Source organism: Amycolatopsis ponsaeliensis, from assembly GCF_030182635.1.
GTDB classification, from domain to species: domain Bacteria; phylum Actinomycetota; class Actinomycetes; order Mycobacteriales; family Pseudonocardiaceae; genus Amycolatopsis; species Amycolatopsis ponsaeliensis.
Map to the genome: position 1 here is coordinate 1 of NZ_JAPZLD010000040.1, position 110,228 is coordinate 110,228.

105 protein-coding genes and 2 pseudogenes are annotated in these 110,228 nt (G+C 69.9%); 55 read left to right on the top strand and 52 right to left on the bottom strand.

Going from position 1 to position 110,228, the window contains the following annotated elements; genetic code table 11:
• The first annotated feature begins 178 nt into the window (after positions 1–178).
• Together QQ657_RS41560 and QQ657_RS41565 are read left to right on the top strand one after the other, a co-directional pair.
• Positions 179–583 (top strand): SHOCT domain-containing protein, encoded by a 405-nt coding sequence (locus tag QQ657_RS41560; protein WP_284747855.1) that lies wholly within the window; start codon positions 179–181, stop codon positions 581–583.
• 179 nt (positions 584–762) lie between these two features.
• A pseudogene (locus QQ657_RS41565) lies at positions 763–1,002 on the top strand (potassium channel family protein); the annotation flags it as partial.
• Between the two features lie 90 nt (positions 1,003–1,092).
• Here QQ657_RS41565 and QQ657_RS41570 read toward each other — a convergent pair.
• A complete protein-coding gene (locus QQ657_RS41570) occupies positions 1,093–2,493 on the bottom strand; it encodes an MFS transporter (RefSeq protein ID WP_284747856.1) in 1,401 nt (466 codons plus the stop codon).
• A 139-nt stretch (positions 2,494–2,632) separates the two neighbouring features.
• On the opposite strand from QQ657_RS41570, the gene QQ657_RS41575 reads away from it, so the two are divergent.
• From QQ657_RS41575 to QQ657_RS41590, 4 genes are all read left to right on the top strand, one after another.
• A complete protein-coding gene (locus tag QQ657_RS41575) occupies positions 2,633–4,447 on the top strand; it encodes a glycoside hydrolase family 15 protein (RefSeq protein WP_284747857.1) in 1,815 nt (604 codons plus the stop codon).
• A gap of 90 nt (positions 4,448–4,537) precedes the next feature.
• The gene (gene gadC / locus QQ657_RS41580; RefSeq protein ID WP_284747858.1) at positions 4,538–6,016 is read left to right on the top strand and encodes a glutamate/gamma-aminobutyrate antiporter GadC; all 1,479 of its coding nucleotides are present in this window, start codon (positions 4,538–4,540) and stop codon (positions 6,014–6,016) included.
• Positions 6,013–6,459 (top strand): hypothetical protein, encoded by a 447-nt coding sequence (locus QQ657_RS41585; RefSeq protein WP_284747859.1) that lies wholly within the window; start codon positions 6,013–6,015, stop codon positions 6,457–6,459. Before gadC ends, QQ657_RS41585 begins: the two co-directional genes overlap by 4 nt.
• Before the next feature lie 5 nt (positions 6,460–6,464).
• Positions 6,465–7,829 (top strand): dipeptidase, encoded by a 1,365-nt coding sequence (locus QQ657_RS41590; protein WP_284747860.1) that lies wholly within the window; start codon positions 6,465–6,467, stop codon positions 7,827–7,829.
• Positions 7,830–7,835: 6 nt separating this feature from the next.
• On the opposite strand, the gene QQ657_RS41595 is transcribed toward QQ657_RS41590, so the two are convergent.
• Positions 7,836–8,543: a TetR family transcriptional regulator gene (locus tag QQ657_RS41595; protein WP_284747861.1), complete on the bottom strand. Its 708-nt coding sequence runs from the start codon at positions 8,541–8,543 to the stop codon at positions 7,836–7,838.
• A 109-nt stretch (positions 8,544–8,652) separates the two neighbouring features.
• On the opposite strand from QQ657_RS41595, the gene QQ657_RS41600 reads away from it, so the two are divergent.
• Together QQ657_RS41600 and QQ657_RS41605 are read left to right on the top strand one after the other, a co-directional pair.
• The gene (locus QQ657_RS41600) at positions 8,653–9,066 is read left to right on the top strand and encodes a hypothetical protein (RefSeq protein ID WP_284747862.1); all 414 of its coding nucleotides are present in this window, start codon (positions 8,653–8,655) and stop codon (positions 9,064–9,066) included.
• The gene (locus QQ657_RS41605) at positions 9,063–10,667 is read left to right on the top strand and encodes a multicopper oxidase family protein (protein ID WP_284747863.1); all 1,605 of its coding nucleotides are present in this window, start codon (positions 9,063–9,065) and stop codon (positions 10,665–10,667) included. Before QQ657_RS41600 ends, QQ657_RS41605 begins: the two co-directional genes overlap by 4 nt.
• Positions 10,668–10,778: 111 nt before the next feature.
• Here the strand turns inward: QQ657_RS41605 and QQ657_RS41610 are convergent, their stop codons facing one another.
• A complete protein-coding gene (locus QQ657_RS41610) occupies positions 10,779–11,468 on the bottom strand; it encodes a M15 family metallopeptidase (RefSeq protein WP_284747864.1) in 690 nt (229 codons plus the stop codon).
• Between the two features lie 670 nt (positions 11,469–12,138).
• Between QQ657_RS41610 and QQ657_RS41615 the strand changes: the two genes are divergently transcribed.
• Entirely contained in the window at positions 12,139–15,222 is a 3,084-nt protein-coding gene (locus QQ657_RS41615) for an MGH1-like glycoside hydrolase domain-containing protein (protein ID WP_284747865.1), read from the top strand.
• A 28-nt stretch (positions 15,223–15,250) separates the two neighbouring features.
• Here the strand turns inward: QQ657_RS41615 and QQ657_RS41620 are convergent, their stop codons facing one another.
• Positions 15,251–15,577 (bottom strand): hypothetical protein, encoded by a 327-nt coding sequence (locus tag QQ657_RS41620; RefSeq protein ID WP_284747866.1) that lies wholly within the window; start codon positions 15,575–15,577, stop codon positions 15,251–15,253.
• A 252-nt stretch (positions 15,578–15,829) separates the two neighbouring features.
• Here QQ657_RS41620 and QQ657_RS41625 point away from each other — a divergent pair, with 252 nt between their 5' ends.
• From QQ657_RS41625 to QQ657_RS41645, 5 genes are all read left to right on the top strand, one after another.
• Entirely contained in the window at positions 15,830–16,825 is a 996-nt protein-coding gene (locus tag QQ657_RS41625; protein ID WP_284747867.1) for a PaaX family transcriptional regulator, read from the top strand.
• A 127-nt stretch (positions 16,826–16,952) separates the two neighbouring features.
• On the top strand, positions 16,953–17,747 hold the full coding sequence (locus tag QQ657_RS41630; RefSeq protein WP_284747868.1) for a maleylpyruvate isomerase family mycothiol-dependent enzyme: 795 nt from the start codon (positions 16,953–16,955) through the stop codon (positions 17,745–17,747).
• A gap of 139 nt (positions 17,748–17,886) precedes the next feature.
• Positions 17,887–18,711 (top strand): SCO6745 family protein, encoded by an 825-nt coding sequence (locus QQ657_RS41635; protein ID WP_434056833.1) that lies wholly within the window; start codon positions 17,887–17,889, stop codon positions 18,709–18,711.
• Between the two features lie 56 nt (positions 18,712–18,767).
• A complete protein-coding gene (locus QQ657_RS41640; protein ID WP_284747870.1) occupies positions 18,768–18,929 on the top strand; it encodes a hypothetical protein in 162 nt (53 codons plus the stop codon).
• Between the two features lie 211 nt (positions 18,930–19,140).
• The gene (locus QQ657_RS41645; RefSeq protein WP_284747871.1) at positions 19,141–19,479 is read left to right on the top strand and encodes a hypothetical protein; all 339 of its coding nucleotides are present in this window, start codon (positions 19,141–19,143) and stop codon (positions 19,477–19,479) included.
• A gap of 24 nt (positions 19,480–19,503) precedes the next feature.
• Here QQ657_RS41645 and QQ657_RS41650 read toward each other — a convergent pair whose 3' ends face one another.
• The 5 genes from QQ657_RS41650 to QQ657_RS41670 form a co-directional block, all read right to left on the bottom strand.
• On the bottom strand, positions 19,504–20,106 hold the full coding sequence (locus tag QQ657_RS41650; RefSeq protein WP_284747872.1) for a hypothetical protein: 603 nt from the start codon (positions 20,104–20,106) through the stop codon (positions 19,504–19,506).
• A gap of 173 nt (positions 20,107–20,279) precedes the next feature.
• On the bottom strand, positions 20,280–20,909 hold the full coding sequence (locus QQ657_RS41655; RefSeq protein WP_284747873.1) for a histone deacetylase: 630 nt from the start codon (positions 20,907–20,909) through the stop codon (positions 20,280–20,282).
• A 35-nt stretch (positions 20,910–20,944) separates the two neighbouring features.
• A complete protein-coding gene (locus QQ657_RS41660) occupies positions 20,945–21,949 on the bottom strand; it encodes a BUD32 family EKC/KEOPS complex subunit (RefSeq protein WP_284747874.1) in 1,005 nt (334 codons plus the stop codon).
• Between the two features lie 41 nt (positions 21,950–21,990).
• The gene (locus tag QQ657_RS41665) at positions 21,991–22,296 is read right to left on the bottom strand and encodes a hypothetical protein (protein WP_284747875.1); all 306 of its coding nucleotides are present in this window, start codon (positions 22,294–22,296) and stop codon (positions 21,991–21,993) included.
• The gene (locus QQ657_RS41670; RefSeq protein WP_284747876.1) at positions 22,296–22,664 is read right to left on the bottom strand and encodes a DUF1330 domain-containing protein; all 369 of its coding nucleotides are present in this window, start codon (positions 22,662–22,664) and stop codon (positions 22,296–22,298) included. Before QQ657_RS41670 ends, QQ657_RS41665 begins: the two co-directional genes overlap by 1 nt.
• An 87-nt stretch (positions 22,665–22,751) precedes the next feature.
• On the opposite strand from QQ657_RS41670, the gene QQ657_RS41675 reads away from it, so the two are divergent.
• The 3 genes from QQ657_RS41675 (at position 22,752) to QQ657_RS41685 (ending at position 25,806) form a co-directional block, all read left to right on the top strand.
• Positions 22,752–23,354 (top strand): TetR/AcrR family transcriptional regulator, encoded by a 603-nt coding sequence (locus QQ657_RS41675; protein ID WP_284747877.1) that lies wholly within the window; start codon positions 22,752–22,754, stop codon positions 23,352–23,354.
• A gap of 630 nt (positions 23,355–23,984) precedes the next feature.
• On the top strand, positions 23,985–25,187 hold the full coding sequence (locus QQ657_RS41680) for a cytochrome P450 (protein ID WP_284747878.1): 1,203 nt from the start codon (positions 23,985–23,987) through the stop codon (positions 25,185–25,187).
• 43 nt (positions 25,188–25,230) lie between these two features.
• Complete coding sequence (locus QQ657_RS41685; protein WP_284747879.1) at positions 25,231–25,806, top strand: hypothetical protein; 576 nt, start codon at positions 25,231–25,233, stop codon at positions 25,804–25,806.
• Here the strand turns inward: QQ657_RS41685 and QQ657_RS41690 are convergent.
• The gene (locus QQ657_RS41690) at positions 25,793–26,389 is read right to left on the bottom strand and encodes a TetR/AcrR family transcriptional regulator (RefSeq protein ID WP_284747880.1); all 597 of its coding nucleotides are present in this window, start codon (positions 26,387–26,389) and stop codon (positions 25,793–25,795) included. The genes QQ657_RS41685 and QQ657_RS41690 overlap by 14 nt on opposite strands.
• Positions 26,390–26,483: 94 nt before the next feature.
• On the opposite strand from QQ657_RS41690, the gene QQ657_RS41695 reads away from it, so the two are divergent.
• From QQ657_RS41695 to QQ657_RS41710, 4 genes are all read left to right on the top strand, one after another.
• On the top strand, positions 26,484–28,178 hold the full coding sequence (locus QQ657_RS41695; RefSeq protein WP_284747881.1) for a glycoside hydrolase family 13 protein: 1,695 nt from the start codon (positions 26,484–26,486) through the stop codon (positions 28,176–28,178).
• Positions 28,179–28,283: 105 nt separating this feature from the next.
• Positions 28,284–28,820, top strand: a complete 537-nt coding sequence (locus tag QQ657_RS41700; protein WP_284747882.1) for a TetR/AcrR family transcriptional regulator — start codon at positions 28,284–28,286, stop codon at positions 28,818–28,820.
• Positions 28,821–28,884: 64 nt separating this feature from the next.
• Entirely contained in the window at positions 28,885–29,787 is a 903-nt protein-coding gene (locus QQ657_RS41705; RefSeq protein WP_284747883.1) for an endo-beta-N-acetylglucosaminidase H, read from the top strand.
• A 34-nt stretch (positions 29,788–29,821) separates the two neighbouring features.
• Positions 29,822–30,358: a hypothetical protein gene (locus tag QQ657_RS41710; RefSeq protein ID WP_284747884.1), complete on the top strand. Its 537-nt coding sequence runs from the start codon at positions 29,822–29,824 to the stop codon at positions 30,356–30,358.
• Between the two features lie 14 nt (positions 30,359–30,372).
• On the opposite strand, the gene QQ657_RS41715 is transcribed toward QQ657_RS41710, so the two are convergent.
• Entirely contained in the window at positions 30,373–30,879 is a 507-nt protein-coding gene (locus QQ657_RS41715) for a hypothetical protein (RefSeq protein WP_284747885.1), read from the bottom strand.
• A gap of 85 nt (positions 30,880–30,964) precedes the next feature.
• Positions 30,965–31,447, bottom strand: coding sequence for a hypothetical protein (locus QQ657_RS41720; RefSeq protein ID WP_284747886.1), 483 nt, complete (start codon positions 31,445–31,447; stop codon positions 30,965–30,967).
• Positions 31,448–31,563: 116 nt separating this feature from the next.
• On the opposite strand from QQ657_RS41720, the gene QQ657_RS41725 reads away from it, so the two are divergent.
• Complete coding sequence (locus tag QQ657_RS41725) at positions 31,564–32,439, top strand: fumarylacetoacetate hydrolase family protein (RefSeq protein WP_284747887.1); 876 nt, start codon at positions 31,564–31,566, stop codon at positions 32,437–32,439.
• 51 nt (positions 32,440–32,490) lie between these two features.
• Here the strand turns inward: QQ657_RS41725 and QQ657_RS41730 are convergent, their stop codons facing one another.
• Complete coding sequence (locus tag QQ657_RS41730; RefSeq protein WP_284747888.1) at positions 32,491–35,475, bottom strand: 3-keto-alpha-glucoside-1,2-lyase-like domain-containing protein; 2,985 nt, start codon at positions 35,473–35,475, stop codon at positions 32,491–32,493.
• Between the two features lie 165 nt (positions 35,476–35,640).
• On the opposite strand from QQ657_RS41730, the gene QQ657_RS41735 reads away from it, so the two are divergent.
• The 6 genes from QQ657_RS41735 to QQ657_RS41760 all read left to right on the top strand — a co-directional run bounded on the left by QQ657_RS41735 (position 35,641) and on the right by QQ657_RS41760 (position 42,721).
• Positions 35,641–36,582: a LysR substrate-binding domain-containing protein gene (locus QQ657_RS41735; protein ID WP_284747889.1), complete on the top strand. Its 942-nt coding sequence runs from the start codon at positions 35,641–35,643 to the stop codon at positions 36,580–36,582.
• A gap of 84 nt (positions 36,583–36,666) precedes the next feature.
• Positions 36,667–37,956: an FAD-dependent oxidoreductase gene (locus tag QQ657_RS41740; RefSeq protein WP_284747890.1), complete on the top strand. Its 1,290-nt coding sequence runs from the start codon at positions 36,667–36,669 to the stop codon at positions 37,954–37,956.
• Positions 37,957–37,968: 12 nt separating this feature from the next.
• Positions 37,969–39,615: a dihydroxy-acid dehydratase gene (gene ilvD / locus QQ657_RS41745; RefSeq protein ID WP_284747891.1), complete on the top strand. Its 1,647-nt coding sequence runs from the start codon at positions 37,969–37,971 to the stop codon at positions 39,613–39,615.
• 24 nt (positions 39,616–39,639) lie between these two features.
• The gene (locus QQ657_RS41750) at positions 39,640–40,980 is read left to right on the top strand and encodes an MFS transporter (RefSeq protein ID WP_284747892.1); all 1,341 of its coding nucleotides are present in this window, start codon (positions 39,640–39,642) and stop codon (positions 40,978–40,980) included.
• Positions 40,977–42,254 carry an aconitase X gene (locus QQ657_RS41755; RefSeq protein WP_284747893.1) on the top strand — a complete coding sequence of 426 codons (1,278 nt, stop codon included), beginning with the start codon at positions 40,977–40,979 and terminating at the stop codon, positions 42,252–42,254. The genes QQ657_RS41750 and QQ657_RS41755 overlap by 4 nt, the downstream gene beginning before the upstream one ends.
• Complete coding sequence (locus tag QQ657_RS41760; protein WP_284747894.1) at positions 42,251–42,721, top strand: aconitase X swivel domain-containing protein; 471 nt, start codon at positions 42,251–42,253, stop codon at positions 42,719–42,721. The genes QQ657_RS41755 and QQ657_RS41760 overlap by 4 nt, the downstream gene beginning before the upstream one ends.
• Here the strand turns inward: QQ657_RS41760 and QQ657_RS41765 are convergent.
• From QQ657_RS41765 to QQ657_RS41780, 4 genes are all read right to left on the bottom strand, one after another.
• A complete protein-coding gene (locus QQ657_RS41765; protein WP_284747895.1) occupies positions 42,714–43,343 on the bottom strand; it encodes a hypothetical protein in 630 nt (209 codons plus the stop codon). The two genes, QQ657_RS41760 and QQ657_RS41765, sit on opposite strands and share 8 nt — an antisense overlap.
• Positions 43,344–43,457: 114 nt before the next feature.
• Positions 43,458–44,057 carry an ABC transporter permease gene (locus QQ657_RS41770; protein ID WP_284747896.1) on the bottom strand — a complete coding sequence of 200 codons (600 nt, stop codon included), beginning with the start codon at positions 44,055–44,057 and terminating at the stop codon, positions 43,458–43,460.
• 31 nt (positions 44,058–44,088) lie between these two features.
• Positions 44,089–44,670 carry a TetR/AcrR family transcriptional regulator gene (locus tag QQ657_RS41775; protein WP_284747897.1) on the bottom strand — a complete coding sequence of 194 codons (582 nt, stop codon included), beginning with the start codon at positions 44,668–44,670 and terminating at the stop codon, positions 44,089–44,091.
• Between the two features lie 10 nt (positions 44,671–44,680).
• Positions 44,681–45,721, bottom strand: coding sequence for a medium chain dehydrogenase/reductase family protein (locus QQ657_RS41780; protein WP_284747898.1), 1,041 nt, complete (start codon positions 45,719–45,721; stop codon positions 44,681–44,683).
• Between the two features lie 108 nt (positions 45,722–45,829).
• Between QQ657_RS41780 and QQ657_RS41785 the strand changes: the two genes are divergently transcribed.
• Positions 45,830–46,468 carry a TetR/AcrR family transcriptional regulator gene (locus tag QQ657_RS41785; RefSeq protein ID WP_284747899.1) on the top strand — a complete coding sequence of 213 codons (639 nt, stop codon included), beginning with the start codon at positions 45,830–45,832 and terminating at the stop codon, positions 46,466–46,468.
• Between the two features lie 42 nt (positions 46,469–46,510).
• Here QQ657_RS41785 and QQ657_RS41790 read toward each other — a convergent pair whose 3' ends face one another.
• The 5 genes from QQ657_RS41790 to QQ657_RS41810 all read right to left on the bottom strand — a co-directional run bounded on the left by QQ657_RS41790 (position 46,511) and on the right by QQ657_RS41810 (position 49,866).
• Positions 46,511–47,434: an NADP-dependent oxidoreductase gene (locus QQ657_RS41790; protein ID WP_284747900.1), complete on the bottom strand. Its 924-nt coding sequence runs from the start codon at positions 47,432–47,434 to the stop codon at positions 46,511–46,513.
• A gap of 105 nt (positions 47,435–47,539) precedes the next feature.
• On the bottom strand, positions 47,540–47,905 hold the full coding sequence (locus QQ657_RS41795) for a MerR family transcriptional regulator (RefSeq protein WP_284747901.1): 366 nt from the start codon (positions 47,903–47,905) through the stop codon (positions 47,540–47,542).
• A gap of 44 nt (positions 47,906–47,949) precedes the next feature.
• Positions 47,950–48,261 carry an MFS transporter gene (locus QQ657_RS41800; RefSeq protein WP_284747902.1) on the bottom strand — a complete coding sequence of 104 codons (312 nt, stop codon included), beginning with the start codon at positions 48,259–48,261 and terminating at the stop codon, positions 47,950–47,952.
• A gap of 44 nt (positions 48,262–48,305) precedes the next feature.
• Entirely contained in the window at positions 48,306–49,295 is a 990-nt protein-coding gene (locus QQ657_RS41805; RefSeq protein WP_284747903.1) for an amidohydrolase family protein, read from the bottom strand.
• Positions 49,296–49,302: 7 nt separating this feature from the next.
• A complete protein-coding gene (locus tag QQ657_RS41810; RefSeq protein WP_284747904.1) occupies positions 49,303–49,866 on the bottom strand; it encodes an NADPH-dependent FMN reductase in 564 nt (187 codons plus the stop codon).
• 87 nt (positions 49,867–49,953) lie between these two features.
• Here QQ657_RS41810 and QQ657_RS41815 point away from each other — a divergent pair, with 87 nt between their 5' ends.
• Entirely contained in the window at positions 49,954–50,430 is a 477-nt protein-coding gene (locus QQ657_RS41815; RefSeq protein WP_284747905.1) for a MarR family winged helix-turn-helix transcriptional regulator, read from the top strand.
• 24 nt (positions 50,431–50,454) lie between these two features.
• On the opposite strand, the gene QQ657_RS41820 is transcribed toward QQ657_RS41815, so the two are convergent.
• Both QQ657_RS41820 and QQ657_RS56840 read right to left on the bottom strand, forming a co-directional pair.
• Positions 50,455–50,868, bottom strand: coding sequence for a TetR/AcrR family transcriptional regulator (locus tag QQ657_RS41820; protein WP_284747958.1), 414 nt, complete (start codon positions 50,866–50,868; stop codon positions 50,455–50,457).
• Between the two features lie 66 nt (positions 50,869–50,934).
• A pseudogene (locus tag QQ657_RS56840) lies at positions 50,935–51,063 on the bottom strand (hypothetical protein); the annotation flags it as partial.
• A 60-nt stretch (positions 51,064–51,123) separates the two neighbouring features.
• Between QQ657_RS56840 and QQ657_RS41825 the strand changes: the two are divergent.
• A complete protein-coding gene (locus tag QQ657_RS41825) occupies positions 51,124–52,275 on the top strand; it encodes an epoxide hydrolase family protein (protein ID WP_284747955.1) in 1,152 nt (383 codons plus the stop codon).
• A 3-nt stretch (positions 52,276–52,278) separates the two neighbouring features.
• Here the strand turns inward: QQ657_RS41825 and QQ657_RS41830 are convergent, their stop codons facing one another.
• Genes QQ657_RS41830 through QQ657_RS41840 form a run of 3 tightly spaced genes read right to left on the bottom strand, consistent with a single transcriptional unit; the run spans position 52,279 to position 53,772 of the window.
• The gene (locus QQ657_RS41830) at positions 52,279–52,632 is read right to left on the bottom strand and encodes a hypothetical protein (protein ID WP_284747906.1); all 354 of its coding nucleotides are present in this window, start codon (positions 52,630–52,632) and stop codon (positions 52,279–52,281) included.
• Positions 52,629–52,937 carry a hypothetical protein gene (locus QQ657_RS41835; protein WP_284747907.1) on the bottom strand — a complete coding sequence of 103 codons (309 nt, stop codon included), beginning with the start codon at positions 52,935–52,937 and terminating at the stop codon, positions 52,629–52,631. Before QQ657_RS41835 ends, QQ657_RS41830 begins: the two co-directional genes overlap by 4 nt.
• A 40-nt stretch (positions 52,938–52,977) precedes the next feature.
• On the bottom strand, positions 52,978–53,772 hold the full coding sequence (locus QQ657_RS41840; RefSeq protein WP_284747908.1) for a hypothetical protein: 795 nt from the start codon (positions 53,770–53,772) through the stop codon (positions 52,978–52,980).
• A gap of 281 nt (positions 53,773–54,053) precedes the next feature.
• On the opposite strand from QQ657_RS41840, the gene QQ657_RS41845 reads away from it, so the two are divergent.
• Positions 54,054–54,653 (top strand): DinB family protein, encoded by a 600-nt coding sequence (locus tag QQ657_RS41845; RefSeq protein ID WP_284747909.1) that lies wholly within the window; start codon positions 54,054–54,056, stop codon positions 54,651–54,653.
• Positions 54,654–54,674: 21 nt separating this feature from the next.
• Here QQ657_RS41845 and QQ657_RS41850 read toward each other — a convergent pair whose 3' ends face one another.
• Together QQ657_RS41850 and QQ657_RS41855 are read right to left on the bottom strand one after the other, a co-directional pair.
• The gene (locus tag QQ657_RS41850; protein ID WP_284747910.1) at positions 54,675–55,412 is read right to left on the bottom strand and encodes an SDR family NAD(P)-dependent oxidoreductase; all 738 of its coding nucleotides are present in this window, start codon (positions 55,410–55,412) and stop codon (positions 54,675–54,677) included.
• Between the two features lie 11 nt (positions 55,413–55,423).
• Positions 55,424–56,284, bottom strand: a complete 861-nt coding sequence (locus tag QQ657_RS41855) for an SDR family oxidoreductase (protein ID WP_284747911.1) — start codon at positions 56,282–56,284, stop codon at positions 55,424–55,426.
• Positions 56,285–56,374: 90 nt separating this feature from the next.
• Here QQ657_RS41855 and QQ657_RS41860 point away from each other — a divergent pair, with 90 nt between their 5' ends.
• The gene (locus QQ657_RS41860) at positions 56,375–56,956 is read left to right on the top strand and encodes a TetR/AcrR family transcriptional regulator (RefSeq protein ID WP_284747912.1); all 582 of its coding nucleotides are present in this window, start codon (positions 56,375–56,377) and stop codon (positions 56,954–56,956) included.
• Positions 56,957–56,969: 13 nt separating this feature from the next.
• Here QQ657_RS41860 and QQ657_RS41865 read toward each other — a convergent pair whose 3' ends face one another.
• Entirely contained in the window at positions 56,970–58,082 is a 1,113-nt protein-coding gene (locus QQ657_RS41865) for a M20 family metallopeptidase (protein WP_284747913.1), read from the bottom strand.
• A 49-nt stretch (positions 58,083–58,131) separates the two neighbouring features.
• On the opposite strand from QQ657_RS41865, the gene QQ657_RS41870 reads away from it, so the two are divergent.
• The gene (locus tag QQ657_RS41870; RefSeq protein WP_284747914.1) at positions 58,132–59,085 is read left to right on the top strand and encodes a GlxA family transcriptional regulator; all 954 of its coding nucleotides are present in this window, start codon (positions 58,132–58,134) and stop codon (positions 59,083–59,085) included.
• Here the strand turns inward: QQ657_RS41870 and QQ657_RS41875 are convergent.
• The 7 genes from QQ657_RS41875 to QQ657_RS41905 all read right to left on the bottom strand — a co-directional run bounded on the left by QQ657_RS41875 (position 59,078) and on the right by QQ657_RS41905 (position 66,294).
• The gene (locus QQ657_RS41875) at positions 59,078–59,794 is read right to left on the bottom strand and encodes a DJ-1/PfpI family protein (protein ID WP_284747915.1); all 717 of its coding nucleotides are present in this window, start codon (positions 59,792–59,794) and stop codon (positions 59,078–59,080) included. The genes QQ657_RS41870 and QQ657_RS41875 overlap by 8 nt on opposite strands.
• A 27-nt stretch (positions 59,795–59,821) precedes the next feature.
• Positions 59,822–60,349, bottom strand: coding sequence for a YbhB/YbcL family Raf kinase inhibitor-like protein (locus QQ657_RS41880; protein ID WP_284747916.1), 528 nt, complete (start codon positions 60,347–60,349; stop codon positions 59,822–59,824).
• Entirely contained in the window at positions 60,346–62,271 is a 1,926-nt protein-coding gene (locus tag QQ657_RS41885; RefSeq protein ID WP_284747917.1) for a monocarboxylic acid transporter, read from the bottom strand. Before QQ657_RS41885 ends, QQ657_RS41880 begins: the two co-directional genes overlap by 4 nt.
• A gap of 307 nt (positions 62,272–62,578) precedes the next feature.
• A complete protein-coding gene (locus QQ657_RS41890) occupies positions 62,579–63,697 on the bottom strand; it encodes a Gfo/Idh/MocA family protein (RefSeq protein ID WP_284747918.1) in 1,119 nt (372 codons plus the stop codon).
• Between the two features lie 67 nt (positions 63,698–63,764).
• The gene (locus QQ657_RS41895; RefSeq protein ID WP_284747919.1) at positions 63,765–64,370 is read right to left on the bottom strand and encodes a TetR/AcrR family transcriptional regulator; all 606 of its coding nucleotides are present in this window, start codon (positions 64,368–64,370) and stop codon (positions 63,765–63,767) included.
• 155 nt (positions 64,371–64,525) lie between these two features.
• A complete protein-coding gene (locus QQ657_RS41900) occupies positions 64,526–65,215 on the bottom strand; it encodes an ABC transporter ATP-binding protein (protein ID WP_284747920.1) in 690 nt (229 codons plus the stop codon).
• The gene (locus QQ657_RS41905; RefSeq protein WP_284747921.1) at positions 65,212–66,294 is read right to left on the bottom strand and encodes an ABC transporter permease; all 1,083 of its coding nucleotides are present in this window, start codon (positions 66,292–66,294) and stop codon (positions 65,212–65,214) included. The genes QQ657_RS41900 and QQ657_RS41905 overlap by 4 nt, the downstream gene beginning before the upstream one ends.
• Before the next feature lie 166 nt (positions 66,295–66,460).
• Between QQ657_RS41905 and QQ657_RS41910 the strand changes: the two genes are divergently transcribed.
• Together QQ657_RS41910 and QQ657_RS41915 are read left to right on the top strand one after the other, a co-directional pair.
• Complete coding sequence (locus QQ657_RS41910) at positions 66,461–67,669, top strand: sensor histidine kinase (protein WP_284747922.1); 1,209 nt, start codon at positions 66,461–66,463, stop codon at positions 67,667–67,669.
• Complete coding sequence (locus QQ657_RS41915) at positions 67,666–68,301, top strand: response regulator (RefSeq protein WP_284747923.1); 636 nt, start codon at positions 67,666–67,668, stop codon at positions 68,299–68,301. The genes QQ657_RS41910 and QQ657_RS41915 overlap by 4 nt, the downstream gene beginning before the upstream one ends.
• 102 nt (positions 68,302–68,403) lie before the next feature.
• Here the strand turns inward: QQ657_RS41915 and QQ657_RS41920 are convergent, their stop codons facing one another.
• Together QQ657_RS41920 and QQ657_RS41925 are read right to left on the bottom strand one after the other, a co-directional pair.
• Positions 68,404–68,589, bottom strand: a complete 186-nt coding sequence (locus QQ657_RS41920) for a hypothetical protein (RefSeq protein ID WP_284747924.1) — start codon at positions 68,587–68,589, stop codon at positions 68,404–68,406.
• 148 nt (positions 68,590–68,737) lie between these two features.
• Positions 68,738–69,667 carry a DMT family transporter gene (locus QQ657_RS41925; RefSeq protein ID WP_284747925.1) on the bottom strand — a complete coding sequence of 310 codons (930 nt, stop codon included), beginning with the start codon at positions 69,665–69,667 and terminating at the stop codon, positions 68,738–68,740.
• Positions 69,668–70,133: 466 nt separating this feature from the next.
• Between QQ657_RS41925 and QQ657_RS41930 the strand changes: the two genes are divergently transcribed.
• The gene (locus QQ657_RS41930) at positions 70,134–72,332 is read left to right on the top strand and encodes an ATP-binding protein (RefSeq protein ID WP_284747926.1); all 2,199 of its coding nucleotides are present in this window, start codon (positions 70,134–70,136) and stop codon (positions 72,330–72,332) included.
• Between the two features lie 102 nt (positions 72,333–72,434).
• On the top strand, positions 72,435–72,992 hold the full coding sequence (locus QQ657_RS41935; protein ID WP_284747927.1) for an RICIN domain-containing protein: 558 nt from the start codon (positions 72,435–72,437) through the stop codon (positions 72,990–72,992).
• A 71-nt stretch (positions 72,993–73,063) separates the two neighbouring features.
• Here QQ657_RS41935 and QQ657_RS41940 read toward each other — a convergent pair whose 3' ends face one another.
• The gene (locus QQ657_RS41940; protein ID WP_284747928.1) at positions 73,064–74,506 is read right to left on the bottom strand and encodes an AMP-binding protein; all 1,443 of its coding nucleotides are present in this window, start codon (positions 74,504–74,506) and stop codon (positions 73,064–73,066) included.
• A gap of 570 nt (positions 74,507–75,076) precedes the next feature.
• Here QQ657_RS41940 and QQ657_RS41945 point away from each other — a divergent pair.
• From QQ657_RS41945 to QQ657_RS41975, 7 genes are all read left to right on the top strand, one after another.
• A complete protein-coding gene (locus QQ657_RS41945; protein ID WP_284747929.1) occupies positions 75,077–75,325 on the top strand; it encodes an acyl carrier protein in 249 nt (82 codons plus the stop codon).
• 360 nt (positions 75,326–75,685) lie between these two features.
• A complete protein-coding gene (locus QQ657_RS41950) occupies positions 75,686–76,561 on the top strand; it encodes a TauD/TfdA family dioxygenase (protein ID WP_284747930.1) in 876 nt (291 codons plus the stop codon).
• Positions 76,562–76,641: 80 nt separating this feature from the next.
• A complete protein-coding gene (locus QQ657_RS41955) occupies positions 76,642–77,925 on the top strand; it encodes an MFS transporter (RefSeq protein WP_284747931.1) in 1,284 nt (427 codons plus the stop codon).
• Positions 77,926–77,981: 56 nt separating this feature from the next.
• Positions 77,982–79,355, top strand: coding sequence for a condensation domain-containing protein (locus QQ657_RS41960; RefSeq protein ID WP_284747932.1), 1,374 nt, complete (start codon positions 77,982–77,984; stop codon positions 79,353–79,355).
• Between the two features lie 38 nt (positions 79,356–79,393).
• Positions 79,394–80,752, top strand: coding sequence for an extracellular solute-binding protein (locus QQ657_RS41965; RefSeq protein WP_284747933.1), 1,359 nt, complete (start codon positions 79,394–79,396; stop codon positions 80,750–80,752).
• A gap of 186 nt (positions 80,753–80,938) precedes the next feature.
• Positions 80,939–82,195, top strand: a complete 1,257-nt coding sequence (locus QQ657_RS41970) for an ATP-grasp domain-containing protein (RefSeq protein WP_284747934.1) — start codon at positions 80,939–80,941, stop codon at positions 82,193–82,195.
• Positions 82,196–82,309: 114 nt separating this feature from the next.
• Positions 82,310–82,498 (top strand): hypothetical protein, encoded by a 189-nt coding sequence (locus QQ657_RS41975; RefSeq protein WP_284747935.1) that lies wholly within the window; start codon positions 82,310–82,312, stop codon positions 82,496–82,498.
• A 645-nt stretch (positions 82,499–83,143) separates the two neighbouring features.
• Here the strand turns inward: QQ657_RS41975 and QQ657_RS41980 are convergent.
• Entirely contained in the window at positions 83,144–85,282 is a 2,139-nt protein-coding gene (locus QQ657_RS41980) for a hypothetical protein (RefSeq protein ID WP_284747936.1), read from the bottom strand.
• A gap of 419 nt (positions 85,283–85,701) precedes the next feature.
• Between QQ657_RS41980 and QQ657_RS41985 the strand changes: the two genes are divergently transcribed.
• Positions 85,702–86,091, top strand: coding sequence for a PDDEXK family nuclease (locus QQ657_RS41985; RefSeq protein WP_284747956.1), 390 nt, complete (start codon positions 85,702–85,704; stop codon positions 86,089–86,091).
• Positions 86,092–86,331: 240 nt separating this feature from the next.
• On the opposite strand, the gene QQ657_RS41990 is transcribed toward QQ657_RS41985, so the two are convergent.
• Positions 86,332–86,868, bottom strand: a complete 537-nt coding sequence (locus QQ657_RS41990; protein WP_284747937.1) for an Ltp family lipoprotein — start codon at positions 86,866–86,868, stop codon at positions 86,332–86,334.
• 331 nt (positions 86,869–87,199) lie between these two features.
• Here QQ657_RS41990 and QQ657_RS41995 point away from each other — a divergent pair, with 331 nt between their 5' ends.
• Positions 87,200–87,679, top strand: a complete 480-nt coding sequence (locus QQ657_RS41995; protein WP_284747957.1) for a PaeR7I family type II restriction endonuclease — start codon at positions 87,200–87,202, stop codon at positions 87,677–87,679.
• Between the two features lie 67 nt (positions 87,680–87,746).
• Here the strand turns inward: QQ657_RS41995 and QQ657_RS42000 are convergent, their stop codons facing one another.
• Positions 87,747–88,031 carry a hypothetical protein gene (locus tag QQ657_RS42000; RefSeq protein WP_284747938.1) on the bottom strand — a complete coding sequence of 95 codons (285 nt, stop codon included), beginning with the start codon at positions 88,029–88,031 and terminating at the stop codon, positions 87,747–87,749.
• Between QQ657_RS42000 and QQ657_RS42005 the strand changes: the two genes are divergently transcribed.
• Positions 88,030–88,302 carry a hypothetical protein gene (locus QQ657_RS42005; protein ID WP_284747939.1) on the top strand — a complete coding sequence of 91 codons (273 nt, stop codon included), beginning with the start codon at positions 88,030–88,032 and terminating at the stop codon, positions 88,300–88,302. The two genes, QQ657_RS42000 and QQ657_RS42005, sit on opposite strands and share 2 nt — an antisense overlap.
• An 824-nt stretch (positions 88,303–89,126) precedes the next feature.
• A complete protein-coding gene (locus QQ657_RS42010) occupies positions 89,127–89,684 on the top strand; it encodes a hypothetical protein (RefSeq protein ID WP_284747940.1) in 558 nt (185 codons plus the stop codon).
• A gap of 259 nt (positions 89,685–89,943) precedes the next feature.
• On the opposite strand, the gene QQ657_RS42015 is transcribed toward QQ657_RS42010, so the two are convergent.
• On the bottom strand, positions 89,944–90,516 hold the full coding sequence (locus QQ657_RS42015) for a hypothetical protein (RefSeq protein WP_284747941.1): 573 nt from the start codon (positions 90,514–90,516) through the stop codon (positions 89,944–89,946).
• A 373-nt stretch (positions 90,517–90,889) separates the two neighbouring features.
• Between QQ657_RS42015 and QQ657_RS42020 the strand changes: the two genes are divergently transcribed.
• The gene (locus QQ657_RS42020) at positions 90,890–92,563 is read left to right on the top strand and encodes a hypothetical protein (protein WP_284747942.1); all 1,674 of its coding nucleotides are present in this window, start codon (positions 90,890–90,892) and stop codon (positions 92,561–92,563) included.
• A 52-nt stretch (positions 92,564–92,615) separates the two neighbouring features.
• On the opposite strand, the gene QQ657_RS42025 is transcribed toward QQ657_RS42020, so the two are convergent.
• Complete coding sequence (locus QQ657_RS42025; protein WP_284747943.1) at positions 92,616–93,053, bottom strand: hypothetical protein; 438 nt, start codon at positions 93,051–93,053, stop codon at positions 92,616–92,618.
• A complete protein-coding gene (locus QQ657_RS42030) occupies positions 93,050–93,643 on the bottom strand; it encodes an RNA polymerase sigma factor (RefSeq protein ID WP_284747944.1) in 594 nt (197 codons plus the stop codon). Before QQ657_RS42030 ends, QQ657_RS42025 begins: the two co-directional genes overlap by 4 nt.
• A gap of 431 nt (positions 93,644–94,074) precedes the next feature.
• On the opposite strand from QQ657_RS42030, the gene QQ657_RS42035 reads away from it, so the two are divergent.
• From QQ657_RS42035 to QQ657_RS42045, 3 genes are all read left to right on the top strand, one after another.
• Positions 94,075–94,932, top strand: coding sequence for a hypothetical protein (locus QQ657_RS42035; protein ID WP_284747945.1), 858 nt, complete (start codon positions 94,075–94,077; stop codon positions 94,930–94,932).
• A gap of 57 nt (positions 94,933–94,989) precedes the next feature.
• A complete protein-coding gene (locus tag QQ657_RS42040; protein WP_284747946.1) occupies positions 94,990–96,603 on the top strand; it encodes a S8 family peptidase in 1,614 nt (537 codons plus the stop codon).
• 174 nt (positions 96,604–96,777) lie between these two features.
• Complete coding sequence (locus QQ657_RS42045; protein WP_284747947.1) at positions 96,778–99,294, top strand: CHAT domain-containing protein; 2,517 nt, start codon at positions 96,778–96,780, stop codon at positions 99,292–99,294.
• A gap of 554 nt (positions 99,295–99,848) precedes the next feature.
• On the opposite strand, the gene QQ657_RS42050 is transcribed toward QQ657_RS42045, so the two are convergent.
• Complete coding sequence (locus QQ657_RS42050) at positions 99,849–102,926, bottom strand: patatin-like protein (protein WP_284747948.1); 3,078 nt, start codon at positions 102,924–102,926, stop codon at positions 99,849–99,851.
• 221 nt (positions 102,927–103,147) lie between these two features.
• Between QQ657_RS42050 and QQ657_RS42055 the strand changes: the two genes are divergently transcribed.
• Together QQ657_RS42055 and QQ657_RS42060 are read left to right on the top strand one after the other, a co-directional pair.
• The gene (locus QQ657_RS42055) at positions 103,148–103,489 is read left to right on the top strand and encodes a trypco2 family protein (protein WP_284747949.1); all 342 of its coding nucleotides are present in this window, start codon (positions 103,148–103,150) and stop codon (positions 103,487–103,489) included.
• Entirely contained in the window at positions 103,392–106,379 is a 2,988-nt protein-coding gene (locus tag QQ657_RS42060) for a tetratricopeptide repeat-containing protein (RefSeq protein WP_284747950.1), read from the top strand. Before QQ657_RS42055 ends, QQ657_RS42060 begins: the two co-directional genes overlap by 98 nt.
• A 5-nt stretch (positions 106,380–106,384) precedes the next feature.
• Here the strand turns inward: QQ657_RS42060 and QQ657_RS42065 are convergent, their stop codons facing one another.
• The 5 genes from QQ657_RS42065 to QQ657_RS42085 all read right to left on the bottom strand — a co-directional run bounded on the left by QQ657_RS42065 (position 106,385) and on the right by QQ657_RS42085 (position 109,871).
• Positions 106,385–106,672 (bottom strand): hypothetical protein, encoded by a 288-nt coding sequence (locus tag QQ657_RS42065; RefSeq protein WP_284747951.1) that lies wholly within the window; start codon positions 106,670–106,672, stop codon positions 106,385–106,387.
• 149 nt (positions 106,673–106,821) lie between these two features.
• Positions 106,822–107,589, bottom strand: coding sequence for a DUF2637 domain-containing protein (locus tag QQ657_RS42070; RefSeq protein ID WP_284747952.1), 768 nt, complete (start codon positions 107,587–107,589; stop codon positions 106,822–106,824).
• A 113-nt stretch (positions 107,590–107,702) separates the two neighbouring features.
• Positions 107,703–108,404 carry a DUF2637 domain-containing protein gene (locus QQ657_RS42075; protein ID WP_284747953.1) on the bottom strand — a complete coding sequence of 234 codons (702 nt, stop codon included), beginning with the start codon at positions 108,402–108,404 and terminating at the stop codon, positions 107,703–107,705.
• Positions 108,401–108,973 (bottom strand): tyrosine-type recombinase/integrase, encoded by a 573-nt coding sequence (locus QQ657_RS56845; protein ID WP_350310749.1) that lies wholly within the window; start codon positions 108,971–108,973, stop codon positions 108,401–108,403. The genes QQ657_RS42075 and QQ657_RS56845 overlap by 4 nt, the downstream gene beginning before the upstream one ends.
• A gap of 430 nt (positions 108,974–109,403) precedes the next feature.
• Positions 109,404–109,871, bottom strand: a complete 468-nt coding sequence (locus QQ657_RS42085; protein ID WP_284747954.1) for an AbrB/MazE/SpoVT family DNA-binding domain-containing protein — start codon at positions 109,869–109,871, stop codon at positions 109,404–109,406.
• Between the last annotated feature and the right edge of the window lie 357 nt (positions 109,872–110,228).

The following is a 110,228-nucleotide window of genomic DNA, read 5'->3' on the forward strand; positions in this document are numbered from 1 at the left end:
CCGTCCTCTCCAGCCTCAGCCACCTCGACGAAGCACTCGTCTCCCTCGGCCGCGTCTTCGACGTCCAGGCCACCGATCCCCGCGCCCCCGCGAAGAAGTGACCCGCCGGGGGGGGGGGGGGGGGGGGGCCCGCCCCGCCGGGGGGGCCCCCGGCCCCGATCCCCTGTGAGGAGATGTCATGGTCCTGGCGAGCGCGGACTACCCGTTCCTCGATCTCATGGCGACGATGCTCGTGTTCTTCTGCTGGATCGCCTGGTTCAGCCTGCTGTTCGTGGCCTTGGGCGATCTTTACCGCCGCACCGACACCTCCGGCTGGGCCAAGGCCGGCTGGACTGTGCTGGTGCTCGTGCTGCCGATCCTCGGAGTCCTGCTCTACCTGGGTGTCCAGGGCAGGCACCTCTCGGAGCGGCGGCGGGCCCGCGATGCGGCGATGCAGTACCAGTTCGACAGCTACGTGCGCTCGGTGTCCACTTCGGACACCACGAGCGCGGCGCAGATCGCCGAAGCCCGGCGGCTGCTGGAGGAGGGCGTCATCAACGACGCCGAGTTCCACTCGCTCAAGCAGAAGGCCCTCGCGCGTTGACCGCGGTGCGGCGGTGGCGGTTCGCCCACCTCGCGGTGCTGCGGCCGTTGTGCACGGCCACCGCGCTGGTCTGCCTCTACTACCTGCTCCCGGTCGACCAGGCCCTGCGGCCGTGGACGGCGGCCGTCTTCGCCGCCGGTCTCGCCGTCGTGGTCCTGCTGGTCGTCGGCGAGGTGCGGATGATCCTCCGCTCGCCGTTCCCCGCGTGGCAGGGGGTGCAGGCCCTCGCTCTCGTCATCCCCTTGTTCCTGCTGCTGTTCGCCGACGGCTACTACGTGCTCGCCCACGGCCGCCCGGGCTCCTTCGGCTCCGGCCTGACCCGCACCGACGCGCTGTACTTCACCGTCACGGTGTTCACGACCGTGGGCTTCGGTGACATCACCCCGGTTTCCGCCGCCGCCCGGGTGCTGGTGACGATCCAGATGGTCGCGGACCTGGTCGTGCTGGGCGTGCTGCTGCGCGTGATCCTGACCGCGGTGCGGCACCGGCGTTCCGCCACGACCGGCGGTTCAGTCCGACGAGGGCAGCAGCAGGGCCGCGACGAGCCCGGCCACCGCCACGACGCCCAGGGTCGTGAGGGCCAGCGCGAAGGACCGGCCGCCGAGGTGCGGCGTCCCGGCCAGGACGGAACCGGCCAGCGCCGTGCCCACCGACGAGCCGAGGTTGGACGCGCTGCGCGACACCCCGGAAATGTCGCCCTGCGCGGCGTCCGGGAAGCGGGACTGCACCAGGTTCACCGACGCCGTCAGCATGATCCCGACGCCCCCGCCGAGCAGGAACAGCCCGGGAACCGCACTCGCCACGCCGGAGCCGGCCCGGACCAGGAGGAGCACGAGGACCAGGCCCGCGACGGTGAGGACGAAGCCGGCTCGGACGAGGCGGCGCTGGGAGTGCCGCCGCGCCAGCCGTCCCGCGGCCGCCGAGGCACCCAGGATGCCGATCGTCGCGGGGGTGAGCATCAGCCCGGTCTCGATCGCGTCGTAACCGCGCACCTGCTGCAGGAAGACCGCCACCACGAAGAACGAGCCCTGCAGGACGAGCCACTGGACGTGCTGGGTCAGCAGCCCGAGCCCGGTGACGCGGTCGCGGAAGAGACCGGCCGGCACCAGCGGCTCCCGGCCCGCCCGCTCACGGGCGCGGACGTGGGCGAAGAAGACGGCGAGGAGTCCCGCGCCGGCACCGGCGAACAGCCACACCGGCGAGATCCCGCCGGCCCGCAGCAGAACCACCCCGCCGACGGCGAAGTCCGCCCGTGAGACGAGCCAGCCGTACGTGCCCGCCTGCAGCACGCCGAAGACGACGAAGAACAGGCCCGCCGCCGAAAGGACCGCGCCGGCGACGTCGAAGTGCTTGACGCGGGGCGGTGCGGGCGGCTCGGTGATCCGCACCGCCAGCACGACGATCAGGCCGACCAGCAGCACCTGCAGGAGGAAGGACGCGCGCCACCCGAGCCACGTCGTGACCAGGCCGCCGAGGAGCGGCCCGGCCGCGGCACCGAGCGCGCCCGCTCCGCTGACCACGCCGAAAGCACGGGCCCGGCTCGCGAGGTCCCGGCTGGTCACGGTGACCAGGATGTAGATCGGCGGGATCATCAGCGCCGACCCGATGCCCTCCAGCAGCGAGTAGCCGAAGATCAGCAGCCCCGGCCCGTGCGCGGCCGAGGCCAGCAGCGCGCCGGCGCCGTAAACGGCCAGCCCGGCCAGAAAACAGCGCTTGCGGCCCAGCAGGTCGCTCAGCTTGCTGCCCGGCACCATGAGCGACGCCATGGTGAGGGTGAACACCGTGATCGCCGTCTGCACGCCGATCACCGTGGTGCCGAGATCCGCGGCGATGTCGCTGACGGCCACGGTCATGGTGGTGGCTGCGTAGCTCGCGACGAACTGGGCCAGGGCCAGGGGAAGCACGATCATCGGCGGGCCTTCCTCATCGGGTGCCGCACACGGTGGCGTGACCGGGGCCGGGCCACCTCACCCCTCGTGGATGAGGCAGCTCAGGCCCGCTCCGGCGACGGTTCACTCGACCGGACCCGCGCGCCCTGATGGAGGAGCCATGACCGAGACGACGATCGCCGAGCACGCGCTGATCGGCGACCTGCAGACCGCCGCGCTGGTGACGACCGACGGGTCGATCGACTGGTTCTGCAGCCCGCGGTTCGATTCGCCGTCGGTCTTCGGCGCCCTGCTCGACGACGAGCGAGGCGGCCGGTTCCGCATCCGCCCGGCCGGCGCCTGCGCGAGCTCGCAGATGTACCACCCCGACACCGCGGTGCTGATCACCCGGTTCTCCGGGCCGGACGGCATCGGCGAGGTGGTCGACTTCATGCCGCCCTGCGACACGACCGCCACCACCGAGCACCGGATCGCCCGGCTCGTGCGCTGCGTCCGCGGCCGGATGACGTTCGACGTGGTGGTCGCGCCCCGGTTCGACTACGGCCGCCGTCCGCACCAGGCGATGCTCGTCGCGAACGGGGCCGTGTTCATCGCGCGCGACACGTCTTTGGTGCTGCACGTGGTTCGCGAGCCCGGCGACGAGCACCTCGCCGACGCGCGCGTCGAAGGCGGTGACGTGCACCTGCGGCTCACCCTCACCGCGGGCCAGGTCCGCGGGGTCGTGCTCGAGACCGATGCGGCCGAGCCGCCGCGGGAGATCCGCGTCGCCGCGTTCACGGAGCTCTTCGACAGCACCGTGGCCTGGTGGCGCACGTGGCTGGCCCGCTCGACCTACCGCGGGCGCTGGCGGGAGATCGTCACCCGCTCGGCGATCACCCTCAAGCTGCTCACCTACGCGCCGACCGGCGGGCTGGTCGCCGCGCCCACCCTCGGACTGCCCGAGCAGCTCGGCGGCGAGCGCAACTGGGACTACCGCTACACCTGGGTCCGGGACGCCTCGTTCTCGGTTTCGGCGTTGCTGGCGCTCGGGTTCACCGAGGAAGCCGGCCGGTTCGGGAGCTGGCTCGGCGACCGCATCCGGGAAGGCGGGGGCGGGCCCGGCGGGCCGCTCGCCGTGCTGTACCGCGTGGACGGCACGTCGGACCTGCAGGAGGAAAGCCTCGCGCACTGGTCCGGGCACCGCGGGGCCAGTCCCGTCCGGATCGGCAACGACGCGGCCGGGCAGCTGCAGCTCGACATCTACGGCGAAGCCCTCGACAGCGTCTTCGCCGCCGACCGCGCGGGGTTCGAGCTCCCCCACCAGGGCTGGACCGCCCTCCGCGCGGCCCTCGACTGGCTCGGGGAGCACTGGGACCAGGCCGAAGAAGGCATCTGGGAGACCCGGGGCGGGCGCAAGTCGTTCACCTACGGCCGCTTGATGAGCTGGGTCGCGTTCGACCGCGGCATCCGGCTGGCGGCCGAGCACGGGCGGCCCGCTCCGGTTGAGGACTGGGCCTGGCAGCGCGACAGCATCCACGGCCAGATCATCAGCCGCGGCTGGCATCGGACGCGCAACGCCTTCGTCCAGCACTACAGCGGCGAAGAGCTCGACGCGTCCCTGCTTCGCATGCCCCGCACCGGTTTCCTCCCGGCCGACGATCCGCTGTGGCTTTCGACGCTCGACGCGATCCGGACCGACCTGGTGACCGACAGCCTGGTCTACCGCTACGACACGGACGCGTCGCAGGACGGCCTCGCCGGCGACGAAGGCACCTTTTCCTTGTGCAGCTTCACCTACGTCGACGCACTGGCCCGCGCCGGGCGGCTCGACGAAGCCCGCACGGCGTTCGAGAAGATGCTGACCTACGCCAACCACGTCGGCCTGTACGCCGAAGAAATCTCGCCGACCGGCGAGCAGCTCGGCAACTTCCCGCAGGCCTTCACCCATCTCGCCCTCATCGACGCCGCGGTCACGCTCGACGCCGCGCTCGGCTGACGAGCCGGTCTCGCCCGCCACGGGTGACCCGGGCGGGCCCGGCACGAAACACGATGAACCACCGTCCAGGCGAGCCCAGGAGGCCGACCCATGACCACGACCGACCGACCGAACCGGACCCCGGAGCCGGCGGGAACCTCGCCGCCGCCCGCCGGAGGGGCAGGGCGCACGAGACCGCCCGCGGCGGCGTGGATCTCCTGGATCGCGCTCGCGCTCATGACGACCAGTTCCGTCGCGAGCCTGCGCCCGTCGCCGACGATGGCCGTGTACGGCCTCGCGGCCGTCTTCCTCTACGTCGTCCCGGCGATCGTGTTCCTGCTGCCGACGTCGCTGGTCTCGGCCGAGCTGGCTTCGGGCTGGCCCGGCGGGGTCTACAACTGGGTGGCGCTCGGGATCTCCAAGCCGATGGGGTTCCTGGCGGTCTGGTGCCAGTTCGCGATGACGATCTTCTACTACCCCAGCCTGCTCGGGTACGTCGCGAGCACGCTCGCCTACGTCTTCGACCCCACCCTGGCGAACAACGGGTGGTGGACGGCCGCCGTCATCGTCGTCGCGTACTGGTCGGGGGTCTGGATCTCCTCCCGCGGCACGAAGGGCGTGGCCGGGCTCGCCGGTGGCGGGCTCATCCTCGGGACGCTGATCCCCGGCGCGCTGCTGGTGATCCTCGGCATCGTGTTCCTGGCCCAGGGGCACTCCTCCGCGGCACCGATGTCGGCCGGCCACCTGCTCCCCGCGTGGGCGGGGCTCGCGAGCCTCGTCCTGATCGTCAACAACTTCCTGTCCTACTCGGGCATGGAGATGAACGCGGTGCACGTGTCCTCGCTCCGCAAGCCGGGCAAGGAGTTCCCGCGCGCCATGTTCGTGTCGATGGGGCTCGTACTGCTCATCTTCATCCTGCCCGCCCTCGCGATCAGCTGGATCATTCCGGCCGACCAGCTCTCGCTCACGGCGGGGGTGATGCAGGCCTTCGACGCGGTCCTCGGCACCTTCGGCATCCAGTGGCTGACGCCGCTGATCGGCGTCATGCTCGTGCTGGCCTCGCTCGGCGGGATGCTGACCTGGCTGGCCGGGCCGTCGAAGGGCCTGCTGCTGATCTCCCGGCAGGAGGGTTACCTGCCGCCGTTCCTGCAGCGGCTCAACAAGCAGGGCGTGCAGCGGAACATCCTCGTCACCCAGGGTGCGGTCACCACGCTGATCGCCCTGTGCTACGCGTTCATCCCGGACGTCTCGAGCGCGTACTGGATCTTCTCGGTGATCACCACCCAGGTGTACCTGATCATGTACCTGCTGATGTTCGTCGCGGCGGTGCGGTTGCGGCGCAAGCACCCCGAGCACCCGCGCGGCTACCGCGCGCCGATGCTGCTCGGCCTGTGCGGGGTGGGGTTCTGCGCGTCGCTGGCCGCTCTGCTCGTGGGGTTCGTCCCGCCGTCGCAGTTCGGTTCGGGCAACCCGTGGGTGTACCTCGGGATCGTCGCGGGCGGCGCGCTCGGCCTCGGCCTGGTGGTGCCGTTCCTGTTCTACCGCCTGCGCAAACCGTCGTGGCGGCAGCCGGAGGTGAGTGCGTCGTGACCACTGTGGACGAACGATCGACCCGGCCGCAGCGGATGCTCGTCTACCTCGCCGTGGGCGTCGTCCTCGGCGGGTTGCTCGTGGCCGGCTACCTGCTCTTCCACTCCGCGCGGGCGACCGCCGAAGCCGAGGCGAAGGCCGACCGGCTCGTCACCCGGCTCACCCAGGAGGGCGCGCGGGCGCCGTCACGGGACCAGCTCGTCCGGCTGCTCGGCGCGGACGGCGGCTCGATCTGCGTCGATCCCGCCGCCGCGCTCGCCCGCGCGACGAGCGACACCGGGATCGCCAACGGCGCCGGCGGCCCCGGGACCCGCCCGGTTCTCGCGCCGGACACGGTGGTGCACGCGCAGCTGCTCGTCATCGAGGTCTACTGCCCCGGGAAGCTCGCCGGCTTCCAGGAGTACGTCGGCGGGCTGGGCTTCGCCGGCGCGGCGGGCGGGTGAGCGCGATGGACCTCCGACAGCGGGTGGCCGAGCTCATGCCCCGTGCGCGCGAAGAACTCGCGGACCTGGTCGCGATGCGGTCCGTCGCGGACCCGCGGCAGTTCCCCCCTTCGGAATGCCAGCGCGCCGCCGGCTGGGTCGCCGACGCGTTCGCCGGAGCCGGGTTCTCCACCCGCCTCGCCGACACCCCGGACGGCAGCCAGGCCGTGGTCGGTTCCCGGTCGTGCGGCCGTGCCGAGGCGCCCACCGTGCTGCTCTACGCCCACTACGACGTCCAGCCACCGCTCGCGGAAGCCGAGTGGCGGACACCGCCGTTCCGGCTGACCGAAGTGGACGGACGCTGGTACGGGCGTGGCGCGGCCGACTGCAAGGGCAACATCCTCATGCACCTCACCGCGCTGCGCGCACTCGGCGACGACCTGCCCGTCCACCTCAAGCTGGTCGTCGAAGGCTCCGAGGAGCAGGGAACCGGAGGCCTGGAAGCGTTCGTCCCCGAGCACGCCGACCTCCTGCGCGCCGACACGATCCTGGTGGCCGACACCGGGAACATCGCGGTCGGGCGGCCCGCGGTCACGGTCAGCCTGCGCGGCATGGTCACCGTGGTCGTCGCGGTCGAAGCGCTGCCGTCCGAGCTGCACTCCGGCATGTTCGGCGGCCCCGCACCGGACGCCCTGGCCGCGTTGGTGTCGATGCTCGCCACCCTGCGCGACGACGCGGGCGACACCACCGTCCCCGGCCTGCCCGGCGACGGCCGCTGGCCCGGAGACCTCTACCCGGCGGCACAGTTCCGCGCGGACGCGGGCCTGTCCCCCGGCGCCGTCCTCCTCGGTGGCGGCGAAGTCGCGGACACGCTGTGGGCGCGCCCGGCGCTGACGGTGCTCGGCATCGACTGCCCACCGGTCATCGGATCCGCGGCGGCCATCACCCCGCGCGCCCGGGCCAGGCTGAACCTCCGGATCCCACCCGGCGTCGAGCCACCCGAAGCGGCACACGCGCTGACGCAACACCTGATCGCGGCGGCGCCGTGGGGCGTGCACGTGTCGGCAGAGGTCGAGGCCACCGGTCACCCGTTCCGCCCGGCCACCGACGGCCCGGCCTACGAAGCGATGGCCGGAGCCATGCAGACCGCGTACGGCCGCCCGATGGGCCGGCTCGGCCAAGGTGGTTCGATCCCGCTGTGCACGGTCCTGGCCGAGACCTACCCCGACGCCGAGATCCTGCTCATCGGCGTCGAGGAACCACAGGCACTCATCCACGCGCCCAACGAAAGCGTCGCACCGCGGGAGATCGCGGCCATGGCCCTGACCGAAGCGCTGTTCCTGCGGGAGTACGGCGCGCTCTCCGACCGGCGGCGCTCGGCAGCCGGGTGAATCGGCTCAAGCCTCGCCCGCGAACCGCGGAAGGGCTTCGATCCCGGCCACGACGAGCCGGGCCGCGCGCCCGACGTCGGCCGCGACCGCCTCCTCGATCGACTCCGGGGTGCGGTTCACGTCCAGGTGCTTGGCCATGGACCGGAACTGGATCTGCCAGAGCGCGACGAGCGCCGTCGCCAGGACCCGTGGCTCCGGGTCCTCCGGGGCGCACCCGGTCCGCTCGGCCAGCGCCTCGGCGGCGACCACGACGAGCTGTTCGGTCATCTCCAGGCGGTGCGCGCGCAGGGCAGGCGTGGTCGCGATCAGCAGGCCGAACCGCCGGGACTTCGTGATCGCCTCACCCGGGTCCTCCTGCTCGGCGAGCCAGGAGAAGACGGCGGCGCGCTCCTGCGCGAGGATCCGCAGCGTCGCTTCGGCCGGGGACACGCCGGGCTCGGCCAGGTCGGCCCGCAGGGCGGCCAGCGCCGTGTCCGGGTGGTCGAGGATCAGCGACTCCTTGCTCGGGAAGTAGTTGAAGACCGTCTTCTCCGACACCCCGCAGGCCTCGGCGATCTCCGCCACCCGCACGGCGTCGAAGCCCCGCTCGAGGAACATCTCCGTCGCCGTGTCCGAGAGCTGCTGGCGCATCAGCCGCTTCTTGCGCTCCCGCAACCCCTCGGCCCCGGGCTCTCCGGTGCGCCGGGATGCCCAGTTGACCGTTCGCGCACTCATGCCCCCAGCGTAGTACACCTCCAGAAATTTTTCTGCTACAGTAATTTTTTAGTGACCGAAGACTGGTTGCTTCCTCCCGCGAAGTCCCCACGGAGAAACGAGTCTTGTGATGGACCCTGTCCGCACCCCGATCAGCCGCGGCGCGCTCGTGCTGCTCAGAGCGGGCGCCGCCGCGTCGGCCGCGCTCGCCTGCCTGCAACCGGTCCTGGCCGGCGCCTTCCTGCAGGGGCACTATTCGATGCTGGCGGCGCACCGCATGTCGGGCATGCTCTTCGCGCTGGCCCTGGTGCCGACGCTCCTGGCGGCCCTGGTCGTGTGGCGCGCAGGACGCGGGCCGAGCCGTCCCGCCCTGTTCGCCGCGCTGGCGCTCGTGCTCTGCGCCGCGCAGATCGTCCTGGGCTTCACCCGGGACTTGGCCGTCCACGTGCCGCTCGGGGCCGTGCTGCTCTACCTCGTCGTCCGGATCCTCATGCTCTCCTGGGCGAAGCAGCCGGTGGCGCGCTACGCCGGGGTGCCCGCGTGAGCCCCGCGATGAGCCGCCGCCGGTTCCTCGGCGTCGGCACCGTCGCCCTGGCCGGAGCCGGCGCGCTCGCCATCGCCGGGACGCCGTTCCTGCGCGGGCTGCTGGCCGACGGCCAGCCCGGGCTGCTGCTCGCCAGCCGGGCACCGGTGCCGGCCGCGTTCCGTGCCGACCTGCCGATCCCGCCGGTGCTCGCGCCGGTCCGATCCGACGCGACGACGGACTTCTACGAGATCGTCCAGCGGCCGGCCGCCCTGGGCATCCTGCCCGGGCTCACCACCGAGGCCTGGACCTACCACGGCAGCTTTCCCGGCCCCACCTTGCGGACTCCCGCCGGGCGCAAGGCCGTGGTGACCCACACCAACCGGCTGCCGCACCCGACCGTGGTGCACCTGCACGGCGGGCACACGCCGGCCGAGAGCGACGGCTACCCCACCGAGCTCGTGCACCCCGTCGGCGGCGAGCAGGCGGCTCCCGCGTCGGGGATGGCCGGCATGGCGGGGATGTCCGGGATGGCGGGCATGGCCAAGCTCGACACCGGCGGCGGGCAGACCAGCCGGTCCCACACGTATCCGCTCGACCAGCGCGCCGCGACGCTCTGGTACCACGACCACCGCATGGGCTTCACCGCCGCGAACGTCTGGCAGGGCCTGGCCGGGTTCCACCTCGTGACGGACGACGAAGAGGCGGCTTTGCCGCTCCCGCGGGGAAACCGGGACATCCCGCTGATGATCTGCGACCGCTCGTTCGGCGCGGACGGCAGCTTCACCTACCCCGCACTCGCCGGCGGCCAGCAGCTGCCGGGCGTCTCACCGGCCTACATGGACGGCGTGCTCGGCGACGTCATCCTCGTCAACGGCGCGCCGTGGCCGGTGCTGCGCGCCGATCGCGCCCGCTACCGCTTCCGGATCCTCAACGGCTCCAACGCCCGCCACTACTCGCTGGCGCTGGACCCACAGCCCCCGGGTGGCGGCGCCCTGGTCCAGATCGGCGGCGACGGCGGCCTGCTGGCGAGCCCGCGGACGCACGACAGCATCGACGTCTCCCCCGCCGAACGCTTCGACGTCGTGATCGACTTCGCCCGCTACGCGCCGGGCACCCGCGTCCGGCTCGTCAACCGGCTCGGCACGGACGCGACGGCGGAGGTGATGCGCTTCGACGTCGGCACCGACGGGCGGGTGACCGACGACAGCCTCGTCCCGGCGAAGCTGTCGGAGATCGCGACCCTGGACCCGTCCCGCGCCACGGCGACGCGGGACTTCCTGTTCCAGAAGTCGTCAGGCGCCTGGACGATCAACGGCGCGCCGTACACCCCGGGCCGCGACCTGGCCCGCGCCCGCCTGGGCACGACGGAGGTCTGGCGCTTCACGAGCGACGTCCACCACCCGGTACACCTGCACCTGAACCACTTCCAGGTGCTGAGCCGCAACGGCCGCCCGCCGGGTCCGTACGACACGGGCTGGAAGGACACCGTCGACGTCCGCCCGTCGGAAGCGGTGGAAGTGGCGGTGAAGTTCACCGACTACGCGGGCCGGTACATGCTGCACTGCCACAACCTCGAACACGAGGACATGGCCATGATGGCCGACTTTTCGACGGAGTAGCGCCCACGCCGGACGGGCCGGCCGGGATGCACCGGCCGGGCCGTCCGAAGCAGGAACGACTCCCCTTCTCACGCTCGCACGGGAAGCCGTGGTCGATTTATCCGGTCGGTGTCAGGGCTTCTCGAAGTGCTGGTAGTCGATCGGGGTGTCCCAGGAGCCGCCCCAGGTCCAGCCGCGAGAGGTGAACGCCTGCTCGGTGAGGTCACCCGCGTGGATCATGCCGGGCGCGGTCAGCGTGCGGTCGGCGTACGGCGCGCCGTTGGGCGGGTAGACGGTGCCACTGCCGGAGATGTAGGGGTTCTGCACGGTGTTGACGTCGATGGCGCGCCCGTAGGAGTGGTTGGACCACGCGGTGCCGCCGGTGATCGCCCGGCAGTTGAACGCCGAGGTGTTGTTCGCCGCCATCGACGCGTCGTCGTCGGAGTTGTACTTCTCCACGGTTTCCATCCGCTCGATGGGGAACCGGCCGCGGTAAAGATCAGCGAAGGTGTAGGCGACTTCGGTGGCGCGATCGGCGTTGACGACCAGTTCGCCCCGGTGCACCGCACCGTCGAAGCCGACGAAGTTCAGGCTCACCAGCCGCAGCTGGTCAGGACCGACCGGGCAGCCCTCGTGCCAGCTGTTTCCGAGCCGTTCCGCGGTGACCGGCTTGATGAAGGCGACGTAGGGCGGAAGGCCACTGCTGGCCGGCGCGGCGACTTCGACGGTCTGGACGGTGGCGGCCGGCGCCGGCGTGACACCGGTGAGGACCACGGACAATGCGAACGTGAGGACGGCGAACGCCCTGGTTCTCAATTTCATGACTGTTGTCTCCGATCCGTTGCGAGAAAAGGGGATTCCTGGAACTGGCGCAGAACATCCACGGCAGCACGACGACGCCGGCCGCGATCGTGCGGCCCGCGATCTCACAGCGAGGTTTTCGAGTGTCGTGTCGCGTGTTTCGACGACATCGCCGTCCGAAGAGGACAGTCAGGCGTCAGCCTGCGGCTCCGCGGGAGAGGTCGTCGACCGTCAACCGAGCCTGTTGGTGTTCACCGTGCCGACGCCTGCCTTCCCCCCAGTAAGCATGTCCCCCGCATCGGGAGTGATCCCCAGCCGGGTGAAAGCACTCTCGATAAAGCGAAATGTGCCAGCGGCGGGAGAACGGCGTCAACCAAGCCGGTAAGTTTCGCGCCGGGCCGAAACGTCGGGTTCACCGCCGGAGCGGGCAACCTCTGTGCCGCAGGGGCCCAGGCCAGCGAATACCGTGCCGAGATCATCGTGTGGCTGGTCGACCCCAGGGACGCCGAACCGAGCAGCGCTCGCGCCGCGGTCGAGAGCCCCGGCATGCCGAGCACGATCACCAAGGACCACCCGGCCGAGCCGTCCGTCCCCGTTCAAGGTGAGCCGGGGGTGTTCCCTTTTGAGCGCTCTTGAGCGATAGTGGTCGAAGCTGTGTTTTACAACGTTGTAAACCGTCATGGGAGGTCCGATGCGCGGGCGGCTGTCCTGGAGACGCAACCGGTCGGCGATCACCTGGGTGGCCACGCTGGCCCTCGCCGCGCAGCTCGCCTTCGCCGGCGTCGCGGATGCGACCGGGGACACCGAAGCACATCCGGCGCCAAGTACGGGGACGCACTTCCTCGACCACGCCGCCGCCCTCGCCGGGTACTCCGACCCCGCCTGGTACGAGGCGAACATCCCGTTCGTGGACCTGCCCGACGCCACCATGCAGAGCGTCTACTACTACCGCTGGCGCGTCTACAAAGAGCACCTGCGCTACACGAACCCCACCGACGGCTGGATCTCGACGGAGTTCCTCGACTGCTGCGGCTACGCGGCGCCCTACCAGGCGATCAACGCCGCCGCCGGGCACCAGCTGACCGAAGGGCGCTGGCTGCGCGATCCGGGCTACGGCCAGGACTACCTCAAGTTCTGGCTCACCGGCCCCGGCGCCGGGGCCAAGCCCGCCACCGAAGACGTCAACCCCGACACCACCGACTGGGCGCACGAGTACAGCGTCTGGCTGGCCACCTCCGCCTACGGCCAGGCCCAGGTGACCGGGGACTTCGCGCCCTTGCGTGAGCTCCTCCCAGCGCTCGTGCGCCAGTACCGCGGCTGGGACAAGCAGTTCAACGCCGACCTCGGCCTCTACTGGTCGGTGCCGGTCTGGGACGCCATGGAGTTCTCCGCCTCGTCCTACGAATCCGCGAACCCGTACCACGGCGGCGCCGGCTACCGCCCGACGCTCAACTCCTACCAGTACGGCGACGCCGTCGCGATCAGCCGCATCGCGGACTCCGTCGGCGACCACCGGCTCGCCGCGGAATACGCCCAGCGCGCCGCCCGGGTGCAGGCCGCGATGCAGAAGTGGCTGTGGGACCCGAAACGCGGCTTCTACTACGCCATGGCCCGCGACGACAACCCGAGCCACCAGCTGTCCGGCAGCCGCGAGCAGATCGGCTACCTCCCGTGGATGTTCGACGCCGCCGGACCGGCGAACACCGCGGCCTGGTCCCAGCTGCTCGACCCCCAGGGGTTCGCGAGCGCCTACGGCCCGACCACCGCGGAGCGCCGCAGCCCGTTCTTCATGAAGGACGCCGGCAGCTGCTGCCGCTGGGACGGACCCAGCTGGCCCTTCGCCACCTCCCAGACCCTCACCGGACTCGCCAACCTGCTCGACGACTACCCGGCCCAACGCTCGGTGTCCAAAGAGGACTACGCCGCCGCGCTGGCGACCTACGCCCGGACCCAGACCAAGAACGGCAAGCCCTACGTCGCCGAGGCGCACGACCCGGACCGGGACGCGTGGATCTACGACGGCCAGAACCACAGCGAGGACTACAACCACTCCACCTACACCGACCTGGTCCTATCCGGCCTGATCGGCCTGCGCCCGCAGACCGGCGACACGCTCGAGGTCAAGCCGCTCACACCGGCCACCTGGGACCACTTCGCCGCCGAAAACGTGCCCTACCACGGGCACGACGTCACCGTGCTGTGGGACCGCGACGGCAAGCACTACGGGCAGGGCGCCGGGATGCGCCTCTACGTCGACGGACGCCTCGTCCAGCGCTCTCCGGTCCTGCGCGCCACCACGATCGACGTCGGCCACACCCTCCTCCCCCGGTCCGACGACCTCGTGAACGACGCCGCCAACCCGTTGCGCACCGGCTACCCCAAGCCGATCACCTCCTACACCTGGCCCAATGACAACCCGTGGAACGCGCTCGACGGCAAGGTCTTCTACAGCGAGGTGCCCGAAAACACGCGGTGGACCAACTACGGCTCACCGAACCCAAGCGACTTCTACGGCGTCGACTTCGGCGCCCCGACCCCGGTCGGTGACATCCGGTGGCACGGTTACGACGACGGCGGCGGGGTCAGACCGGCCGCGGCCTACAGCATGCAGTACTGGACCGGCTCGGCCTGGCAGGAAATCCCCGGCCAGGTCCGGGACCAGGCGAGCCCGGTGGGCAACGGCGTCAACCGCGTCACCTTCCCCACGCTCACCACCAGCAGGATCCGGCTGGTGTTCACCAACCCGCCAGGCGCCTTCGTCGGCGTCACGGAACTGCAGTCCTGGACGCCGTCGAGCCCGGACGCGCGGATCACCGTCGGGCCCGCGAACGCCAACGGCGTCGTCATCGTCGGCCCGAGCACGCCGCTGACCGTCTCGGTGCGCAACACGAGGTCGAGCCCGCTCGTCTCGCCGCGGGTGAGCCTCGCCGTGCCGGACGGCTGGTCGGCCACCCCGGCCGGCCGGCCCCTCGGCGCGATTCCGCCCGGCCAGTCCCGGACTTCGACGTTCACCTTGACGGCACCGCCGGGCGCCGAACCGGGCAGTGCCGCGACGCTGACCGCGACCGCGTCCTACCGCGGCCCCGGCGGCCGAACGGAAACCACGCACCAGCGGCAGAACCTCCAGATCCCCCACCCGGCCGGCCAGCACGACCCGGTCGGCGCCTGGAGCCTCGACGAGGGCAGCGGCACGGTCGCCCACGACAGCGCCGGCGCCCACGACGCCGGGATCACCGGTGCACCCGAGTGGGTCCCCGGCGTGACCGGCACCGCCCTGCAGCTCGACGGCTCGAGCGAGTACGCGCAGACGAGCGGGCCAGTCCTGGACACCACGGGGAACTTCTCGGTCGGCGCGTGGGTCCGGCTGGACCGCACGGGTTCGTGGGCCACCGCGGTCAGCCAGGACGGCAACCCCGGCAGCGGCTTCTACCTCCAGTATTCCGCGGCCGACGACCGCCTGGCGTTCTCGACCAGTGCGGGCCGGGCGCTGTCGGACGTCGCCCCGCAGCCCGGGCGCTGGTACCGGCTGGTCGGCGTGCACGACGCCGACGCCGGCACCTACGTGCTCTACGTCGACGGAGTGGCCCAGGCCAAGACCTGGAGCCAGCCGACGGGAGACGCTTCGCCCGGCCCGCTGGCCATCGGCCGCGCCTTCTCCGGCGGGCAGCGCAGCGACCTGTGGCCGGGCAGCATCGACGACGTCGTGGTGTGGAACCGGGTCCTGACCGCGGCCGACGTCGCCGCCGGGTCCAAGGCGGCCGCGGCGCCCAGGTGAAGCCGGGAACGGGCCCGGCTTCGTCGGGTCAGTGACCGGCGGGGTACTGCCGGTTGAACCGCTCAGGTGTGTAGCTCAGGTAGCGTCCCCGCGTGCCGTCGCCGGCCGCCGCCAGCCGGTTCAGGGTGCCCGGCGAGGTGTCGGGCCAGTGGCCGGTTCGCAGCTTGCCGTCCGGGCCGACGGTGCGGTACGGCGGGTGGGAGTCCCCGGCGAACCGGAGCACGCCGGAGTCCTTGACCGCCTGCGGCAGCTGGTCGTGCAGCGCCTGGTCGGTGGTCAGGGCGGCGGCCGTGGGCGCCGTGGCCGCGCCGTCGTCGACCGTGCACCCGGCCAGGACGAGCCCAGCGGCGGCCACGGCGAGCGAGCTTCGACGCCATTGACGAAGTGAGGAACCCATGTCGTTTTCTTCCTGCGGAAGGCCGTCCGGAGCGGGCGGCGCGGGAACCCGGGAGAGGATTAGTTGCTATCCGGTCGCCGATCGTCGCATGATGTGTCGCGTGATTCAGCCCCTCACTTCGGTCGCGCGGCCGGAGCTGCCACCATGGACACCCGCGGCGGGCGACACCCGCCGGCCGCCGAAACGAACCCCGGAAGAGGCAGGCGAGCGATGGCAGCGACGTCCTCGGGGCCGCTGCCCCGCTCCCAGCAGGGAGCCGAACCGCAGCTCCTCCTGACGTCCCTGCTCGGCGACTTCTGGTACTGGCGCGACGAGCACGTCCCCTCGGCCGCGCTGGTGGAGCTGCTCGGCGAGTTCGACATCAGCCCGGCGAGCGCGCGGGCCGCGATCCGCCGCCTCGCCGCGCGCGGCCTGCTCACGGTGTCGCGCAGCGGGCGGACGACGGCGTACGGCATTCCCGGCCGCACGTCCGAGGTGATCATCGAGCGCACGCACCGGATGCTGACCTTCGGCACGACCGCGCCCGAGTGGGACGGGCAGTGGACGGTCGTCACCTTCTCCGTGCCGGAGCAGGACCGCGGACTGCGCACGGCACTGCGTTCACGGCTGCGGGTCCTGCGGTTCGCCGCTCTCTACGACGGCGTGTGGATCAGCCCGCACGACCTGGCCGGCCCCGCGCTGGCCGCACTGCGCGAACTCGGCCTCCGCAGCGCGACGGTCTTCCGCGCCACCGAGGTCCCCGGCGACGTCGGCAGCCCGGTCGCGGCCTTCGACCTCGGGCCCCTCGCCGCGGAGTACGACCAGTTCGTCGAGCGGTACGAGCGGGTGCTCACCGGCTTGGACGCCGGCCTGGTCAGCCCGGCGCAGGCGTTGCGCACCCGCACGGAGCTGCGCGTGGACTGGCGCCGGTTCCCGGAGACCGACCCCGACCTGCCCGCCGAGCTGCTGCCCGCCGGCTGGGCGCGCGACCGGGCCCAGAAGGTGTTCCTGCAGATCTACGACCGGCTCGGCCCGCTCGCCGAGCTCCGGTTCCGGCAGGTGCTGGCCGCGACGGACCCCGCGCTGGCCGAGCTCGTCACCCACCACGACTCGGTGCAGGTGGCCGAGTTGTTCGCCGGCCTGGGCGAACACCACCCGGTGGGCGACACCCCGTTCGAGAAGGCAGCAGAGGCCCGTCGCCTGGACGACGCGGGACGGCAGTCCTGAGACCTGCGTCCGGCGCGGCCGGATCTCGGCCGGAAGATTTTTCCTTGAGGTCGTCGATCCCGGCTGTCGTCGTTCGACGCGTGGTCGAAGGCGCCCGCAGGGGGGCTCAGACAGCGAGGACACTCCCATGACCGAACTGAACGCGGAAACCACCCGGCGCGCGATCGTCGAGCACACCCGGCGACTGGCGGAAGCGGCCGCCGCGGCCGGACCGGACGCCGCCGTGCCGACCGCCCCGAAGTGGACCGTCACCGACCTGGTCGCGCACCTGGGCCAGACCCAGCACTGGGTCGCGGAGATCATCGAACGGCGCATCACCGACCCCACCCGGCTGCCCACCGAGATGGCCGTGCTCCCCACGGATCCCCGCGAGTGGCAGGCCTGGCTGACGGAGTCCGCCCAGCGGGTCGCGGACGCGTGCTCCGACGACGCGCTCGAGGCACCGGTGTTCAACGCCGCGGGCGACGAGCGGTCCGGGGCGCAGTTCTGGCTGGTCACCATGCTCAACGAGGCGGTCGTCCACGGCTTCGACGCGGCCATCGCGGCGGACCGGCCGGCCGAGGTCGACGCCGACATCGCGGCCGCCCTCATCAGCAACCACCTCAGGATGCTCACCTCACCGACGTGGGAGATGCAGCGGCCCGAGTCCGCCCACGCCATCCGGGGCACCGGGCAGACCCTGCAGTGGCAGGCCACCGACACCACGGACGCTTGGCTCATCGAACGCCACCCGGACGGCGCGACGTGGCAGCCCGGAACCCGGCAGGCCGACGTGACGGTGACGGGCCCGGCAGGATCGCTGTTCCAGGTCTTGATCCGGCGGCTCCCCCTCACCGACCCCGCGACGACCGACATCAGCGTCGACGGCGACCTCGACCTCGCCCGGCACTGGCTCGGCAACACCGCCCACGTCAGCGACTGAGCCGCGCCGGTGCCCCGGGTCAGGGGCGAGCCGCTCCAGGATCCGAGTCGTCCGGAGCTGTCGAATCCGGGCCGCGCCGTTCGTAGCCAGGTTGAGAGGCCACCCACCAGGGGCGCCGCCACGACCACGGGAGATACCGATGCCGCACTCACCGGCCAAAGTCCACCGCATGTTCGAGCTCGTCGAGCCGATCGCCACCATCACCTTCTCCGCGGGGCCGACCGAGGCGTTCCTGGCCCTCGGCATGCGCAACTACTGGGACGGATACTTCGCCGGCCGGGCCGCACCGCTGGGACTGGCACCGGCCGAGGTGGTGCACGGCGTCTTCTACAACTTCGCCGACGGCGAAGTGGCGCGCCACATCCCCTGGGTCTGGGAGAAGACCACCCCCGACGAGGCGATCGCCGTGCGCGAGCGAGCCAGCGCCACCGCACTGCGGCAGATGATCGGAGACCTCGCCGGCTCCCCCGGCCTGGCACAGGTCGCCGACCTCGCCACCCGAGCGGCGGTCAGCGCGCCGACCGAAGGCCGGGCGCTCTACGCCGGGCTCAGGGCGCTCGCGGTGCCCGAGGATCCGGTGGCCAGGCTCTGGCACGCGGCGACGCTGCTGCGCGAGCACCGCGGGGACGGCCACAACGCCGCCCTCGTCGCCCACGGCATCGGCGGCACCGAGGCCCACGTCCTGCTCGCGCTCTCCCTCGGCATGAAAGCGGAGGAGTTCGGCCGGGTCCACCACCTGCCCAAGGCACAGCTGGCCGCGGTAATCGACGGCCTGCGCGACCGCGGCCTCGTGGACGCCGCCGGCGGATTCACCGAAGCCGGCCGGCAGACCAGCGAGCGGATCGAGGCCCTCACCGACGAACTGGCGACGCCGCCGTACGACGTGCTCATCGCGGACGAGCTGGACGAGCTGATCGCAGGGCTCGAGCCGATCGCCGCGGCGGCACAGACCGTCGACGACTGAGCAGGCCGTTCGTATTCGGTTTCGCGAGGATCGCGGTCACTGCGAAGATGTCGGCCATGGGTTCGGACTGGTCATGGACGTTGGCGCTGCCCGGCGGGTCGTTGACCTCGGCCACGATCGACCAGCTGCTGACCCTGGCCGACGCGTGCGGACTGTCGCCACATCGGCCGGGCGGCGGGATCAACGGCTTCGACACCGCCCCCGGGCCACGAGGGTGAGCACCACGTGCTCGACCGGGAACAGCTGGTGCGGAGCCTCGCCACCGGATCACGGAGTACCAACCTGTGGTTCCGGTCCGAGGTGGACATCTTTCTGTCCACCAGGTCCGGCCGCGGAAACGGCTGGGACTCCGTGTCCCTGTCGTTGAACTCGAGCCACCGCCGGCGGGTTCCGGCGCCCGAGGCCGAACCGTTTCGGGAGCTGCACCGGTTGATCACCAGACTGTGGACGTCCGTCGCGGGTGAGATCGGTGCGGTGTTCGGTCGTGTCGAGGACGAGTGGTCGTTGGAGCAGATCTGGTCCGAACTGCCCGATCCACGGTCGGGCGACCGGCCGCCGCCCCCGGGTTCGTGGCCGGACTGGCTGAGCTGGCTGACCTATTTCGATGCCGACCGCTACCGGCTGCTGCCACCCCTGCCCGCGGAGCTGGACGCCTACATTCGGCGGACGCCCGAAGGGGCGGCCGTGATCGCGTTGCCGACCGACCCGGCCGCGGTGGACGAAGCCAGGTTCGCCCGGCTGCACCGGAAGTACCGGCTCTGCCGCTGACCGCGCCGCTTTTTTCGCCCGGGCTCAGAACTTGAGGTCGAAGCCTTGGACGTACCAGGCCCCTTCGTGCTTCAGCATCTTGAAGGTGAGGCTGAACGAGCCCGTGTCCCCGGTCGCGCCGATCAGTTCGAGGCTGCGCAGCGTACGGCCGTCGAGCTTGACGGCCGTGTCCGGCACGGTCACCTCGGTCCCCTTCGCGGTCACCCCGGTCACCTCGACTTCCCCCTGCGGGGGCAGCTTGACGCCCGGCTTCGCCCAGGCCTCATGCAGCGACTTGGCGCTCGAAAGCGCCTCGGGACTCTTGCACAGCGTTTCGGCGTCTCGGCCGGCGGGCAGCACGGGAGCGCCGGAGAGGCATGCCTCCGTGTACTGCTCCTGCAAGATCTGGGTCACCCAGCGCTCGAGAGCGACCTGGAGGGTCTCGGCACCGGATGCGGGCTGCGCCTGGGACGTCTGCGCGGAAGCGCTTGCGGGCGAAGGCGAAGCTGACGAGCTCGCCACCGGCGCCGCCGACCCGTTGACACCGGCCGAGCCACACGCGGTCAAGCCCATGACCACCGCCGGCAGCATCGGGGCAAGCCGTCTCGCCTTGGGTCGCCGGGTGTGCACCGTCGGGGCGATTGTCACAGGGATTCCTCCTGATTCAGCCGGTAAATCCGGCTGCGGGGCATTCGTCGGCCCGGATCATGGTGTGAGGCGACCGAAACGTCAACCGCCACGCGCGAAGCCTGCCCTTTTCACCACCCTCGCCGGTCGAACGTCCGGACACGGCCATGCGCTCCGCGCGGTTCACCAGAGGTTCAGCGCGGTGCGAGGTCGGCGATCTCCGGCGCTGACCAGTGCCCCCGCACCCCGGGCAGCGGCGCCAGGTACCCGGCGATCTCCGGCAAAGACCATCCGTGCGCTTCCCGCAGCCCTCCCACCAGCATGGCCAGATAAGCGGCCGACGGCGGGTTCTTCTCGATGTCCGACGCCGACCAGGGTGCCGTGAACGTCAGGACGGGACAGCCGTCGAGATCACCGAGGTGCAGCAAGGTCTCGTAGCGACCCGGCCCGAGCTGGTCACGGCCGGTCCGCAGCACGGTGCCCAAATCCAGGTCCGGACCTGGCTCGCGGTACATTTCCTGCTCCGCGATGTCGGAGAACTGCCCGGCAGTCACCAGATACGACCGCATCGCCGCCTTCCCCGGCGACGCCGGGTCGAAGAACGCGCGACCACCGTGCCAGACCGGCGACTCCGTCGCGAAGTAGACGCCACCGGAGAACTCGCTCGCCACGACGCGACGCGCCGGACTGCGGTCGCGGCATCCGAGGTAGCTGCGCTGGGCGCCCGGCGGCGTCCCGCCTTCGAGGTAACACCGCAACCGCGCGGCGTACATGTTGGACCCATAGCTCGCATACCAAACCAGCGGCGGCGGTGGCGAACTCACGGCACCACGGTATCGCGGACGAGACCCGTTCTGTCTTATAACCCGGGGTATTCCGCGTGGATCTCGCCGTCGAACAGTCTCCAGTAGAAGGCGTTCATCGTCGCGGCCGCAGGCGCGTGCCGGGCCAGGATCGCGGCCACGTCCGGTGGCACGTCATCCGGGATGTGGCCGGCCGCGCACTGACGTACGTACTCGTTGCGCGCAACCGGTCCGCCACTGCTCGGCACCGGCACTCCGCACACCGCGGTTACCAGCCAGTTCACCAATCGCATGGCGGCGTAGCCTTCGTCGTGCGTCGCGTGGCGTTCGGCAAAACCGCGCTCGGCGGCCGACAGGTCGAACTGCGGCGATGTAGCCAGCCCGAAGTCGGTGAGGTAGATCCGCTCGCCGTCGGTGCGCATGTTGCCGAAGTGCCCGTCCATGTGCAGCAATTGCCGACCGCGCAGGAACTTCACGATCTGCGAAAACTGCCGCTCGACCGCGGCCGCTTTGCCGGCGGGGTTCTCCCCCAGCCACTCCGGCATCGGGCGCGGGATGTATTCGCAGAACAGCACCAGGCTGCACGAGGCCGCGGCCAGCGCTTCGAAACGGGCCCGCACGCTCGAGCAGCCACCCAGCGCGGCGACCACCGCGTCGATGTCGGCGTACTCGGCCGCGACCGGCGAACGGCCGGGCAGCACCCGCCAGTGGTAGAGCACGGGGAACGACTGCGTCTCGCCGGCCAGAACGGCGTCGGTGACGATCACGTTCGCGGCCAGCTCGCGCCACGCGGTGAACCCGGGGCTGACGACGCCGTACTGGCAGTACACCGGCAGATCGAACAAATTCGCGGTGGAGCCCGGGTGCGCGAGCTCGAGGTCGGTCAGCGGGATGCGTTTGACGAACACCGGCACGCCATCGACGTCGAGGACCGCCGAGCCGCCGCCCACCCCCACCCCGGTGGCCTGCCCGGTGCCGACGAGCACGGCAAGTTCGCCATCACTGTGGGATTCCAGGAAAGCCGAGAGTTTCCGGTGGCGAGCCTGCCTGGCGTCGATCACCGCACCAGTGTGCCACGGACCAGGCTGCCGACCGGCCTCCTCTACGAGAGCGTCACCACACACGGGCAAGTACCGGCGACATGGTTGACGCGCACCGGATCGGCCGACGAATACTCCCCGCACCCCTCGTCCCCGAAATCTATGCGGATGATGTCGGGCGAAGACGGCTCGAGCACCGTTCCCCGCTGGACGCGGCGGCTGCCGTTCACCGGGTCGGGCTCGCCGAACACCAGCACCCGGTCGCCCTGGGCGAAGTGGTTCCAGTACCCGCCCTCGACGGTGCTCCGGGCGGCGGCCGTGAACGCCTGCTGGACCACGGTGAAGTCCGCACCCAAGACCGCGGGCATCAGACGGCGAACGGCGTGGTCGGCTGCAGCACGGATTCCACCAGCGCTTCACTACGCAGATGGGCGACCGCCTGGTAATCCGGGTCGCCGATCATGGCCGCGAACGCCTGCCGGTCCGGGTAACGGACCAGCACCACCATGTCCCACGCCTGCCCGTCCTCGGCGACCAGCGCTCGCCCGCCGTCGCCCAGGTACTCCAGGCTCAGGCCGTAGCGGGCGTTGATCGACCGGCCGAGCGCCTCCGCGTAGCGCTGGTAACTCTCGCGGCCGCCGTCCGGACGGAATCGCAGCAGGTTGAGCATCACGACCGGGCCACCCGGGTCGTCGGCGAGCAGGGCGTCGAGTGCGCGGTCGTCGATTTCGATCATCAGAAGCCTCCTGTGTGACGGGGTCTGCCGGCCACCTTACACATACTTGTTGGTCGACACGCAAGTTACTTTGCTAGACTCCGGGACATGACCACCACCCGCCGCACCCAGCAGGAACGCCGAGACCAGGCCGAAGCCGCACTGCTGGCCGCCGCCGCCGAACTGGTCGTCGAGCAGGGAGTCCGCTCGCTGACGCTGGCCCGAGTCGGGCAACGCGCCGGCTACAGCCGTGGCATCGTCACCCACCACTTCGGCGGCAAGCAGGCACTGGTGGAACGGCTCGCCCGGGCAACGCAGGCCGGGTTCGTGCCCGGCCTCGACGATCTGCCGCCCGGACTCGACCGCCTCCTGCGGCTGATCGACGGCTACCTCGGCGAACTCGCCCGCCTCGGCGTGTTCAACCAAGCCTTCCTGCTGCTGTGGGCCGAAGCCGCCACGCAACCCGACTTGGCCCCGATCTTCCGCGAGCGCGACGACGCCTTCCGCGCCGACCTGCGCATCGACATCGAAGCCGGCATCGCCGCCGGTGTCATCGACCCCGGCCTGAGGCCCGACGACGTCGCGATCGCCATCGTCGGGCAGCTACGCGGGATCGCTTTGCAGCGGCTGCTGGACCCGCAGGGTGTCGACGTCGAGCAGGTACGCCGCAGCGTCGCGGGCTACTGGCGCCGGGCACTCGCCCCGGCATAGGGCTACAGGCTTTGAGCGATCGCGCAAAGCTGCTTCGAAGCGGCCTCACACGGCCTGGCACCTCACCGTCGCCTGCCGGCGCGGGCCCGCTCAGGTGCATGGCCGGACGCGCGGCAGCCGACCACCTCAGGACGCCGTACTGAGCCGGGCGTCATTATCGATCACCTACCGCAGATGTGGACATCGTCCGGCCATGGGACATCAACCGGAGACGCCGCCCGCAGCTCACTTCGATCCCGCTCCGCAGACGTGGCCGTGCAGGGTGCGCTGCAAGTACAGCGTGCACGAACCCCCGCCCTGCGGCCGGACACCGCCGATGCTCGAGACACCCAACCGGCATCGGTGACCAAGGACTCTCGCGAGCGCACCCCCTGAGCGGCCAGATCGTGGCCTCGACCGCCGGAGGCGACCCCGACGAGCACGGCCGCGCCCGGGGAAAGGTGAAGACCGGAGAGCGCCTGCACCGGATCGACCGCCGACTCCACCACGGCGGCCGCCCGGGCCAACTCGCCCGATTCCTCGACAGAGGCTGGGTCCAGCAGAGCTCCACCGGCGATCCAGCGAAAACCACCGCTGCGGTGGTTTTCGTGCTAGAGTACGCCTGACCAGGACCCAGGAGGCCGACACCCGATGACCGCGCCACAACTTCCGTTCCCCAGGCCGAATCCCGTCGACCTCGCTCCGCTCTACGCCGCCCTTCGGGAGGAATCGCCGCTTTCGCGGGTCCGCACCCCCGCGGGTGATCTGCTGTGGCTCGCCACCAGGTACGAAGACGCGCGGGCGCTGTTCGGTGATCCTCGGCTGGGCCGGTCCCATCCGGCACCGGAAACCGCCGCCAAGCTGTCCGGTGCAGCCGTCCTGAGCGGACCCACCGGCGACCACGACCAGGAGCAGGAGGACAGCCGGCGACTGCGGAAGCTGCTGGCCCCCGCGTTCTCGGCCAAGCGGATGCGCGCCCTCGGCGACCACGTGCGGGACCTCGTCGAGAGCTGCCTCGATGACATGCAAGCCGCACACGACCGCTCCCCCGGCGAGCCGGTCGACCTGCACGCGCACCTCGCTTTCCCACTGCCCGTGCTCGTGATCTGCGAGCTGCTCGGCGTGCCCTACGCCGACCGGGACCACTTCCGCGCGCTGTCCGACCGCATCGGCCGGCTTGACGACGTCGACGATTCCCGCGCCGCGATGACCGAGTTCACCGCCTACACCAGCAAGCTGGCCGAGGCGAAACGAGCAGAACCCGGCGCCGACGTCATCTCCGACCTCGTCCAAGCCCAGCAGGCGTATCCCGGGTTCACCGACACCGACGTCGCGAACCTCGCCACCGGCCTGTTGTTCGCCGGCCACGAAACCACCGCCGGACGCATCGACCTCGGCGTCCTCATGCTGCTGTCGGACCTCCGCCGGCGCGACGCCTTCGCCGCGGACCCCGACGGCCGGGTGAACGACACCGTCGAGGAAATCCTGCGCCTGGCCTCCCCCGGCGGCCTGGGCGTTCCCCGCTACGCGCGCGAGGACATCGAGATCTCCGGGCAGACGATCGCCCGCGGCGAGGGGGTACTCATCGCCGTCGGCGCGGCGAACCGGGATCCCTCCGTGTTCGCCGAGCCGGACGAGTTCGATCCCGCCCGCGGCCCGAACCAGCACCTCGGGTTCGGCCACGGGGCGCACTTCTGCATCGGCGCGACCCTCGCCTGCACCGAGCTGAGGACCGTCTTCCCGGCCCTGGTCCGCCGCTTCCCCCGCCTGCGGCTCGCCGTCGACCTCCGGGACATTGCGCACCGCCACGACCAGCTGACGGGCGGCGTGCGCTCGGTCCCCGTCACTTGGTGACCACAGAATCGCAGCCGGGCAACGGAAACAGGTGATCGAGCACATGCTGCGCACCGTATTGGGGTACCTTCGACGCGTTCTCCCGTGGATCGCCTTCGGTACGGCGTCCACCGCCGGCTGGCAATGGGGCGCCCTCGCCGGACTCGTCGTCAGTCTTGTCTCCCTGGCCCGTGAACGCCGGCGCGGCGTGCCCGCAGACGCCTTGGTCCTCGACATCGGCACCACGCTCTACTTCACGGCGCTCACCGCCATTTCGTTCTCGGATCCCGCTTCCCCGATCCAGGCCTACATCGGCGCGCTGCCCTTCGTCGTCCTGACGGTGACGGCCTGGGCCGGCATCGCCGTCCGCCACCCGTTCACCCTCGCCATCGCACGGCAGCGCGTCCCGGAGCCGCTCGCCGGCTCGCACCGGTTCGTCCGCTCCAACACGATCATCAGCACTGCGTGGGCCGTGGGCTTCACCGTCGGCGCCGTCGGCGGTGTCCTCAGCGTCGTGACGGGTCCGAGCGTCGCCGTCATGATGACCTGCCAGGCCATCGGTGTCGCCGGGCCGGCACTCTTCACGGTCCGCCACTCCCGGCGCGCACGCCGTCCACAGTGTCCGGTTACGGCAGCATGAGTTTCCGCAGCAGCTGCATGCCTTCGACGATGTCGACCCGCGGGTCGAGCATCCACTGCATGGACAGTCCGTCGGACGCCGCGACGATGAGCGAGGCCACGGCCCGCGCCGGCAGGTCCCGTCGGATCTCCCCGCGGGCCTGGCCCTGCTCGACGGCTCCGGCGATCTCGGTGCGCAGGTCTTCGAAGCGCTCGGTGAAGATGGCGCGTGAGCGCGCGTTTCCCGAGGCGACCGAACCTGCGACCAGTGTGGTGTACAGCGCGATGAGACCGGGAACGTTCGCGTTGTGCTCGGCGCTCGCGATGATGCGCGACAGCACGGTGTCGTCCTCGGACGGGACAGGAAACTCCCGGGCGCGCTCGTCGGCGGCCGCCATGACGGCGAGGAGCAACTCCTCGCGAGACCGGAAGTAGTGCCGCATCCCCTCCCGCGTGACGCCCACCGCCTCACCGATCGCGGTCAGCGACGCGCCTTCGAAACCCCTTTCCGCGAACAGGTTCAGCGCGGCTTCGAGGATCTCCTGCCGCCTGCTGACGCCTTTGGCGTAAGGCCCGCGGGGTTCCCGGCGCGCGTGAGCACTCATGCGCCGGAGTGTAGACAGACACCAAAAACACCGCAACGGCGGTTTTGCCCGTTGCGGTCGAAGCCACACCTGATCCGAAAAGGGAAGGAAGCCGATGGCGAACACCGACGGGGTCGCGATCGAACGCCGCCGCAACGATGCCGGCTGGTGGCGTCAGGCAACGGTGTACCAGATCTACCCCCGCAGTTTCGCCGACGCCAACGGCGACGGCGTCGGTGACCTGGAAGGCGTCCTTTCCCGCATCGACCACCTCGACCAGCTCGGCATCGACGCCGTGTGGCTTAGCCCGTTCTATCCCTCGGCCCTCGCCGACGGCGGTTACGACGTCGACGACTACCGCGACGTGAGCCCCGAGCTCGGCGACCTGGCGACCTTCGACCGCCTGGTCGCGGCTCTCCACGAGCGCGGCATCAAGGTGATCGTCGACATCGTCCCCAACCACAGCTCGGACCGGCATCGGCTCTTCCAGGACGCGCTGGCCGCCGCGCCCGGCTCTCCGGAGCGAGACCGCTACATCTTCCGGGACGGCACCGGCCTCCGCGGGACCGAGCCGCCGTCGGACTGGAACTCGTTCTTCGGCGGTCCGGCGTGGACCCGGGTCCCGGACGGGCAGTGGTACCTGCACCTGTTCGCCGCCGAGCAACCCGACTGGAACTGGCATCATCCCGACGTCCGCGCGGACTTCCTCCGGACCCTGCGGTTCTGGGGCGACCGCGGCGTGGACGGGTTCCGCGTCGACGTCGCCCACCTGCTCGCCAAGGACCTGCCCACCGAACTGCCTTCGTGGGCGGAGCTCACGCGCGGCACGGACCCGGCGGATCCCGCAGCGCCGCTCTACCCGGCCGGTCATCACCCGTTGTGGGATCGCGATGAGCTGGACGAGATCTACGCGCAGTGGCGCGCGGTCTTCGACAGCTATTCGCCGCCGTTGACCGCGGTGGCCGAGGCCTGGGTCCCCGCGGAACGGCGCGTCCGCTACGCGAGCAAACAGAATCTGGGACAGGCTTTCAACTTCGATCTCCTCGAAACATCTTGGGATGCCGGGCGTTTTGGTCAGATCATCCGCGACAACCTCGGCCTGGCCGCGAAAAGCGGGGCGTCCAGCACCTGGGTCTTCTCCAACCACGACGTGGTGCGGCACGCGACCAGGTTCGGGTTGCCGGCGGGGCTGTCCGGACGCCGATGGCTGCTCGACGGCGCCGACCCCGCGCTGGAGGACCGGGTCACGGGCCTGCGACGAGCGCGTGCGGCCACGCTGCTGGCCATGGCGCTCCCGGGGAGCATGTACTTCTACCAGGGCGAAGAACTCGGTCTGCCCGAGGTCGGCGACATTCCCGCCGACCGGCGCCAGGACCCGGCCTTCTTCCGCAGCAAGGGCACCGACCTCGGACGCGACGGCGCGCGGGTGGCGTTGCCGTGGACCTCCACCGGCGTCTCGTTCGGATTCGGCGACTGCGCGCCGCCGTTACCCCAGCCCGCGTGGTTCGCAGACTTCTCGGTGGAGCGGGAACGCGACGATCCGGCGTCGACCCTCTCGTTCTACCGCCGAGCGCTTCGCCTGCGGCGCGAGCTGATCCAGGACGAGACGCTCGAGTGGCTGGAGCTCGGCCCCGACATCGTCGGCTTCCGCAGGGGCGGCGGCTGGATCGCGGTCACCAACTTCGGTCCGCGACCACGGCCACTGCCGGCCGGTGACGTGCTGCTGCTCTCCGGCGAACCGCTCGACACGCCGGGACTGCTGCCGGCCGACACCACGGCCTGGCTCCGGTCCGACGGCCACCGATCATGAGCATCCGGCTCAGACCACCAGCGTACTGCGCCACCGACCGGCCGGTCCCACCGTTGATCGGCGCAGACGAGCACCGAACGCCGCCTGCGACGCGTTCGCCGCCGCATGGCCGAGATCGCCCGGCGCTCCGGGGTCGGCTCGGCGACCCTGTACCGCAACTTCGCGACCCGCCGCGATCTCCTGGAGGCACTGCTCGTCGACGAGGTCGACGAGGTCTGCGCCGCCGCCGCGACCGTCGAGGGTGACAGCCCGGGCGACCGGCTCACGACGTGGCTGCGCCGGTTCTTCCAGTACGTCACCACCAAGCGGCCGGTCGTCATGGGACTGCTCGAGCACACCGACAAGACCGATCCGGTCTTCCAGACCCGGGGCCGGATGCTCGCGGCCGGCCGGCCGCTGCTCTCCGCCGCCCAGGACGCCCACGAGATCGCCGGCGACATCGACCTCGACCAGATCCTCGATCTCGTGATGGCCATCGCGAAGATCCCCGGCAGCCGATCCTCGACGCGGCACTCGCCGGGCTGCGCGAGCGCCGCGCCTGACGTCCACACCGCGCGAAACCCGCCTTGCACGGGTGCCGATCCCGACGAACCGCGTAGGCCGATCGAGGTACCGGGCCCGTTGCGTGATCACCACTCTTGACAAGCGGCCGGAAAAGCACCTACATGGACATTGGTTCAAACCACTCGGCAGGAGTTGAGCTACCGTGGTCAAATTTGGTCGGATCACCGCGTTGCTGGCAGGCGCCGCCCTCCTGGCGGGCATGATGACGGGCACGAGTGCGGCGAGCACGTCCGCCGCGCCGCGCAAGACCGGGCCGATCAGCGTGGCCTACGTCGAGGTGAACAACAACAGCATGCTGAACGTGGGCAAGTACGCGCTGGCCCAGGGCGGCGGCAACGTGTTCGACATCGGCGTCATCTTCGCCGCCAACATCAACTACAACACCACGACGAAATCGGCGTACCTGTACTTCAACCCGAACGTGCAGAACGTGCTGGACAACGTGAGCACCCAGGTCCGCCCGCTGCAGGCCAAGGGCATCAAGGTCATGCTGTCGATCCTGGGCAACCACCAGGGCGCCGGGTTCGCCAACTTCCCGTCCCAGCAGGCGGCCGCGGCCTTCGCCAAGCAGCTGTCCGACGCCGTGACCAAGTACGGGCTCGACGGCATCGACTTCGACGACGAGTACACCGAGTACGGCAACAACGGCACGGGCCAGCCCAACGCCAGCTCCTTCGTCCACCTCGTCACGGCCCTGCGCGCGGCGATGCCCACCAAGCTGATCTCGCTGTACAACATCGGCCCGTCGGCGTCGCGGTTGTCCTACGGCGGGGTCGACATCTCGTCGAAGTTCAACTACGCCTGGAACCCTTACTACGGCACCTGGGGCGTACCGGGCATCGCCCTCCCGAAGTCCGGGCTCTCCCCCGCGGCAGTGCAGATCGCGGCGACGTCCACCAGCACCGCCGCCAGCCTCGCCCAGCGAACCGTGAGCGAAGGCTACGGCGTTTTCCTGACCTACAACCTCGGCGCCGCCGACTCGCACACCTACATCTCCAGCTTCACGAGGCCGTTGTACGGCAAGGACGCCGTGTACACGAACTAAGCCGCTCGACCACTTGGTGGCTAGGGTCGGTGGCATGGCTGACGCTGTCGTGATTCCTGGTGGCGGGTTCGGGCCGGCAGCCGGACTGCTGATGTATGCCGGGGTGGTGGCGGAGCGACGCGGCGTGACTGTGCACCGGCATTGGTGGTCACAGCCGCCGTCGCACCTGTTCGAGCCGCAGATCGAAAGCTGGGTGTGCGACCAGATCAGGCCCCTGCTCGACCGTCTCGGTGGGAGCACCCTGCTGATCGGGAAGTCACTCGGGACGAATGCCGCCGCGCTGGCCGCCGAGCGGAGCCTGCCGGCGGTGTGGCTGACGCCGATTCTCACCGTGCCGTGGGTGGTCGCCGCCTTGGAGCGGGCAACCGCACCATTGCTGCTGGTGGGCGGCACGGGCGATGCGCTGTGGGACGGCGCCGAGGCTCGTCGGCTATCGCCGTACCTGCTCGAGGTCGAGGACGCCGACCACGGCATGCAGGTTCCGGGCCCGATCAGCGAATCGGTGGCCGTGCTCGGCCGCGTGCTCATCGCAATCGACGAGTTCCTCGACGCGATCGCCTGGCCAAGCTGAGCAGGGACTTCGGTTCAGGCGAGCAGGTCGATGCCGGTCAGGGCCGAGGCCGGCCGCCCGGCGTATACGGGTTCGTTCTTCCCGTTGCGTGGGGCGTTCTTGAAGATCTCGTGCTGGACGTCCCCTCGGAGCGGCACTCTTCGGTAGGTGGGGGGAACACGCTCCTCGATCGAGGACACCCAGGAGTTCGTCCCCTCGTCGAACCGCATCCAGTGGTCCCGGGACTTCTTGACGGCTCGGGACCAGCCACCCCGGAAGCTGCCTTCCGCGGGCGTGATGAAGTCCGGAAACGACCCGTGCCGCGGCACCAGCGCCCGCACCACGCCCGCGGACGACCGCCGGCGCTCGGGCGCGCGTCCTTCTCCCACGGTGGCGCGCCAATGGTCGAAGGCGAGTCCGCCCGTCGTCGCGCCCAGCTTCTGCGACGCCAGCGCGATCTCCCACAACGGATCCGGCCGCTCGGCCAGCCGAAGCCGGGCCAGGTCGGCGTCCGTGAAGTGGATACGCAGCGTTCCCCTCATCGCGTGCTCCCCGCGCGCCCGTGCCGATACGCCACCCTAGGACGAAACAAGACCAGGTACTGCTTTTCGTCGAGGTCGCGGGACGTCACTGCCAGCGAGAGAGCCACCACCACGACCACGACCACCACTTTTCGAACCGCGCCCGGCACTTCTCGAACCTCATGCCGTGATGCCACAGGACCAGCAGGACGGTGGCGCCCGCGCCGAGCAAGGTCAGGATGCTGCCGTACACGATCGGCCCGGTGTGCTTGTCCCCGTCGTCGAGTTCCGCGCGCCGTTCGTCCGGCCACACCCGGACCTGCACCCGGCGGCCCGGGACCATCAGACGTCCCTGGTGCTCGAAGGTCTCCGTCCTCGTCACCCCGTCAGGCCCGGTGTACTCGACGTCCGCGGTCCGGGGCTCCCGGACCGCCGGCGCGACGACCCGCCCCGGGGAGAGCCCCGCCGCCCCGTTCACAACGGCGGCCATGGAGACGCCGGCCCACACCACCGCCAGCCCGCCGACCAGCATCACCAAGGGGAGCCACAGCAAGGCCGCCCCAGGCAGCCAGGACTTCGACGACGTCATGCCACCAGCACGCCGGAGCGGCCGCCGTGGTTGCCCCGCCGGGCCGGCGGACCCGCGACTCGTTGACCATCACGCCCCGCACTCCGTAGGTTCATGCCGAACGAGGAGGTCCGGAAATGAGCCACCTGGTGCGATTCACCGACGGCACCGGCAACATCCGAGTCGGCCTGCTCACCGATGAGCAGCTGCGGCCGCTCGCAGTGGCGTCGATGAGTGATCTGCTTCGCCGCCCCGTGGCGGAGATCCGCGAGCTGGCCGAGGCCGCCGGGGAGCCCGTGTCCACGGCCGGGACGCGCCTGCTGCCACCGCTGGACGGGCGAATGGAGGTGTGGGCCGCCGGCGTGACCTACCTGCGGTCCGAAGAGGCCCGCCGCGAGGAGAGCGCCGACGAGGACGTCTACGCGCGGGTATATCGCGCGGAGCGGCCGGAGCTGTTCTTCAAGTCGTCCGCATGGCGCGTGGTCACCGATGGCGAGCCGATCGCCATCCGCGCCGACTCCGCCAACGACGTGCCGGAGCCGGAACTCGGCCTGCTGCTGACCGGTGCCGGGGAGATCGCCGGGTACGTGGTGGTCGACGACGTCAGCTCCCGCAGCATCGAAGGCGAGAACCCGTTGTACCTCCCGCAGGCCAAGATCTACACCGGTTCGTGCGCGGTGTCGGCGCGGGTGCGGCCGGCGTGGGAAGTGCCGGACCCCCTGTCGCTCGGCCTCCGCATGCGCATCCTGCGCGACGGCCACGAGGTGTTCGCCGGCGAAGCCAGTACCGCGCAGCTGAACCGCGCACCGGCCGGCCTGGTCGAGTACCTGTGGCGGGACAACGACTTCCCCGACGGCGCCGTGCTCTCGACGGGCACGTCCGTCGTGCCGGGGCTCGATCAAGGGCTGCGGCCGGGAGACCTGGTCGAGATCGAGATCGACGAGGTCGGATCGCTGCGCTCCCCCGTGGTGCTGGGCGCCGACGAGGTGCGCCGCGTGCTCGCCACGCGCTGAGGGCTGGCATCGTCCGGCGGGACTCGGTGAACGAGCCCCGCCGGACGACGATCAGCTGATCGGTTCTATCCACACGTTGCGGAACCGCACGTTCTCACCGGGATCACCGTGGTCCTGCAGCCGGATCGCGCCGGGGGCGGCACCTTCCGGATCGCCGGCCCCGGTCGACCCGGTGATGACGACGTCGTTGTGGACGGTCACGCCGTTCCAGACGACCGTCACCCTGGCGTTGTCGGTTTTCGTCCCGGCACTGTCGAACCGTGCCGCACGGAACGTGACGTCGTAGGTCTGCCACGTCAGCGGCGCTGTCGCGGCGTTCACGTCCGGTGCCTTCTGCGTGTAGATCGCGCCGGCCTCGTCGTTGGCGAGGCTGGTGTCACCGAAGGAGTCGAGCACCTGGACCTCGTAGCGGTCCTGCAGGTACACGCCGCTGTTGCCCCGCGCCTGCCCGGTCACGTTCGACGGGTAGTTCGGCTCGTACCACTCGACGTGCAGCTTGAAGTCCCCGAACTTCTGCCTGGTCCGGATGTCCCCGCCGAGTGATTCCATCGAGCCGCCGGCGACCGGCCACGGCGCCGCTCCACCGGAGCGGAGTTCCCAGGCGTTCAGGTCGGTTCCGGTGAACAACGGGATCCGGGTGGCCGCGGTGACGGTGATGTTGTCGAGGTTGACGTTGCCGACGTCACCGCTGTCGAACCGGTAGGAGATCGAGTTCGCCCCCGCCGCGAGCGGCAGCGCTTCCGGCTGAAGAGCCCAGTTGTCCCACGTGGTCGTACTCGCCAGCCGGGTCTGCCGGACCTTCGTGCCGTTGACGTAGACACTCACGGACTTCGTCCCGGCGCTGGGATTCGGGCCGTTCGCATACCGCAGGCCGACGTTGTAGGTCCCGGCGGCGGGCACGTTCACCGCGAAGGTCGTGGACGCGCCCTGGTTCCAGTACCCGTCGACGAACCCGGTGGCTTCGTAGCCGGTGTGGTCGGTGTTGACGCCCGCGCCGCCGCTCAGCGTCGCGCGCTCCGCTTCGTAGGTCAGGCTGGCAGGCGCGCCACCCACCATCGAGTTGAGGGTGTACCACGCTTCCGTGCTCCACAACGCCGTGCCGGAGTCGGACGCGAACGGCCGAGGCGACCGGACGTGGACGACCCGCCCGGCCTGCAGGCCGGAGATCTGCAGGGTCACCTTCTTGCGGTCGGCGGACACCGCCGCGCCGGTCACGGTGAGGGTCTGCTCGTCCACCTTGGGCCCGCCGTATGCGGCCGTCGGTGCGTAACGCCATTGCGAGACCTGGTACTTGGTGAGCAGGTCCTGTGCCGTGGCTGCCGACAGCGGCTGCGTGTATTCGAGTTCGAATCCACCCGGGACCGCCCGCATGGCGAGCATGTCGAAGGTGTTCGTGCCGTTGGGAGTCAGCTTCTGCAGGCCGTAGGCGAGCTTGCCCGGCTGTCCCCAGTTGCCGCCTCCGTCGATCCCGCCGGTGTAGATCGCGCCGTCCGGGCCGAGGCTGATCCGGCTGACCCCGGACTCGAGGCCCTGCGTCATCCGGAAGACCGCACCCTGGTACTCGCCGTTGACCTTCTCCAGGTAGACCCGCTGCAGGCCGCCGTAGGTGACGTCGCCGTAGACCAGCTGGCCGGCGAAGGTGCCCTGGGTCAGCTGGACCGGGTTGCTGGGCGAGTTGGCGATTTCGTTGTGGGGCAACCACACCACCGGCGCGGTGACCGGCTGCGCGTCGAACGGGCCCGCCGGGTTCGTGTAGTGGTTGAAGAACCGGTTCTGCTTGATGCGCACGAGCTTGTTCGCGGGCAGCCAGCCACCCTGGTTGTCGGTGACGAAGATGTCGCCTTCCGGTCCCCAGCCGATGCCGTGCGGGGTGCGCAGGCCACCGGCGATGGTCGAGACGGCGCCGGTGTTCTTGTCGACCTTGATGGTGACCCCGCGGCCCGGCGCGGGCTGGGGGTTGGTGGTCGCCCCACCGAGGTCGATCGCGACCGACAGGTTGACGTAGAAGAACCCGTCCTTGTACAGCAGGCCGAACGCGAACTCGTGGAAGTTGCCGCTGAACGGCCAGGTCGCCACCGTCCGATAGACGTCGGTCACGCCGTCACCGTTGGTGTCGTTGAGTTCGACGAGCCGCGTCTTCTCCGACACGTACAGCTTGCCGTCGACGTACTTGACGCCCATCGGTTCCTTCAGGCCGCTGGCGATCCGCTGCGTCCGGACCTGCGACGGGTCGGTGGTGCCGGTGGCGTTGCTGATCAGCTGGACCTCCCCGGCGGTGTTGTTCGAACCACCCCAGGTCGCGATGGCGAGCCGGCCGTCCGGCAGCCAGTCCATCCCGGTCACCTGCGGCTGGAAGCCGTCGGGGCGCAGGTCGGTCAGGTTGAAGCCGGGATGGACGCCGGTCAGCGGCAGGCCATCACCGGGAGAGTCGGCAGTGCTTTCGCATTCCTTCTTCCCCGGCGAGGTCACCCGGACGACCCCGGCGTCGGTGCTGAGCACCGAGGTGGGCACCACCGCGAAGGCCGACGAGCCGGGAGGCTGCCATTCCAGCGTGATCTGCTGGTCGCCGGCGTTGTCGAAGTGCTCGATCCGCAGCGCGTGGTAGCCGGTGCTCAGCTGGACCGAGCCGGTCACCGCGGTCGCCCCGTGCAGGCCGTCGTTGGTGATCACGACCTGCCCGTCGATGCGCAGCCGCGAGCCGTCGTCACTGGTCAGCCGGAACTGGTAGCTGCCGGCGGTCGCGATGGAGATGTTGCCGGTCACCTCGGACACCAGGAAGTCGTTGACGCCGAAGTCGGCGGTGCTGGTCCAGTTGATCGTCGGCATCAGCTTGTCGACGTTGGGGGTCAACCCGGGCTTGATGGTGCACAGCTTGCTCAGTTCGGTCTGCATGTCGAACACCCGGAGGGTCACGCCGGGCTCTTGAGGTGGGACGGCGGCGTGAGCGGGTGTGGCAACGGCGGCGGACAGGGCCGTGACCAGGACTGTTACCACCAGAATCGCCCGGCGGCATCGTTCGCGGACAGCCAGAAGCATCGTTGCTCCTCGGGGAAGAGCCAGGCTCGCTACCTGACGCTCGGTGAGCGTAGGGAGGACTTTTGCATCAAGTCAACGAAAGTATGTCGCGTTTGAGCGAAATTACGCCGTCTAGACGCGTAAGTGCCCACTGCGAAAGGTGTCAGCCTGACTTATAGTCCCCCGGTGGCGAGGCAATCCCCGGTTCATCTGGCGAACCTGGACCTCAACCTGCTGGTGGTGCTGCGGGAGCTGCTCCGCGAGCGCAACGTCACCCGGGCGGCCGCCCGGCTCGGGGTGTCGCAGCCCGCGGCGAGTGCCGCGCTCGCCCGGTTGCGCCGGCACTTCGGCGACGAGCTGCTCGCGCGGTCCGGGAACGGCTATGTGCTGTCCGCGCTCGCGACGCAGCTGGCCGACCAGGTCGAGGCGGTGTGCACTGGCGCGGAACGGCTCTTCGGCACCGGCCACGACTTCGATCCGGGCACGTCCACCCGCGAGTTCACGGTGTTCATGGCCGACTACACGATCGAGGTGCTGGGCTCGCGGCTGTCCGCACTGCTCGCGGAGCAGGCGCCGGGCGTCCAGCTGCACGTCCGGCTGGTGCGGGAAGCGTTCGCGAGCGACATCGCCGACACGATCCGCCTGATCGACGGGATGGTGGCACCCCCGGCCAGCCGGTTCGAGCTGCCCGACGTGCGCTCGGTCGCGTTGTTCACCGACCGCTGGGTCTGCGTGGTCGACGCGGCGAACCCCCGGGTGGGTGCCGAGCTCGGCCTCGAACAGCTCGCCGCGATGCCGTGGGTCGCACCGTTCCAGCCCGATCGGGGGTTCCCGCCCGCCGCTCCGATGAGCCGCCAGCTCGCGCTCTTCGGCATCCAGCCGAAGATTCGCGTCCGCGTCGAGAGCTACCAGGCCGTACCGCACTTCGTCGCGGGGACCGACCGGGTCGCGCTGCTGCAGGAACGTCTCGCCACGCGCGTCGCCGGACGTCTCGGCCTGCGCGTCCTGCCGTGTCCCGGCGATCCGGAACCGATCGTGGAACGGTTCTGGTGGCATGCCGGCTACGACGGCGACCCGGCCCACCGCTGGCTCAGGACCGTGCTGACCGACCTCACGCGTGACCTCTGAACAGCAGTTATAACTCAGGCTGATGCTTTCGCAGTGCGATTGTCTATTTCCGGCGGCCCGGGAACGCGACTTAGCGTGTGAGCCATGCCGCACCCCCTCACCGAGCTGAAGGTCCACACCGTCCGCAAGCCCGCCGGCGCCGGCGCCCACCAGGTCACCGCCGACGTCTGCGTCGTCGGCGCCGGGATCGCCGGGCTGTCCGCGGCGATCGAATCGGCCCGGCTCGGCCGCGACGTCGTGCTCGTCGACGCACTGCCGGTGCTCGGCGGCCAGATGGTCAACTCGCTGATCGGGTTGTTCTGCGGGGTGTTCGGCAACGCCCCGGACTACCGCCAGCTGACGCACGGGATCTTCGACGACATCTTCCGCGACCTGGGTGCCACGGGAGACCTCTTCCGGCAGCGACGGCACACGCTCACCGTCGGCTACGACGAGGTGGTGCTCGGCCGCTGGGTCGAGGACACCGTCCGGGAGCACGGCATCCGCGTGATCACCGGTGCGGCGATCACCGGCGTCATCTCCGGCAGCGACCGGATCGACTCGGTCACCTTCGCGACCAGGTACGGCCCGGTGGACGTCGCCGCCACCGGGTTCGTAGACGCGAGCGGGGACGCTTCCCTGGTCTGGGAAGCGGGCCTGCCGTGCCGCCTGCCGGAGCGCGAGATCTACGGCTCGCAGCAACTCGTCGTCGAGCACGTCGCCGAGCGGGACGCCCCCGAGCCGGCCGAGCTGGCCGAGCGGGTCGGCGCCAAAGCCGGGCAGTACGGCCTGCGCCGGCACGACGGCCTCGCCTTCCACTTCCCCGGCCGGGGAACGGCGGTGCTCAACATGACCCACATCGAGGCCCCGCTGGAGCCGATCGCCGCGGCGCACGCGCAGCTCGAAGGCAAGGCCCAGGCCGACCGGGTGGTGGCGTTCCTGCGGGCGGAGTTCCCCGCGGCGTTCGGGAGCGCCCGGGTCCGCGCTTACGGGCTCCCCGGCAGGCGGCAGACCCGCTGGGCGCAGGGCGTGCACCAGCTGACCATCGGCGAAGTACGGGCAGGCACCCGCTTTCCCGACGCGGTCGCCCGGACCGCGTGGCCGGTGGAGCTGCACGACACCCCCGAGGGGTACGTGTGGGAGACGTTCGGGCCCGAGCACGTGCACTACGTCCCGCTGCGCTCGATGACCCCGCCCGACGTCCACAACGTCCTGGTCGCCGGCCGGTGCGTCGACGGTGACGCGGCCGCGCTGTCGAGCGTGCGCGTCATGGGCCCGTGCGGGGCGATGGGCATGGCCGCCGCGCACGCCCTGGATCTGGCGGGGAAGGACAGCGTGCACGACATCGACCACGGCGAGCTGGCCGGCCGCCTGTCCCCCAACCTCGAGAACTGAACGGAGGAAACGATGGTCCGCAGCGATTTCCCGCCCGGCTCGGTCCGTTGGGCGACCCGCCGCGCGCAGTGGCGGGCACTCGGGCTCACCGACGAAGACCTCCGCAAGCCGAAGATCGCCGTCGTCAACTCCTCGTCGGATCTGGCGATCTGTTTCAGCCACCTCGATGAGATCGCGGCGCGCGTCAAGAAGGGGATCGCCGCCGCCGGCGGGCTGGCGTTCGAGGTGCGCACGACCGCGCCGAGCGACTTCATCCACTCCGCCGGGCACGGCGGCGGGTACATCCTCTCGGCGCGGGACCTCATCGTGAACGACATCGAGGTCGGCGTCGAAGGCGCGCAGCTCGACGGGATGGTCTGCCTGGCCAGCTGTGACAAGACCGCGCCGGCGCAGCTGATGGCCGCCGGGCGGCTGGACCTCCCGACCCTGCTCGTGGCCTGCGGCTACCAGCCCAGCGGCTGCTTCCGGGGCCGCCACTGCGACATCGAGGACGTCTTCCTCCACGCCTGCGGAACGTCCACTGTGGACGAGCTGGCCGAGATGAGCGACGGCGCCGTCGGCGGCCCCGGGGTGTGCCCCGGCATGGGCACCGCCAACTCGATGCACGTCGTCGCCGAAGCACTCGGGATGGCCCTGCCCGGAACGACGCCCGTGGCGGCCAACTCACCGGCGATGTGGGCCGCGGCCGACGCCGCCGCGCAGCGCATCGTGCAGCTGGTCGACGAGGACCTGCGCCCGCGCCGGATCCTGACCGCGGCCGCGTTCGGCAACGCCGTCCGGGTGGCGCTGGCGGTGGGCGCCTCGATCAACACCGTCAAGCACCTCCAGGCGGTGGCCGAGGAGTCCGATGTGGACGTCGACGTCCTCGGCCTCTACGCCGAGCTCGGGCCGGAAACCCCGGTGCTGTCGGCGGTCCGGCCGAACGGACCGCACCTCATCGAACAGTTCGAGGCCGCGGGAGGCGCGCGAGCGGTGCTGAAACAGCTCGGTGACCTGATCGACCCGGCGCCGATGACCGTGAGCGGCCGCTCGGTGGGCGACAACATCTCCTCGGCCGACGTCGCGGACCCGGAGGTCATCCGCCCGGCCACCCGGCCGTTCGCCGAAGAGCCGCTCATCGTGGTGCTGCGCGGTTCGCTGACCCCCGACGGCGGCATCGTCAAGCTCGCGGTCGGCGACGAGCGCCCGGCCGCGTTCACCGGTCCCGCACGGTGTTTCGAAAGCCAAGAGGACGCGGTCGCCGCCCTGGCGGACGGAAAGATCACCGTGGGCGACGTCGTGGTCGTCCGCGGGCTCGGCCCGCGGGGCCGGCCCGGCATGGGCATGGCGTCGCAGATCGTCTTCGCCCTCGATCGCGCCGGGCTCACCGGCAAGGTCGCGGTCGTCACCGACGGCCAGCTGTCCGGTCTCGTCAACCGCGGCATCGTGGTGGGCGAGGTCCGCCCCGAAGCCGCCGACGGCGGTCCGCTCGCCTTCGTCCGCGACGGCGACACCGTCCACATCGACCTGCCCGGGCGGGTCTGCGACCTGCGCGTCGACCCCGCCGAACTCGAGGCGAGGCAGCCGGTGCCGGTCGCCGACCACCACGAAACCGGCTGGCTGTCGATCTACCGGCGCACCGTGCGTCCCCTCGGCCACGGAGCCGTGCTCCGCCCTTAGACCCTCACAAACAGGAGGCCGGCAATGGCGCTGCCCGATGTTCCCCCGTCCACCGTCATCACCGAGGCCGACGAACGGCGATCCGCCCGCGGCGGCGCGTTCTCGATGTTCGTCGACAGCTTCGACGTCTACCTGCCCGCGCTCGTGCTGCCGGCCGCCATGGCGTACTTCATGCCCGCGGACCTGTCGCCGGCGATCCGCGCGACGTTCACCACGCTGCTGTTCACGATCGGGCTGCTCGCGCGGCCGATCGGCAGCGTCATCTTCGGCAACCTGTCCGACCGGATCGGCCGCAAGCCCGTCACCATGATCAGCGGCTGGGGATTCACGATCGTCACGCTGCTCATCGGACTGCTGCCCGGCTACGCCGTGTGGGACTACGGCGCGATCGCCGTGTTCGCCGTGCTCCGGCTGATCGGCGGGATCTTCCTCGCCGGCGGGTACGCCGCCCCCATCCCGCTGGCACTGGAACAGGCCGACCCCGCCCGGCGCGGCCGCGTCGGCGGGCTCATCGGCGTCGGGGCGCCCGGCTCGTTCCTGGTGATCAACCTGCTCCTGCTCGGTTTGCTCGATGTGCTGCCGCACGGTGGTTTCCTGGCCTGGGGCTGGCGGATCCCGTTCTTCCTCGGCTTCGTGCTCGGCCTGGTGTACCTGTGGCACTACCGCGGGGTGAAGGAGGACGACTCGGTCTTCGCCCGGCGCCGCACGGGACGGCAGCCGCTGGCGGAGCTGTTCACCACGCACCGGGCGCTGCTCTTCAGCGTCTTCCTGTTCACCTGCGGCTACTGGTTCGCCACCCAGATGTCGGTGTCGTTCCTGCCGACGCTGCTGGTGCAGGTGCTGGACCAGAGCCCACGGCTGTCCTCCACGGTCGAGATCATCAGCTCGGTCCTCACGATGATCCTGATCGTGGTGCTCGCGGCGGTCGGCCAGCGGATCGGGCGGCGCGCGCTGCTGATGCGCTGGGCACTCGTGCTCACCTTCGTCGTGGGCGGCGCGTTCGCCCTGCTGGCGGTGGCCGCCCGGGCGGGTGCGCCGGCGTGGCTGATCGGGCTGATCGCCGTGGTGGCGAAGATCCTGCCGTCCGCGCCGCTCGGCGTCATCCTCGTGTACCTCAACGAGCGGTTCCCGGCTTCCGTGCGGGCGAGCGGATACGGCATCGGCTACATGTTCGGGCTGATCCTGCCGGGTCTCTACACCTTCTGGCTGCTGGCCCTCAGCTCGATCATGCCGTACGAGTTCACCCCGATCGCGCTGATCGTCTTCGGCGGCCTGCTGATGTTCGCGGCGGTGCGCCGGGGTCCGGAGACCAACGGCGTCGCCGACCCCGTCGCCGAACAACACCAGCGGGAGGTGGCGCGGTGATCCTCACCGACGACGAGAAGGCGATGCGGGACGGAACCGACGGCCCGGCGGTGGCGGCGGCCATGGACCTGCTCGTCCGCTACGGCGAGGCCCTGGGCGCGGACCGGCTGTGCGACACCAGGAACGTGGCCGGCACGAGCACCCAGCCGTCCCCGGTGAAGGCGAAGCTCGTGGCCGAGGGCGGCTGGAACAAGGCCTTCGCGGTGCTCAACCTCGACTGCGACGACGTCGTCGAGATCCCCGACATGCGGGTCCCGACCTGCCAGCTGCAACAGGGCTTCGGCCCGGACTCGGTGGGCGTCGTGCCCTACCCCAAGGAGTTCGTCGAGCTGCAGAGCGACGCCGAAGCGTTCTACGGCAAGCGCGGGGTGAACATCCTGGCCACCTGCACGCCGTACCAGGTCGGCAACCTCCCGGTCCGCGGCGAGCACTGCGCGTGGATGGAGTCCTCCGCGGTCGTCTACTGCAACTCCGTGCTCGGCGCCCGGACCAACTGCGAAGGCGGGACGTCGACCGGCGCGGCGTCGCTGACCGGGAAGATCCCGTGCTGGGGCAACCACCTGCCGGAAAACCGGTTCGGCACGCACCTGATCGAGGTAGACACCGGCGTCCGCGACTTCCTGGACTGGGGCATGCTCGGCTACTTCGCCGGCCGGCTGGTCCAGGACGAACGGCCGGTGATCACCGGGGAGTTCGCCCACCCCGACCTCGTCGATCTGAAGCATTTCGGCGCGGCCGCGGCGTCCTCCGGCGGGGTCGAGCTCTACCACCTGCCGGGCATCACGCCCGAGGCGCCGACGGTCGAAGCCGCCTTCGCCGGCCGGGCACCCGAAGCCGTCCACTATGGACTTTCGGAGCGGCGCGAGATCTACGAAACCCTGAACGACCAAGGCCACTCGACCGACGTCGACTTCGTCCTGCTGGGCTGCCCGCACGCGTCGATCGACCAGATCCGGGCCGCCGCCCGCGCGCTGGACGGCAAGCGGCTGCACTCGGGGACGCAGCTGTGGATCATGGCGCCCCGGGCCCTCAAAGCGGTGGCGGACCGCAGCGGCTACACGGCCGTGATCGAGGCGGCGGGCGGGAAACTGCTCGCCGACTCGTGCCCGGCCATGTCCCGGGTCGCGCCCCCGGGCACCCGCGTCTTCGCCACCGACTCGGCGAAACAAGCGCACTACCTGCCCGCGATCCTCGGGATCGAGGCGTGGTTCGGCTCCCTGGAGGACTGCGTGGACGCCGCGGTCACCGGGCGCTGGCGGGGAGGGCTGCGATGACGATCCTGCGCGGGCGGACCGTCGTCCCCGGGTTCGCCGAAGGCGAGGCGCTGGTTTCGCACGAGACGATCTCCGGCTGGGGCGGCATCGACCCGGCCACCGGGACGATCACCGAACGCCGTCACGAACTGCACGGAGTGTGCTTCACCGGGAAGATCCTCGTCTTTCCCGGAGCGAAGGGCTCGTCCGGCTGGTCGGCGTTCTTCCAGTCGACCCGCCTGCTGGGCACCGCGCCGCTGGGCATGATCTTCACGGTCATGACGACGAAAGCGGCACTGGGCGCGGTGGTGACGCGGGTGCCGGCGCTCAGCGACCTCGACCGCGACCCGGTCGAGGTCATCCGCACCGGCGACCGGCTCCGGCTCGACGCCGACCACGGACTCGTCGAGATCCTCGCGGGGCCGTCCACAGCGGCTCGCCACGCCGAAGTACGGCGTGGCGAGCGATCCTCGCGAGCGATCAGCTGATCGGCAGGAAGGCGGTCGGCGACAGGATGACGCACCCGCTGCCCGAGAGGAGGGTCACCCCACCGGACAGGAGGAGTGCCAGCCCGCTGGGCCGGGGTGACGTCGCGGTCGTGGTCGCCTGGTAGTAGGGGCTGAACATGACCGAACTGTCGACCAGGGTGCCGGAGATGATCCCCATGTCGATCGTGGTGAAGTTGTACGAAACCACGAGGCTGCGGTAGATCATCGGCCCCTGGTACGAGGTCATGCCCCAGACGACTCTCGCCACGCCGTCACCGGGAAGGTCGTCGAAGATGTCGATCCACGCGGCACCGCAGTTTCCGGTGACCGTGCCGTCGGTGCCCGCATCGCCGGGCGCGGGGCACTGCTTCCGTTCGACGGCCTTGCCGAGCGCCTCGGCGGACATACCGGCGCAGTCGAACTTCATCTCGGCCGTGATCCTCGCGACCGGCTTCTCCGAGGTGTTCGAAGTGAAGTCGCGCTGCAGTGTGGGTGGCGCCGGCGCGGTTTCCGCCTGCGCCACGGGAGCCGCCACGGCCATTCCCACCCCGACCGCCAGTATCATCCCCAGCAATCGTCTCCTGCCACCGGCCTGACTCCGAAAAGCCTTGTGCTTGAACATGTTCCAGACTCCTATCGTCAGCACGACAGACCATGCGAACGGAGTGTGCCGGCGGCAACTGGACAGCCGATGTACGACTACTGGACAGCCGCTGTACGGGCCCGCGTCTCGATGTCAGCGGATGTGCGCGAGGCGCCGTCGTTCGAGGACGAGCGCGATCGCGTAGGCGCCGCCGCCCGCGATGGCGAGGATCCAGAACAGGCCCGGCGTGCCGGCGACGAGAGCGATCGTGGAGATCAGGGCCAGCCAGCTGCCGAGGGTGTAGTGCACGAGGTTGCGGCGTGCGACGCCTTCGGCGATGTAGAGCAGGCCGACGACGAGGCCGGAACCGGTTGGCCAGAGGACGGTCGGCAGGTCGGCCGTGCCGGCGATGGTGGTGAGACCGGTGATGGCGAGGAAGAGGGCGGCGAAGCCGGTGATCCAGGACAGGCCGAGCAGTTTGCCGATCAACGCGGTGCGCTGGTCGGCGCCGCGTTGGGCTCGGGTGGCGGCGAGGGTGGAGAAGACGGTGCCGGCGGCGAGGCCGGCCGCGAGCAGTGCCGGGGGTAGCCAGCCGGGCAGGGCGAACAGCGGGTCGTCGCCCCGGGAGACGGCGGTCGCGCCGTGTCCCAAGACGTAGGCGAGTCCGAAGCCGACGTAGGCGGCGCGGTTGTCGACGTCGCCGACATGGGTGGTCGCGGGGGCGGCGGGGGCGGGGAGCGCGAGGGTGGTCATGGCTGGTGCCTCCAGGCAGGGTGTGCTGCGGTCAGTTCTCGACGAGGTGGGCCAGCGGGACGGTCAGCCGCCGGGTGATGTCGGTGGGCCAGGGGTACGAGCTCGCGACGATGCGCTGGTGCGCGAGGCCGTGCAGTCCCAGCCACAGGACGATCGCGTCGGTGGCCGGGTCCTCGCTGAGGGCGTCGCCCGAGGCGGTACATGCGGTGAGGCTGTCGGTGAGGATCCGCATCGCTTCCGCGCCCTGGGTGCTCCAGTGGTCGCCGAACAGGGCGTGGTAGCGCTGGGGATGGTGCCGGGCGTACTCGAGGTAGGTCCGGCAGACGGCGTGCAGCCGCTGCCGGGGCTCCTCGACGGCCGCCGCGGTGGATCGGAGCCGGCCCGCCAGGTCGGCGAAACCGCGCCGTGCGACGGCGAGCAGGAGGGCGGGCCGGTCGGGGAAGTGGGCGTAGATGGAGGGCGGCGCGATTCCGATCCGGCGGGCCACGGCTCGCAAGGTCACGGCCCGTTCGCCGCCGCCGTCGTCGAGCAGGTCGATCGCGGCGGACACGATCTGCTCGCGGAGCCGGCCACCCTCCCCGCGGGGGTTGCGCGCCCGGCGCGGTGCGGTCATGGCCGGTGTCCTACGGGACGATGACGACTTTGCCGGCGACGGTGCGCGACTCGGCCAGCGCCAGCGCCGCACCGGCGTCGGCCAGCGGGTACTCCGCGGCGACCTGGGCGGTGAGGGCGCCGTCGGCGAGCAGCCGCAGCACCTGGGTGAGGTCCTCGCGCAGCCGGTCCCGGAAGGTGCTCAGGCGGCGGCGCTTGCCGGCCCAGAAGTTGTAGAAGCGCGCACTCTTGCCGTTGGGCAGGAGGTTCCACAGAGCCAGCCGCGCGAACGACTTCAGCACCGGGAGCTGGGAGTTGCCGTCCTCGTCCTTGGTGGCCGCGGTGCCGTAGGACACCAGCGTCCCGCCGCGGCGCAGCAGCTTCCAGGAGTCCTTGAGCCCGGCGCCGCCGACGTGGTCGAACACCGCGTCCACTCCGTCCGGCGCGAGCTCCCGGATTCGCTCGTACATGTCCGGGTCGCGGTAGTCGACCGGGATCGCGCCCAGCTCACGCACGGTGTCGTGGTGGCGCGGCGACGCCGTGCCGATCACGGTGATCCCGGCGTGGCGGGCGAGCTGCACGAGCGTCGACCCGACGCCGCCGTTGGCGCCGAGCACCACGATCGTCGCGCCGGCGGGCACCTTCGCGCTGCGGTGGAGCATCTGCCAGGCCGTGATCCCGTTGACCACGACGGTTTCCGCCTCGGCCGCCGGCACGCCGTCCGGCACGGGCACCAGGTCCGCGGCGTCGAGCTGCAGGGAGCTGGCCCAGCCGCCGATCTTGGTGACCGCGGCGAACCGGCGCCCGACCAGCGTGACGTCCCCCTGCGGGCCGACGGCGGTGACCGTGCCGACCACGTCGTAGCCGGGCACGAAGGGGAACGGTGGCTGGTCGTAGTACTTGCCGCGGCGCATCTGCTGCTCGGCGAAGGACACGCCGGTCGCGTCCATCCGCAAGGTCACCTGGCCCGCGGTCGGCGCGGGGAGGTCGCGGGTGCGCATCCGCAGGCCGCTCGCCTCGACCTTGCCCGGCAGCACGACCTCGGTGACCTGGGTGGCAACGGTGCTGTTCATGACTGACTCCGTATCCGCTCGCTTGTGGTTACGGTCGTAAGGTTACGCACGTAATCACTGCGGACACAAGAGTTAACGACCATAAGTTTTCAGGTGTAAGCTAACGCCATGACAGAGTCGCCCGCGGCATCCACCCGCACACGCAACCGCCGGGGCGAGGGCGGCCGCCTTCGCGAGGAGATCGTGGCCGCGGCGGTCGACCTGCTCGACGAGAGCGGAGACGAGAGCGCGATCACGCTGCGGTCCGTCGCACGCCGAGCCGGGATCGCCGCGCCGTCGATCTACCGCCACTTCCCCGACCAGCCGGCCATCATGCTGGCCGTGGTCCAGCGGGCGTTCGTCGAACTGGAGGCACAGCTCCGGGCCAGCCTGGACACCGCGGGCGACGACCCCCGAGCCCGGCTGTTCGCTTGCTGCCACGCGTACCTGTGGTTCGCCCAGGAACACCCCGAGCGCTACCGCTCCATGTTCGGCGGCTTGTGGATGCCCGCACTGCAAGACACCTCGGTGACCGAGAACGACGTGGCCACCCTCGGCGACGCATGCACGCGGCTGCTCACCGAAACACTGGATGACTGCGTCACGGCCGGCCAGTCCGCCATCACCGACTTGCACGCTGATGCGGTCGCGCTGTGGCTGGGCCTGCACGGCCTCGCCCACCAACGCGCGGTGACGGTCGCCTACCCGTGGCCACCGGACATCGCCGACCGGATCATCACCGCACTGGCCCACCTCGGCACGGAATGAGCGTGGACCGCCAGGCGGCACCCGACGGTCCACAAAGGTCATTCAGGCGACCTTGATGACGACCTTCCCCGCGGCATGCCCATTCTCGACGGTGGCCAAGGCGGCCGGCGCATCGGACAACGAGTGGACCGCGGTGATCGCCGGTGCGAGAACTCCCTCGAGCGCCAACTGCGCGGCGCGCTCCAAGTTCGTGCGGTCAAGGCGCCGCTCGACGAACCGGCCGCCGATCTCGGACACAGTCTGATCGCCCACGGCGATAACACTGCGCGGGTCGCGCCCCAACGGGGCCACCGCTCGCAGCGAGCCGCCGCCGACCAGGTCGACGATCCCGTCGAAGCCGTCCGGAACCAGCTCACGGGCCGCGGCGAGGACGTCCTCGGCGGCGTAGTCGATGAACCGCACTCCGGCGGCCTCGGCGTACTGGCGCTTGGCGGCACTGCCGGTGCCGATCACTCGCAGCTCGCGCGCCGCGGCCAGCTGGGCGACGGCGAGGCCGACGCCGCCGCCGACTCCGTTGACCAAGATCGTGGCACCGGCCGGGAGGCCGAGCTGGTCGAGCGCGTCCACCGCGGTCGTCCCGGCGATCGGCAGCGTCGCCGCCACCGTCGCGGGCAGGCCCGCCGGGATGCGCGCGGTGTTCGGCGCCGACAGCACCGTCGTCTCGGCGTACGTGCCGCCGCCGGTGAGCGCGAACCCGAAAGCCGCGTCCCCCACCTCGAGCCCGTCGACGCCTTCCCCCAGGGCGAGAACGGTGCCCGCGGCCTCCATCCCCAGCACGAGCGGGAACGGACGCCCGCCGTCGAGCCCGGGGACCAGGCCCGCGCGCAGCAGGTGGTCGAGCGGGTTGACGCCGGCGACGTCGACCCGGATCAGCACCTCACCGGAACCGGGCGCGGGATCGGGACGGTCGAAGAACTCCTGCACCTCCGGCCCGCCGTACCTGCCGAAACCCCATGCCTGTCCCATTTTTCGCTGCCTTCCGACGACCGGCCCGGCGCTTCCGGGCACTGCGGCCATCGTCACCGCTCACACCGGTGTCAAGGGCAACCGGCTGAGGCGGGGCTCACAGCGTCAGGCCAGCTGCGCCCGGTGGCGGCTGTTGGCGTCGAGGAGGACGTCGAGCGCGTCCCGGGACTCGGCCAGGTGCGCGATCTCGGCGTCGATCCGGTCGCGCTCGCGCTTCATCGTCGCGAACGCGAAGTCGACGACACCCGCGTCGCCGGGCGTCTCCACGCACGGCAGCACCGTCGCGATCACCCGGCTGGACAGGCCCGCGTCGAACAGCTGCCGGATGAGGGACACGCGCTGGACCTCGGCGTCGGAGTAGTGCCGCTGCCCGGCCTCGGAGCGAACGCTGGTCAGCAGGCCCTGCGCCTCGTAGTACCGCAGAGAACGCGCACTCACGCCCGTGCGCCGGGACAGTTCGCCGATCCGCATCCCCCGAAGCTACGCCACCTGGACTGCCGCGGAACGCCACTGGGCTAGAAGCGTGCGTCGACGCTGTCCGCCGGGGTCGTGCCGGCGGCGACGTCCGTCTCATCGGGGCGGGCGCGACGGGGGAACAGGGGCGAGATGAGCAGGAACAGTGCGATGACGATCGCCTGGACCACGAGGGCGTCGCGGAAGCTCTCGGCGACCTGGCCGGTGAAGGCGCCGGCGAAGAACACGGTGCTGAACACCGCGACGCCGACCGAGCCGCCGATCGACTGGACCGCGGACAGGACGCCGGAAGCGGAGCCGACCTCGTCGTCGTCGACGGCACCGAGCACGGTGTTGAACACCGCGGCGATCACGATGCCCGCACCGATGGGTTAGTGAAGTAGTGTGACGAGCGACATCAGCGGCGGATGCCGGCGACGAGCTCCTCCCAGTTCCGGTGAGCGATCCGCTCGCGGTCCGCCTCACTCACCGGCGCATCCTCCAGGAAGTGCCGTGCGGATCCGGCGCGCTCACGGTTGAACGGGTAGTCGGACGCGTACATGATCCGCTCCGCCCCGACCGTCTCCAGGCTCCACCGCAGGTACTTGTGACTGGAGATGCCGCCGGGAGTGATGAAGATGTTGGTGCGGAAGTACTCCACGAGCGGACGCCGCAGTTCGGTGAGCTTGTCCATGGCCGCCACGCGATCGAGGTAGAACAACACCACTTCGCCCCAGTGCCCCAGGATGAGCTGGAGATCGGGGAACCGGTCGAAGACGCCGGCGAGGATCATCCGGAGCACGGTCAGCCCGGCGTCGTAGTGCCAGCCGAACGCGCCGGTGGCCAGCATGTCGTCCACCGGCGTGCCGAAACCGCGGTAGTAGGCCTCGGTGACGGCCGCGACCGGAACGCTCGGGTGCAGGTAGACGGGGGCACGCAGGTCTTCGGCGGCCTCGTAGATGTCCCAGAACTCCGGCGCGTCCAGCGATCGGCCGCCGGAGTTCGCGTTGACCAGGGCACCGTTGAGACCGAGTTCGCCGACCGCGCGCCGCAGTTCGTCGGCCGCGGCCGCCGGTGCGGGCGTGGCCAGCGTCGCGAACCCCTCCAACCGGCCGGGGTGACGGCGCACGGCGGCGGCGAGGAGGTCGTTCGTGGGCGCCTGCAAGGCAACCGCCTCCGCCGCGCCGAGGTTCTGCAGGCCCGGCGTCGTGAGGGACAGCACGGCCGTGTCGATCCCGGCGTCGTCCATGGCGGCGACGCGTCCGCCGTCGAGGTCCAGCAGCGCCGGAGTGATCTCACTGGCCACGGCCCACTTCATCATCGGCTCGGTGAGCCGGGGGTCGCGCCGCCGCCACGCGTCGGCCACGTCGTCGGTGACGAAGTGCTCTTCGAGCGCGTAGAGCTTCATCGACGTCTCAGCTCCGGACGGTCTTGAGCGCGCCGGCCCAGGACTCGAGCTGTCCGAAGAGGACGGTCGCGGCGTCGTCGTGCATCGCGGACGGCGTGAACGCCGAGAAGTTCTCGAAGTCGGAGAACAACGAGAACGACAGCTGCTGGCGCACGTGGGCCAGCTGCAGTTCGCTCGCGATCGCCCGCAGGTGCTCGATCGCCCGCGTTCCGCCGAGCGCGCCGTACGACACGAAGGCGGCAGCCTTGTTGTTCCACTCGGCGTAGAGGTAGTCGATGGCGTTCTTCAGCACCCCCGACGTGGAGTGGTTGTACTCCGGGGTGACGAAGACGTATCCGTCGTACTCGCCGATCTTGGCGGCCCAGGCCTTCGTGTGCTCGCCGGCGTACGCACCCCGGCTCGCCGGCACGGCCTCGTCCAGGTGCGGCAGCGGGTAGTCGAGCAGGTCGATCAGTTCGTAGTCGGCGCGGGTGCGCTCCTTGGCCTTGGTCAGCACCCAGTCCGCCACCGCCGCGCCTTTGCGGCCGGGGCGGGTGCTGCCGAGGATGACGGCGAGCTTCAGGTCGCTCATGGTGGTACCTCCGGAGTCGGTCTGACTTGAATCTTCAAGTCAACCTAGCCACCTCGACTTGAAAGTTCAAGTCAGTACACTCCTGCCATGCCTACCCGAGAAGCGTCCGAGCCTCGTTGGCTCACCGACGACCAGCTCGCGGCGTGGCGCGGGTTCATGAAGCTCCTCCAGAGGCTGCCCGCCGCGCTGGAGTCGCAGCTGCAACAGGACTCGAAGCTCAGCTTCATCGAGTACTACGTGCTGGCGCACCTGTCCGACCAGCCCGGGCGTTCGCTGCGAATGAGCGAACTCGCCGTCTTGGCCAACACGGAACTGTCCCGGCTGTCGCACCTGATCGGACGGCTCGAGAAGCGCGGACTCGTCTACCGCGAGCCCGACCCGGAAAACGGGCGCTATACGCGAGCAGTACTGACCGACGCGGGTTACGCCTACCTCGCGGAAGCGGCACCCGGACACGTTGCGCAGGTGCTGAGCCTGTTCGTCGACGTTCTCGCCCCTGACGACCTGCGAGCACTTCACCGGATCTCGCAGGCAGTGCTCACCCGCATCGACGGCCCTGGGTGACATCCGATCGGTGCCGGCCCCGAATCAGAACCGGTCGCCCGCGAGAGCGATCGCGCGCGTCTCGGGAACTCCCAGCATCAGCAGGGTCGTGATCGTCGCCGCCCGGGCACCGAGGGTTCCGTTCGACAGGTCGCTGTCCGCGATGGCGAACACGACGCCGTAGGCGACCTGGCTCAGCATGCCCGCCGGCAGGTGCCGCGCGAACACGTCGCCGTCCTGACCCCTCTTCACGAGGTCGGCGAGGAGCTCGTCGACGGGCCCGAGCAGGCCGTGGATCGCCTCGCCGTACTCGCCACGACGCAGCGCCAACAGCACTCGGTACCGGTGCGCCACCGGCCAGACGCGGGCAACGAATTCGACCCACATCGCGTCCGCTTCCGCGCCAGCGGCGTTGACGTCGGTGAGCACGGCTGTCATCTCGGTGACGGCCCGTTCCATCAGCGTCCGAACCAGGTCGAGGCGCGAGGGGAAATGACCGTAGACCGTGCGACGGACGACGCCGGCAGCGGAGGCGATGTCGCCCATTCCGGCGTCGGGATTCTCCCCCAGCAGGTCGAGGGCGACGTCGAGGATGCGATCGCGCGTCTCGTTCATCGAGCGCACACGGGAGGACTCGGCGGGCACGGCAACCATGATTGCACACTGGTGTGCAATGAAGTACGTTGCACACCAGTGTGCAACGAAGGGAAGCCGATGACCGCACCGACGCCGCTCGTCCGCCCGTTCACCGTCTCGATCCCGGATTCGGAGATCGACGACCTGAAGCAGCGACTGACCAGAACTCGATGGCCGGACCCGGAAACCGTGGGCGACTGGTCGCAAGGGGTTCGCCTGGCGAACGCCAGATCCCTGGTCGACCACTGGAAGCACGGCTACGACTGGCGGCGCTTCGAGTCCGAGCTCAATCGCTTCCCGCAGTTCCTGACCGAGATCGACGGGCTGGACATCCACTTCATCCACGTCAGGTCCGAGAACCCCCACGCGATGCCGTTGCTGCTCACGCACGGATGGCCGGGCTCGATCGTCGAGTTCCTGAAGCTGATCGGCCCGCTGACCGATCCGGTTTCGTTCGGAGGAGACGCCGCCGATTCCTTCGACGTCGTCGTCCCGTCGCTCCCCGGGTTCGGGTTCTCCCAGAAGCCCGCGGAGACCGGGTGGACCGTGTCGCGCATCGCCGACGCGTGGGTGGAGCTGATGAAGCGTCTCGGCTACCCGAGATGGGCCGCGCAAGGCGGCGATTGGGGTGCCGTCGTCACCACCGCCCTGGGGGCCATGCAGCCTGAGGGGCTTCTCGGAATTCATCTGAACACCCAGTACGCCTTTCCCGCGCGGATACCCGACACCTTGTCTCCCGAACAGCGCCACGCCGTGGAGACCCTCGCTCTCTACGCCGGCGATCTCGGTGGGTCGAACCACCTTCAGGGCACGAAGCCGGAGACCGTCGGATTCGCCCTGGCGGACTCCCCCGCCGGCCAGGCCGCCTGGATCTACGAGAAGTTCCAGTCCAAGACCGACAACCACGGGCTCGCCGAGGACGCCCTCAGCACCGACGACATGCTCGACGCGATATCCCTCTACTGGTTCACCAACAGCGCGGCGTCGTCCGCCCGCATCTACTGGGAGAACAAATCGCTCACGTTCGCCGGCCCGAAGCTGACGCTTCCGGTCGCGGTGACCGTCTTCCCGGGCGACATCCCACGCCTGCCCCGAAGCTGGATCGAAGACACCTACCGCAATCTGATCCACTACGGCGAGGCCGGCAAAGGCGGGCATTTCGCGGCCTTGGAACAGCCCGAGATCCTGGTCGGCGAAATCCGCGCCGGCCTGCGCATCCTTCGTTCCTGACGCCTACGCGCCGGACAGGATCGCCCGGCTCCGCCGCCAACTCACGAAGCCGGCGACGGCCTGCGTCACCACCGCGAGGGACGCGTACCCGATCAGCCACGGCGCGTACCCCGACGGCTGCGCGTTGCCGGTCATCGGGTCGAAGGCCACAGGCACCGCGTAGACCGCGGGCATCGGGATCCGCAGGTCCTGGAGCCGCACGGCGGCGTCCACCGTCAAGGACGTCTCGTCCTCCGCGATGACCGGCCGCCGGAGGATGCCGGTCAGGACCACCGCCGTGACGACACCGCCCAGCGCCAGGAGACCGAGCCAGCTCCACGCGTACGTCCGGAACGGTGTCGTCACGAAGATCGTCACGATGAGTGCGACGCCTCCGCCGAACGTGACCAGCAGCGCCGCGATGTCCCGAGCAGCGCCCGCGCCTGGCGGTCGCGCACCCGCACCCAGAGGGACAGCTGCAGGAAGATCATGAGGAAGAACAGGTACGCACCGCCGGTCAGTTCGTCGCCGCGGACGCCGGGCAGGAACGCCAAGGACACGTAACCGACATCGGCGGCGGTCACCACCAGGATCGCCGGGACGATCCACCGCCACGACCCGGGCGGCCGTGCGCCACCACGAAAGCCGAGGCGCAACGCCGGCAGGTCGGTCAGCGTCGGCACCCCGACGCCGTACTTGACCAGCCGGCGGCCGGCCGGTCCGTCACCACCGGGCCACCGTCCCGTAGCTGCCGGACGGCAGCCGGCGGTACCGGAACCGGAACGAGATCGCGGCAGCGGCCAGCGTCGCCAACACCAGGACGGTGTACCCCACCCGCAGCGGGAACCACGGCGGCACGGACGGCCAGGTCGTGGCGAAGTCGATCCAGGCGAGGACCGTGAACCCCGCGGGTTGCGCGAACAGCAGCGCGGCCTGGGCACGCAAGGCCGCGTCGACGCCGAGCGATGTCTCGTCCTCGGCGATCACCGGGGCACGCAGCGCCGGGACGAGGACCAGCGCCACGCCGGCGGCCCCGAGCGCCAATCCCGCCGTCCAGCCCGCGCCGGCCGCCGGGCTGGAGACGAACGTCGCGGCGCACAGCACCGCGCCGCCGCCGAACGTGATCACCACCGACGCCAGGTACCACCACCCCACCTGCGCGGCCGCTGCCCGCAACGACGGCCGGGCGCCCGCGGGTGCCAGCCGAGCGGCGACGCGTTCGCGCGGGCGGACCCGGCCCCACTGCAGCACCGGGAAGGCGGCGTAGACCGCGGCGACCACCACGAACCGGGCCGGCACCGGAACCGGCGGCAGGATCACGATGCCCCAGACCGCGCCCAGGAGCAGGCCGTAAGCGGCGTACGACCGCCGGGCCAGCAAGCGAGACCCGACACGCAGCGCCAGCAGCCGCGTCAGCCGGTCCGCGGCGACGCCGCGCCGGGCCAGCCACAGCCGCGTCGCCTGTACTTCGGCGACCGTCGGCTCGTCCGGCGGTCTCCCCGGTCCGTCCACCACCATCGAACCTCCCCTGTCCCGCCGTACACGCCCGGAACGCCGAAAAGGTTTACCTGCCGCGGAAACCGCGCGGCAGCAGGCGGAGCGTGGTCCATCCCGATACGCTCCCATCCCGTGACGAGCCGCGTGGGCGACATCATCATCGACTGCGACGATCAGTCCGGACATCCTGTTCATCCGTGGCGCTGGAGGATCCGGAAGGCAACGAGTTCTGCCTGATGTCCCAACGAATCCCCGCCGAACCGGCATCCTTCCACGACGCGGCCGATTGGTAACTTCCCCGCATGACCGACTCCGATCCCAAGACCGATCTGCGGCGATACCTCCAAGCGGCGCGCGACGCGCTGGTGTGGAAGCTCGACGGCCTTTCCGAGTACGACATGCGCCGCCCGATGACGCCCACCGGGACCAACCTGCTCGGCCTCGTCAAGCACATGGCCGGTGTCGAGCTCGGTCACTTCGGCGCCACGTTCGGCCGGAAGTTCCCGGAGTCGATCCCGTGGTACGACGACATGGACGACGACCCCAGCGCCGACTTCTGGGCGTCCGAGGACGAGTCGCACGACGACATCGTCGGGCTCTACCGGCGCGTCTGGGCGTTCGCGGACGAGACCATCGAGTCGAACCCGCTGGACGCGATCGGCGTGGTCCCCTGGTGGCCGCCGGAGCGCCGCGAGACGACGCTGCACCGGGTGCTGGTGCACGTGATCGCCGAGATCAACCGGCACGCCGGCCACGCCGACATCGTCCGTGAACACATCGACGGCGCCATCGGCCTGCGGGCAGGGGCGTCGAATCTGCCCGAGCTGGAAGCGGACACGCGGGCGGAGTACCGCGAGAAGCTGGAGCGGGTCGCCCGCGCGGCCGGGTCGGCGCAGTCGTAGCGAGGCCGTCGCCCACGTACGTCAGTCGAGCGGGCCGAGTCCGTATCCGCCGTCGGCGACGAGTTCGGCGCCGGTGGCGAAACGGGCCTGGTCGGACGCGGCGAACATGATGAAGCCGGCGATCTCTTCGGGGGCGGCGTTGCGCGGGACGGCGAGGTTGCCGACGGGGACGATCGCGCTGCCGTCGGGCGCGTAGGCCAGTGGCGTTTCGATGATGCCCGGGTGAACCGAGTTGACGCGGATGTTGTCGCGGGCCAGCCCCTTGGCCGCCGCGCGCATGAGGCCGCGCAGCGCCCATTTGCTGCTGCTGTAGGCCACGAGCTCGGGCGCGGCGGTGAGACCGGCGATGGAGTTGACGGTGACGATCGCGCCGCCGCCGGCCTTGCGCATCGACGGCGCGGCGGCGCGGATGCCGAGCAGCGCTCCCGTGAGGTTGGTGTCGACCACGCGCCGGAACTCCTCGAGCGGAATGCTCTCGACGTTGCCGATGCGCAGGTAGGCGGCGTTGTTGACCAGGACGTCCAGTGGTCCGAAGTGTTCTTCGGTCCGCGCGACCGCCTCGGCCCACTCGGTCTCGCTGGTCACGTCGAGGCGGACGCCGAGGCTCCTGCCGCCCGCCTTCTCGGCGACTTCGTCGTATCGGCTACGGGACGCGGCGACGACGTTCGCGCCTGCCTGGGCGAACTGGACGGACAGCGTGGTGCCCAGCGCACCGGAGGCGCCGGTGATGAGGACGGTCTTGCCGGTGAAGTCGAACATGACGAGCTCCTTCAGTGGGTGAGGGCCTGGGCGGCGTCGTCGGCGTCGGTGGAATAGGCGAGGCCTCGGCCGACCTCCAGGGCTTCGAGGCGGTCGCGTAGTGCGGCGGTCGCCAGCGCGTAGGCGTCGGAGCCCAGGGTCAGCCGGAACGGCGGCTCGGCCTGGTCGGCGGAGGCGATGATGGCCGCCGCGATCTTGGCGGGGTCACCGGGTGCGGGCAGCGGCGGCAGTTCGCCGGAGAACACGCGTCGCAGCTGCCCGGACGGGCCGTCGGCGTATTCGGGCAGCGGCGCGCCCAGGACGGCGGCGCCGGCGCCGAAGTTGGTGCGGGCCATGCCGGGTTCCACGAGGGTCACGCGGATGCCGAACGGCGCGAGCTCGGGCGCGGAGGACTCCCAGAACCCTTCGATCCCCCACTTGGTGGCGTGGTAGAGGCTCATGGCCGGGAAGGCGATCTGCCCGCCGACGCTGGCGACCTGGATGTAGCGTCCGCCGCCTTGACGGCGCAGGTGCGGCGTGGCGGCGCGGGCGAGCTGGATCGAGGCCGTGAGGTTGGTCGCGATCTGCCGGTCGATCTGCTCGTCGGCGAGTTCTTCGGGCGCCCCGAAGAGCCCGTAGCCGGCGTTGGACACCACGACGTCGATCCGGCCGAGCTCGGCGAACGCGCGGTCGACGACCTCGCGCAACGCCGTCGTGTCAGTGACGTCCAGGCGGCCCCGCCACAGCCGGTCGCCGTAGCGTGCGGCCAGGTCGTCCAGGGTGTCCGGCCGTCGCGCCGTGGCGGCGACGCGGTCCCCCCGGGCGAGCAGCTGTTCGGTGAGCTCCCGGCCGAAGCCGGAGGACGTGCCGGTGATGAACCAGGTGCGACTCATGTCCACTCCTTCGTAGGTAAGTAACTGGTTACATTCATACCTGAGGCGGGCCGGACTGTAAACACCTGGATGGTTATGTACGATGAGCCCATGCCACCCGACGCCACGGAGACCAAGCGACGACTCAGGGAAGCGGCCGTCGCCGAGTTCGCCGCCCACGGCCTGGCCGGCGCCAGGATCGACCGCATCGCCGAGTCGGCCGCGGCCAACAAGCGGTCGATCTACATGCACTTCGGCAGCAAGGAAGAGCTGTTCGACAAGGTGGTCGGCGACGCCTTCCTGGAGCTCGCGGCCTCGATCCCCTTCACCGAAGACCACTTGATCGGCTACGCCGGCGACCTGTTCGACCGCCTGGAGAAGTGGCCGCACATCCGGCGGCTCTACCTCTGGGCCGGGCTCGAGCGAGAGCAGTCCTTCGAGCCCGAGGTCGCGGGATACCGCGCGCGGGTCGTCGCGATCGCGGCCGCTCAGAAGGCGGGCAAGCTGCGCGCCGACATCCCCCCGGCGGAGCTCATGGCCATGGTGATCGGCGTGGTGATCAGCTGGGACAGCGCCGCCTGGTCCCTGAAGGCCCTGCAGCCGGAGTTCGGTTTCGACGACCTCGCCGCCCGCCGGGCCGCGGTGGTCAGCGCGGTGGCCGGGCTCCTCCAGCCGCCCCGATCCGGCTCCTGACGGTCGTCCTCCCTCAGAGGCCGCACCAGTCACGGCTCAGCCGCTCGAGGATCTCGACCGACTCGCGGATGCGGGTGACGGAGCACCATTCGTCCGTGGCGTGCGCGAGTTCGGGCTTTCCCGGGCCGCAGATGATCGTCGGCACCGAGCCCAGCGCCTCGGTGAGGACGGACGCGTCGGTGAAGAACGACATCGCCCGCGGTGCGGCCGCCGGGGCGCCGGTGACCGCACGCGCCGTCTCGGCCGCCGACGTCACCCAGGTGCCGGCCGGGTCGGTCCACACCGGACGGAGGTCGACGAGCGGCGTCAGCGTCACGCCGGGTCCGGCGCGTTCGCTCAACCTCGCGCGGATGGCGTCGTGCTCCTGACCCGGGATGCTCCGCACGTCCACCCGGGCCTCCGCGTGGTCGGGCACCGAGTTGACGTTGAGGCCGCCGTGGAACGTGCCGACATTCAGGGTCGGGCGGCCCATCGCGGGGTGGTCGGCCTCCGCGAACTCGGTGCCGTCGATCCGGGTCACGGCGCCGGCGAGCTTCGTGACGGCGTTGTCGCCGAGGTGCGGCATGGACCCGTGCGCGGTGACGCCGTGCGCCTGGGCGGAGAGCCACAAGGCTCCCTTGTGCCCGAACGCGACGACGTTGTCGGTGGGTTCGGTGATCACGAGCGGTCCGCTGGGCCTGCCCGCCAGCCGGGTCGCGGCCGCGGCGGCGCCCTCCGAACCGGCCTCCTCGGCCGCGGTCAGCACCAGGCGCAGCCCCGCCCGGGCCGGCCGGTGGGCGGCGACCAGGGTGGCCGCGACGACGATCGCCGCGACGCCACCCTTCATGTCGGTCGTCCCCCGACCGTGCAGGCGGTCGCCGTCCAGCTCGGCGCCCAGCGGGTCGCGTTGCCACGGCGCCGCACCGAATGGCACGGTGTCCAGGTGCCCGGACAGGCACAGCGGCGCTTCCGGCCGGTCGATCTCCCATTCCGCGACGAGCGTGCCCCGGCCGGGCGCGTGCTCCACCACGTCGAGCCGGAACCCGGCGGACTCGAGGATCGGCGCCAGCAGCGCGACGGCGGTGTTTTCGTTGTGGCCGGCCGTGTCGAGGGACACCAGCCGGCGAGTCAGTTCGAGGACATCCATGGCGACCTTCCCGGTTGGCGGAATCGGTATCAGGTGTTAAATTCCGGCCATGCATCGCGTAGCCGCTTTGGCGCTCGAGGGCGTGGTCGCGCTGGACTTCGGTGCGGTCGCCCAGTTCTTCGGGCACCGGCACCGCGACCCCGAGCCGGTGCGCTACGAGTTCCACGTGGCTTCGGCGGACGGGAAGCCGGTGCGGACCGGGATCGGCGTTCCGCTGGGTGTCCACGGTGGACTGGAGCTGCTCGACGCGGCGGACACGGTGGTGATCCCGGGGTACGAACCGATCACTGAACCGCTGGGCCCGGCGACGGTGGCCGCGCTGCGTCGTGCCGTCGACCGCGGGGCCCGCGTCGTGTCCATCTGCACCGGCGCCTTCGCCCTCGGTCACGCCGGCCTGCTCGACGGACGCGAGGTGACGACCCACTGGGCCGTCACCGACGAACTGACCAGGCTCTTCCCGGAAACGACCGTGCAGCCGAACGTCCTCTACGTGCGGGACGGCAACCTCCTTTCCTCCGGCGGGGTCGCGGCCGGGATCGATCTCTGCCTCGACATCGTCCGCGAGGACTTCGGCGCCGAGTACGCGAACAAGATCGCCCGCCGCAGCGTGATCGCCCCGCACCGCGCCGGCGACCAGGCGCAGTTCATCGAGCACGACGACCCGGCCGCCACCAACATCGACATGGCCGACCTGCTCGTCTGGCTGGACGAGCGGCTGGATCAGCCGCTGACGGTGGCCGACATGGCCCACCACATCGGCTACAGCCCCCGCTCGTTCGGCCGCCACTTCCAAGCGCAGATCGGTACCTCGCCTTGGAAGTGGCTGACCCGGCAGCGCGTCACCCGGGCCCGGCAGCTGCTCGAGACCTGCGACCTCCCGATCGACCAGATCGCCCGGCGCTGCGGGTTCGAGTCCACAGTGGCCTTCCGCCGCCGGTTCCGCGATCTGGTCCATCTGTCCCCTTCGGACTACCGCCGGGCCTTCCGCGCGCCGGTCAGCTGAGCGACGACAAGTCGACGCCGAGCTCCTTGCCGATCCGCTTGGCGGTTTCGGTGCGCTGGGCCGTGATGCCTTCGACCGCCTTCCGTGCCTGGGAAACGATCTCCGCCGGCGCCGTGTGCGGGGTACCGCTGTCGAACGGCGGTTCGGGGGCGTAGACCATGTGCAGCTGGATCGTCTGCGCCGCCTCGTCGCCGCGCAGATCCGCGGCGACGCGCAGGGCGCCGTCGATCCCGGCGGTCACCCCGGCGGCGAACACCCAGTCGCCGTCGACCACAACCCGCTCGTCCACCGCCTCCGCCCCGAAGTACGGCAGCAGCTCGAAGGCGGACCAGTGCGTCGTCGCCCGCCGCCCACGAAGCAAGCCCGCTGCCCCCAGCAGCAACGCGCCGGTGCAGACCGAAAACACACAGGTCGCGCCGGCGGCCTGGGTACGCAGCCAGCCGAGCACCTCGTCGTCGGCCATCAGGTTCTCCTGGCCGAACCCGCCGGGCACGTGCAGCACGTCCAGTTGCGGCGCCTCGGCGAGCGTGGCGTCGGCCGTCAGGCGCAGGCCCTTGATGTCGCGGACCGGCTCGGTGGTCTTGCCGAAGACGCGGTAGGTGGAGTTGGGGATCCGGGAAAGCACTTCGAACGGACCGGTCAGGTCGATCTGGTCGAGGCCCTCGAACAGCAGGGAGCCGATCTGCAGGTGACGTCCGGGGTCGATCATGTCAGCGATGTTCCTTTCACAGGTTGATCAGCGTGAGTAGACGGGCACGATCAGCGCCCGGGCCAGCGTGTGGAAAACCAGGGAGAACGATGCCGCGGCCGGACTCGCGTCCCGGTCGACGCCGACCTGGGCGACGTCGAGGGCGTGGACGGCGAAGTAGTAGCGGTGGGGCCGGTCCCCCGGCGGCGGAGCCGCACCGCCGTAGCCGAGGGAGCCGAAGTCGTTGCGCAGCTGGAAAGCCCCCGCCGGCAGGGACGCGTCCGGCGCACCGGCGTTCTGCTCGAGGCCGGTGACCGAGGCGGGGAGATCGAGGAGCAGCCAGTGCCAGAAGCCCGACGGCGTCGGCGCGTCCGGATCGAAACACGTGACGGCGAACCCCCTCGTCTCCTTCGGGAATCCGGCCCAGGCGAGCCGCGGGGAGCGGTTGCCGCCGTCGAGCACATGCTCCTGGGGCGTCTGGCCGCCGTCCTCCACATCCGAGGACTTGAGCGTGAACGAGTCGCACTCGGGCAGCAGCGAATACGGATCCGGCGCGACGGCGCGGGTGAGGTTCATGAATCACTTCCTGGGGTGGTACCGATTCCGGTCAGGGCCCGGACTTCCAGTTCGCTGTACTTCTGCGGATCCGACCGCTTCGCCGACAGGACGGTGCCGAGGTACCCGAGCAGGAACGAGAGCGGGATCGCGACCAGCCCCGGATTGGCCAGCGGGAACCAGTCGAAGTGCGCGCCGGGGAAGATCGACGTGCGTGTCCCGGAAACCACCGGGGAGAAGATGATCAGCCCCACCGTCACGGTGAGCCCGCCGTAGATGCTCCACAGCGCACCCGTGGTCGTGAACCGCTTCCAGAACAGGGAATACAGGATCGCCGGCAGGTTGGCGGACGCGGCGACCGCGAAGGCGAGGGACACCAGGAAGGCCACGTTCTGGCCGTTGGTGACGATGCCACCGGCGATCGCGACCAGCCCGATGACCACCGCGGCCCACCGCGCCACCCGGACCTCCGACTTCGCGTCCGGCGGGTTCTTGCGCCGCAACACACCCGCGTAGAGGTCGTGGGCGAAGGAAGCGGACGCGGTGATCGTGAGCCCGGCGACCACAGCGAGGATCGTCGCGAAGGCGACCGCCGCGATGAGCCCGAGCAGGACGGGCCCGCCGAGAGTCTGGGCCAGCAGCGGGATCGCCGAGTTCGCCTTGCCGGGCGAGTTCGCGATCTTCTCCGGCCCGACGAGCGCACCCGCGCCGTACCCCAGGACGAGGGTGAACAACAGGAACACGCCGATCAGCCCGATCGCCCACGCGACCGACCGCCGGGCGGCGCGCGAGTCGGGCACGGTGTAGAAGCGCATCAGCACGTGCGGCAGTCCCGCCGTCCCGAGGACCAGCGTGATCCCCAGGGACAGGAAGTCCACTCGGGACAGACCGGTCGCGCCGTACTGCTTACCCGGCCCGAGCAGCGCTTCCCCGCCGGCTCCCCCGCGTTCCACGGCCGAGTGCAGGAGAGCCGAGAAGTCGAACCCGTACCGGAGCAGCACCCAGACGGTCATGCCGAACGCCCCGATGAGCAGCAGGACGGCCTTGACGATCTGCACCCACGTCGTGCCCTTCATGCCGCCGATCAGGACGTAGAGCACCATGAGCGCGCCGACCACGGTGACCACGACGGCCTGCCCGGCGCGTCCGGTCACCCCGAGCAGAAGGGCGACGAGCCCGCCCGCGCCGTTCATCTGCGCCAGGAGGTAGAAGAAACTCACCATGAGTGTGGACAGCGCGGCCGCCGTGCGGACGGGACCTGGCTTGAGCCGGAAGCTCAGCATGTCGGCCATCGTGAACCGGCCGGTGTTGCGCAGGAGCTCCGCGACGAGCAGCAGCGCGATCAGCCACGCGACGAGGAACCCGATCGAATAGAGGAAACCGTCGTACCCGTAAGTCGCGACGGCGCCGCTGATCCCGAGGAAGGCAGCCGCGGAAAGGTAGTCGCCCGCGATGGCGATCCCGTTCTGCCGCCCGGTGAACGCCTGCCCCGCGGTGTAGAAGTCCGACGTCGTGGCGCCACGACGGCGGGTCCTGACGACGATCATCAACGTGACGACGACGAACACCGCGAAGATGCCGATGTTGAGGACGGGGTCGCTCATCGGCTCGTCCCTTCGTGCTCGGCCCGGATCCGCTCCGCGAGGGGATCCGGGCCTCCTGGCCGCGTAACGCAGGTACAGGCCGGTGATCACGAAGGTCGAGACGAACTGCAGGATGCCCAGCATCAGTCCCACGTTCACGTTTCCGATGACCTTGGTCGCCATGAAGCCGTGGGCGAAGTCCGCCAAGAGCACGTAGAGCACGTACCAGCCGAGGAAACCGGCCGTCACCGGGACGACGAACCGGCGCAGCCGGCGCTTGAGCTCGGTGAACTCGGGACCGGACCGGATCAGCTCCCAGTCGGTGGCGGACTCCGCCGCGATCTCGTCGGTGCTTGCCATGGCGCTCCTCGACTGGGTGGTTTCGGGTACCAGCCAGTCTGAGGATCAGGACGTGCGGTCGTGAGTGGCTTGAGCGACATCGAGCGATACATTCCGGCCAATGGCGAGCGTGACCGGTGTGCACCGACACCTCCGGCCAGCGCCTTCTCGCCACCGATGGCGAGGATGGGCATCTTCAGCGGTCCTGGCGCGCGCAACTGCTTGTCCTGGCGGACGTCCGTGTCGATCGCCTGGGACATGACGAACGCGAAGACGCCGGCCCAGGACTCCGGCTTGGACGTATCGGGAAGAGTCGCGGTGGGAGAGGTCAAGATCCGTCCTTCGAGGTGAGGGAGATCCGGCGCCCGGTGGCAGCGGAGTCCGAGATCGCGTCCAGGAGGCGGTGACGCCTGACCGCGTGGGCGAAGCCGGGGACGAAACCCTTGCCTCCCAGCATTTCCTCGCGGATACCGGCGTAGGCGTGCGCGAGGGTGTGGATGGGTGATCCGGCGAGCCCGGGGAACGCGTCGTACCCGGCAGGCAGCGTCAACTCCGCGAGCGGCCGGCCGCCGCGCGCCCCGCGCACTGTCACCGGCGCGATGTGGGGATGGTCGGCCGCGGTGGCCTCGAGAGTCCCCTCGGTACCGTCGATCGTGACCGAGAACCCGGGACCTGAAGCCGTGCCACCTCGCTGGTGGGCCGACAGGACGGCGCCGCCCGGCAGCGATCCGGAGATCGCGATCTGGTCGGCCGCTGTCATGGGTACGACTCGTCCGGTACGGCCGAGCGGTACCTCGGGACGGCGCGTCGCCGTCGTCGAGGCCACGTCGCGCAGCTCGCCCAGCACCATGAGCACCGGATCGATGGCGTGGCCGAACGCGATGCCCAGCATCGCCGCTCCCTGATCCCGGTCGAGCACGTAGCGCGTGCGCTCCGAGACGGGGGCGCCCCATTCCGCGGCGGCCGACAGGACCGTCGCGGAGAGGACGGTGCCGACGTACCCCTCCGCCACGAGGTCCGCCAGCCAACGGAAGGAAGGTGAGGACCGCCCCTGCAGGCCGACGAAGGTGCGCAGCCCCGCGGCCGCGGCCGCCAGTTCCTCCGCTTCGCGGTGATCGACGGCGAAGGGCCATTCGCAGAAGACGGGTTTCCCCGCGGCGGCCGCGGGCAGGACGAGCTCCCGGTGCCGAGGGGTCTTCACCGTGACGACGACGAGGTCGATGTCGTCGGCGGCGGCCAGGTGCTCGACCGAGGCGTACGAGGGTGCGCCGTGCACCTGGCTCGCGGCACGCCCCGAGGCCTCGGAACTCGCCACGAGACCACGGAGCTCGAATCCGCCGGCCGCGGCCATCGCCGGTAGGTGGGCGCCGGCTCCCCAGCCGCCGCTCGCACTCAGGCCGACGACGCCGACACCGATCGGGCGACCGTCGTCATTTCCTCGACTCATAGTTTTATTCCATTCAGTACAGAAGTGGGACACACGTCGTCGCCCGGGCGGTCGGTCGTGAGCGCCGCTACGACCGCCAGCCGAGCAGGACCTCGTCGACGACCTTGAGAAGTTCGTCCGGCCCCACTCCGCCGGCCGCCTGGACCGCCAGGCCGAACGAGAGCGTCATGACATAACGGGCCAGGCGCGCCGGATCGGCGTCGCTCGCCAGATCACCCTCCGCGAGAGCGACCCGGAATCTGACCTCGAGATCGGCGCGCACACCGTCTCGCCAGTCCGCCAGCAGGTCGTGCACCACCACCCCGTCATCGCTGGCGGCGAGCGCACCCTGCACACCCAGGCATCCTTGCGGGCAGTGCGGCCGGGTCGTGGCCTCGACCGTTCCCCTCAGGAACGCCTCGACCACCTTCCTCGCCGTCGGCTCCGCCGAAGCGCGGGCCGCGTAGGACCCCGGGCCTGCGGTGTAGCGCTCCAGCACCCTGCGGAACAGCTGCTCCTTGTTCCCGAAGGCGGCGTACAGGCTGGGCTTGCCGATCTTCATCGCGGCAGTCAGGTCGGCGAGGCTGGTCGCCTCGTACCCCTGCCGCCAGAAGACCTCCATGGCGCGATCCAGCGCCTGCTCGAGGTCGAACTCCCTCGGCCTGCCCATCGGAGTGTCCTGCGTGGCCGCCATGCCTCGACCGTAGCACATCTGTACCGACCGGAACAAATCTAAGCGGACTCGCGCACGGCTCGCTACCGCACCTCCGTCCAGGCCGGGCGTCACCTCGCCATCCACAGTGGACTCGTGTGGCCGCCGGGTCGTTGACGGCCGGGGCGAGGCCGAGGTCAGACGGCATTCGTGGCCGTGGGGAAGGTCAGGCGTCCGTCGCGGACTTCGGTGATCCGGTCGACCGCGGTGAGGTGGCTCCGGTCGTGGGTGACCAGCACAGTAGCCGTCGCCTGCTGGTGGGTGAGCCGGGTGATCAGGTCGATGATCGCGGCGCCCCGGTCGTGGTCCAGCGCGCTGGTGGGCTCGTCGACCAGCAGGACACCCGGGGTGTTCATCAGCGCGCGAGCGACGTTGACGCGCTGCCGCTGGCCACCGGAGAGCTGGTGGGGACGCCGCCCCGCCAGGTCGCCCAGCCCGACGGCGGCCAGCAGGTCCGCGGCCCGTTCGCGGGCCTTCGCCGGCGACCGGCCGTCGAGCCTCGCCAGCACCTCCAGCTGCTCGGCGGCGGTGAGCGAAGGCAGCAGGTTCGGCTGCTGGAAGACGATGCCGACCTTGCGGCGGCGCAGCTCGGCCAGCTCACCCCGGGACAGCCCGGCGGTGGCGACGCCGTCGACGACGACCGTCCCGGTGTCCGGGGTGATCAGCGTGGCCGCGACCGCGAGGAGGCTGGACTTGCCGGAGCCGGACGGCCCGAGCACGGCGGTCACGGTGCCGGCGGGCACGTGCAGGCTGACCCGGTCGAGCGCGGTCAGGCGGGAGTCGCCGTCGGGGTAGGTCAGGGTGACGTCGGACAGGTCGAGGCTCATCGGGCACTCCCCAGGGCGGTCAGCGGGTCGACGGAGGTGATGCGGCGCACGGCGAGGACGGCACCGAGCGCGCCCAGGGCGATCAGCACGGCCGCGGGGACCAGCACCGTGCCCGGGTCGAGCCGGAACGGCACGGCGGAACCGGCGAGGACGGCGCCGAGACCCACCGCGAGGCCGGTACCGATCAGCGTGCCGCCGGCCAGGAGGACGACAGCCTGGCCGAGGGCGTCCTTCACGAGCGTGGCGGTGCCGGCGCCGAGGGCCTTGAGGATCGCGACGTCCCCGCTGCGCTGGATGGTCCACACGGTGAAGAACGCCCCGACGACGAGGGCGGAGATGACGAACAGGAAACCGCGCATCAGCTGCAGCGAGCCGTTTTCGGAGCTGTAGGAGCCGATCGCGGACAGCGAGTCGCCGGTCGCCACCGTCTTCGTGCCCGCCGCGCGATCGGTGGCCGCGGTGTCCACAGTGTCCACATCGGACGACGTGGTCAGCGCGAGGACGGTCGCGGTCGCGTCGCCGGCCGGCGGCACCAGCGTCCGCCAGGTCCCGATGCTCGTCCAGATCACCGGCAGGTGGCTGAAGGAAGCGTCGCCCCGCACGGCGGCCACGGCCAGCTCGTGCCCGCCGAGGGTGACGTGGTCGCCGGGGCGCAGGCCGAGGTCGTCGGCCGCCGGCCCGGACAGGACCACCGAGTGGTCGTCGAGCTTTCCGCTGTCCGGCGCGAGACCGGAGCCTGGCTCGACGCCGAAGGCAGAAACCCCGGTGCTCTTGCCGCCGGCGGTGGCCTTGACCGTCGTGATGCCCAGGGGCTCGGCCGCGGAGACGCCCGGGGTGTGGGCCCATTGCCGCTGCTGCCCTGCGGTGACGGCCGAATCGGCGTACGAGAGCTTCTCCCCGCCACCGCCGAAGACGATCTTGTCGGCGGGCAGCCCGGTGATCGCCGAGACGTTCTGCTGCCCCAGGCCGGCGGTGAGGCCGGACAGCAAGCCGACCAGCAGGGTGATCAGCACGACCACGGTCCCCATCAAGGCGAACCGCCCCTTGGCGAACTTCAGGTCCCTCCAGGCGACGAACACAGGAGACTGTCCTTTCACGACGGAAGCGGTGTGCTTCCACCGTCTCCTCCCGGGACGTTCCGCGGCATCGCGCGCAGGACGGCAGTTCCCGAGCCGAAAGGCGCCACGCCGGTTGTACCTTTCGACAGAGGCGGCCCGGCGCCGGCTCGCTTAGGCTGGGCAGACCGTGCACACGACCACTCCGCCGCCGACCCCGACGACCCAGGCCCTCGCCTGGTGCCTGCACCTGCTGATCGTCGGCCTGCTCGCGCTGGCCGCCGTCCGGGCGGTGACGGGAGACCAGGCCTCCGCGGGGGCGACCGTCGCCGCCGCTTCGGCGTGCGCTCTGGTGTACGCGATCGGCCCGCTGCTGCCGGTGATCCGCCACTCCCGCTGGGCGGCGGCCGGGTGGCTGGCCGCGGTCGGCGTCGCCTGGCTGGTGCTGCTGGTCTTCTCCGCCGACGGGGTGTGGGTCGCCTTTCCCCTGTACTTCCTCCAGCTCCACCTGCTCCCCCGCGCCGCGGGACTCGTCGCCGTGACCGCCACCGCGGTGGCGGCGATCGCCGCGTTCGCCGTCCACCAGGGCGGCTTCGCCCCGGCCGCGGTGATCGGCCCGGCCCTCGGCGCCGCGGTGGCCGTGGCCGTCGTCCGGGGGTACCAGGCCCTGTACCGCGAGAGCGATCGACGTCGCGAACTGATCGCCGAGCTCACGGCGACCCGCGCCGACCTCGCCGAGGTGCAGCACGCGGCCGGCGTACTGGCCGAGCGGGAGCGGCTGGCCCGCGAGATCCACGACACCCTGGCCCAGGGGCTCTCCAGCATCCAGCTGCTGCTGCGCGCCGCCGAACGGGCCCTGCCCGGCACCCCGGAGAACGCCGCCCGGTACGTCGTCCAGGCTCGCCAGGCCACTGTGGACAACCTCGCCGAAGCACGCCGGTTCGTCGCCGCGCTCGTCCCGCCCGCGCTGGACGGCACGACCCTCGGCGGCGCGCTGAAACGCCTGTGCGCCACCACTTCCACGCGACACCCGATCACGGCGCGCTGCCACCTCGGCGGCGTCGCGGTCCCCCTGCCGACCGCGCACGAAGTCGCTCTGTTGCGGGTGGCCCAGTCCGCGCTCGCGAACACCGTCCAGCACGCGCGCGCCGGCTCCGTCGACGTCACCCTCGGCTACGGCCGCGACGACGTCACCCTCGAAGTCGCCGACGACGGCACGGGTTTCGACCCCGATGACGCTCCCGAAAGCGGCGGCTTCGGCTTGGCGGCGATGCGTGCCCGGATGGACGTGCTCGGCGGCGGGTTCACCGTCGAATCCGTTCCCGGCCACGGCACCACCGTCGTCGCCCGGCTCCCCGTCCCCCTGCCCGCCGATACCGATTCCGAGGCGCCCCGGTGACCGACACGCCCATCCGGCTCCTGCTGGCCGACGACCACCCCGTCGTCCGGGCCGGGCTGCGTGCCGTGCTGGAGACCGAGCCCGGCATGGTCGTGGTGGCCGAAGCCGCCACCGCCGAAGCCGCGGTCGCCCGCGCCGCCGCGGGCGACATCGACGTCGTGCTGATGGACCTGCAGTTCGGCACGGGCATGGGCGGCGCCGAGGCCACCGCGGCGATCACCGCCCGGCCGGGCGCGCCGCGGGTCGTGGTCGTCACCACCTACGACTCCGACGCCGACACGCTGCCCGCCATCGAAGCCGGCGCCACCGGCTACCTCCTCAAGGACGCCCCGCCGGACGAGCTGGCCGCCGCCGTCCGCACGGCGGCCGCGGGACGCACCGCCTTGGCCTCGTCGGTGGCCGAGCGGCTGATGACCCGGCTGCGCGTCCCCGGCACCGCGTTGACCCCACGCGAGACCGAGGTCCTCGCCCTGGTCGCCGACGGCCTGTCCAACCAGGCCGTCGCCGCCCGCCTCCACCTCACCGAAGGCACCGTCAAGTCCCATTTGGCCCGCATCTACACGAAGCTCGCCGTCGACTCACGCACGGCGGCTGTCGCCACTGCCGTGGCCCTGGGCATCCTCCGCCGTTGAGCCGCGCGCGCCGCCGCACGGAGGCGTCCTACCGCCTCCTGCAGCGCCGCCGGGCTTGATCGGTCGGTCCTGCAAGCCTTCGTACACACACTTCGGCCAGCATCAGGACAGGAGCTTCGTCAGGCGTTGCTCGACAAACCCCGATCCGGCACTTCCCGACTCGGGCAGGCCACGCGCTTCCTCTTCGGTGATCCTGCGGCGGCTGGGCCGCTCACCCGGGTCATCGCCCGGGTATTCCACCAGGCTGAACAGTCCGACCAGGCTGTCCCGGTGGACGAACGCCGGCATCCGCCACGCGTCCCGGTCCCACCCCGAGCGCGTAGCCGCCACCCACAAGCGGAACGGCCACCCAGTCGGCCTCGACGTACTTCTGCTTCGCGCCCCGCCGTGTCATCCGAGCTCTCCGATGAAACCCGGTGCCGTCGGCACCCTGGGGTCACCCTGCGCGAACGGGTTCCGGCACCGGCCGCTTGGTCGACTCCGGGACCGGGAGCGGCTGTACGTTCTCGCCGCGATGATCGGTGAACCGGGCCAGTGCCAGTACGCCACCGATGGCGAGGAGCGCGCAGAGCAGCCCGGACGCGGCGACCCATCCGCTGATCGAGCTCGCTTCGCCGAGCAGCCCGACCCCGATCGCCACGGCGACGATCGGGTCCACCACGGTGATGCACGCCATCACCGTGTGTGGTGGCGCGCTGGCATAGGCCTGCTGCACCAGCCAGGCGCCGAGGAGCAGCGCAAGCGTGATGGCGATCGCGGAAACGATCAGCGTGGAAGGCGGACCGCCGTGCTGAGCCTGCTGCAGCGCCGACCTGGTCAGCACCGATACCAGCCCGTAGGCCGTGGCCGCGGCGGTGGCGAACGCGAGGCCGCGCGCCCGTCCCTTTGTCATCATGGCGAGCAGGGACATGCCGACCACGCCGGCGGCGACGAGTTTGGCGGCTTGGAGGCCGGCCGAACCGCTCACCTCGGTCGGTGTGGTGTTGTTCGCCGCGATCCCCACGAAACCGGCCACACCTGCCGCGATGGCGCCGATCGCCAGCCAGCCGCGTCCGGTGAGCTTCGGCCCGCCGGCCCTGGCCGCGAACAGCGCGGTCACACCGACCGCGAGCACGCCGACCGGCTGCACCACGATGACCGGCGCGAGGCCGAGCGCCACTGCGTGCAGGGTCCCGCCGACGATCATCACGAGCAGGCCGAGCAGCCAGCCTGACTGGCACAGCAACCGGCCGAACGAACGAAGTCGCAGCGTCGGCCCAGCGTCAGCGTCCCGTAGCGTCGTGTGCACCGCCCGGTGCTGCATGTGCGCGGCCAGCGCGGCGAACACGGCGCCTGCCATGGCAAACGCGATCCCGATGACGTTCATCCGGAACCCTCCGATACGCGCCGCAACCGAGGCACCGGCATGCCACTCTCCCCGGGGCAGGGTTGAAAGTCAGTCATCTGGGCCACGCCACCAGCCTGGCAGGCTGTAGTGCCGCACACGATCAAGGTGGCACCCCAACCGGTCCTGGAGACGACCCCACCGTGCGGGGTGGAGTTTTCCCTACCAGGAGGCACTCGGAACAGGCAGGGCGAGGATCGTGATTCCCTTGCTGGTCAGCGGGTTGCCGTCGCCAGTGTTGTCACCATGGGTGCCAGGGTGGTTACTGACGTCAGGTGCCCCTCAGCGCGCGACCTTCTCTCCAGCGGGTCGAGTCCCTTGGCCGCGCCGTAGAACCGTGGCTGTGGCGACGCCGGCCCGGGCCGCCGGACCGACCGGCGACCGGCTCGAAGCCTTGCCGAGCCGAGCCTTTGCTTGATCCGTCGCGCGGCATCTCTACTATGGCGCGGTGCAATCGGGGCAGACGCTGTCCGAGGTGTTGGCAGGACTGCGGAGCAGCCGCGGCCTGTCGCAGGAGCAGCTGGCGGAGCAGAGCGGGATCAGCGTTCGCGCCATCGGGGAGATCGAGCGCGGCGCTACGCGGCGCCCGCACCGCGAGACGCTGCGTGCACTCGCCGGCGCGCTAGACCTGACGCCGGAAGAGCAGAAGGGGTTCGCGCGCAGCGCCCGCACCGCGCCACCACCGGACACGCGTCCACGGCGGACTGTACGCCCGGCGCTGCCGGCGCCGGTCACCTCGATCGTCGGCCGGGCCGACGACCTCGCCGCGGTGCTTCGGCTGGTTCGGAATCCCGCGGTGCGGCTGGTCACGATCACCGGCACCGGCGGGGTCGGCAAGTCGCGCCTGGCGCTGGAGGCCGGCTGGCAGGCGGCGAGCCGGTTCGAGGCCGTGCACGGCCTCGACTTGAGTGCGCTGCGGGAGGCCGACGACGTCCCGCAGGCGCTGGCGGAATCCTTGCGCACGCCCGATCCGGCCACGGCGATCGGCGACGGGCGATGGTTGCTGGTGCTCGACAGCTTCGAACACGTCGCCCCGGCGGCCACCACCGTCGCCGCGCTGCTCGCCGGGTGCCCACGGCTGACCGTGCTGGTGACCAGCCGGGCGCCGCTGCGGCTCCGCGGCGAGCATCTGTGGCCACTGACCCCACTGTCCACTCCGGACAGTGACGACCCGCCGGCCATGGCCGGCAATGCGGCAGTCGAGCTCCTGGTCGAGCGCACCGCCGCGGTCCGGCCGGGATTCGCGCTCACCGGGGACAACGCCGCCGCGGTCGCCGCGCTGTGCCGCCGGCTGGACGGTCTGCCGCTGGCTCTGGAGCTGGCCGCGGCACGACTGCGCACCCAGGCGCCGTCGCAGGTCCTCGCCCAGGTCCGTGACCTGCACGGCGACACGGTGGATCTGGCCGACCGGCACCTGAGCCTGCGCCGCACGGTCGAGTGGAGCACCCGCGGGCTCACCGATCCCGACCGGCGGCTGTTCGGCCTGCTGGGCGCGTTCGCCGGTGGCGCCGACCCGGTCGACGTCGAGGCCGTGTCCGGTGGCCGGCCGCATTCGCCGGCGACGCTGGCCGCGCACAGCCTGGTCACCGTCACGGACCGGGCCGGGCACCCCCGGATCGGCATGCTGGACACCATCCGGGAAGTCGTGGAGGACCAGCTCACCAGCGCCGGCGATCGGGACGAGCACGCGGAACACTTCTTCCGCCTGGTCCGCGACGGCGATCCGCGGCTGGGCGACGAGCAGGACAACGTCCGCGCCGCCATCCAGCACGCCGTCGACGCCGCGCCCACCCTGCTGCACGTGGCGACCGTGCGCGCGCTGACCGGCCATTACGTCGCCCGGGGCCGGTTCGCCGAGGGACGCCGGATGCTGGCCGGGGCGGCCGCCGCCGCGCCCACCGAGCAGGCCCGGGCGTGGGCCTGGCACGGCGCCGCGGTCGCCGCCAACCAGAGCGGCGACCCGGAGGCGGCGCTGGCGCTGGCGGCGTCCGCCGCCGAGGCCTTCGGCGCCGATCCGGACGGCCGGGCGGCGACTCTGACCTTGATCGGCAACGCCCACAAGTTCGCCGGCCGGTACGCCGACGCCGCGGCCGCGTACACCGACGTCCTGGCTCGGGCCCGGACCACCGGCGACACGCGCCGCGAGACGATCGCGCTGAACAACCTGGGCGCGCTCGCGCACGACCGCGGCGCGTACGCGGAAGCGATCGAGTACCACGCTGCCGCGTTGCGCCGAAAGCACGAGCTCGGCGACCGGCGCGGCGTCGCGGTGGCGCAGCTCAACCTCGGCGCCGTGCGGAACGACACCGGCGACCACGCCGGTGCGGCCGTCCTGCTGACCGAGGCCGCAGCGACGTTCGTCGCCCTCGGCGAACCCGGCTCCGAGGCTTTCGCGCTGGCGCTGCTGGCCCAGTCCCACGCCGGACTGGCCCGCTGGGACGACGCCACGGCGACCGGCAAGCGAGCGCTGGACCTGGCTCGCCGAGCCGAGCACGCTCAGGCGACCGGGCTCGCGCTGCTCGCGCTCGGCGAGACCGCCGCCGCCAACGGCGACCCGGACAGCGTCGCCCTGCTGCGCGAGGCACTGACGTTCCCGATCGGCCTTCCGGACCAGGCCCGCATCCGCGACCACCTCGGCGGCCGTTGAGTTTCCGCCGGCTTTTCCGCCGGTTCCTCCTGGAGTCCCGAGGTGGTGATCCCTAGTGTTCCCCGCGTTACCGGCCCGCATTCGTGCTCTTCGAGGAGACCCATGCTGCATTTGCCCCGCGCGATCCTGGTTCCGCTCGTGATCGCCGTCGTGGCGCTGACGGGCGCCGCCCCCGCCTACGCCGACCGGACCATCATGCCGCCGGTGAGCGGTGACGTGCTGGCATGGCAGGTCGTCAGCAGCAGCGCTCCCAGCGGCCTCAGGTGCATGCAGGTCGACCGGGGACACTTCGACGACTTCGCGCTGGTGGACCAGTTCACCTGCGAGTACCGGAACAACCAGAGATGGCGGATGGGGCAGGCCACCGACGACCCCAGCGTTTTCTGGCTGCAGAACGTCGCCACCGGCAGGTGCGTGGACGACTACGCGTACGGAATGGATCAGGGGAACCCGATCATCCAGTACAGCTGCCTGGTCGGCACGAACCAGCAGTGGCGGATGATCTGGGACTACAACAACGGGAACGCGCAGTTCCAGAACGTCAACAGCGGCCTGTGCCTGTCGGTGGACGGCATCACCACCAGCAACTACCGCCGTTTCGTGCAGAACCCTTGCTACGGATTCGTCAACGAACGGTTCGAGCCCATCCTGCCGAACTAGCCGAACGGGACCAGGGCCGAATCCGGGGGACTTGAGCGACGCGTGCAGCCAGCATGGCGACCGGATGGGCGTCAAGCGGCGTCTTCGAGGTTCAGCAGCTCCCGCACGCCACGCCGATCGGCCTTCCCGCCGGGTAACAGCGGCAGCGACGCCACCGCCACCACGCGATCGGGGACCTCCGCGCCGAGCAGGACCCGAAGCCGGTGGCGCAACCCCGCTGCGGTGACCTGGTCGGGACCCAGCACGGCCAGCACGATCTCGCTGCTCGACTCGAGCTGGACGCAGCAGGCCGCCCGGACTTCCGGCAGCTCCGCCGCGACCGCCTCGACGCGCATGATGTCCACGAAGATCCCGCGGCGCTTGACATTCGAGTCCAGCCGGCCGGCGACCACCAGGTCGCCGTCGGCGGTCAGCAGGCCGCGATCCTGGGTCTGGAACCGGGTGACGCCGTCCTCGCGGCGCAACCGGGCCAGATCGTCGGGAGAGCAGGTGCCGGGCAGGTAACCGAGCGATCCGTCCGGGGTCGCGATCTCCACCCGCCGGACGTCGCCGTGAGTGCCGGCCGGTCCCACCGGGACGAGGTCGACAGCGCCGCCGGGCAGCGGCCTGCCGACGGGCTGCAGCCCGTCGCCGCAGTCGTCCGGGACGTGGTGGTAGAACCGGGCCAGCGTGGTTTCGGCCGGGCCGTACAGGTTCACCACCCGGGTGTCCGGGACGGCCTGGCGCCAGCGCCGCACGTGCCGTCCGTACAGCGGCTCGCCCGCGAACAGCGTGTGCCGCACCGAATTCACGACCTGCCCGGCCGCCTCGAGCCAGCGCGCGCTCAGGCTCGGCACGGCGTGCAGCACCTCGATTTCCCGTTCGGCGAGCCAGGCCAGTACCGCGGACGGGGCGAACCGGACATGCCGGTCCGCGACGTGCAGTTCGCCGCCGGAACACAGGGCGAGCAGCAGATCGCGGTACACAACGTCGAACGCGGGCGACGTCAGCATCGCGACGCGGGTGCCGGGGTGCACGTCCAGTTCGCCGATTTCCCAGTCCACGAAGGCCAGCAGGCCGGCGGCTTGGCCGACGATGCCCTTGGGAACGCCCTGTGTGCCGGACGAAAACACGACATAGCCGGCTTCCGGCGGCAGGACCGGCGGGTCGGGCTCCCCCGTCAGCTCGATCGCTTCCGTGTCCGCCACGAGCACCGCTGCCGGCCGGGCCGCCGCCTGGACCGCCGCGGTCCGGCCCCGCGGCAGCCCCGAGTCGAGCAACAACGGGACCAGGCCGGCCGCACGAGCGCCCAGGAATGCCGCCGGCAATCCGCAGCCGTCGCCGGACTGCACCGCCACCAGGCTGCCGGGCGGCAACCCGAGTGAGAGACAGCGCTTTCGCCACGCGTTCACCCGGTCCCATAGTTCGCCGTAGCGCAGCACTTTGTCCGAGCCGACGACGGCGACGCGATCCGGATACCGGAGCGCGATCCAGCCGACGCGCTCAACGACTGGGCAGTCCCCGACGTGCGTCACGGCGTGACCTCCGGCGCCGGATTCAGTACCCGGAAGTCCACAGTGGTCGAAGTGCGCATGATTTACCGGCCTTTCCGCGTGGTCGATGCGCGCCGTTGCGCGTGGCCTGATCCGCCGATTATCTCGGGGTGACGATCACCGGATGTCTCCAGTGTTGCCGGACATCGCTTCGAAATCATCGAACGCGCCCGGACGGTCGCGACGGTACGGTCCACGAGCAGACTGCCCACCCGCGATGAGCACCGAAGATCCCAGCCGAGGTAGCACTTCGCGGCAGATGGCCGCGAGCGCACCGGGATCCTTGTCCTGCAACGTATCCTGCTCCCGCCGTCCTAGGCCGAGCCCGCGATGACGGCGACCGGACATTCCGAGACCGCGCTTTCTCTGATCATGCTCGGTGGCACGCGGACGGGGCCGACAGCGCATGAATCAAGACGTGGGGGCCGGTGATCGCGAGCAGGATGCACCCGAACGACAAAATCGATCACCGGTTGCCCAGCGTCGGGCCATCTCACGAACTCGCACTTTCGCTCTTGGACGCGTCTTGCGCAACGGAGGGACGACGAAACCATGGTTGAGCTCAAAGAACGCGTTTCCACCGCGGTCCTGGTCAAGGCGCGTGCCGTGATCGGCCAGGACGTGACGGTGGACGCGGACCCGATGACGGTCGGCTTCGACTCCATCGCGTCATTGCAACTCGCGGCCGCGCTCGAAGAGGACCTCGGCATCGAATGCACGTCCGAGGACGTCTTCGACGCGCCTTCGTTCGGCGCGCTGGCAGATGTTCTGGTGCAGCGCCTCGAAGACGTGACCGGCTGACGGCGTCCCACCCGGACCCATACCCCGTAGCCGACCGCCTGGGCCACGCCACCCGGGTGAAGCTACCGGGCGGAGTCGTGGCCTGGGCCGTGACCAGCCACGACGTCGGGCCCGGCATGTTCGTCGCCGAGCTCATCGGGATGTCCGAAGACGGCCGGATCACGGCCGCGAGGAGGTGCTGCGCTGCAGGCCCCGCCGGCAAGCCTGCTCGCCGTCGGCGTCGAGACTCTTTGCCCAGCAACACTTTTCATCACGAACGGGGCCGCTCGTTGCCCGTCCGCCTGCCCTGCGCCGCCCGCGCCGCGGCGTAGTTCCTGTTGTGCCAACGAATCCCTCCGGCGTCGATGTTTGGAGCATCCCATGTCGAAGTGTCCGTACGTCCTGGATCGCGCCAGCCTCGTGGTGCACGCGACCACCGGCGGGACGCGCCTGCACGATCTCCCCGCCGAACCGGTGATCGAGGCGTTCCGGGAGGCCGGCGCGCTGGTCTTCCGCGGCTTCGGCACCGAGCCCGGCGAGTTCGCCGCGTTCACCGGCCGGTTCTCGACCGCGACGCTCGGCCGCGTGCATGCCGGGCAGAACCGGCGGGAGGTTGCGGCCGACGAAGCCACCAGCACGGTCGACCTCGGCAAGCAGCACGTCGGCCCGCACGCCGAGATGGGGTACAGCCCGATACGACCCGATCTGCTGTGGTTCTACTGCGCGCGGCCACCGGCCGAAGGGGGCGAGACCACCTTGTTCGACGGCGCCGATGTGTGGCTGAAGCTGCCCGAGCGGCTGCGTGAGAAATGCGCGTCGCACGACCTTGTGTACTCGTTCGACGAGTCCGGACCGGAGCTGTGGCCGCTCTTCACCGGAGTGGCGGCGGACCGGGACGAGACGCTTGAGCTTCTCGCCGCGTTGCCCGGTGTGTCGTACACGGCTCGCGACAACGGCAAGATCGACATCACCTATCAGGTCCCGGCGGCCCCGCTCAGCCGGTACCACGGGGTGCCCGCCTTCGCGAACAGCATCATCCCGAACGAGTCGAGCGGCGTCACCTTCGCCGATGGGACGCCCGTGCGTGCGGCTGATCGACTGTCCATCCTGGACACCTGCGAAGAGCTGGTGACCCTGGTCGACTGGCAGCAGGGTGACGTCGTCATGGTGGACAACTCGCGCATGATGCACGGGCGCCGGCCGTTTTCGGACCCGGACCGGGAAATCCACGTCCGTATGACGACCGCGGCATTCTGAAATCGCGCACCCCAGGATACGGCGCCCGTGCCACCACCGGCCCGCGTCGGCCACAAGTTCCGAAGGAAAGCGAGTTCGTCGTGAAATTCAGTGCAACGGATTACATCAAGTCACATATTCCGCCAAAGGGAAATCAGCGCGCGTACGTCCTGAGCTACTTCATCGCCACCATCGCCAATGGCGTGTTCATCCCGATCTACATGCTGTACTGCACCCAGATCGTGGGGATTCCGTACACGCAGGCCGGGCTCGCGATCACGATCGGCGGCATCGTGGGCATTCCGCTCACCCTGTTCGCCGGTAACCTGGCCGACCGGCTCGGGCCGCGCCGGATCGTGTTGTTCGGGCTGTCCGGGCAGCTGGTCGGCATGGGCAGCTACGTGTTCGTCCAGGGTTTCTGGTCGCTGATGGTGGTCGTGGCCGGGATGAACATCTTCGCGTTCTCCTACTTCGCCTCCGTCGGAGCGCTGATGCGCCGGATCGGCGGGGACGACACGGTCGGGTTCCGGGCCCAGACCCGCACCTTCCGCAACATGGGCATCACGATCGGGGCGCTCGGCGCCGGCATCGGCATCCAGATCGGTACGACGACCGCTTACCACGTGATGTTCCTGTCCGTCTCGGCCGCCTACCTCGTCGTGCTGGCCCTGACGCTGCGGATCCCCGACTACAAGCCGCTGCCCCGACCGGAGAGCACCGACGAGGTGCGGATCGACCGGTGGCTGGCGTTGCGGGACAAACCGTTCGTCGCGTACGCGCTCGCCTCGGGTACCCTCGGGATTTCCGGTTTCGTGCTGGACATGCTGATCCCGGTCTGGATCGTGGCCCACACCTCGGCGCCGCGCTGGACCGTCACCGCGGTCTACGTCGTCAACACCGCGCTGGCCGTGCTGCTCCAGATGCACCTCAGCAAGAACATCAAGACCGCCGGCCAGGGCGGGCGGGCCATGCGGCGCGCCGCGGTCATGGTGGTGCTGGGTCTCGTGGCCTTCGCCTTGATGCGGGACATGCCCGGGTGGGCCGCGGCGGCCCTCGTGCTCGGCGGTGCGGTGGCGCTCACCTTCGCCGAAATCTGGCTGTTCTCCGGGAGGTTCGCGCTCGAATTCGCGCTGCCCCCGGCGTGGGCCCAGGGTCAGTACGACGGCCTGCTGACCACGGTCACCACGATCTGCATGACGGTGGCACCCCTGGTGCTGGTCGGTTTCGTCCTCTCGCAAGGCATCGTCGGCTGGATCGGAATCGGCGTGTTCTTCTTGGTGATCGGACTGGTCAGCCCGGCCATCGCGGCCTGGGGCGAGCGCACCCGCCCCCGGGAGGAGGCCGTTGTGGCCGAGACGCCCGGGGACGACGCCATCGCGGCGTGACCCTCTGACCGTGCTGTAAACGAAACGCGTGTCGGACCACCGCGAGGAGATCAAGGATGACCAATCCATTCGAAATTCCGGACGCCGACTACACCGTAATACGCAATTCACAGAACCAGCGCTATCCGCTGAGTTTCCAGCAGGAGGGCGGGCCGGAAGATCTGGCACCGAACAACACCGTCGTCACCGTCTTGCGGGTCCGTGGAGAGGTGCGGATCGACGCCCTCGAAGGCGCACTCGCGGATCTGGTGGACCGCCACGAAGCCCTCCGGACCAGGCTCACCCACGGCGAGCCCGACGGTCCCGCCGGGTACCAGGAAGTGGTGCCGCCGCGTCCGGTGGTGTTCACCGTGCGCGACGACCCGCTGGCTCCTGGCCTGGCTCGCGACGACCGGGCCATCGAGCTGTACCGCTTGGTGAGCGACGAGGACATCCTCTTTTCGGAAACTCCTTCGTTGCGCGCCGCGCTCCACCGCTTCGACGGGCGCGACGCTGTCTTGACGCTGCTCAGCCATCACCTCTTCGGGGACAACTGGTCCTCCAGCCTGCTTCGCCGCGACCTCGCGGCCTTCTACACCGCCCGGGTGAGCGGGACGCCGCACGCACTGCCGGCGGCCACGCCGTACCGCGAATACGCCGTCCGGCAGCGGAATTTCAGCCAGGGCGAGCAGGCCGCGGCGGCGGTCCGCTACTGGACCGGCAAGCTTTCCGGTGCCGGACTGCAGACCCTGCCCACGGACCGCCCGAACGGCCCCGACGCCCTGACCGCGTCCAGCGCGGTCCGGAACTTCACGATCGACCTGGGCTTCCTCGCGAAGATCACGGAGAGCGCGGCGCGCTACCGGTGCACGCCCTACCACCTGTTCCTGACCGCGGCCGCGGTCTTCGACGAACGGGTCCGCGGTTCGGCCGATGTCACCCTCCTGACCGTGAACAACGGGCGCGCTGTGAAGGGCTTCCACAACACCGTCGGGTTCATCTCCAACCCGGTGCCCATCCGGCTGAACCTCGACGACGGCCACACCTACCGGGACATCATGCGCCTCGCCCGGAAAGCAACGCTCGAAGCCCAGCGGAACCTCATTCCGTTCCGGCTGATCCTCGAAGCAAATCCCGACGTGCTCAAGCCCTACGGCGATCCGTGGTCCGTCCCGGTCGTCTTCAACTACGCCCGGCCCCGCGCGACGGCGTCCGAAATCCAGTTCGCGGACGGCGTCACCCCGGTGGCGATGCCGCCGGGCATGCCCAGCCGGAATCACCGCGGCGTCTGCCCGTGGGGTTTTACCCTGCTCCCGACGGGCGAAGTGCGCGGAATCGTCGAATACGAGCCGGGGCTGATCGACGCCGCCACTGTCGACCGCTGGATCGGCGAATTCGTCGATCTGGTCCGGGTGATCGCCGAGGTCCCGGAACAGGCGTGGCGAACGTGACTTTCGAATCGACGGAATCGACAACAGCGGAGGATGCCGTGTCAGACTCAATCGAGCCGATCGTGATCGAGGCGTGGCTCGCGGACAGCCCCAGGTTCGCAGACGGGAAACGCACGCTGCCGGGTATCAACGACCCGGTGATCGAAGCGGCGAAGTGGTTCAACCAGGCCCACCCGGAATACGAAGTGCGGGTCCGCCAGATCGACTTCCGCGCGATGCCGGAGGAAGTGGGCGCCGCGGCCGCCGCGGGCAACCCTCCCGACTTGGCGGAGTACATCTACTCGTCGACGCAGACGGCGCACGACACGCGCACGCGCACCGGTGCGCCGCTGTTCGCGTCGGTCCAGGCCGCGATCGGTGACCGCACGAAGATCCTGGGGGAGCCGGTGGTCGTCGACGACCTGCTGCCCGTCGTGCGCAACTACTACAGCCAAGCCGGTGAGCTCTTCTCGATGCCGACGGTCGTCACGACGAACATGTTGTACGCCAACAAAGGCATGCTCGACCGCGCCGGCATCGCCCGGATGCCGACGACGTGGGAGGAGCTGGCGGAGGCGTGCGACGCGATCGCCGCACTGCCAGGCGCCCCCGCCCACCGCGTCTCCTGGCCGATCTACGGCTGGTTGTTCCACCAGGAGATCGCCGGGCAGGGCGGGCTCTTCGGCAACGCCGGCAACGGCCGCACGGGCCGGACCACGAAGTTGCACCTCGACTCGCCCGAGATGCTGAACTACGTGCGGTACTGGAAGGCCATGCACGAGAGCGGCCACTACCTCTACACCGGCCAGCCTCGTGACTACTTCTCCCCCATGGCCGCGTTCGAGCGGGGAGAAATCGCGTTCGTGATCTCGTCGTCCGCAGTCGGCATCACGATGGTGGACATGGCCGCCAACGCCGGGATCGAGCTCCTGGTGGGCGGGCTGCCGCGCAGCGACGCGCGCCGCTCCCCAGGCGGCCCCATCGCCGGCCAGTCGTTCTTCATGGCCGGCGGCCTGCCGAAGGAGAAGGAGGACGGCGCGCTCGCGTTCCTGCAGTACCAGCTGAATCCGGCGCTCGCGGCGGCTCGCATGGCCGAGCGCACGCTGCCGATCACTCGCCAAGCCCGCGAGCTGTCCCTGTCGCCGGCGTGGAAAGAGCCGTTCCCCGGCTTCCTCACTGCGTCGCACCAGGTCAATTCGGCGGAGGTGAGCCCGACGTCAGCCGGGCCACGGATCGGCAACCTCCACGGCATCAACACGTTGGTCACGTACGCGATGGAGGACGTGCTGCTGCGCAACGCCGACCCCGCGACCCGGTTCCAGGAGGTGAACGAAACGGCCCAGATACTGCTCGACCACCACAACGCCGCGGCGCTGGCCTACCCACCGGTGACCCCCGAGGTGCTCCGGGGCGGGTGACCCGCACCGTCCACACCAGACTCTGGCCGGCCGTCCGATGCTCATCGGACTGCTGTCCTTTCTCCTGTGCTGATATTTCCGCAGATTTCAATGTCGGGCAAATACGGTGTGGCGCTCGCCTGTGTCCGGTCACCATGGTGACCGGACATCCCGGCCGGGCGGACCACGGAACAGAGGAGGCGGCTGATGACCGCGAATCCGGGTGACGGCGCGGAAACCGCCGTCGTCTGCAAGTACCAGCCCGAGACCCTGGGGGCGCTGTTCGACCAGCACGCCGAAGTCTGCCTGGTGCTCGACGGGGTGGACACCCGGCACCGCGCAATGGAGCCAGAACTGCTCGACCGGTGCGCGAAAGTCTACCGCATCAGCAGTTTCGACTCGATCGCCGAACTGTCCGCGGTCGCCGTCGACCTGCGGTCAGCGGGCCGGGTGGTGACCGAGGTGTTCAACCACCAGGAACTGAGCCAGTTCGGCGCCGGTTACCTGAAACTACTGCTCGGAAAAACGGACAATCCGCTGCACCACGTCGCGCACCGCGACAAGAGGTTGATGAAGCATCTCGTACGCGGCGCCGGCGTGGTGACGACGGGATTCCGGTCCCTGGCCGACGCAGCGGAGGAACCGGCTGTCGCGCGGATCGCCGGTGAGCTGTCCGCGCCGCTGATCGTGAAGCCCGCGGCGGGATACGGGTCGACCACGACGGAAAAGGTCCGTGACGGCGCGGATCTCGGCTCGATCGCCACCGGGCTGACGTTCGATTCGACGCAGCGGTCGCGCCACCTGATCGTCGAGGAGTACGTCGAGGGCGAAGAACTGTGCGTCGACGCGATCTGGTCGGGGGACAAGGCGCTGACGTTCGCGGTCCACAAGTACCTGCGGCCGCGGATGACCGTGCTGGAAAACGGTCTCGACGGGTCAACCGTGCTGCTGCCCGAGGAACACCCGGACCTTTACGAGCGGTTGCGTGACATGCACGCCCGGCTGAACGGGGCGCTCGGCATCGACTCCGGCCCGACTCACCTCGAGGTGTTCGAGCGCCCGGACGGGGAACTGGTTTTCTCCGAGGTCGCGACGCGGCCGGGCGGTGCCTGGATGCAGCACATGCTCGGCGCGTACCACGGTCACCCCACCTGGTCGCTGGTCGTATCGGCGGCAATGACCGGCGCGCTGCCGCCGTTGCGCAAGGCTCGGCCGTACCTCGGCGGGATCGGCATCCGGCCGGCCGCGCCCGGCGTGATCACCGCGATGCCGGCCGACGAAGAACTGCGGCGGCATCCGGACGTGCTGAGCTGGCACCGGCAGCGTCAGGTCGGTGACCGGGTCCGCCAGGTCGGGCCATCCGACTGGTACATGTACCTGGTGCTCGGCGCGGACAGCGCGGACGAGCTGGTCGAAACCTGCGTCACCGCGGCCCGCACGTTCACGATCCAGACCGACGGCTAGCCAGCCGCGGCAGCTTCCTAGCCCCGTAGCGCTGGGGAACGCGACGGCGGAAGGTTCCCCCACGCCGGCGAGCGCCTCGTCGTGCAGGCGCCCGTTCACTGCCACGGTGCGTTGGTGGCCGTCTCGCTGGGCCTCGCGGAGCGGGAACGTCGCCCGCACGCTCACCGAGATCGCCGTCACCGCGTTGACGGCCCCGACGTCGATATCGCCCTGGCCGATGCCGGGCACCAGTGGATTCCGCACTCGATCGTCCGCCGGCTGACGACGTTGCCGGTCACCATCCGACGGGCGAGCCAGCGGTGAGAACTTTCAGATTCATCGGTGACCGAACGATGTTTCACCTGGACCTCACTGCCGGTCGGGAACCGCGGCTGCGCGAACTCGCCGTCCGGTAGCCGTGGCAGGAATCCGTCGACATCCACGACGGTCACCTCCTGGAACCGAGACGCGACAGCACCGAATGACCAAAGACCAGATCCGCGACCTCGTCGAGCTCATGGGTGACATCAGGTCGGTACTGGCCACCGCCCACCCCGACCGGAAGGCGGAGGTCTACCGCCAGCTACAGCTGCAGGCCACCTACCACCCCGGTGAACGACAAGTGCGGATCGAGGCCAACCTCGATCCGCACAGGTGGGGTCATGGTAAGTGTCCGAGGACGATCTTGCTCAGAAATCTACACGCCTGCAGTTGGTTCCGTAATGGTGGCAGCACCGAGTGAGTCCGAGCTACCTGGCGAGGCTCGCGCAGCATCCAGACGGGCTCTCGCGAACCGCGGCCTTCCGCCACCGTCGGCATCGTCCGGCAGCGACGTAGTCAGGGTGTCGACGCTCGACGATGGCCTTCGTGCGACGCGGGCCAGAGCCCTCGGCGAGAGTGCCAAGGGATGGAGCCCGATTGCCGAACTCAGCCCCCTCCGCAGCGGTGAGGTCGGCACGCACTGCACTCCTAGCGCTCGTCAATGGTTTCGTCTTGGGCGACAAGCAGCGAGTCGATCGTGGACCGCCACTGCGCCGATGACGTACAGAGCGAGCCGCAATCATCCGGATCGATCCCGGCAAGGTTTTCCAGTTCGGGCCGGATCAGGACCAGCTCTTCACTTCGCGACCTCGGCCAGCGCCCCCATCCATCGAGACGGTCGCTGAGTGCGAGGAGCTCATGGGCAGTGCGGTAGTACCGGCTCTGTGCCTCGTTGAGGCGTCGGACTGCGTAACCACCACAGACAGAACACCAATCGGGGCTCAGCGATCCCACGAGATCCCGAAGATGCAAGAGGTCGAAGCCATCGTCAAGCGAGGTCCGGCCCGAGCGCGCGAAAGAACAGAACGGTGAGTGTCCTTTGCCGATGTAGCGGCCCGTGCCGTCCGTGGTGTAGATCTGCACGGAGGCGAGCACTCCCAGGGGCAGGCCGAGCCCTCGTTTCCCGCGGTCAGCACCCGCCGGCTTGAACGGCCTGAGATCCAGAGGATGGGGAGTCAGCAGGCCAAGCCATTCGATATCACGCTCAGGCGGCTCGTGGCGGTCGGTCAGGGTCCGCAAATCGTCGACCGACCGTACCAGCGCGAACAATCTAAGCCGCCGTTCAACAACGTCGCGATCCGATCGGAACGTCCCGGTGATGATGCTCTGCTCTCCAGCGCGGGTGCTCAGCGGGTCAACGTCGTCGTCCAGATTGCCTTCGAGGTCATTCATCCACTCCGCGATCAAGTCGGCCGGAAGGTCGTCAGGACCGGCGACGATCACACCTCGCCAGCCCTGTGCGCAGCGTTCGACGAGAGCACTGATGGGCAAAACCTCGATTCCTCTGTCAGGCGAGAAGACCTGGAATATCGAAGCCCCCGAGCGATGCAATCCCGCCACGTCAGCGGCAGTAAGCGTCCGCCGTCTACCGATCGTCGTGTCATCCAGGATTCCAGGAAGAATGCCCGCAGAGACCAGCTGGAGTGCTGCCGTCCACTGGGCGAACTCCGCCAATGGATCGGCGCTGCCGAGCTCGGCAGCCTGCAGACCGTGCCGGTCGTCGAGTAGGTGCGTTGCGAGCGAGTCGGGCACCGTCAGCAGCACCGCGTCGTGGATCCAGCTGAACTCTGTGCCGTACCGGGCGACGACGGCGAGTTCCCAGGCAGTCAACGTGTCCCAGGGGTCTTGATCCGCTTGGCCGGACTCCTTCGCTTGAAGAACAACGTTGCGGTCCGATGCTGAGCCATGGTGATCCACTGCGGACTCAGCCTGGTTCGTCCACTCGGCCACCAGTTCCTTGAGCGCAGAGATCGCGGCGTCGCGCCCTTTCTTCTTGCGGCCGAGTTCGGAATCCATGGCCCATTCGGCGGCGTGAGCCATCTCCTCCGGTGACCTCCCCCGGGATGCGGCGTCACGCCAGCGATACCAGCAACGGTCAAGGGTCCGGCGGACCTGGGATGGGGTCCCCAGGATAACGAACTCCGGTCGTTCCGCGGGAAGTTCCGGCTGCGGCACCGCCAGGGCCGCGGCCGCGATCACAAGACGATCCGGAGCGACGGTTTGCGAGATCAGCTTGCGGAGCAACTCGGCTTCACTGTCGACAACCGCCAAGGTCGGTGTTGCCCACGACCGAAGCCACGGGTAGGCGGCAACGACTGAATGAGCCTTGCGCGCACGTCGACGGGCGTAACGCCAAAAGGAGTACAGCGAGTCCCGTAGCTCGCGGGCACTGCTGTACTCTTCCCAGAGATCGTCTTCTTCCCCGTCGGGCGGGTACTCCCCGTTCTGGAGCAGTTCGGCGGCGCGGGCACACTCCGCCGCCGGGTAGTCTTCCTCGAGGGTTCCCTGCAAGCCGTCCGGCATCGACGTGATCGCCTGCAAGAACATGCCGAGCGCGCTGGTCGGCCGCGCCCACCGGGCTGTTCGCCCGCACTGCCTGCACATTCGGCCGACGGTTTCGGCATTGAGCGGCATGGTGGTGTACCGGGCGTCCGAGACACAGAACCGATCGGCATGGATACGCGCGGTCTTGCTTTTGCCGCCGATGTAGACCTCGACGTCGGTGCCCGCGAAAGGACCAAACGGAATGTCAACAGTCAGAGCTCGCAAAGCCAACCCCCATGTCACGACCGAACGGCACGATTCTACGCGTTGGCGTGCGGCGGGCAATATCCGGTCTGGTCCGGGATCGAACACGCCTGGCGTTCGGCGCGATCGGGGCGAGACGGCTCTGATGAAACCGGCGAGCGGGTGTGCGGGTGGCAGAGGAGAACTGCACCGCAGCGCCGCGGAGACGAGGCGGATTGTCGGCGGCGGCGCCTGGACGACGACAGGCCGCGCCGTGTGAATCGGCGAGCGACATACAAGGCGTTTGAACAGCCACAGTTGCCCAATCGGCTGCGGCAGACGGAGCCTGCCCATCCTCGCTCCCGGTGCGGGCGGAATCGGCCAATTCTGTCGGACCTTGCTGAGAGAGTCCTCGTGTGTACCGACACCTGGATCCCGGCCCCGCACCGCCGGCGTCATCTGCAGCCACTGCAACCGTTGTGCGCCGGACCAGGAGGTCGGGCACCCGTCCGGAGATCGAGCTCCGGCGTGCGCTACACCGCCGAGGTCTTCGGTTCGTCGTCGATCAGCCGGTTCCGGGTGGGAATCGGCGCCGGCGGGTCGATGTGCTCCTGCGAGGCACCCGCATCGCAGTCTTCGTCGACGGTTGCTTCTGGCACTCCTGCCCTGAACACGGTCACCTTCCCATCGCGAACAGGAACTGGTGGCGGCTCAAACTCCGCGGTATCGCCAGGCGTGACCGCGATACCGACTCCGTCTTGACTGCGATGGGGTGGCTGGTCGTCAGAATCTGGGAGCACGAAGACCCAGTCGAGGCCGCGACACGTTTGGAGCACGTCGCCCGCGCGAGAAAGCTAGTGGTGAAGTGAAGCACCCGCAGCGGCACCTAACGAAGGTTAGCCAGCGACCTCGTTGGACCTCGCGCAGCAAGAGTTTACCCGGATTCTCACAGAATCACGACAAAGAGTCGTCTAGGTGTACCCAACCACCGTGGTCAGTACACCTAGTCCGCCTCCAGCCGGTCAGGCCCACGCCGACCTCCCGGCGCGGGGTGGACTCGCCAGGCAGACTTATGTGGACCGACCATGTTGGGGATCACGCGCTTGGTCTCACTTGCACGCGTCGGTCTGGCCAGCTCCGTAGGCGGCCTGCGCTTTGGTATAGCCCTCACCCGCAGACGACGAGAGCTGCTGCTTCAGGCCTGAGCAGGAGAACGACGTGAAGCTCAGATAGTTCTCGGCCGACTTGACGGCCTGCGCGTTCCAGTCGACCGACAGGCTGTCCACTGCTTCGGTGGCCACGGATTTTGGAAAACCTTCACCAGCGTCCGAGGATAGCTGCCGAATCAGGCCGTTGCGTGAGAACGCGCTGAAACCGAGGTAGCTCTGCGCCTTGTCGCGGGCCATCTCCACCTGCGGCGAGAACTGTGCAGCCGCCTCCACGGTGCTCGTTTCGTTGTTGTGGCTCGGGCTGGTCGGCCACGGCGCACTGGGCGGGTAGGTGACCGGTTGGGTAGTAGCCAGCTGGGTAGTGGCCGCGGCGGGCTGCTCGGTCGGCGCGGACGCCCGAGGTGTCGGGCTGTTGCACGCCGTGGCGATCACGAGCAGGGCGAATCCGACGCCGACGCCGATAAGGACCTTCTTCACTGTGGTTCTCTCTTTCTGAGTTGTCGACCCCCAGCTGGCTAGCCGGGGCGGTGCAGGCGGAGGTGGTGCGCCCCGCCCGATCGCGGGCTGGCGGTTCCTACGCGCAGCGGAGGCGGAAGATCAGCGGCGCTTCACGGCGACGCCGACGACGCCCGACCACCTGGCGGTGGTCCAGAGCGACAGGGCGGCGGTGGCGACGGCGTTGTCGGTAGCGTCCGGTGATCGCACTGCCGGTCAAGCCGGCCCAAGTGATCGGCGACAGATCAGAAGGGCCATTCCCAGCCCTTGACGTTGTCGATGCCCGCACCGTTGAGCTGCAGCCGCGATCGACATCAAGCTGATGTTCAGCTCCATCGGGAACAACATCCGCAACAGGATGGACGACATGGTCGCGGCCGGCACCAATGTCGCCAGAGCTTTCGATCAGGAGGCCGTACGGGCCTTGAAGTCCGCAGTAGGACAACTTTTCCTGCTCCAAGAGCGACGGGATACAACGGAGCCCGTCCGGCCGCGACAAACCGCCTTGAGCACGTTTGCTCCAGCCGGACCGCCCGAATCTCTACAGGACCGGCTCCGCGACTTTTTCCGGCGCCTGTTGAACGACGAGATGTACGACGCGGTCTGCTTCCTGACCTCGACCGCTCCACCCGACGTGAACGTTCGCGAGCCGGACTCGGAAATGAGGTTCGACTCGTTCGCCACCAAGATCGCCGAACGCGTTGAAAATATCCGGGAGGTCCGCTGGCGGGACAACATCCAGGCGGCGGACTGGGACGCAGACTGGCCGAGCGCGACGACCTCAGCATCGTAGTCGCTGGTTTGAGCACCACCGATGCCGGCCGCGTGGCGGTCGACCTCGACGTCATCCACCGACGCCGTCAAACCGTCGCAGAACTCCGCAACCTCGTCCTGAACCCGAAGACGACGGAAACGAGATCCAGAAGATGATCGGCCGGAAATACTGGCTCTTCGGCGGCCAGTACACCGGCGTCCTGGAACGGCGCGACGGCTTCACCCTCGACGAGCACGACATCCCGCTCGTCTGCGCCGACCGCAGCATCCACATCGTCGAGCTCAAGCGCCCGGGGCACAAGCTGGTCAAGGCGCAGCGAAATCACCCTGATCGTCTCGAACGACGTCCACGCGACTGTCGGGCAATGCATGAACTACCTCCGCGGCATCGACGAACTGGGCGCCGCCATGGCGACATATCACCGCAACGAACTCGGCCTGGAGTACGACTACCGGCGCGCCCGGGGAACGGTCATCATCGGCCACCCCGAACTATCCGAAACCGATGACGTCATGCGTGAGCAGATCGAACAGACCATCCGTTCGTACAACGCCCACCTCAGCCGGGTCCAGGTAATCACATTCGCCGACCTCATCGACAGCGCCGATCGGGCACTTCGTTTCGAGGCCGAGGAACTCTGATCGCCAGCTTTCGGCGACGGCCGCGTAACAACTGCCGGGCACCGCCCGACTCCACGGCCATGACTCGCAACGGGACGACGCTCGTACTGGGCTCCGCGATGGCGCTCGTCGCGTCGGCCGTCGTCGTGTGGCTGGCTCGACCGGTTGACCGACCTCCGACCCACGCGGCACCGACCCCTGCACCGGTGGCCGTCCCAAGCACGACTCGGATCACTACAACCGTCGGGCCGGCTCCGACTCGCTCGATCACCGTCGTGGGCGTCGACTCGGCGGGGATCCAGCCATCGGCTACACCGTTCAGGCAGGGTCGACCGAGGTAGACGACTGCGAACAGTCGCGATCAGGAACCACCGGCGTCGCTTCCTGCTACCCGTCCTCGGCCGGAGCCGGCGTCTGCTGGATCGTCAGCGCCAATCGTCGCGATCTGCTCTGTGGCACGGCTCCGTGGGAGAAGCAGCTCACGTAAGCTCACTCGCCAAAGCCGGTCGGTTCACTGAACGCGGCGCCGGATCCGCTGCCCTGGGGCCTGGAACTGGAGACAGGCGCGCGATGCCAGATCCGGAACGGCGGGGCTTGGGATGGCCGCGCCGATGGCTACGTCGGCGCTTACTTTTGCGATCGCGGAGACTTCGTCCTGGCCAGTCCCGACGACAAGTCCCCTGTGGTGGACCGTTCCTCCCTGCGATGGAGTGTCAAGACCGGCCCACTCGGTGGTCTGGACGAGCTCTTCCCTGAACCGGCCACGGTCTTCGTCACCACAGCCTTCCTCGCGGGAACTCCCTAGGAGAAAACTGTCCAATGACGCTGAACTGGCACACCTTGCGTTGGCGCTCGCCACATCGGCGCTGTCGACAGTGCTGGCCGTAGTGGTCAACTTGGCCACCGACCTGAAGGACAACTGGCTCGCCTGGATCGGCGTCGTCGTCCTGGCCGCCCTGGCGGGCGTGGTCGGTGCCCTGGTGCAGCACATGATGACCCCGTCCTCGAACGGCGCCTCGCCTCCGACACCGTCCACCGTGGCCGAGCAGTACAACGAATCCGTCAACTTCTCCTCCGGACGCGTTCGAGGTGACGTCCATATCCACCAAGCGGGGAAACGCACTTTCGTCATCGAAACCGCCATCCTGTCCGTCGCCGCGATCCTGGTGACCCTCCTCGTGTCCACGGGCAAAGAACCAGTCACCACGGGGACCGCTGCGGCAGCCGCGCCAATGTCGCAGTCCACGACCGTCGTCACCGCCTCGACGACAGCGACTCCACCCGCCGCCTCGGCGCCTCCCTCGGCAGGGCCGCTCCAAGTCGCGGAGTCGTGGCCGCTGTCGAGGGGTTCACCGACGGAGCCGGCTCGGGCGGGAACGTTCTTCAACTGCTCCAGCAGATAGCGACCCGGCTCCGGGACCTCGAACTCCAGCTGCAGCCGGTCCGGATAACGCCAGATCTGAAACCGGTCCACTCGCGCCACCCACCGGTACACACCTCGGACGTGGTCCCCGGACGGGTTGCCGAGCTTGTGCCGTTCACGCAGCTCGGTCCGCGTCAGCGTCCTGCGCGTCCGTTCGTGCCGGGTCTGGGTCTCGATCTTCGACGCGGCTCGCGCGATGGCCTTCTTGGCGATTTCCGTGGTCCGGTCGGTCGAGTCCTTCAGCGAAAGTCGGCGGTGAACCCGGCTGACACGTCGAGACTCACCGAACTGTACTGCGCGGACACATCGACTTGGCCCTTCGTGCCGATCGCCAAGTCGAGTTCCCGCTTGCTCTGCTCGGTGAAATTCGACTCGTCCGACATCTCCGCCGACGTTTCGGTGGTGGAATCGGTCGACGAGGTGGTCGTTTCGACCAGCTCGGACTCGTCGATGCGGATGAATCGGGTGTCGTTGTGCTCACCGGCCATCACGTTGCGGATCTCGGCGATCTCGTCCGCCACGTAGCCGCGCCACTCCTTGCGGACGACGAACAGGTCGCTGGTCGTCGCGCGCCGCACCAGCTTCACCTGATCCTCCGGCAGGACCGCCGGGAAAGGCGGGTCCGGCAGCAGCGGCGTACGGCACGCCAGCAGCTTCGAGATCTCCTCTGTGGTCAGCGGCCGCCGGTGGAACGACCGGCGCTCGACCATTCCGGCGACCAGCAGCAGCCGGTTGAGACGCTGCGCGAGCTCGCCTTCGTGCGGAAGCAGCAGTGCGGCGGCCAACGAATCCAGTAGCCGCGACCAGGTCATCCCGAACAGTCCGTACAGAACGCTCCGAGACTCCAGCGGCAGCGGCCTCTGTCCGGCTTCACCGTCGTCGTCCCCGGCCCACTGTGCCGCGTGGCCAACGTCGAGTCGTCGGCTGCCTCGGTTCGGCGCGGTGCGCGCAACGCCCGCAACGCGTATATGTCCGTCATGCTGGCCCCCTCCAGGATCGTGTATCAGCGACGCAGCCGACCTCCGATGTCGGTGCGACGTTGGTGAGGGAGTGCAAACCGCGCTGAGATACATCCGCGTCCCGCGGCCGGCAACGGAAACGACCGTGTATCCGGGAGGCGCCGGCCACCTCATCCTCTTGTCGCGCCACTCCGGGTGGGCGACGTCATCCGCAAGAGGAGGGGAAATGCCTGATGATCGCGTGAAGGCGCTCGACGAACTGTTCGATCGGCAACGGCGCTACGTGAAGGATCCGTGGTCGGTGTACCCGATTTTCCTGAGACCCTGTTCTGTGAAGATCCTCATGGTGACCGACCAGGGTGCGACGTTCGGGGTCGGGAACTTCGGGCTCAAGGCGCTGCTGGACACGCTCGCCGTGCCGCCCGGTCCGTGGGTTCGCTTCGACGTGACCAAGGCCCATCGCCGCACCGATCCGAGCGCGGATCTGCAGCAGTTCCGGTTCGACGCGCACGACCTTTCGGGTTACGACCAGATCTGGCTCTTCGGCGTGGAACGGGCCGGATCCGAGATCACCGAGACGGAGCTGCGGGACATCGCCCGGTTCATGGACGACGGGGGTGGGGTTTTCGCGACCGGCGATCACGAAGATCTCGGCGTTGCGCTGTGCGGCAGGGTTCCGCGGGTGCGGTCGATGCGGAAGTGGTATTGGCCGAATCCTGGGCCCAACGGTGAGCCGGTCGCGCCGAAAACCGACGGTCCGAACCGGCTGGACACCCTGAGCCCCGGCAACGATCCCGGGGTCCAGTTCGACGACCAGTCCGACGATGTGCCGCAGTGCATCACGCCGCGGCTGTACTCGGCCTGGCCGTGGAGTCCGTACTTCCACCGCGCTCATCCGCATCCTCTGCTGTGCGGCCCCCGCGGGATCATCCGCGTCCTCCCGGACCATCCGCACGAGGGCGAGTGCTACGAGCCGGCGGATCTGTCGGCGACGTTCACCTTCGACGGCTACCAGACCACCGAGTACCCGGGAGGCGTCGCTCCGGAGGTCATCGCGTGGTCGACCATCCATTGCGGACGAACAGCGGCCGACGTCAAGGGCGTCCTGAACCCCCGGACGTTCGGTGCCATCGGCGCGTTCGACGGGCACCGGGGTGCGGTCGGGCGCGTGGTGGTCGACGCGACCTGGCACCACTTCTTCGACATCAACCTCGTCGGCGAACTCGGGAACCCCGACCCGGTCAAGCAGGTCGGGTTCGCCGCGACGGCGGCCGGGAACGCCGCCTACCAGGACATCCAGGCCTACTACCGCAACATCGCCGTCTGGCTCGCCCGCACGACGACCCAGCGGTGCATGTGGTGGCGAGCACTCTGGTGGACGCGGTGGCACCACCGGATCGCGATGGACCTCCGGCCGCCGTACCTGACCGGGGCCACCTCGCTGGACCTCGGTGAGCTGATCCGGATCGGCGGTGAGGCCAGGGACGTGCTCGGGCTCGTCGCGTCCCGATGCACGGTCCGGCGGTGGCTCCTCTGGGAGGTGCTCCGGCCGCGGTTCCCGCACATCTGGAAGGAACTCGTCGCGGTGCTCGATCCGTGGCATCCCCGGCCGCCGTTGCCCGACCCGCCGCCCGTTCGTTTCGGGCAGCCGGATCCGGACCTCGCGCTCGGCCTGCACGGCGAGGTGCTGGTCGACGCGGTGCTCGGAGCCGCCGTTTACGGCGTTGCGGCGAAGTTCGGCGAACCGGGCGAAGAGGCGCGTTCGGAGGCCGAAGAGACCGATTTCGGTGCGGTGATCGCGGATCACGTCGAGCACGCGGTCCGGCTGGCCGCCCGGCACGCCCTCCACGAGGCGGAGGAGCTGCGGAAATTCGGCGGGTCTCTGCGCGCACCGGAATAAGCCGGAGCCCCGAGGCCGGCCCGGTGGGCACCGCGCCGGCCTCGGGCTTCCGTCACACCACGATCGAGGGGGTCAGCGTGGTGCCGTTGTCCCGCACGACCAATTGCACCGGGCCACGCTCCACCTGGTCGAACGCGAACCTCCCCCGCTCGTCGGACGTGGTCGACAGCGGTCCTCGCCCGGTGCGCAGTTCGACCGTCAGCGCGCCGGGCGGGGCGAGCCAGCCGTCCACCCGGACCGTGTCCTCGCCCGAGGGCGTCAGGGTGAGCACGACGGTCCGGTTCTTGCCTTCGAAGGTGATCGACCGCGTATATTCGTCGCCGCGGGCGGCCGCCGGCTCGCGGTGCCCGGCCATCCGGAGGATCTCGGCTTCCGGTGTGGTCGGTTCGAGCGCGAACAACACCCAGTCCGCCAGCAGTGGCGGGGGCGGATCGACGGCCGCCCACAGCTCGCGGACCTGGTGCAGGACAGCCTCGTCGGAATCGGTCATGACGCCTGCCCTTCGCCGTTTCGGACGCCGGCCTCCAGCAGCCGCCGCAGCCGGGCCAGGCATCGGCCGCGGGTGGGGCCGATGCTCCCGTGCGGCATGCCGAGACTCGCACCCACCGCGGCGTAGTCCGGTCGCGGCACGAACGCGACGATGCGCAGGAGCCGTTGGCACCGTTCAGGAAGCCGGCGCAGCAGCGTCCAGAGCGACTGATCGGTCTCCGCGGCCACCGCGAGCTGTTCGGGACCGAGGCCCTGCTCCGGGGTGTCGGGCATGTCGGCGGGATCGACGAGCCGCTCGGCGCGCTGGGCTCGTGCGACCCGCCAGGCCTCCCGCTTGGTGACCTTCACGAGCCAGCCGGTGAGTGCCGCGGGGGTGCGAATGTCCGCCAGCGAACGCACCAGGGTGAGCCAGGTGTGCTGCACGACGTCCGAACTCGAATCGGGGTCGAGCCCCTGCGCCCTCGCGATGTGCCAGAGCATCGGGGTCAGCTCGCGGACGATCTCGGACAGGCCCTCGCGATCACCGGCCCTCGCGGCCTGGAGCAGTTCGCCGATGTACGCGTTGGTGGCCGCGGGCCGCTGTCCGTTCATCGCGGTCCTGTCGGTCGTTCGACGTCGGTGACGATTTCCGCGAGATTCTTCGCTGCCATTGGGGTCGCCTCCTGGATGGTTGTCGTGTTGACCATCGAGAGCGCTACACGAGGTGTGAGATTCACCCGGACGGTCACAAACAAATCAGCGGATTTCGATGTATCCACGGCGTCGTCGTGCCACTCCTGGTGCCGAAGTCGAATCGGGCACCCGATCACCGGTTCGGAGAGGAGTGGAGTGCGATGGCGACAGCGGAAGCGAAGAACGCATCGATCGGTCTCGGCCTCGCGATCATCGGTGCGGTGTGCGGAACGGCTTTGACCAGCGTGATCACGGAGCCTGACGTGATCAGATTGGTCGCGCTCTGCCTCGGTGCGGCCATCCCGCCGTTCGTCAGCACGGTAGGCCGGTGGCGTCCGGTCCGGGCCGCCGTGGCCGTGCTGATCACGGTCGTCGCCGCGGTGATCACCTATTCGAGCGCCGTCGGCGTGACTGTCGCGACCGGCGAGGAGATCGTGCCGGTGCCGCCGGTACTGCGTCCCACGACCACCACTCAGCAGACGACACCGCACCCGACCGTCACGTCGACCCACGAGGGCGGCGGTGCTCTCAAGGTTGCGCCGGCCATGGTGACCTGCAAACCGGTCTGCGACCACGAAGTCACGATCACCAGCACCGGCAGTGCGCCCGCCCGCGTCGGAACCATCAAGTTCGACGGTCCGGCGAAGGCGAAGTTCACCCGCACCGGGGAATGCCTCGGGAAAACCCTCGATTCCGGTGAGGAATGCACCTTCCGGGTGGCGTTCAAGCCCGCCGGTGCGACCGGCACGCAAACCGCGCGGCTGGTGATCGAGCACGACCTGAACGACAAGGCGATGGTCGTCGCACTGAGCGCCGAGCAACCGAGTCTCGATCTCGCAGTGTCGTCAGGGGGCGCGAGTTGCGTCTTGCAACCCGGCGGGACAGTCGACGGACACGACGCGCTCGAGATCTTCTTCCACGTCGCACTGACCGGAGCGACGCCCGAACAGCTGCCAGGCCTCGTTCCGGTCACGGTGAGGAGCGTCCCTGGCGCGACGATCCGCCTGAACACCGCGGTCGGTCCGGGCTCGACCGTCGCGGCCCTGCCACTGAGCGCACTCGACTACGGCCGTGCGCACTCGATCACGATCACCGTCGATCCCGACCACAAAATCGCGGAACGCAACGAGTCGAACAACGCCGTACGGCTCCGCGTGACGCTCCCGGTCAAAACCACTTCACGCGGAACCGTCCGGCTGCACTGCTGACACATACCCGGCTCTCGCGGCGACTTACCGAACGACCTGCCCGAAAGGAAAATTCCGATGACGATTCGTTTCACCCGACGACCGGAAGTCCGCGCCGAACACGTCGACTTGCCCGACTGGCCACAGTCGTTACTGGACAAGCACGGCAGCCGCATGTTGCGGCCCGCCGATGCCGCCCGTGTGCCGACGGTCCCCCCGGCGCCGCCGCCGCTGTCGACCGTGTACCGCTCGGCCGTCCTGCTGTTTCCCCGCAGCGTGCTGCTCGACGCCGATCTGCTCGCCAAGATCGACGACGAGATCAAGGTGACGGGCGCGAGCCTGCGCGTGGACGGCGACCGGCTGCCGTCCGCTGATCTCCCCGGCGAGCTGGCCGGATTGGACGACCAGTACACGGAGCAGTTCCCGATCCCCGTCGTGCTCGTCGCGCACGGCGCGGACGCCGAAGTGGTCGACGCCTGGCGCGCGCTCCAGCAGATCCGCACCGCACGCCACCTCGGCCGGCTGGACGCGCACCCCGGCCTCGACCTGATCTCGTTGGAGCACCTGCTGGTCGGCGCCGACTACGAGGGCGTCCCGACCTGGGGCCCGCGTGACATCCGCGACGCCGCCGACGGCGGCCCCAACGCGTCCTACCGGATGCTGCCGGTCGCCTACACCGGCGCGCCGCCCGCGCGCAGTACGACGGCACCAGGGGGCCGCCGGGTCGTGATCGCGGTACCGGACACCGGCCTGAACCAGCACCCGTGGTTCGGCCTCACGCAGTTCGGAGCCGCACTTCCACCCAATGGGTTTCTCCGCGAGTTCAAAGCGTCGGAGACCGCGATCAGCGCGCAGCAACAGCACCTGTCCGGGCTGACGCCCACCGAAGTCCTCACGGACGCCTGGGAGAGCGCGATCACTGAGGACACGGTGACCGAGAACGTCGACCGGGCGACTGGGCACTCCACGTTCATCACCGGTCGCATCCGGCAGAACGCACCGGACGCCGACGTGCTCGTCATGCGGGTGCTGCACAGCGACAACATCTGCTACGAGGCCGACCTCCTGCTCGCCATGTATCTGCTCGTCGCACGCATCACCAACGCCCAGAGCGACCAAGACGTCGTCGACATCGTGTCGATCTCGCTGGGCGGCTACGTCGAGAGCGCGTCGCTGAAGGCGTCTCACCTCCGCACGGTTCTCAAGCTGCTCGCCAAGCTCGGCGTGATCGTGGTCGCCGCCGCGGGCAACGACTCCACCACCCGCCCGTTCTACCCGGCCGCCTTCGCCACCGAGCCCGTGGACCCGAGCGATCCGTGGATCGGCCCCCCGGTCATCGCGGTCGGCGCGCTCAACGTGGACGACACCCAGGCGTGGTTCAGCAACGCCGGGCCGAACGTGACCGCCGAGGCGACGGGTGCGAACGTGGTCAGCACCTTCCCGACCAGTGTGCGCGGCCCGGTCGGTCCCGGACGCACGACCCGATCGGGCAGCCGGCGGTCGGCCGACCCGGACGTCTACCCGAACGGGTTCGCCATCGGATCCGGAACGTCCTATGCGGCTCCGGAGGTCGCCGCCGGGCTCGCGCGGTACCTGGTGAACCAGAAGGTGCCGATCACCGACGTCCGCACCAAGAGAATGCGGGCACGAGCGGAGCAGGCGATCAAGAGCTTACGGAAAGACCATCCGTGACTCACGAAGAGCCAGGCGAGCCGCTCGACAGAGTAGAGTTGCCGGTCGGCTCGCCACGTGCGTGCGGCGCGAGCGCGCGGGCCGGAGGGAGAGTGATGAGTTTCGACGAGCCGCTCTTCCGGATCCGCGAGCCGCGGGGCGAGCCCGGCCCGGCGCCGACGGCCGGAGCCTGACGTGACCAGCGTCGACTCTCAGGCGCGGGATCTCCACGGCCGGGGGCGTGCCGCGGTCGAGGGCAGCCGCTCGGGCGAGGGCATTCGCCTGTTCCGGCGTGCGCTGCGGTTGCTCGACTGGCCGAACGTGCTCGAACGCGAACACCAGGCGATCGCCGCTCGCATCCTCATCAGCATGGCTGCTGCCGAGGTGCACCTCGGCAGCAGCGCGGAGGGATTCCGGCTGCTCGACGACGCCGAACGCATCGTGGCGCCGGAGGACCGCAGCGCGCTGCTCTCCCAGCGCGGCCTGCTTTGCGTCCTCGTCGGCAGGATGGACGACGCCCTCCTTCACCTGAACGAGGGCATTTCGACGCACAGCGACCCCGCCGACCACTACGGCCGCGCCACCGATCTGATGAACCGCGGCATGCTGCACGCGCTGGCCGGGCGGGCGCGGCTCGCGAAGAGCGATCTCGTGCGCTGCGAAGCGATCGCCCGCGCCGCGGGCCTGCCGCTGATCGTCGCCAAGGCCCAGCTCAACCTCGGCTACTGCGAGACGCTCCGGGGCGACATCCCGGCGGCGCTGCGCGCGTTCACCCTGGCCGGGCAGGGATTCGCCGTTCACGCGCCGAAGTTGCTCGCGGTCGTCGGCATCGACAAGGCAAGGGCGCTCATGCAGGCGGGTCTCGCCGACGAGGCCGCGTCGGAGCTGGACGAGGCGATCCGGTTGCTCGGCCGCACGAGGCCGACGTACGAACGCGCCGAGGCCGCGCTCACCCGAGCCCAAGCGGCCGTCGCCCAGCAGCAGTTCGGCGCGGCCAGGTCCTGGGCACGTCGGGCCGAGCAGTACTTCCTCCGGCGCGGGGACTCGAGCCGGGCCGCGGTAGCCGTGCTCACCCGCCTGCGCGCGGACTTCTGCACGGGCAAGCGGCTCCACCGCGTCGAAGCCGAGGCCGAGGACCTCGCCGTGCGGTTGCGCGGTCTCGGCCTGCCGAACGACGCCGAGACTGCCACTCTGCTGGCCTCGCGGGCGGCGACGCAGCGCGGACGCCTCGACGACGCACGGCGCCACCTCGTGATCGGGCGTGGCACCCAGCCCATGCTGGAGACGGCGCTGTTGCGCCGTATGGCGACCGCCGAGTTCCACCTCGCCGCGGGCCGCACCAGTGACGCGCTGCGGCAGGCGCGATCGGGACTCGCGCTGTTGCACGAACACCGTGGCCGGCTCGGCAGCCTCGACCTGCGCACCGGCGCGGCCGCGTTGGCGTCGGAACTGGCGGCCGTCGGCCTCGCCACCGCCGTCCGGCAGAGCAGCCCCGCACGAATCTTCAGCTGGGCAGAGCGCTCACGAGCGCAAGCGTTCCTCATGCGGCCGGTGCGCCCACCGTTTGACGCCGAAACCTCGGACGCGGTGGCCGAACTGCGCAGGCTGGCCGTGGTGATCCGGGAAGCCGAGCTCGCGAGACGTCCGGACGTCGAAGCCAGACGCCGCTGCGCACAGCTGGAGCACCTCATCCGGGAACGCGGCTGGCGCGTCGACGGAGACGGCCAGTACCACGACGAGGCCACGCTCCAAGACGTCGCCCGCGAACTGGCCGCGCAGAACGCGGTGATGGTCGCCTTCATGACCGTCGACGCCGAGCTGCTCGCTGTGGTGATCGCCGACGGCCGAGGCGACCTCGTCCGGCTCGGGGACAGGCCCGCGGTCGTCGAGGCGACGATCCGGCTGCGGACCGACCTCGACGCGCTGTGCGGTAGGCGGCACCCGCCGGCGCTGCGGGAAGTCATGACCAACTCCGTCACCCACCAGCTGGCCGTGCTCGGCGAACGCCTGGTGCGGCCGTTCGAGAAGGTCCTCGCCGACCGAGACCTCGTAGTCGTCCCGACCGGCCCGCTCGCCGGTATTCCGTGGGGACTGCTCGATGCCCTGCGCGGACGCCCGGTCACCGTGACGCCGTCGGCGTCGTCGTGGCTTCACGGCACACACGCGCCGGCCGGCGAGCCGTCGGGCTCAGGCCCGCTCCTGGTCGCGGGTCCGGGCCTCGAGTTCGCCACCGCGGAGGTCAGCAAGATCGCCGGCTCGCTGCCCGCCAGCACCGTGCTCACCGGCGACGACGCGACGGTCGCGGCGACGCTCGCACACATGGACAACCGCCGGGTCGTACACTTCGCCGCGCACGGTCACCACGAGCCGGGCAATATCCTGTTTTCGCGGCTGGACCTCGCGGACGGTCCGCTGATGGCGTATGACATCGGCGCGTTGTCCGCGGCACCCGAACACGTCGTGCTTTCGTCGTGCGACACGGGCCGTTCAGTGATGAGAACCGGTGACGAAATGCTCGGTTACGCGGCAGCTTTCCTCTACAGTGGAACAAAAACCGTCGTGGCCGGTGTCGCGCGAGTGGCTGACGACACGGCCGTGGACGTCATGAGCTGCTACCATGAGCGGCTGCACCGCGGCGCGACACCAGCACGAGCACTCGCCAAGGCGTCCCTGGTCGCACCCCTGATCCCCTTGGTGTCCTTCGGCTCCTGACACCGGAGACGGTTTGTGTCGACCGGCATCACGGCACGCCCCGCGGAGGAGTCGGGAGATCGAGGATCACAAACGCCGAGCTCCCCTGCTCGGCAGTACGACTGCGACGCCCTTCTGGTGTCGAGCTGCCCGTGCAAGCTTGCTCGCCGACGCCCTCAACGGCATACGGTGCCGTCTGAACGGAACAACACCGAGTCACCTCACGACTGTCTGGTGGTTTGCGGACCGTTTTGTTGCAGAGACTCGAGTTCGCGCCGAGTCTCCTTAGGGTCACCAGCCGGGTTGCCGTCACGGACGCCGATGATCCCGGCCGAAATCAAGATCAGTTCACCTTTCCCACTCTCCGACGCCCCAACGAGCGGATGCTCGATGGAGCAGGACTCGGAGTGTTCCCTCGGCTGCAGCACGAGGAACCACGTGGTTTACACCCGCGGGCAGAGGTCGTCACCTCCCGTTGGCCCAACCCGCGCCGCAGCGGCCTCGACCTCGGCTTTCCGCGCAACAACTGATAGCAGTTCCTGTACGGCCTTGCCATGCTGTGCGGTTGCACGCCGTCATGGCGTCGTCTGCACAGGCGGCGGCGGGGTGATCGCAGCGGGGCGGGTCCGGCGCTCCATGATGCGGCCCTGGGAGTTGGGCCGGGCGCGGAGGCGGCGGCGCCTGCGGCGTTCAGTAACCGCGTGCCAGGTCGCAGTCGCCGGCGTCGTGGCGGCGGGCACGAGCAGCAGGGCCGAAACGACCAGCCACCAGACCGCGTGCTCACCGTGCCGCCAGTCGGTCATCAGGTTGATGAGCCACGGGAACAGGAGTTCCCGGATGGGCGGGACGTAGGCCGCCGACAGCAGGCAGATGCCCACCGCCGCGGCGAGCGTGCCGACGACGCCTTTCCAGCTCCGGCCGAGGGTGAAGACGCTGATGAGCAGGAACAAAATCGCCCCGGCGGTGACAGGAAGCCCGACCCACTGCAGGACCGGACCGGATTCGTTGCCGATCACCAGTCCAGCGAGTGCAGCGATCAGCGCCGCCAGCAGGTTCCAGGGCGCACGCAACTGGGCGGCTCCCCGGGCGACCCACCAAGCCGAGCGGCCGGTCGCTTGCGCGAGGCGTGCCGCTGGCCGGACGGCGCTCGGCACGGTTCCGGCACCGGCGGCCGCGTTCACGCTCGTGGCTCCTGCCTTGACGAGCGTGGTCGTGAGCAGTGGGGTGCCGCGTTCCCCGCCGAGGGTTTCTGCGGAGATCCGGCAACTCCGGAACGCTCGCTGGACTCCGTCAGTAGTCTTCACTGGTTTGGCCATGAGCTCGCGAAAGGCCTGCGATGGTTTGCCGTTGCCCTTGGCGACTTCGGCGTCGGTGCGCGCCCGGTTCGCGACGACGGGCAGTTCTTCGCCCGCGATCGTGATCTGGCGCGATCGCGCGAGGACCATCGCGGTGACCGGCATGCTCGCGGGCAAGTCGCGAGTCTGCGTCACCGGACCGAGGTCGGCGTCGAGACCGAGGAAAGCGAGCTCCTCGTTGAGCTGAGTCCTCAGTTCCTCGACTTCCTCTGGGGCGAGCTCGTCTTCGATGGACGGTGGCCGCCAGTCGAGCGACCGGAACGCGTTCGCGACCACGTCCGGCGTGATGAGTCGGAGCCGAGCTGGTTCGAGCAGGCATTGCATGAGCCAGCCGACGGCGTCGATCCGGCCCCACATCCAGTCGTTCGCCCGCCAGGAGGACTTGTAGAACGCACCGAAGTGGCCTGCTTGCATCGCGGTGAGCTTCTGAGAGGCGCGCTGCCGCCGGAGGTCGAGCAGAGTGCGGGAGTCGGCGCTGACCTGGACCAGGTCGACCCGCTGATCGACGGACGGCAGCTGGGCCAGCAGACCCCGGGTGGCGATGTGCAGGGTCAGCAGCCTGCCGCAGACCTCCAGGGGCTGCCCTGCGCTCGGGAGGTCGAGCCAGGTGAGGAGGGTGATGATGGTCTTCCCGGCAGCCTCCGCCTCGGCTCTCAGCTCTCCGGACACGTCGTCCGCGGCCGGCGCCACGGCCAAGTCGTGCAGGACGGGCGCGGTTTCCCGGAGAGCTTCGGCGATGGTGCGCCAAGCCTCGTCGAGGGCAGGGGCGCTGCCCTCGTAGGCCCATTTCCTGGCCAGATCACCGACCCACGTCGTGAGGGGCTCGTTCTTGGGAGGATCCTGCCTGGCCACCCAATCCGTCAGCTGCAGCGGCCGGGCGGCCATGGCCCGCGCCTTGTGCAGCGCGGCGCGGCCGGCGTTGAGCGTCTCGGCTTGTCCGCGGTCCGGAGTGCGGCGGAATCCGGCGTTGACCAGCTGCAGCCCGGTAGCGACCGCGTCATCGAGTGCGGTGGTGCGGAAGGCTCGCAGTTCGACGTCCGTGGGTACTTCGCCGGGCGGCATCGAGGGCAAGTCACCGCTGAGCCCGGCGACAGCGGCTTCGCGCAACCCCGTGGCTCTGCCCGATGCCCACGCGGCACCGGCGTCCGGGCCGCTGACGCGGTCGAGCAGCCGTGTTGCTTCCCGCACCAGGGTTGCGGCGTCGTCCTGGACCCGCCGGTCGCGGTATTCCGCCATGAGACCCGCGGTCATGAGAACCTGCGGTCCGCTCGAGAGCGCGACGGCGGCGAGGGACACGCGGGTGCCTCTGACCCGGTCGACCGCGTCGTTGTGCCGGTCGATGTCGTCGAGTTCAGCGCTGATGCTCTGGTGCATCACGGCCGAAACCACTTTGATGAGCGCGTTGCCGAGCAGCGGTGGCTTGGCAGGATCCGGGTCCGCGACCGCGGGTGGAGTCTCCCCGGTCGGGACGACGTACAGCAGGAGCCGTCGTACGTCGACCTCGGCGGGTCGCTCGAAGATTTCCCGCAATGCGGGGCGGATGGGCTTGTTGAGCAGCACGCCGCCGTCGGTCAGCCAGTGGGACCGCGCCGCCGAGGTGTACTCCTTGAGGTCGGGGTGGCCCGGGTCGGCGCCCTCGCGGGTGATCGGCAGGTAGGACAGTTCGAACGCGCCGGGGAAAGAGGCGGTGGACCGGGCGGCGAGCGCCAGTGGCCGGAGCGCGGCATCGGTCCATTGTGGATCCCGGAAGCGGAACAGCAGCCGGTGGTCGCTGTCGCGGACCATGTTGCCGAGCGCGTCGTCGAAGCGGACGTTCTCGCCGTCGATCATCGTGCTGGTGAGGAGGACGGTGATGTCGCTGGGGCCGGCCGGGGGACGTCCCCGGGCCGCGATGTGGTTCAGCGCGGTGTCAAGGCCGCCGAGGAGCACCCGGTCCCCGTCCAGCAGCGAACGGGGTTCCCGCTCGGCCGGGTCGCGAACGAGGTCCAGCAGCGATCCTGAATCGAGCCAGATGTCGCGGAGGATCTCCGGCGTGGTGCGGTAGGCCTCGGCCAACCCGAGAACGGCCGCGTTGATCCCGCCGGCGCTGGTTCCGGTCAGGACGTCGAGGCTCACCGTCGCGTCGAGCAGGCCCAGCAGTCGCTGATACGGCCCGTCGCTACCGGGGCTTCGCGATGCCTGGAGCAGTTCGGAAACCTCGGCGGCCACTCCGCCCATCCACACGGCGAGGCTGGAGCCACCGGTCATGGTCATGGCTATCCGGATTTCCTGCGGCCACGGAGGCCGGCCTTCGGCCATGACATCTCCCACCGGTCCATTGACGAGAGCGTGACAACTCCTCGACCGGGCACCGTACGTCCTTCGGCCCTTGTCGCGGCAACCGCTGAACGGGTGTTTTCCGGTTCGCGACAGGAGACGGCGGCACCGTCATTTTGGCGGTTTCTTTCGGACGACCGCGAATCAGGCAACGATTGGGGAAATCCGGTAACCCGGAAACGGGCCCGGGCGACTGACAGGTTATGGACATCGAGTTGGCGGACGCGGTCGAGGCGGTGCGCGAGCAACTGCTGGAGGCTGCAGCGAAGGGTGCCAGCAAGGAGATCGTGTTCGGGGTGAACTCGATCGAGCTCGAGTTCACCGTCGAGCTGCGCAAGGACACCAAGGCCAAGCTCGGCGTCAAGGCCTGGATCTTCTCCGCGGACGTCGACGCCGGCTTGGCGCACGCGCAGACGCATAAAGTCAAAGTGGTGTTGAGCCCGCGCGATGCCGAAGATCAAGGTGTTCTCCTCGCCGGGGCGGATCTGGGCGAAGAGGAAAACGCCGGCGATCCGGCCGGGAAACGCGTGTGGCGCGGTCGATGACGCCATGCGCGGCGAAAACGTCCTGCGGGTGCATCCAGGCGGATCCGGCTATTTGATCGCACCACGCCTGGTATTGACGTCGGCCCACGTGACAGGGCCCGTGGAAAGCGACGAGGTTGGCAAGGTCGTGTGGGTATCGGCGCCGTCCGGCAGGCCGCGCTATCCCGGGACGGTCGTTTGGTCAGGCCGAGGAGGCAGCGAAGACGACGCGTCCCTCGTCGAACTCGGACCGGAATGGACTCCGGCCGAGCAGGAGGCGCCGACCCGATGGGGGTGCACCGTGACCGGACGCCCGAAGAACGAGTGCGAGATCCGGGGCGTCGCCGTGCAGGTGCGGGAGCGGAAGGCGGTGTACGAGACCACGCACCTGACCGGGTGGCTCAACCCCGGGGACGGCTCGATCGGTGACTACTACGTCGTCCGGCTCGATGAGCACCCGTCGCCCCGAACCAAGCCTGGAACCTCGCGCTGGCAGGGCCTGTCCGGAGCCGCCGTCTTCTCGAGCGATCTGCTGATCGGCGTGGTGGCCGAGGACCCCGCTCCCAGCTCGGACGCCAGACTCCTGGTGGTCCCGGTCTACCGGCTCTTCGACCAGCCCTGCTTCCGTGCGGTCCTGGCAAAGCCCGAACACCGCGCCGACGTGGTCTGGCCGGAGGCGCTCGAATGGCAGGACCTGACCGACACCGGAGCGCGGGCGCCGGCGAAGACGGACGAGCTGTCGCCGTCGGATCTGCTGCTCGCCCGGCGCGAGATCGTACCGTTCCGAGGACGCGATGAACTGCTCGGCGAGCTCGGTGCGTGGATGGACGGGCCCGGGGTCGCGTGGCTGGTACACGGCCCGGGAGGGCAGGGAAAGACCCGTCTGGCGCGCCAATTCGGGATCGCACAGATCGCTCAGCGCCGGGCGGTGCTGTGGCTCGACCGGAACGCCGGGGATTTCGAGGTGGTCGCCGACGCGTCGGCGACGTCGCTGGTCATCGTCGACTACGCGGAAACGCGGCAGGAGCAGCTGGGGTCCCTCTTCCGTGCTCTCGCCCGCAAGGGCGACGCGAAGGTCAAGGTCTTGCTGCTCTCGCGCATCGCCGGCGAATGGTGGGAAGTGGTCCGATCGAGCACCGACCCGATCACAGAACTGATGCGCGAGGCGCGAACGACGGAACTGCCGCTGCTGGACCGCGCAGTCGAAGATCGCCGGGCCGGCTACCGCCACGCCGTCCGCGCGTTCTGCCGCGTACTCCCCCGGACCGCCGGCTCGACGGAAATCGACTGGACGGCGCTGGCGGACCGGCTGGACCGCGCGGCCGATAGCCGATCCCTTCCGAAGACGGCGCTGGGTGTGGACATGACGGCACTCGCGGATCTCCTCGACGGTGCCCGGTCGATCGCACCGGACGGAGAGCGGATCGCCGAGGACCGGTTGTGGGAACACGAGAGACGGTACTGGCGGGAATCGGCGGCCGAGGTCGGTCTGGCCGGCAGGCAGTCCGAGTTCGAGCCACTGGCCGACGCGCTCGCTGCGGCGATCCTCGTCGGAGTAGCCACGGAGGAGGAAGCCGACGCCGTGCTCGGCGCGTTGGCCGGGCTCGAGCACCTGACGAAGTACCAGCGGCGGGCGATCCGGAACTGGATCGGGCGGCTCTACCCACCGCCGGAAGGCGCTGCCTGGGGTGAGCTGCAACCCGATCGCCTGGCCGAGTGGTTCACGGGCCGGCACCTCCTCACACACCCGGAAGTGGCCGACGACATCGTGCCGCGGCTCACTACGGCACAGGCTGCCAGACTCCTCACGATGTGCTCCCGGGCGGCAGGTCAGTCAGGGCTGGGCGACCTTGGTTCACTGGTCGCGCAGATGTGCATCAGGAGGGCCGACGTGCTGGCACCGATCGCCGTCGAGGTGGCGACGGGTGTCGAAAATCCAGCACCGCTGCTGACCGGCCTGACCCGGATCGTGACGGACGCGAAAACCGCGCCGGAATTCCTGCAAAGGCTCGATTCCGTGCAGCCTCGCAAGAGTCGGGTGCTCGCGCCGTGGGCTGCTGCGCTCTCGGCCCGTCTGGTCGACCAGTGCCGGAGATCCGCCGAACACTTCCCCGATGCGGACCGGAGCGAGCTCGCGCGCCAGCTCAACAACCTCGCAACCCGGTTGTGTGACGCGAACCAGTACGAAGAAGCGGTGGAGCCGGCCAGAGAGGCAGTCGAACTCCTTCGCGAGCTGGCCGACGCGGATGAAGATTTCCGCCATGGCCTGGCCGACGCTCTTACGACCCTGGCGGAAACTCTCGTCAAGTCGGGGATGCCTGCGGACGCCGTGCCGGTGAGCGTCGAATCGGTGGACTTGCACCGGTCGCTGGCCGGGGTCGAGCGCGCCGACCTCGCCGAGGCGTTGAACGGCCACGCCGCCGCTTTACACGAGTCCCGGCGATCGGCGGAAGCACTGGGGCCCGCCGAAGAAGCGGTGCAGATCTACCGGGACCTGGTCGGCGACCGGAATCCCGTCCACCTGGGCAGGCTCGCCGGGGCGCTGCACACCCTCGCTGCCGTGCGCCTGGAGGCGCACCGGTACGAGGAAGCGCTGGAGCCGAGCGCGGAGGCCGTCGAGCGCTATCGGGAACTCGAGCGGACCCACCCGGACGCCTATCGCGCCGAACTCGCCGCTGCCTGGTACAACCGCGCTGCCGTCCTGGAAGTCGATCGGCTGGAGGACGCGGCCGTCGCGCTCGCCGAGGCGCTCCGGCTCTACCGGTTGCTGAACCAGCCTCGTTCCCCGGAGTACAGCGGGATCCTGACCGGAGCGCTGGCCGATTTCGCCGGTTTCGCGGCGGACCTGGGGTGGCACGACAAGGCCGAGGCCGCACGCGCCGAAGCCGCCGAGCTGGACGGACCTGCGTGAGCGGATCACCGGTCTCGCCGATGTTCGCTCACCACGGCTTCGAGCTGGGCGGGGAGCGTGGGGAGGACCTCGGCGTAGAGCGTTTCCTGTTCGCAGCCGTGCCCGCTCGCGGCGATCGCGGAAGCCAGCTCGCCAAGGCTCGGTGGGCAGTAGGTGTGCAGCGAAGCTGCCAGCTCGCGCCCTCGGGCGAGTTCGCCGGGCGACTGTTCGCGCTTCACCCCGTTCTGCCACAGGGCGACATCCATGCCGACCGCGTGGATCGGCCGGCGCACTCGCTCGGCGACGATCGCCACAGGCTGCCTGGACCAGGCGACACGACGCGGCAGTTGCGAGCCCGAGAGCGCACGAACGCGCCGACAGATCCCGTCACAAGCCGATACCGCCGCCACCCAACGACCGATGACAGTGCCCGGCATCACCCGACACGCCAGGGTCACCACTCTTAACCAGCGGGTCGCAGCACCTCCCGGTGAACTTGAGGCGCGGCATCGTCGACCCCAGCAAGCTGCTGCGGGTCGACATCGGTGACTGCGATGCCGCGACGACCACCAGCGAATCGGCCAGCAGTTCGCCAGTGCCGGAGACCACGACGTCCGTAGTTGTTCGTGCCGGCGACACGATCGAGATCCGCTCCAGTCGGCGTACGCCCCGCGGCTTGCTCCTGGACGTGGAAGGCCCACATTCGCTGTTCGGCGGACTCCTCGAGGGCCGACACCGGCTCGACGTCGTATTCGGCGGAGCGCGGTTGCATCACCTGTCCTTCGGGAAACCCATCGGCGGCATCTACCTCCATCGCCAGCGAAGTCCGACCATCGGCGCGATGGCGCTTCAACGCCCGGTTCAGTAGCTCCACGGCAAGCAAAAGAGCTAGAGGAGGGCAAGCCGCGATCACCACTGAAAACACCGTCAACCGCGGCACCGACCCGATGTTCGCGCATAACGACAACGAGATCCCGAACGCGAACGCCACCCATACAGCCCACCGACCGCCGCCATGGCTCGGCCTCCACAGCTCAACCGTCGCCGTCGTCAGCAGCCCGTCAACGATCAACGGCCAAATCGACGCAGTCGACCCATCTGCACCGAAACGGAGCGCGAACTCGCGACCATGCCGGTACGACGCGTAAGCCGCCAGCACCGCCACGACACCGGTACAGACGCACTGCAGACCCAGCGACCACGCCCCGTGCCTGGACTTCGACGAAGTCATGAGGCGCCGCCTCGGCGACGTCGCTCAACCGCGACCGAACCGCAAATCTGCAGCTCACGACCCCTTTGAGCCTATGAGGTTGCTGACGGAACCGCGCCAGCGACACATCAACATCACGAAGCCGGACTCGAGTAAATGACCTCCCGCGCGGACGTCGTTACTGCGCCTACCGTCTCAGATCGTCCGGAGCCGTTGATCTGCCGATCTTGCTCGGTCCTCCACTTCCGGAGAATCCGACGCCCGTAGTTGTGCGTTCCGACCACTCGATCCAGTTCGGCGCCCGTCGGCGTGCGGCCGCGGGACCGCTCGCCGACGTAGTACTCCCACATGCGTTGCTCGGCGGTCGGGGCCGGCTCGTCCGAGACGTCTGCGAGTCGCAGGCTCGGCGGAGTCTCGGCGGCAGGTTCCTCGGTCTCGCGGTGGGCCTCCCGGTGATGGCGAAGGGCGCAGTTGAGTAGTTCCACCGCCAGGAGCAGCGCCAGGGGTGGGCTGGCGGCGACGATGACGCCGAGAACGGTTTGGTTGTCGGTCGAGCCAATGTTCGCGCACAGCGAGAGCGAGATCCCGAACCCGAACGCCGTCCACGCGATACGACGGCCCGAGTCTCGCCCAGCCGTCCACAGCTCCACCGTCGCGATCGTGAGCAGGCCATCGACGATCAGTGGCCAGATCGCCGCCGTCGTCGCGTCCGCGCCGAAGCGAAGAGCGAACGTGCGGCCATGCCGGTAAGACGCATACGCCGCCCCGATCGCCACCAATGCGGTGCAGGCACATTGGACGACCAGGGACAGCTGCCACCGCTGCGGTCGGGTCATGACGCGCCTCCGAGGGCAGGCTTATGGGCCAAGGGGTGGGGTTCGCCGGTCAGCGCGGCCAAGGCGGTGGCCACGTCGTGGAGCGAGGCTTTGACATAGGTGACCGTGGCGCTGTCCGCGGCATCCGAGTGACCGGCGTAGGCGTGGGCGACGCCGTAGCCGAACCGGCGCTCGACCAAGGTCAGGGTGGTGTGGCGGAGCCAGTGGGTGGAGATGTTCTGGCCGGACGTGCCGCCCGATCCGCTCCACAGGTAGTCGTAGCGACGTTTGGTGATTGGCTCGCCGGTGCGGTATCGCAGCAGCGGGCCGTCGGGGTGGGTTGCTCCGCGTTCGTCGGCGTGCGAGACCAGCAGTCTCGTCAACGTCGGTGACACCGGCTGGAACCGGCTCGTGCCGTCCTTCTCCCGCAGGTAGACGAGACACTGGGTCTCCTCCAGGTCCCGCCGTCGCAACCCCAGCGCTCCCCCACGCCGGCACGCAGTCTCGGTATGCAGCCTCAACAGGAGCGTGTCGAGATACGGGTCGTCTCCCCGTCTCGGCCGCCGCGGCGTTGATCTCGACCAGCTCATGGTCAGCGAGCGCTCGCCGCGGCGAGGGCAACCGGCGGGGTTTGGCGACCTTCAGTGCCGGGTTCTCCGCCTCGGTCAGGATCCGGTCGGCGACGGCGTGCCGGTAGAGGCAGCGGACCGCGGCGATGAAGTTCTCTGCCGCGTTCCGCCCACCGCGCGAGTTACGCCGCACCACCGCCTGCGCACGGGATTCCTCGGCCAACTGCTTGATCTCCGACGGCGACGGCTCATCCAACCGCCGTCTCCCCCACGCCGCCTCCAACCGACGCCAATACGACGAATACGAGCGTGCCGTCGCCGCCCGGGCAACCACCGGGATATACTCGGTGAACGTCGGGACCTGGGGTCGCTCCACCGGTTCGGTGAGCAAGTCGGCGGGGCGATGCCCATCTTCGAGAGCAGCAGCCGGGCTGCGTCCAGTTCCATCTGGCTACTGGTCATCGGAACCCCCTCCGGTCAGGGAGGCGTGGTAGCCGAGAATCATCTGGTCTAGGGCCGTCAACGGGTGCATGACCAGAACGCCGTGCTCAGGGTCGGCAACCAGCAGAACGTCATCGCCGGGGGTCACGCCGCACAGGCGGCGGAGCGCGACCGGCAGCACCACTGTCCGGCGCGTGCCCAACCGGAACACCCCGCCAGGATCGGGCTTCATCACCACCGAGGTCGCCACACCGGTCGCAGCCAGCCGGACCGACGCCGGCCAGCCCAACAACCTGAGCAAAGGCCGCACGCAGACCCGGCCGGAGGCGTCGATGCGGGCGATCGCGTAGGCCAGACCGCACCGGGATCGATCAGGCGGTGGAGTCGGTAGCGGGAGAGGAACCGCAATCGGAGCCAGCGGCGCCAACAGGCCGTCCACGCTCGCCCTGGGGATAACCGGGGCCACGAGAGCGCTCACGCTGACCACCCCGACCGGGTGACACGAGGCTGAAGCGCAAGATGCCGACCACCAAAACCGGTGATCGGCGTGCTGTGAGAAGATCGGTGAAAGTTCACCACTTTTGGTGTCCGAGGACGATCTTGCTCGCTAACTACAACGCTCATGCTGGGTTGATCAGAAGCGTTCGGCTGGCAGGCCTCATCAGGGCCGGCGCAACCGCGAGCATGTTCGCCTACGGTCATCTGATCGGGGTGTTCTGGCTGCGCGGCCGGAATTTGTCAAGGTGAGTGAGACCAGTGGGTGTTAGGCGGCTTCCGTTTCGGGCTCCTGGTTGGTGTCGTCGGTGGGTCGGTTGATCCAGACGGTGTCGGGAAG

What these genes read in the sequence shown, in the direction of transcription:
- QQ657_RS41715 (WP_284747885.1), bottom strand. Translation starts at nt 30,879, where the DNA reads ATGAGGGGAACGCTGCGTATCCACTTCACGGACGCCGACCTGGCCCGG.
- QQ657_RS41740 (WP_284747890.1), top strand. Translation starts at nt 36,667, where the DNA reads ATGCCGCACCCCCTCACCGAGCTGAAGGTCCACACCGTCCGCAAGCCC.
- QQ657_RS56845 (WP_350310749.1), bottom strand. Translation starts at nt 108,973, where the DNA reads ATGAGCTGGTCGAGATCAACGCCGCGGCGGCCGAGACGGGGAGACGAC.
- QQ657_RS41970 (WP_284747934.1), top strand. Translation starts at nt 80,939, where the DNA reads ATGACCGCGAATCCGGGTGACGGCGCGGAAACCGCCGTCGTCTGCAAG.
- QQ657_RS41765 (WP_284747895.1), bottom strand. Translation starts at nt 43,343, where the DNA reads ATGTTCAAGCACAAGGCTTTTCGGAGTCAGGCCGGTGGCAGGAGACGA.
- QQ657_RS41950 (WP_284747930.1), top strand. Translation starts at nt 75,686, where the DNA reads ATGTCGAAGTGTCCGTACGTCCTGGATCGCGCCAGCCTCGTGGTGCAC.
- QQ657_RS41960 (WP_284747932.1), top strand. Translation starts at nt 77,982, where the DNA reads ATGACCAATCCATTCGAAATTCCGGACGCCGACTACACCGTAATACGC.
- QQ657_RS41700 (WP_284747882.1), top strand. Translation starts at nt 28,284, where the DNA reads ATGGCCGAGATCGCCCGGCGCTCCGGGGTCGGCTCGGCGACCCTGTAC.
- QQ657_RS42070 (WP_284747952.1), bottom strand. Translation starts at nt 107,589, where the DNA reads ATGACTTCGTCGAAGTCCAGGCACGGGGCGTGGTCGCTGGGTCTGCAG.
- QQ657_RS41625 (WP_284747867.1), top strand. Translation starts at nt 15,830, where the DNA reads ATGGCAGCGACGTCCTCGGGGCCGCTGCCCCGCTCCCAGCAGGGAGCC.
- QQ657_RS42055 (WP_284747949.1), top strand. Translation starts at nt 103,148, where the DNA reads ATGGACATCGAGTTGGCGGACGCGGTCGAGGCGGTGCGCGAGCAACTG.
- QQ657_RS41870 (WP_284747914.1), top strand. Translation starts at nt 58,132, where the DNA reads ATGCATCGCGTAGCCGCTTTGGCGCTCGAGGGCGTGGTCGCGCTGGAC.
- QQ657_RS41855 (WP_284747911.1), bottom strand. Translation starts at nt 56,284, where the DNA reads ATGAGTCGCACCTGGTTCATCACCGGCACGTCCTCCGGCTTCGGCCGG.
- QQ657_RS41680 (WP_284747878.1), top strand. Translation starts at nt 23,985, where the DNA reads ATGACCGCGCCACAACTTCCGTTCCCCAGGCCGAATCCCGTCGACCTC.
- QQ657_RS41640 (WP_284747870.1), top strand. Translation starts at nt 18,768, where the DNA reads ATGGGTTCGGACTGGTCATGGACGTTGGCGCTGCCCGGCGGGTCGTTG.
- QQ657_RS41865 (WP_284747913.1), bottom strand. Translation starts at nt 58,082, where the DNA reads ATGGATGTCCTCGAACTGACTCGCCGGCTGGTGTCCCTCGACACGGCC.
- QQ657_RS41810 (WP_284747904.1), bottom strand. Translation starts at nt 49,866, where the DNA reads ATGAGCGACCTGAAGCTCGCCGTCATCCTCGGCAGCACCCGCCCCGGC.
- ilvD (WP_284747891.1), top strand. Translation starts at nt 37,969, where the DNA reads ATGGTCCGCAGCGATTTCCCGCCCGGCTCGGTCCGTTGGGCGACCCGC.
- gadC (WP_284747858.1), top strand. Translation starts at nt 4,538, where the DNA reads ATGACCACGACCGACCGACCGAACCGGACCCCGGAGCCGGCGGGAACC.
- QQ657_RS41570 (WP_284747856.1), bottom strand. Translation starts at nt 2,493, where the DNA reads ATGATCGTGCTTCCCCTGGCCCTGGCCCAGTTCGTCGCGAGCTACGCA.
- QQ657_RS42075 (WP_284747953.1), bottom strand. Translation starts at nt 108,404, where the DNA reads ATGACCCGACCGCAGCGGTGGCAGCTGTCCCTGGTCGTCCAATGTGCC.
- QQ657_RS41945 (WP_284747929.1), top strand. Translation starts at nt 75,077, where the DNA reads ATGGTTGAGCTCAAAGAACGCGTTTCCACCGCGGTCCTGGTCAAGGCG.
- QQ657_RS41730 (WP_284747888.1), bottom strand. Translation starts at nt 35,475, where the DNA reads ATGCTTCTGGCTGTCCGCGAACGATGCCGCCGGGCGATTCTGGTGGTA.
- QQ657_RS41805 (WP_284747903.1), bottom strand. Translation starts at nt 49,295, where the DNA reads ATGAAGCTCTACGCGCTCGAAGAGCACTTCGTCACCGACGACGTGGCC.
- QQ657_RS41860 (WP_284747912.1), top strand. Translation starts at nt 56,375, where the DNA reads ATGCCACCCGACGCCACGGAGACCAAGCGACGACTCAGGGAAGCGGCC.
- QQ657_RS41615 (WP_284747865.1), top strand. Translation starts at nt 12,139, where the DNA reads ATGCGCGGGCGGCTGTCCTGGAGACGCAACCGGTCGGCGATCACCTGG.
- QQ657_RS42020 (WP_284747942.1), top strand. Translation starts at nt 90,890, where the DNA reads ATGCCTGATGATCGCGTGAAGGCGCTCGACGAACTGTTCGATCGGCAA.
- QQ657_RS41840 (WP_284747908.1), bottom strand. Translation starts at nt 53,772, where the DNA reads ATGGTGGTGGACGGACCGGGGAGACCGCCGGACGAGCCGACGGTCGCC.
- QQ657_RS41590 (WP_284747860.1), top strand. Translation starts at nt 6,465, where the DNA reads ATGGACCTCCGACAGCGGGTGGCCGAGCTCATGCCCCGTGCGCGCGAA.
- QQ657_RS41690 (WP_284747880.1), bottom strand. Translation starts at nt 26,389, where the DNA reads ATGAGTGCTCACGCGCGCCGGGAACCCCGCGGGCCTTACGCCAAAGGC.
- QQ657_RS41600 (WP_284747862.1), top strand. Translation starts at nt 8,653, where the DNA reads ATGGACCCTGTCCGCACCCCGATCAGCCGCGGCGCGCTCGTGCTGCTC.
- QQ657_RS41900 (WP_284747920.1), bottom strand. Translation starts at nt 65,215, where the DNA reads ATGAGCCTCGACCTGTCCGACGTCACCCTGACCTACCCCGACGGCGAC.
- QQ657_RS41635 (WP_434056833.1), top strand. Translation starts at nt 17,887, where the DNA reads ATGCCGCACTCACCGGCCAAAGTCCACCGCATGTTCGAGCTCGTCGAG.
- QQ657_RS41595 (WP_284747861.1), bottom strand. Translation starts at nt 8,543, where the DNA reads ATGAGTGCGCGAACGGTCAACTGGGCATCCCGGCGCACCGGAGAGCCC.
- QQ657_RS41775 (WP_284747897.1), bottom strand. Translation starts at nt 44,670, where the DNA reads ATGACCGCACCGCGCCGGGCGCGCAACCCCCGCGGGGAGGGTGGCCGG.
- QQ657_RS42030 (WP_284747944.1), bottom strand. Translation starts at nt 93,643, where the DNA reads ATGAACGGACAGCGGCCCGCGGCCACCAACGCGTACATCGGCGAACTG.
- QQ657_RS41825 (WP_284747955.1), top strand. Translation starts at nt 51,124, where the DNA reads ATGACCGCACCGACGCCGCTCGTCCGCCCGTTCACCGTCTCGATCCCG.
- QQ657_RS41710 (WP_284747884.1), top strand. Translation starts at nt 29,822, where the DNA reads ATGGCTGACGCTGTCGTGATTCCTGGTGGCGGGTTCGGGCCGGCAGCC.
- QQ657_RS41665 (WP_284747875.1), bottom strand. Translation starts at nt 22,296, where the DNA reads ATGCCCGCGGTCTTGGGTGCGGACTTCACCGTGGTCCAGCAGGCGTTC.
- QQ657_RS42000 (WP_284747938.1), bottom strand. Translation starts at nt 88,031, where the DNA reads ATGCATTGCCCGACAGTCGCGTGGACGTCGTTCGAGACGATCAGGGTG.
- QQ657_RS41685 (WP_284747879.1), top strand. Translation starts at nt 25,231, where the DNA reads ATGCTGCGCACCGTATTGGGGTACCTTCGACGCGTTCTCCCGTGGATC.
- QQ657_RS41780 (WP_284747898.1), bottom strand. Translation starts at nt 45,721, where the DNA reads ATGAACAGCACCGTTGCCACCCAGGTCACCGAGGTCGTGCTGCCGGGC.
- QQ657_RS41785 (WP_284747899.1), top strand. Translation starts at nt 45,830, where the DNA reads ATGACAGAGTCGCCCGCGGCATCCACCCGCACACGCAACCGCCGGGGC.
- QQ657_RS41880 (WP_284747916.1), bottom strand. Translation starts at nt 60,349, where the DNA reads ATGAACCTCACCCGCGCCGTCGCGCCGGATCCGTATTCGCTGCTGCCC.
- QQ657_RS42025 (WP_284747943.1), bottom strand. Translation starts at nt 93,053, where the DNA reads ATGACCGATTCCGACGAGGCTGTCCTGCACCAGGTCCGCGAGCTGTGG.
- QQ657_RS41935 (WP_284747927.1), top strand. Translation starts at nt 72,435, where the DNA reads ATGCTGCATTTGCCCCGCGCGATCCTGGTTCCGCTCGTGATCGCCGTC.
- QQ657_RS41925 (WP_284747925.1), bottom strand. Translation starts at nt 69,667, where the DNA reads ATGAACGTCATCGGGATCGCGTTTGCCATGGCAGGCGCCGTGTTCGCC.
- QQ657_RS41885 (WP_284747917.1), bottom strand. Translation starts at nt 62,271, where the DNA reads ATGGCAAGCACCGACGAGATCGCGGCGGAGTCCGCCACCGACTGGGAG.
- QQ657_RS42060 (WP_284747950.1), top strand. Translation starts at nt 103,392, where the DNA reads ATGCCGAAGATCAAGGTGTTCTCCTCGCCGGGGCGGATCTGGGCGAAG.
- QQ657_RS41820 (WP_284747958.1), bottom strand. Translation starts at nt 50,868, where the DNA reads ATGGAACGGGCCGTCACCGAGATGACAGCCGTGCTCACCGACGTCAAC.
- QQ657_RS41875 (WP_284747915.1), bottom strand. Translation starts at nt 59,794, where the DNA reads ATGATCGACCCCGGACGTCACCTGCAGATCGGCTCCCTGCTGTTCGAG.
- QQ657_RS41750 (WP_284747892.1), top strand. Translation starts at nt 39,640, where the DNA reads ATGGCGCTGCCCGATGTTCCCCCGTCCACCGTCATCACCGAGGCCGAC.
- QQ657_RS41760 (WP_284747894.1), top strand. Translation starts at nt 42,251, where the DNA reads ATGACGATCCTGCGCGGGCGGACCGTCGTCCCCGGGTTCGCCGAAGGC.
- QQ657_RS41895 (WP_284747919.1), bottom strand. Translation starts at nt 64,370, where the DNA reads ATGGCGGCCACGCAGGACACTCCGATGGGCAGGCCGAGGGAGTTCGAC.
- QQ657_RS41770 (WP_284747896.1), bottom strand. Translation starts at nt 44,057, where the DNA reads ATGACCACCCTCGCGCTCCCCGCCCCCGCCGCCCCCGCGACCACCCAT.
- QQ657_RS42050 (WP_284747948.1), bottom strand. Translation starts at nt 102,926, where the DNA reads ATGGCCGAAGGCCGGCCTCCGTGGCCGCAGGAAATCCGGATAGCCATG.
- QQ657_RS42015 (WP_284747941.1), bottom strand. Translation starts at nt 90,516, where the DNA reads ATGACCTGGTCGCGGCTACTGGATTCGTTGGCCGCCGCACTGCTGCTT.
- QQ657_RS41560 (WP_284747855.1), top strand. Translation starts at nt 179, where the DNA reads ATGGTCCTGGCGAGCGCGGACTACCCGTTCCTCGATCTCATGGCGACG.
- QQ657_RS41790 (WP_284747900.1), bottom strand. Translation starts at nt 47,434, where the DNA reads ATGGGACAGGCATGGGGTTTCGGCAGGTACGGCGGGCCGGAGGTGCAG.
- QQ657_RS41845 (WP_284747909.1), top strand. Translation starts at nt 54,054, where the DNA reads ATGACCGACTCCGATCCCAAGACCGATCTGCGGCGATACCTCCAAGCG.
- QQ657_RS41610 (WP_284747864.1), bottom strand. Translation starts at nt 11,468, where the DNA reads ATGAAATTGAGAACCAGGGCGTTCGCCGTCCTCACGTTCGCATTGTCC.
- QQ657_RS41670 (WP_284747876.1), bottom strand. Translation starts at nt 22,664, where the DNA reads ATGATCGAAATCGACGACCGCGCACTCGACGCCCTGCTCGCCGACGAC.
- QQ657_RS41630 (WP_284747868.1), top strand. Translation starts at nt 16,953, where the DNA reads ATGACCGAACTGAACGCGGAAACCACCCGGCGCGCGATCGTCGAGCAC.
- QQ657_RS41795 (WP_284747901.1), bottom strand. Translation starts at nt 47,905, where the DNA reads ATGCGGATCGGCGAACTGTCCCGGCGCACGGGCGTGAGTGCGCGTTCT.
- QQ657_RS41675 (WP_284747877.1), top strand. Translation starts at nt 22,752, where the DNA reads ATGACCACCACCCGCCGCACCCAGCAGGAACGCCGAGACCAGGCCGAA.
- QQ657_RS41695 (WP_284747881.1), top strand. Translation starts at nt 26,484, where the DNA reads ATGGCGAACACCGACGGGGTCGCGATCGAACGCCGCCGCAACGATGCC.
- QQ657_RS42040 (WP_284747946.1), top strand. Translation starts at nt 94,990, where the DNA reads ATGACGATTCGTTTCACCCGACGACCGGAAGTCCGCGCCGAACACGTC.
- QQ657_RS41890 (WP_284747918.1), bottom strand. Translation starts at nt 63,697, where the DNA reads ATGAGTCGAGGAAATGACGACGGTCGCCCGATCGGTGTCGGCGTCGTC.
- QQ657_RS41850 (WP_284747910.1), bottom strand. Translation starts at nt 55,412, where the DNA reads ATGTTCGACTTCACCGGCAAGACCGTCCTCATCACCGGCGCCTCCGGT.
- QQ657_RS41720 (WP_284747886.1), bottom strand. Translation starts at nt 31,447, where the DNA reads ATGACGTCGTCGAAGTCCTGGCTGCCTGGGGCGGCCTTGCTGTGGCTC.
- QQ657_RS41725 (WP_284747887.1), top strand. Translation starts at nt 31,564, where the DNA reads ATGAGCCACCTGGTGCGATTCACCGACGGCACCGGCAACATCCGAGTC.
- QQ657_RS42005 (WP_284747939.1), top strand. Translation starts at nt 88,030, where the DNA reads ATGAACTACCTCCGCGGCATCGACGAACTGGGCGCCGCCATGGCGACA.
- QQ657_RS41920 (WP_284747924.1), bottom strand. Translation starts at nt 68,589, where the DNA reads ATGCCGGCGTTCGTCCACCGGGACAGCCTGGTCGGACTGTTCAGCCTG.
- QQ657_RS41575 (WP_284747857.1), top strand. Translation starts at nt 2,633, where the DNA reads ATGACCGAGACGACGATCGCCGAGCACGCGCTGATCGGCGACCTGCAG.
- QQ657_RS41815 (WP_284747905.1), top strand. Translation starts at nt 49,954, where the DNA reads ATGCCTACCCGAGAAGCGTCCGAGCCTCGTTGGCTCACCGACGACCAG.